Here is a 106911-nt window from a genome sequence, read left to right as displayed (position 1 = left end):
GCCAGCCGCATGACGTCGCTCGGGATGCGGCGGCGGTAGGCCTCCATGTCGTCGACGCCGCGCGCCTCCGCGATCGCGCCGAGGAACAGGATCGCGAGCGTCGTCACCTTGATGCCGCCCGCCGTCGAGGCGGAGCCGCCGCCCACGAACATGAGCATGTCGGCGACGAACAGGCTCGCGCCGTCGAGGTGCGCGTAGTCGACGGTCGAGAACCCGCCCGAGCGGGCCATCGACGACTGGAAGAAGCTCTGCAGGATGCGCTGCCCGGGGTCGAGGCCCGCCTGCTCCCCGTTCCACTGCAGCGCGAGGAAGGCGACGGCGCCGCCGACGAGCAGCAGGAGGAACGTCGCGATCGTGAGCTTGACGTGGAGGCTCCAGGTGCGCGGCCGCCGCAGACGGCGCGCGAGCGTGTGGATGACGGGGAACCCGATGGCCCCGAACCCGACGGCGAGCATGAGCACGACGAGGAACCACGCGTCGTGCGCGTACGGCGCGAGCCCCTCGCTCGACGGGAGGAATCCGGTGTTGGTGAACGCCATCGCGGCCGTGTAGACGGACTGCCAGCCCGCGGTCCACGGGTCGGCGCCGGCGAGCAACATGCGCGGGAAGAGGAGCACGGCGGCGGCGAGCTCGATGACGAGCACGCTGATCGCGACCGTGATGACCAGCCCGCCCGTCTCCCCGAGCTTCAGCGCCTGGCCGTCGGCGCGGACGCCCCTGCGCAGGCTCAACGGATTCGCGTCGCCCGCGGCGAGGAGCTTCTGCCGCAGCCCCAGCTTGCGGCTGATGATGAGGCCGAGGATCGAGGCGAGCGTGAGCACCCCGATGCCGCCGATCTCCACCCCGACGAAGACGAACACGTGCCCGAGCGGTGACCAGAAGGTCGCCATGTCGACGGTCGAGAGCCCCGTCACGCAGACCACGGAGATCGCGGTGAAGAGCGCGTCGACGAGGGGTGCGCGGTCGCCCGACGCGGTCGCGATCGGGAGGGAGAACAGGATCGTGAAGACGGCGGTCAGGCCGGCGAAGACGAGGATCGCGAAGCGCGCGGGTGTGGCGATCGAGAAGTCGCCGATGGCGTCGGCCAGCCGCGCGGTCCACGGGCCGCTGCGCGCCGGCATCCCGCCCATCCCTGGATGCTACCGGCGCGGTATGGGACCCTGGTCGGATGAGCGACATCTTCGACGTCCTCGCCGACGGCACCCGTCGCGAGCTGCTGCGCACCCTCCGTGAGCGCGCGGGCGAGGTGAGCGTCGGGGAGCTCGTCGAGCAGCTGGGCATCAGCCAGCCGACCGTCTCCAAGCACCTCAAGGTGCTGCGCGACCACTCCCTCGTGGCCGTGCGCGAGGAGGGGCAGCACCGCTACTACCGCCTGGACGCGGAGCCGCTCGTCGAGGTCGAGGACTGGCTCGCGCCGTTCGCGGCGGCGGCCACGCGGCCGGGCTCCGACGGCGCCGGGACGATCGTCGAGGGCGGTGCGTTCACCGCGTGGGCCGGCGCCGAGGTCGGCGACCGTGTCGGTCGCGCGGCGGCCGACACCGCGCACCAGGCGCGAGCCGCTCTGGAGGCCGCTCAGGAGAAGCTGCAGGGGGCGCAGCGGGCGCTGGCTGGGCGCCTTCCGGGTCGCCGCCGATCCCTGTAGACACGGGGGCTCGGCGTCCCCTACATTGACGCAGGGCCACTTGCGTCACAGGAGTCACACAGACCACAGCAAGGGGCGAGACAAGGGGGAGGCGATGGCCGACCTGTCGGATGTCCGCTTCCTCACCGTCGCCGAGGTCGCCGAGATGATGCGGGTCTCGTCCATGACGGTGTACCGGATGGTGCACGCGGGCGAACTTCCGGCCGTGCGCTTCGGGCGCTCGTACCGCATCCCCGAGTCGGCCGTCGCGCAGCTCGTCGCGAATCCGTCCTCGGACGCACAGGCGGGCTGAGCTAGACTTCTGCGGTTGACTTCCCACGCGGTTCGATCGGACGCCGCTGGTGGTCCGTTTCGAATCGAATGAGGTGAACTATGGGCTCCGTCATCAAGAAGCGCCGCAAGCGCATGGCGAAGAAGAAGCACCGCAAGCTGCTGCGCAAGACGCGGCACCAGCGTCGCAACAAGAAGTAGGCGAGAACGCCCGGCTCCGGCCGGGCGTTCTGCGTCTTCGGGGTAGCGCTCCCGCGCCCACCCTCTTCCCGACCCGAGATGCCGCTTCGGGCCGTCCTCACGCGACGGCAGCAGCCCGACGTGGCGACTCGCCTCTCCGCGGGGTCAGCGGCGGGAGGGCTTCTTCGCGTCCTTCGCCTCGCGGCGGAGGCGTCGACGCGCCTCGCGGATGCTCGACGGCTTCATCCGCATGATCGGCCAGTGGTGGTCGTGGGCGTGCTTCAGCAGCGCGACGTCCGGATTCACGACCGTGGGGTGCCCGACCAGCTCGAGGAGCGGGATGTCGTTGCGGCTGTCGGAGTAGGCCCAGCTCTCCGCGAGGTCCGCGCCCTCGCGCTCGGCGAGCTCGCGCACCGCCTCCGCCTTGCGCTCCTTGTGCATGATGTGGCCCACGATCTTGCCCGTGTAGACGCCGTCGACCGACTCGAAGTGCGAGCCGATCGCACCGGTCAGACCGAGCTGCTGCGCGATCCGGTTGCCGATCTCCCATGGTGTCGCGGAGACGAGCCAGACCTGGTGGCCGCGCGCGATGTGATCCTGGGCGAGCTTCACCGTGTCGGGGTAGAGACGCGGCCTGATCCGGTGCTCCCAGATCTCGTCGGCGATCTCGAGCACCTGGGCCTGGGATGCGCCGGAGGCGAGCCCGAGCGCCCGCTCGCGCGCCGCATCCAGGTGGCGGTTGTTCTCGCCGACCATGATGAAGCGGATCTGCTGCCAGCCGAACACCGCGATGTCGCGCCCGCGGATGAGCTTGCGCTTCCAGGCCTCCCGCCCGAGCTGGAAGAGACTCGTGCCGCGCATGAGGGTGTTGTCGACGTCGAAGAGCGCCAGGATCGGCCGCTCGCTCGGCGTGGTCGACTCCTCGGGCATCGGTCCATCGTATCGGGGTGCCTACCCTGGTCCCATGCCGAGCCTCACCCTCCTGACCCGACCGGGATGCCACCTGTGCGACGATGCGCGCGCGGTCGTGGCGGACGTGCTGCGGGGGTTTCCGGGGGTCGCGTTCGAGGAGCGCTCGATCGTCGGCGACGCGGAGCTCGAACGTGCGTACGCGGAGGAGATCCCGGTGGTGCTCATCGACGACCGGGTGCACACCATCTGGCGCGTCGACCGCGCGCGCCTGGAGAAGGCGTTGGTCGCGGTCGGGGGGTGAGTCGCTCGGGGATCGAGTCCGGCGGGGATCGAGCCTGTCGGAATCCGTCCGACCGCACTACCCTCCGAGCATGGCTCGATTGCCGATCCTCGCCATCTGCGGGAGCCTGCGGGCCGACTCGCTGCACCGCGGGCTGCTCCGCGCGGTCGAACGCCGGGCGCCGGGCCTGCAGCTGCTGGGGGAGGACCTGGTGGGCGAGCTCCCGCTCATGGACCCCGACCTCGACACCCCGAACCGGATGCCGTCGGCGGCGCGCGAGTTCCGACTCCTCGCGGAGGCCTGCGCGGGTGCCGTCATCGCGTCGCCCGAGTACGTGCACTCGGCGTCGGGCGTGACCAAGAACGCGCTGGACTGGCTGGCCGGCTCGACCGGTCTGTACGGCAAGCCGGTGCTCTTGATGTCGGCATCCCCCGGGCAGACCGGCGGCATCCGCGGGCTCGCGGCGCTCGTGCCGACGCTGCTCGCACTCGATGCGACGCTGGTGGACCCGGTGACGGTGTCGCGGGCGCCGTCGCGGATCCGGGCTGACGGCGAGGTGCTGGAGGCGGGGCTCGACCTGCGCCTGGACATCGCGGTCGAGCAGCTCCGCGACGCCCTCGCGGTGTCCGCGGTCGCGGCGCGCTGATGTACGCCCTCTACGGCAGCGACAACGAGGCCGGCGAGCCCTACGTCGTGCCGCCGTGGCTTCGGCAGCCGGAGGACGAGATCCCGGTCGTGCTGCCGATCGGGGCGGTCGCGGCACGCACCGAGGGCACGGTCGTCAGCGTCCCGCGGGTCGAGGTGTACTCGACGGGCACGGTGATCTGCGCCGACGTCGTGATGCGCCGTCGCGAGGAGACGGATCGCGACTGGAGCTGGCTGATGCACGGCCGCTTCGAGCATCGGCCCGGGGAGGGCGACCTCCGCTGGAGGGTCGAGCTCGGCGACGGGTCGACCGCGGAGATCGGCGAGCTGTATCGCGGCCACCCGACAGTCGACCGGCCTCCCGAGGGGTGGACCCTCACGCCGGCGAACGGCACGGGCGGCGGGGGCGGCGGCGGAGAGCTGTGGGAGCAGCACCACGGATTCTGGCTCTGGCCTCTCCCGCCGGCAGGTCGGCTCGATCTCGTGGTCGAGTGGCGTGAGCGCGGGATCCCGGAGTCGCGCGCGGCGCTCGACGGCGACGCGATCCTCGACGCCGTGGCGCGCGTGCAGCCGCTCTGGGCGTGAGGGTCTCGAGACGCCGGCGGGGCCGGCTGCTCGACCCGCGCAAGGCGGTTTACGGCTCCAGGCGGTTCGGGCCGCGGAAGAGGTAGATGACCTCGCGGATCGACGGCAGGTGCAGCAGGAGCATCAGGACGCGCGCGAGGCCCATGCCGAAGCCGCCGTGCGGCGGGACGCCGTACTTGAAGAACTCCAAGTACTCGCCGATCTCGTCCGGGTTCGCGCCCTTGTCGCGCGCCTGCTCCACGAGCACGTCGATCCGGTGCTCGCGCTGGGCGCCGGTGGAGATCTCCGCGCCGTTGAAGATGAGGTCGTAGCTGTAGGTGAGCGACGGGTCGTCCTCGTGGCGGCGGTGGTAGTAGGGCCGGATGCTCGACGCGTAGTCGGTCAGGAACACGAACTCGTGCCCGTACTGCTCCGCGACGTACTCCGAGATCCGCCGCTCGCCCTCGGGGTCCATGTCGGCATCGTGCCGCGGCACCACGTAGCCCCGACCGGCGACGATCTCCTTCGCCTCGGCGAGCGGGATCCGCGGGAACGGCAGCGCCGGAACCGTCACCTCGACGCCGAACAGCGCCTCGATCTCGGCGCCGTGCTTCTCCTTGACCGCGGTCAGCGCCGCGACGAGCAGCTGCTCGTGCATCTGCATGACGTCCTCGTGGGAGTCGACCCAGCTGATCTCGGCATCCACCGACACGAACTCGGTCGCGTGGCGCGAGGTGAACGACGGGTCGGCCCGGAACGCCGGCCCGACCTCGAACACCTTGCCGAAGCCGGCGGCCTGCGCCATCTGCTTGAAGTGCTGCGGGCTCTGCGCGAGGTAGGCGGTCGTCTCGAAGTACGGCACCTGGAACAGCTCGGCGCGCGACTCCGACGGCGACGCCATGAGCTTCGGGGTGTGGATCTCGATGTAGCCGTTGTCGACCCACCAGGTGCGCATCGCGTGGAGCATCGTCGTCTGCACCCGGAAGACGAGGTTCATCTCCGGTCGGCGCAGGTCGAGCCAGCGGAAGTCGAGGCGCTTGTCGATCGACGAGTCCTCCGCGATGGGGGAGTCGAGGGCCGGAGCCGCGACCTCCAGCTCGCCGACCCTCACCTCGAGTCCGCCGAGCTTCACGCGCTCGTCGTGCTTCAGCTCGCCGCCGACCCGGACGAAGGCGCCGGTCGTGAGCGCCGAGATCGCCGCGGCGACGGGGTCGGGCTGCGGGTCGTCGCCCGTGTCGGTGCGCGGGTGCACGAGCTGCACGGCGCCGGTCTCGTCGCGGAGCACGACGAACTGCACCTTCTTCTGATCGCGGACCGTCTCGACCCATCCCGCGACGGAGACGGGCCCGTCGGTCGAGGCGGCCAGATCGGCGACGAGGGTGCGGGAGGTCACGGGGGCCGAGTCTACCGAGCGCACCCGCGCCGGAATCCCTCAGCAACCCGACCGTAGAATTCAGCGCGTGTCCGCCGATCTCGTCCGTCTGGTGCGCCACGGCGAGGTCCACAACCCCGCCGGGGTGCTCTACGGGCGCCTGCCGGAGTTCCATCTGAGCGACCGCGGCCGCGAGATGGCGGCGCGCGCGGCGGAGTCGCTGGCCGGCCACGACATCCGTCGCGTGATCGCCAGCCCGCTCACCCGCACCCGGGAGAGCGCCCAGCCGTGGCTCGAGCTGTTCCGCGGCACGCTGGTCGATCCGGGCCTCGCGATCGACGAGCGCCTCATCGAGCCGACCAACGTCTTCGAGGGCGTCAACATCAAGCGTGCGGTGCGCGCGAACCCTCTCCTCGCGCGGCACTTCCGCAATCCGTGGAAGCCGTCGTGGGGCGAGCCGTTCGCCGACATCGCCGCCCGGATGATGGCCGCGATCCGCGACGCGCACGCGTCGGTCGACGGCGGCGAGGTCGTGCTCGTCAGCCACCAGGCGCCGATCTGGACCGTCGCCCGCGCCGTGCAGGGCAAGCCGCTCGCGAGCGACCCGCGGAGCCGCCGATGCGCGCTCTCGAGCATCACGACCGTGGCCTTCCGCGACGGCGCGTTCGTCGAGGTCGACTACCAGGAGCCCGCCGCCGAGCTGCTCGCGCAGGCGATCGACCTGGGGGCGGTGTGATGCGCCGCCGCGCCCTGGCCGCGCTGGCCGTCGGACTGGTCGCCGCCTCCCTCGCCCTCGCCGGCTGCAGCTCGAGCGACGGCATCGCCGGCACCGACAAGGGCGGCGTCTACACCTCGGGCGACGGCGCCACGACGACCTTCTCGGAGAAGGACCGCGCCGCTCCGGTGAGCTGGAAGGCCACCGAGGCCGACGGCTCCGCGATCTCGAGCAGCGAGCTGCTCGGCAAGGTCGTCGTCCTCAACTTCTGGTACGCGCAGTGCGGCCCCTGCATCGCGGAGGCCCCGCGGCTGCAGTCGCTCTCGCAGAAGTACGCGGGCGACGGCGTCCAGTTCGTCGGTGTCAACGTGCGCGACAACGCGGGGCAGGCGCAGGCGTTCGAGAAGACCCACGGCGTCACCTACCCGACGACCCTCGAGGCGCCGCACAACGCCCCCATCACGGTGGCGTTCACCGGCAAGGTCTCGACCAACACGACCCCCACCACCCTCGTGATCGATCGGAAGGGCCGGGTCGCCGCGCGCTTCAGCGGCGAGATCACCAAGGAGCAGGAGCCCGTGCTGAGCGAGGTCATCCAGACGACGCTCGACGAGAAGAACTGATGGGCATCGGCACCATCGTCACGAGCGGCGGCCTCTGGCTGGCGGTGCCCATCGCGCTCGCCGCGGGTCTGGTGTCGTTCCTGTCCCCGTGCGTGCTGCCGCTCGTGCCGGGGTACCTCGGGTACGTGAGCGGCGTCGCGAGCGGGGCGGTCCAGACGCGCCGCCGGGTGCTGCTCGGGGCCGCCCTCTTCGTCCTGGGCTTCTCCCTCGTCTTCCTGCTCGCGACGATCCTCGTGGGCACCGTCGGGGTCTTCGTCGCGCAGTGGACGGACCTCATCCTCCGGATCGCGGGCGTCGTCGTGATCGTCATGGGCGTCGTCTTCATCGGCCAGGTGAGCTTCCTGCAGCGGACGGTCAAGCCCGCGTGGCAGCCCCGCACCGGCCTCATCGGCGCACCGCTGCTGGGCGTCATCTTCGCGGTCGGCTGGACCCCGTGCGTCGGCCCGACCCTCGTCGCGGTCACCTCGCTCGTGCTCGACCAGGGCGACCTCGGGCGGGCGGTGCTCCTGGGCGTCGCCTACTGCCTCGGCCTCGGGATCCCGTTCCTCCTCGTCGCCATCGGCTTCGGCTGGGTCGGCGCCTCGGTCCGCTGGGTGAAGCGCCACATCCGGGCGGTCAACATCGCGGGCGGCGTGCTGCTCATCGCGATCGGTGTGCTCATGGTGTCCGGCGTCTGGGGCTTCGTCATCCACTCGATCGGGGCGGGGACCGATGTCCCGCTCTGATCAGCTCGACCTGCGTCCGGACGACCATGCCGACTCCCCCGAGCCGGAGCGCGGCGACCGGATCACCCAGCCGCGGCTCGGGCCGGTCGGCTGGCTGCGCTTCCTCTGGCGGCAGCTGACCAGCATGCGGACGGCGCTGCTGCTCCTGCTGCTGCTCGCGGTCGCCGCGATCCCCGGGTCGCTCGTGCCGCAGCGCACCTCCGACCCGAACGGCGTCATCCAGTACCAGCAGAACCACCCCGAGGCCTACAAGATCCTCGACTCGCTCGGGGTGTTCTCGACCTTCGCGTCGCCGTGGTTCTCGGCGATCTACCTGCTGCTGTTCGTCTCGCTCGTGGGCTGCATCATCCCGCGCACGCGCCACCACCTCCAGGCGCTCGTCTCGCGGCCGCCGCGCACACCCATGCGGCTGCAGCGGCTGGTCGGCTACCGGGAGGCGTCGTCCGCGGCCGACGTCGAGACCGCGGTCACGGCCGGCCGCACGGTGCTCCGGCGGCTCGGCTACCGCGTGGAGCGCTACGGCGACTCGGTGTCGGCCGAGCGCGGCTATCTGCGGGAGACCGGCAATCTCATCTTCCACGTCGCGCTGGTCGGCATCCTCCTCACGGTCGGTGTCCTCGGGAGCTTCGGCTACACCGGGCAGAAGATCCTGGTGCAGGACGGCGGCGTCTTCACCAACGTCGGAGCCGACTACGACTCCTTCAACCCCGGCCGGTTCGCCTCCGTCGACGACCTGACGCCCTTCCAGATGAAGCTCGACTCGTTCACCGCGAGCTACTCGTTCAACCAGACGACGGGCAACTGGGATCCGCACGACTACGTCACGAAGCTCCGGACCCGCGAGCCCGGGCAGAGCTGGACGCAGCAGACGCTCAAGATCAACAGCCCGATCTCGATCGGCGGCACCGAGGTCTACCTGCTCGGCAACGGCTACGCCCCGGTGCTCACGATCCGCGCGCCCGACGGCACCGTCGTGAAGGACGAGCCGACGCCGTTCCTCGCGCAGGACGCGAACCTCACGAGCACGGGCGTCATCAAGGTCGTCGACGGGCTGAAGCAGCAGGTCGGGATCCAGGGCTTCTTCCGCCCGACACCCAACCCCGACGCGACCAAGATCCTCTCCTTCGCGCCGCAGCTCTCGAAGAAGGCCGACGTCTTCCTGTCGGTCTACGTCGGCGACCTCGGCCTCGACGGCGGGACCCCGCAGAACGTCTACACGCTCAACGTCGACAAGCTGAAGCTCGCGGCAGGCCGCGACGCGGCGACCGGCGACAAGGTCGGCGGCGGCCCCATCGACCTGACGCTCGGGCAGAAGGCGCAGCTGCCCGACGGTCTCGGCACCATCGAGTTCAGCGGCATCAAGCGCTACGTGAGCCTCGACATCCACCACGACCCGACGCCGACGCTCGCGCTCGTCTTCGCGCTGCTGGTGCTCGGCGGGCTGCTGCTCAGCCTCTTCATCCCGCGCCGCCGGGTGTGGATCACGGCCGAGTCCGGCCCGGACGGCACTGTCCTGCGCTACGCGGGCCTCGCCCGCGGCGAGGACGCGAACCTGGCCGGCGCCGTCGCCGAGGTGGCCGAGCGCCACCGGACCGCCCTCGGCGACGAACCCCCTCCGGGCGGCGCCGCGGACGACCTCGCGCCGCCTGAGAACCCGAAACCTAGGATGTGACCGTGACCGACACCCTCGCCGCGTACTCGCTGCTGCTGGCGTACTCCGCCATGGCGGTCTACGCGATCGCGTTCGTCATGTACGTGCTCGACCTGAGCCGCCGTACGGGCACCGCCGAGGCCGCGGCGGTCGCCCGCACGCCGGCCTCGACGACCGCAGCGGCGGGCGCCCGCGGCGGGACCGCGCTCCTCGAGCGAGTGGGCACCATCACCTCGCGCGTCGCCGAGTCGCAGTCGCGCAGCGTCAACAAGGCCACCCGCTTCCAGCGGACCGCGTTCGCGCTCACCATCGTCGCGGCCGTGGTCCACCTCGGCGCGATCGTGCTCCGCGGGCTCGCCGCCGACCGCGGCCCGTGGGCCAACATGTACGAGTTCTCGCTCACCGGCACCGGGATCATCGTCGTCGTCTTCGTGGTGATCAACCTGTGGCGCGACGTCAAGTTCCTCGGCGCCTACATCACCGGCTTCGTCGTGCTGCTGCTCGGGCTCGCGGTCACCAACTTCTACGTCGCGGTGACGCCGACCCCGCCGCCGCTGCAGTCGTACTGGCTCTACATCCACATCTCGGTGGCCATGCTCGCGACCGGGTTCTACGCCGTCGGGGGCGGGCTCTCGATCGTGCAGCTGCTGCAGTCGGCGCGCGAGAAGGGGCGCCTGGCCAAGTGGCGCTTCCTGCAGACCTTCCCGTCCTCCGCGTCGCTCGAGGTCATGGCGTCGCGGCTCATCATCGTCGGCTTCGCTTTCTGGACCTTCACCCTCATGGCCGGCGCGATCTGGGCGTACCACGCCTGGGGCCGGTACTGGGGATGGGACACCAAGGAGGTCTGGACCTTCATCATCTGGGTCGTGTTCGCGGGCTACATCCACGCGCGGGCGACCCGCGGATGGCGCGGTACCCGCTCCGCGTGGCTCGCGATCATCGGCCTCGCCGCGGTGCTGTTCAACTTCACGATCGTGAACCTGTTCTTCCAGGGCCTGCACGCGTACTCGGGGCTCACCACGAGCTGACCGCGGCTACTCGACCCGCGTCAGGTGCGCGTGGGTGCGCGTGAGGCGCTCGCGCCACCACGCGGTGCGCTCGGGGGACGCCGCGAGGGCGTCGAGGGCCACCGTGTCCGGGACGGGACGCGCGACGGGGATCGCCCCGTCGACCGGCACGAGCGGCTCGGCGACGACGTCGCGCTCGAACAGACCGACCGTCGCGAGGCCGCAGTCGTAGGGCAGCTCCGGCAGCGCCGCCGCGAGGTGCGCCCCCATCGCGATCCCGATGCTCGTGTCGAGGGCGCTCGAGACGTTCACCGGGAGGCCGGCCTCGGCCACGACCTCCATCGCACGGTGGATGCCGCCGAGCGGCTGCGCCTTCACCACCAGCAGGTCGGCGGCGCCCGCCCGCGCGACGGCGAGCGGATCGGCGGCCTTGCGCACGCTCTCGTCGGCGGCGATCGGGATGTCCCAATCGTGCAGCCGCGCGCGCAGCTCGGCGAGCTCCTCGACCCGCGCACACGGCTGCTCCGCGTACTCGAGGTCGAACGGCGCGAGGGCGTGAAGGGCGTGCTCGGCCTCGTCGACGTTCCAGCCGCCGTTGGCGTCGATCCGCACCCGGCCCTCCGGGCCGAGCAGCTCGCGCGCCCGCGCCACCCGGGCGATGTCGTCGGCGAGCGTCTGCCCCCGCTCGGCGACCTTCACCTTCACGGTGCGGCACCCGGGGTAGAGGGCGAGCACGCCGGCGACGGCGTCGGGCCCCACCGCGGGCAGCGTCGCGTTCACCGGGATCGCGTCGCGGAGCGGAGCCGGTGCCGGGTTCCAGCCGAAGTCGATCGCGCCCGCGAGCCACGCGGCCGCCTCCGCATCGTCGTACTCGACGAACGGCGAGAACTCGGTCCAGCCCTCGGGCCCCTCGAACAGCATCGCCTCGCGCTCGTCGACCCCGCGGAACCGCGTCCGCAGCGGGATCGCGACGACGCGCGCGGTCGCCAGCAGCTCCTCGAGGGCGGGCGGCGGCACGGGCCGGTCGGACATGCCCTCAGAGTAGGCTGGCGTCCGTCAGGAGGGGCCGATGAGCTACTCGCCGCAGCAGTCGCGCCGGCCGGCGCCGCCGGCTCCCGGGCAGCTGATCGCGCCGCAGTCGCGGGCACCCGTGCCGACGCAGCGGGGCGGATACCGCCCCCAGACGACGGCGACCGCTCCGCAGCGCGGCGGCATCCCGCCGATCTCGTCGACCTACACCCACGCTCCGACGCTCGGCCAGTTCTGGCGCAGCGATGTGCGCCGCACCCGCGCAGGACGCACGCGCTGGCCGGGTCTCCTCGCGTTCCTCGGCGGCCTCGCGGCGCTCATCCTGCTCATCGCCGCCCTCGCGGTGACGTCGGTCGTGATCGCGTCGGTCGCCCTCGCCTTCAGCGTCGTCGCCGGGTTCTTCGCCCTCGTGGCGATCATCGCGGGGCTCGGCCGCGGCCTCGGCGTCCTCGGCCTGCTCCTCGCGCTCGCGGGCAACGTCTACCTCGTCGCGCCGTTCCTCGGCCGTGGCTGATCCGACGCGCGCGGCCGCCGCGAGCGAGCCCGTATCGGCGCCGGAGCCCGTGCGCACCCCCGCGCAGGCCCCGGGCCCCGTGCAAGCGCCTCACGGCGTGCCGACCGCGGATTCCGCGCCGCTCCCGGACTCTGCGGCGGCGCCCCCGCATCGCGGCGAGGCGGAGCATCGCGTCCCGCGCGAGCGCCGCCCGACCCCGTGGGGCCGCACCGCGCTCGTGCTGGCCGTGCTCATGGTCGTCGTGCTGACCTCGGCCCTCGTCGTCAACGCACCCGGCCGCTACCTCGAGTCGACGATCCTCGCCCTCATCGCCGACGGCCTGAGCGTGCTCGCCCTCATCGCGGGCATCGTCGGGATCGTCGCGCGACGCGATCGCGGGGCGGCGATCGCGGCCGTCCTGATCGCGGTGCTCGGGAATCCATTCGTCCTCCTCTACGGATTGGGAGCCCTCACATGACCGCCGGCCAGGTCTCGGAGATCTTCGACCCCGCCCGCTGGCGGGGCGTCGACGGATTCGCCGGTCTCGAGGACGTCACCTACCATCACGACACCACGGGCCGGATCGCCCGCGTCGCGTTCGACCGGCCGGAGGTGCGCAACGCGTTCCGTCCCCAGACGGTGGACGAGTTGGCGCGCGTGCTCGACGACGCCCGGATGAACCCGCGGATCGGCGTCGTGCTGCTGACCGGCAACGGCCCGTCGCCGAAGGACGGCGGATGGGCGTTCTGCTCCGGCGGCGACCAGCGCGTGCGGGGGAGGGCGGGGTACGAGTACCGCGACGGCGAGCCCGCGGGCGCCGGCCGCCTGCACATCCTCGAGGTCCAGCGGCTCATCCGGTTCATGCCGAAGGTCGTGATCGCGGTGGTGCCCGGATGGGCGGCGGGCGGAGGGCACTCCCTCTACGTCGTGTGCGACCTGGCGATCGCGTCGGCGGAGCACGCCCGGTTCAAGCAGACCGACGCCGACGTCGGCAGCTTCGACGCCGGCTACGGGAGCGCCTACTTCGCCCGGCAGGTCGGCCAGAAGGTCGCGCGCGAGGTCTTCTTCCTCGCCGAGGAGTACAGCGCACAGCGCGCCTACGAGATGGGCGCGATCAACCGGGTCGCCCCGCACGCCGAGCTCGAGGCGGAGGCGCTCGCCATGGCCGAGACGATCCTCGGCAAGAGCCCGACCTCGATCCGGATGCTGAAGTACGCGTTCAACGCGGTCGACGACGGGCTGGTCGGGCAGCAGCTCTTCGCGGGCGAGGCGACGCGCCTCGCCTACGGCACCGACGAGGCAGCCGAGGGGCGCGACGCGTTCCTCGAGAAGCGCGCCCCCGACTGGTCGCCCTTCCCGTGGCACTTCTGACCCCGCCGGCATCGCCCAGTCCGCTCGAGTGCGCCGTCGGGAGCGTGCGGTGACGCGGCGGGTCGAGGTCGTGCGCGGCGGCGCGGTGCTGCTGCGCCTCCGCGACGCGCTCGCGGGCGGCCCCGCGATCCTCCCGGCCGCGCCCGGCGCCGAGCCGCTCGATCCCCCCGCCGAGGTGGAGCAGCGCGTCGCCCTGATCGTGGAGACCAGCGGCTCGACCGGGCGCCCGAAGCGGGTCGCGCTGAGCGCCGACGCCCTCCTCGCGAACGCGGCGGCCAGCACGTCGGCGCTCGGCGGCCCGGGGCAGTGGGTGCTCGCGCTGCCGACGCACTACATCGCGGGCCTCAACGTGCTCGCCCGCTCGTTCGCGGCCGGCATCGACCCGGTCGCGGTCGAGGGGGAGCACTTCACGGCGGACGGCTTCACCGCCGCCGCCCGTCGCATCGTCCAGCCCGAGCGCCTTGTTGCGCTCGTGCCGGCGCAGCTCGCGACGCTCCTGGACGACCGGGAGGCGCTGAACGAGCTCCGCCGGTTCCAGGCCGTGCTCGTGGGCGGCCAGTCGACACCGGCGGCGCTCGCCGACCGCGCCCTCGACGCCGGCGTGCGACTCGTCCGCAGCTACGGCTCCAGCGAGACGAGCGGCGGCGTCGTGTACGACGGGCGGCCCGTCGGCGGCACGGCGGTGCGCGTCGAGGACGGCGAGGTCTGGCTCGGCGGACCGAGCCTCGCGGAGGGCTACCTCGACGATCCCGGGCTCACCGCCGAGCGGTTCGTCGAGAGGGACGGGAAGCGGTGGTTCCGCACCGCCGACGGCGGCACGTGGGACGGCGACCGCCTCACCGTCACCGGCCGGCGCGACGACGTGCTCATCTCCGGCGGCGTCAAGGTGGCGCTCGCCGCGGTGGAGCGGGTGCTCCGGGAGCAGCCCGGACTCCACGACGCGGTCGTCGTCGCCGCGCCCGACGAGCGCTGGGGCCAGGTCCCGGTCGCGTACACGGTCGCGCGTCTCGACGACGCCGGGCGCGCGGCGGCGATCGCGGCCGTGGGCGAGGCTCTCGGCGCCCCCGCGCGACCGGCGCGACTCGAGACCCTCGACGCGCTGCCGGCGCTGCCGAGCGGCAAGCCCGACCGCCGGGCGCTGACCGGGCTCGCGAGCCGGGAACCGTAGACTCCGTTCCCGTGGCACGCCCGAAGCAGCAGCGCATCGACCCGCGGACCGTCGAGAAGCGGGTCGCGGCACCCCGCCCCGCCGGCAAGGGCGGCGCACCCGCGAAGCAGCGCACGCGGGGGCGCAGCGGACGACCCGGGGGACGCCCCGCCGCCGAGGCCCGCCCGGCCACGCTCGGCACCTGGATCGCGGGCGCGCGCCCGCAGACGCTCGTCCTCGCGCTCGCCGCGGTCGCGCGCGGGTACGGCGCCGCCTCGCCGACGTTCGGTCCGTCGCTCGCCGACCACTGGCTCCGCGGGCTCGGCTGCCTCGTCGTCGCCGTCGCGCTGCAGATCGGGGTCAACTACGCCAACGACTACTCCGACGGCATCAAGGGCGTCGACGCGAACCGCGTCGGCCCGGTGCGGCTCGTCGGGTCGGGGCGGGCGAAGCCGCGGCACGTGCTGATCGCCGCGCTCGTGTTCTTCGGGATCGCGGCGGTCGCCGGGCTTCTCGTGGTCTGGAAGAGCGGCCAGTGGTGGCTGCTCGCCGTGGGCGTCGTCTGCATCGCGGCCGCCTGGTTCTACACCGGCGGCAAGCGCCCCTACGGGTACCGCGCGCTCGGCGAGCTCGCGGTCTTCATCTTCTTCGGGATCGTGCCGGTCGCGGGCACCGTCTTCGTGCTCTCCAGCAGCCCGGCCCGCCCCGGCACCGTGAACGCGGAGGGATGGGTCGGCGCGGCCGCGTTCGGGGCGCTCGCGACGGCGGTCGTGCTCGTCAACAACATCCGCGACCGGGAGCGCGACAAGGCCACCGGCAAGCGCACGCTGAGCGTGCTGATCGGGCGGATCCCGTCGCTGGTCCTCTACATCGTGCTCATGGTGCTGCCGTTCGGCGCGCTCGTGTTCTTCACGCTCTTCTACTCGAACGCCGGATACGTCTTCTTCACGGCGCTCGTCGCGGTGCCGGCGATCGTGATCGTGATCTTCGCGAAGACGCCGCGGGAGCTCGTGCTCGCGCTGAAGCTCACGCTGCTGACGGGCCTGCTCTACGGAGTCGGGCTCGGCGCCGCGCTGCTGTTCCCGCCGGCGTAACGGTCGGCCCGCTACTCCACGCCGGCGTCGCGGGCGCGGTCCTCGGCGTCCTCGTCGGAGCCGGCCTTCGCCGTGCGCGCGCGGGACCGCTCCGACATCTCGGCCGCGACGCGGGCGCGCAGCTTGCCGAAGAAGATGTACGAGATGCAGAACGCGAGGAGCGCCGCGATGACCGCGGCCCCCGCCCAGGCGAGCGATCCGAGCGGCGCGGTCACCGCGTAGAGGACCGCGAACAGGACCGCGAAGAGCCCGACGCGCACGATGGTGAAGAGGACCCAGGCGCGCACCCCGTCATCCTACGAGCGGGTCGCTGTGCCTAGACTCCGAGGGTGATCCGCTACCTCCCGTTCATCGTCGAGGTGATCCTCGTGGTGGTGGCGCTGGTCGACCTCGTCCTCATCGATGCATCCCGCGTGCGCGGGCTGCCGAAGTGGGGCTGGATCATGCTCGCGATCATCCTGCCGGTCATCGGGCCGATCCTGTGGTTCGTGGTCGGGCGCGAGCGGCTCGAACCGCGCAACCACGGGCGGTACGCGAGCGACGGCTCCGTCGAGCGCGGGCCGCGGAGCGCGCCGCGCGCTCCCGACGACGACCCCGAGTTCCTCCGCCGGTTGAGCCGGGAGCAGCAGCAGGCGCAGCGCATCCGCGACCTGGAGCGCCAGCTCGAAGAGCGCTCAGCCGACGACCAGAAGCCCGACGACACGAAGCAGGCCGAGTGACGGACTCCCCCGCCGGCGAGTACGCGGTCGCGCTGCTCGCCGAGTTCGTGCGCGCCGGCGTCCGCGACGCCGTCGTGTGCCCCGGGTCGCGCTCCCAGGCACTGGCCCTCGCGGCCGCCGCGCTCGAACGGGCCGGACTGCTGCGGCTGCACGTGCGCATCGACGAGCGCTCGGCCGGGTTCCTCGCCCTCGGTCTCGCGGCAGAGTCGCGGACGCCGGTGGCGATCGTCACGACCTCGGGCACGGCGGTCGCCAACCTGCATCCCGCGGTCCTCGAGGCGTCGCACGCCGGGATCCCGCTGCTCCTGCTCACGGGCGACCGGCCCGAGGAGCTGCGCGGCATCGGCGCGAATCAGGCGACGATCCAGGACGGGATCTTCGGCTCCGCGGTGCGACGGGCGTGGGACGTGCCGCCGGCCGGGTCGGCGGAGGGCGCTGCGGCGCTGGCGCGCGAGGCGGTCGCGGCGACGACGCTGCGCGGGGGCGGGCCCGTGCACCTGAACCTCGCCTTCCGCGAGCCGCTCTCAGGCGACATCCGCCTGCCCGAGATCGAGCCCGGGCGGTGGTCGCCCGCTCCGCCGAGCTCCGACGTCGTGACGCTGCGCCCCGGCCCGGGGATCGTGGTGGTGGCGGGCAGCGGAGCCGGCGAGCGCGCCGAGGAGGTCGCCCGCGAGCTCGGCGCCCCGCTCCTCGCCGAGGTCGCGAGCGGCGCGCGCTTCGGCCCGAACCTCGTCGCGGCCTACCGCGAGCTCCTCGACACCGGCAACTTCGGAGACCGCGTCGAGCGCGTGGTGGTGTTCGGGCACCCGACGCTCAGCCGCGAGGTGCCGGCGCTCATCCAGCGACCCGGGGTGGAGACCCTCGTGGTCCGCACGCCGGGGCGCGACGACTACGCGCCGGGCCGGGCGGTGCGGCGGTTCGCGGATGCCGTGGTCGTCGAGCCCGACGGGGCGGGGCTCGAGGCCTCCCGCTCCTGGGTCGGGCGCTGGGTCGCGGCGTCGCGGCGGATCCTCGACGAGGCCGCCGCGGCGGACGAACCGCTCGGCGCGGTCCTCACCGACGACGCCGTCGCGCGCGCCCGGTGGGCCCGCGAGCAGGTCGCGCAGCTGCGGGAGCCGGTGTCCCGTCGCCTCCTCGTCCGCGCCGTGTGGGACGCGACCTGGCCGCACGACCGGCTCGTGCTCGGGGCGTCGCGCCTCATCCGCGAGCTCGACCGCCTCGCGCCGGGCAAGCGAGTCCGGGCTCACGCCAACCGCGGGCTCGGCGGCATCGACGGCACGATCGCCACGGCGTCGGGCATCGCGCTCGCGAGCGCCGACCGCGGGACGACGCGCCTGCTGCTCGGCGACCTCGCGCTCCTGCACGACGCCGGGTCGCTGCTCGGGTCGGGCGGCGCCGAGGGCGAGGGCGGCCGGATCCAGGTGGTCGTCGGCGACGATCACGGCGGCTCCATCTTCGACACCCTCGAGGTCGCGAGCGCCGACCCCGAGCTCTACGGGCGCGTCATGCGCACGCCGCAGGACGTCGACGTGGAGGCGCTCGCCGCCGCGTACGGCTGGGAGTTCCGGCGGGTCGAGCACCGCGGCGACCTCACGCCGGCGCTGACCGACGCGGGAGCGGCGCGCACCCTCGTCCACGTGCCCCTCGCCCGCTGAGCCTGCGGAACGGGTGCACGTCGCGGCGGCGCTACGCGAACGCCTCCACGATCGGTCGGAACTTGAGCCGCGTCTCCGCCAGCTCGCGCTCCGGGTCGGAGTCGGCCACGATCCCCGCGCCGGCGTAGGCGGTCACCGTGCCGTCGGCTCCGATCTCGGCGGAGCGCAGGGCGATCGCCCACTTGCCGTCGCCGTGCGCGTCGACCCAGCCGACCGGGCCGCCGTAGCGACGGCGGTCGAGGTGCTCGAGCTCCGCGATCTGAGCCAGCGCCGCCTCCGTCGGATGCCCGGCGACCGCCGCGGTCGGGTGCAGGGCCGCGACGAGGTCGAGCGACCCCGAGCCGTCGGCGAGCGTCCCCTCCACGTCGGAGGCCAGGTGCCACAGGTTGGGGAGCTTCAGCGCGAACGGCATCTCGCTCGCGACGACGCCGCGAGCGTGCTCGCGGAGCGCGCCCAGCACGCTCTGCACGGCGTAGCGGTGCTCGTCGAGGTCCTTCGTCGACGTCGCGAGGGTGAGCGCCGCCGCGTGGTCGGAGGCCGCATCCATCCCGCGTGCGGCGGACCCGGCGAGCACCCGCGCGGTGACCGTTCCGTGGTTGACGCGCACGAGGGTCTCGGGGCTGGAGCCGATGAGCCCGTCGACCGCGAAGGTCCAGGTGTCGGGGTAGCCGAGCGCGAGGTCGACGAGCACCCGGCGGAGGTCGGCCCCCTCGGGCAGGTGGCCGGCGAGGTCGCGGGCGAGCACCACCTTGTCGAGCCGCCCCGCGAGGATCCGGCGGACCGCCTCGGCGACCGCCTCGCGGTAGCCGTCGGGCGAGAGCTCACCCGGTCGCAGCGGGATGCGGTACTCGGCCCCGAGCGGACGCGCGGCGATGCGGTCGTCGGCGTCGTCGACGCGGGTGACCCACGCGACGCCGTCGCGCAGCCCGACCGTGACCCGCGGGACGACGAGGACGCTCGGCCGATCCGACTCCGGCGCGAAGGTGAACGCGCCGAAGGCGATGAGGCCCGACCCCGAGAGTCGCACCGGATCGTCGATCTCGGCGTCCGCGACGATGCGCCGCCAGGCGTCGGCCGCCTCGCGGATGCGGTCGGGCCCGTGGAACTCGAGCCGCAGCGCCTCGCCGAATCCGGCGACGCCCTCGCCGCGCCGCACGAACAGGAGCGGGCGGGCGGGATCGAGCAGCGGGAGCAGCGACGCCGGCGCGTCGATCGGCCGGGTCGTCACACGCACGGTCCCCAGCTTAGGTTCGCCCCGGATCAGTAGGCTGGCAGCCGTGGCGAGGGCCGAGATGGACAAGCAGCCGGGCGCCGTCTCGGGCATGTTCGACGAGGTGGCGCGCGGCTACGACCGCACGAACGCGATCATGTCGCTCGGCAACGACGCGCTGTGGCGGATCGCGACGGTCCGGGCCATCGGCGCGAAGCCGGGCGAGCGTGTGCTCGACATCGCCGCCGGGACCGGCACGAGCTCCGCGGCCATCGCCCGCGCGGGCGCCGAGGTCGTCGCCCTCGACTTCTCCGCCGGCATGATCGCGGAGGGGCGGCGCAAGCATACCGACCTGGAGTTCGTCGAGGCCGACGCCGAGAAGCTGCCGTTCGACGACGCCAGCTTCGACGCCGTCACCATCAGCTTCGGGCTCCGCAACGTCGCCCACCCGCAGACCGCCCTCGCGGAGATGTACCGCGTGCTGAAGCCGGGCGGCCGCGTCGTGATCTGCGAGTTCAGCCACCCTCCGACGCCGCTCATGCGCACCGGCTACGCCGTCTACACCCGCTTCGTCATGCCCGTCGTCGCCCGGGTCGTGAGCACCGATCCGGCGGCCTACGACTACCTCGCGGAGTCGATCGAGGCCTGGCCGGACCAGCACGTCCTGACCCAGTGGATGCGCGGCGTCGGCTTCTCGCGCGTCGCCTACCGCAACCTGACCGGCGGCGTCGTGGCCCTGCACCGCGGGCACAAACCGGCCGACGCGGCGATCCTCGCGCGCACCGCGAAGCGCATCGCGCCCCGCCGCCGGCCGGCCGCCCCGTCGTCGGCCCCGGCCTCCGCGGGCACACCGACCGCGACCTCCGCGCCGAAGGACCTCACGTGACCCCCGCCGTCCCGCTCGCCCGTCGGCGCAGCACGCTCAGCTCGTCGCTCGGGCTCGGCGAGAAGCTCTTCGCCTCGGGCGAGGAGCGCCAGTTCCTCGACGCGATCGAGCGCGGGCTCGACGAGGTGGAGTCCGGCATCCTCGGCGAGGTCTCCTTCGCCGACGACATGGCCGACGCGACCGGCCGCTACCTGCTCGAGGCGGGCGGCAAGCGCGTGCGCCCGACGCTCGCGCTCCTCACCGCGCAGCTCGGCGACGGCGCGACCACCCAGGTGATCACGGCCGCCCGCGCGGTCGAGATCACCCACCTCGCCTCGCTGTACCACGACGACGTCATGGACGAGGCGCAGCTGCGTCGCGGGGTGCCGAGCGCGCAGAGCAAGTGGGGCAACTCGGTCGCGATCCTCACCGGTGACCTCCTGTTCGCCCGTGCGTCGAAGCTCATCGCGAGCCTCGGCGACAAGGGGCTCGCGCTCCAGGCCGACACGTTCGAGCGGCTGTGCCTCGGCCAGCTGCACGAGACCCTCGGACCGCGCGAGGACGAGGACCCGGTGGCCCACTACATCCAGGTGCTCGCCGACAAGACCGGCTCGCTCATCGCCCTCGCGGGCGTGCTCGGCGTGATCTTCTCGGACGCCGATCCGGCCTACGAAGAGCCGGTGCGCGCGTTCGGCGAGCGGGTCGGCGTCGCGTTCCAGCTCGTCGACGACGTCATCGACCTCTCCCCGCGATCGGGCGACACCGGCAAGATCGCCGGCACCGACCTGCGCGCCGGGGTCGTCACCCTGCCGCTGCTCTACCTGCGCGACGCGGCGACGTCGGATCCGCGGTCCGCCGAACTGCTCGCCCGGATCGAGCGCGCCGGCTCGGCCGACGACGCGGAGCTGGACGCGGTCGTGACCGCCCTCCGCGAGCACCAGGTGACCCGCGCTACCCTGACCGAGGCGCGCCGCTGGTCGGCGCTCGCCGTGGAGGCCCTGACGCCGCTGCCCGACGGGCCGGTGAAGAAGGCCCTGACGAAGTTCGCCGAGGCGATCGTGGAGCGATCCGCGTAATCCGCCCCTCGACCCGTCCGCAGGTCGAGCCCGTCGAGACCATCCCGAGAGGATCCGTGTGACCAAGCTGCGCCTGGCCATCGTGGGAGCCGGCCCCGCCGGCATCTACGCCGCCGACATCCTGCTGAAGCGGGAGCGCCCGTTCGACGTCTCCATCGACCTGTTCGACCACCTGCCCGCGCCCTACGGGCTCGTACGGTACGGCGTCGCACCCGACCATCCGCGCATCAAGGGCATCATCACGGCGCTGCGCGACGTGCTCGACCGCGGCGACATCCGCATCTTCGGCAACGTGCGCTTCGGCACCGACATCACCCTCGACGACCTGCAGCAGCACTACAACGCCGTCATCTTCGCGACCGGAGCGGTGCGCGACGCCTCGCTCGACATCCCGGGCATCGATCTGCCGGGCAGCTACGGCGCCGCCGACTTCGTGAGCTGGTTCGACGGCCACCCCGACTACCCGCGCGAGTGGCCGCTGGAGGCGGAGTCGATCGCCGTGATCGGCAACGGCAACGTCGCGCTCGACGTGGCGCGGATGCTGACCAAGCACCCCGAGGACCTGCTGCCCACCGAGATCCCCGCCAACGTCTACGAGGGGCTGAAGGCCTCCCCGGTGACCGACGTGCACGTCTTCGGGCGCCGCGGCCCGATGCAGGTGAAGTTCACGCCGCTCGAGCACCGCGAGCTCGGCGAGCTGCGCGACGTCGACATGATCGTCGACGAGGAGGACTTCGACTACGACGAGGCGTCGAGGAACGCGATCGCGTCGAACAAGCAGATCTTCGTCATCGACAAGACGTTCACCCAGTGGCGCCAGCGCGAGACCGGCCAGGCGTCGCGCCGGCTCCACCTGCACTTCTACGCGAAGCCGCTGGAGGTCGTGGCCGGCGCCGACGGGCGGGTCGCCGCCTTCCGGTACGAGCGCACCGAGCCCGACGGCGCGGGCGGCGTCCGCGGCACCGGCGAGATCCGCGAGGTGCCGGTGCAGGCCGTGTACCGCGCGGTCGGCTACTTCGGCTCCCCGCTGCCCGGCGTCCCGTTCGACGAGAAGCACGGCGTGATCCCGAACCACGAGGGTCAGGTCCTCGGCGACGACGACCGCATCGTGCCGGGCGTCTACGCGACGGGCTGGATCAAGCGCGGGCCGGTCGGTCTCATCGGCCACACCAAGTCGGACGCGATGGAGACCATCGAGCACCTCGTGCACGACCAGGCATCGTGGTGGACGCCGGCCTCGCCGTCCGAGGAGTCGGTGGTGGCCCTGCTCGAGGAGCGCGGCATCGCCTACACGAACCTCGACGGCTGGCACGCCCTCGACGCCCACGAGATGGCCCTCGGCGAGGCCGAGGGGCGCACCCGCATCAAGGTCGTCGACCGCGACGAGATGGTCGCGATCTCGCGCGGCGAGCGGGTCGAGTAGCCGCGCAACGGCGGATCGAGAGATCCCTCTCCCGGGAACCCTCTGGGCGTCCGACCCGGCATCGGCGACGCGACGTACCGTCGCCCCATGAGCGACACGACCCTCCCCGACGAGCCCTCCCGCGACGACCGCGTGACCCCCGAACCGGAGACGCTCGGCGCCCGGGGCGACGACACCGCCACCTCGGCGAGCAAGGACCCGTCCGAGTGGGTCACCGGCGACGAGCCGATGACGGGCGCCCAACGCAGCTACCTCGACACGCTCGCCCGCGAGGCCGGCGAGGAACTGCCGGCCGACCTCACGAAGGCGCAGGCCTCCGAGCACATCGAGCGCCTGCAGGCGAAGACCGGGCGCGGCTCCGCGAGCTGAGCGCTACTGCAGGACCGCCGTCAGCCGCATGAGGTTGTCGAGGATCGAGGTCCAGCGCCCGCGCCTGCGCCACACCTCGAGGGTGAGCTCCGAGCTGTTCGCGCGGAAGTCGTCCTCGATGGCGCGGAGCCGCCGCAGGAACGAGGCGCCGCGCACCATGACCGAGATCTCGAGGTCGAGCGAGAACGACCGCATGTCGAAGTTGCTCGACCCGATGACCGAGAGCTCGTCGTCGATCGTCATCGACTTCGCGTGCAGGATCGTCGGCGCCTTGTAGAGGAAGATCCGGACGCCGGCCTTGAGCAGCCCGTCGTAGTAGCTGCGCTGCGCGTGGTAGACGCCGAACTGGTCGCTGATCTCCGACACGAACAGCTGCACCTCGATGCCCGACTGTGCGGCAGTGGTCAGTGCGTAGAGCATGGAGCTGTCGGGCACGAAGTACGGGCTCACCAGGTGGATGCGCTCCTGCGCCGCGTAGACCAGCGAGTTGAACATCTTGAGGTTGTTCTCGTCGCTGAACCCGGGTCCCGACGGCACGACCTGGCAGTCGAGATCGCCGTCGCCGACGGTGCGCACCGGAGCCGCTTCGCGGGTGAGCAGCTCGTTGGTCTCCGAGTACCAGTCGGTGACGAAGAGCGCGTCGATGCCGGCCACGACCGGTCCCTCGAAGCGGGCCATGAAGTCCCGCCAACGCAGCCCCTTCTTGCGGTTCTTGCGCTTCTGGTACGGCTCCTCGATGACGTTCTGCGAGCCGGTGAACGCGACCTGTCCGTCGACGACGAGGAGCTTGCGGTGGTTGCGGAGGTCGGGTCGCTGTACGCGGCCGCGCAGCGGCTGGAACGGCAGCATGAGGTGCCACTCGATGCCGGCCCGGGTCATCATCCGCTTGGCCGGTCCGAATCCGGGATAGCCGGCGTTGCCGAGGTGGTCGAGGAGCACCCGCACGACGACCCCTCGAGCCCGGGCGCGGGCGAGCGCCTCGAAGAACGGCCGCGTGGTGTCGTCGAGCGACAGGATGTAGAACTCGGCGTGGACCGTCTTCTCTGCCGCGTCGATGGCCGCCGTCATCGCGTCGAGCGCGTCCTGGTCGTGGTCGTAGAGCTCCGCGACGTTGCCGCCGACCAGCGGCATGGAGCCGAGGTTGCGGTTCAGCTGCACCACCGGCTCCAGCCAGGTCGGCCACGGCGGGTCGATCTGCACCCGGTCGATGCCCTCGGTGGTGTCGAGGATGTACTGGTTGATCTCGCGCTGCTTGTTGCGGCGCGTGCGGGGCAGGCGGGCGCGGCCGAACACCAGGAAGAACAGCAGCCCGAAGTAGGGGATGAAGTAGATCGCCAGCAGCCAGGCGACCGCCGTCTGCGGGCGCCGGTTGCGCGGCACGACGATGAGGGCGCCGATCCGGATGCCCAGGTCGACGACGATCAGCGCGAGCAGGACGAGGAAGGCGAGCAGTCCGCCGTCCAGTTGGATCACGCGCTCAGTATGCCGTGAGCGCGTCGCCTCGCCGCGACGCGGCGCCTCGAGAGCCCTCCCAGGTCAGCGGAAGTTGACGAACTGGAGGGCGACGTCCAGGTCCTTGCCCTTCAGCAGGGCGATCGTCGCCTGCAGGTCGTCGCGGCTCTTCGACTGCACCCGCAGCTCGTCGCCCTGGATCTGGCTCTTGATCGACTTGGGCGCCTCGTCGCGGATGATCTTGGAGATCTTCTTCGCGTCGTCGCTCGAGATGCCCTCCTTGATGGAGGCCTCGATGCGGTACTCCTTGCCGCTCGCGAACGGCTCGCCCGCGTCGAGCGAGCGCAGCGAGATGCCGCGCTTGATGAGCTTCGACTCGAAGACGTCGAGCACCGCCTTCACGCGCTCCTCGCTCGAGGCCTTCAGCACGAACTTCTCGCCCGACGCCTCGATGGAGGCGCCGACGTTCTTGAAGTCGTAGCGCTGCGCGATCTCCTTCTGCGCCTGGTTCAGCGCGTTCTGCGTCTCCATCGGGTCGACCTTGCTCACGATGTCGAAGGAGGAATCTGCCATCAGGCCATGCTAGAACCGACGATCGTGGCGGGCCGCGGACGAGTCGTCGCCGGGGTGCTCGGCGGAGCCGTCGGCGTGGTCGTCGTCGTGCTGCTCGTGCTGGCGCTCGTGCCGCGGGCGGGCGGCGGATCCGCGCTCGCCCCCGCCCCGACCCCCGCGCCGTCGTGGGCGCCGCCGGCCGCGCTGCCGCCGCGGGCCGCGACGCCCGGTCCCCTCGGGATCGGCGGGCTGGCCGACCCGGTGTGGGTCGCCGATACCGCGCGGAAGACGGGCATCCCGGCGCGCGCGCTCGCCGCCTACGCGGGTGCCGCGCTGAACCTCGCCGAGGTGAAACCGCAGTGCGGGATGTCCTGGAACCTGCTCGCCGGCATCGGCCGCGTCGAGAGCGACCACGGACGTCACGGCGGCTCGTCGATCGGCGCCGACGGGACCGTGTCGCCCCCGATCTACGGGCCGGCGCTCGACGGCAACGGGGTCGCGCTCATCAAGGACTCCGACGGGGGCGCGATCGACGGCGACGCCCAGGCCGACCGTGCGGTCGGGCCGATGCAGCTGATCCCCGAGGCGTGGCGCAACTGGCACATCGACGGCAACGCGGACGGCAAGGAGGATCCGCAGAACATCGAGGACTCCGTGCTCGCGGCCGCCCGCTACCTCTGCCGTGCGTCGACGGCGCTCCAGACGGAGCAGGGCTGGCGCGCCGCGGTGTCGGCCTACAACGCGCCCGCCTTCTACCTCGCCGAGGTCGCCCGATACGCCGACCAGTACCGCCGGGAGGCCGGCGACTGACGACCCCCGATGCCTCCGGATCGCGTGGTCGGCGGGGTGCCGCGATCCTTGTATCCTTGTGCGGTGCCTTCGGGCGCGCCCGGCGAGTTACCCAAGCGGCCAAAGGGATCTGACTGTAAATCAGCTGGCTTTGCCTTCGGGGGTTCGAATCCCTCACTCGCCACATCAGAAGGCCCCCGGAATCATCATGATCTCGGGGGCCTTCGCCTCGGGTCGCGCCTCAGCGGGTGTGCGGCACCGGCGTGACGGTGAATCCGTCGAGGCCGTGGACCGTCGCGCGGACGCGGTCGGCGGCGGTTTCGGCGAGGCGGGTGGCCGCGCGCAGATCGCCGTGATCGATCTCGATCGTCGCGCTCCCGGTGAGACGGTGCCCGATCCATCGCAGTCGCAGCTCGGTCACGTGCTCGACCCCCTCGGTCGTCGCGAGAGTGCGTTCGGCGCGGGCCAGGAGCTCCGGCTCCACGCCGTCCATCAGTCGCCGCCCGACCGATCGGATCGTCCCCCAGAGCAGCACGAGGATCGAGGCGGCGATCAGGAGGCCGATGATCGGGTCGGCGAGCGGCCAGCCGAGCAGCACCCCGACCGCACCGAGCACGACGGAGAGCGAGGTGAATCCGTCCAACCGCGCATGGACGCCGTCGGCGACGAGAGCCGCCGATCCGATCCGCCGACCGACGCGGATCCGGTAGAACGCGACGGCCTCGTTGCCGGCGAACCCGACCAGCCCCGCCCCGATCAGCAGCCACGGGTTCGCGACGGGGTGGGGATGGATGACGCGGTCGATCGCCTCCCATCCGGCGACCACCGCGGAGGCGGCGACCACGAGCACGATGAAGAGCCCCGCCAGATCCTCCGCCCGGCCGAATCCGTAGGTGTAGCGACGCGTCGCCGCTCGGCGCCCGAGGGCGAAGGCGATGAGCAGCGGGACCGCGGTCAGCGCGTCCGAGAAATTGTGGATCGTGTCCGCGAAGAGCGCGACCGACGAGGTGAGGGCAGCGATCACCGCCTGGATCGCGGTGGTGGCGAGGAGGATCACCAGACTGATCCACAGGGCCCGTACCCCCGCGCGGCTCGCCTCCATCGCATCGTCGATCGCGTCCGCCGCGTCGTGCGAGTGCGGCACGAACATGTCGTGCAGCAGACCGCGGAGACCCGCCGGGTGGTCGTGGTCGTGGTCGTGGTCGTGGTCGTGGTGGTGCTCGTGCGAGCTCATGCGCGGTCCGTCCCGACGTGGTGGTGGCGCGGCGTCCCGCCGAGCGCGTGCTCGGCCTGGAAGATCGCGTCGGTCACCAACTGCTGGGCGTGCTCATCGGCGAGCGCGTAGAACACGCGGGTCCCGTCCTGCCGGGTCGTGACCATGCGCGCCAGTCGCAGCTTGGCGAGATGCTGCGACACCGCCGCCGGGGACTTGTCGACGATGTCGGCGAGGTGGTTCACCGAGAGCTCCCCCGTCTCCTTGAGCGCCAGGATGATGCGCACCCGGGTCGCGTCGGCGAGCATGGCGAACACCTCGACGGCGAGTTCGACGAACTGGCTGTCGGGCTCTCGCCCGCAGAGCGCTCTATCTGCATCCATACGCAGATACTTTCATAACCAGCGGGGACATGTCCGTTGCGCGGGCTACGAGAGATCCTCTACGGTGTGATCACCCGAAGCCCGAGAGATCATCACGACGGCCCACGGCATTCCATTGGCGGGGGACGAAGAAAGAGATCCATCGGTGTCGAACATTTCGGCGCGCCCGTTTCGCGCGCCTGACCGCCTCACACGGCGCCTGCTATCGGGAGCCGTCGCCGTCCTTCTGGCGTCCGGCTTGGGTCTCGCGAGCGCGGGCGCCGCGCATGCGGACGGCACGACGGCCCTGACCGCTTCGGACGTGCAGGCGACCACCCGCCAGGGCCAGGCCGTCACAATCCAGTTGCAGGGCAGCGGCCCCGCCGGCGACGCGCTCACCTACGGAGTCCTCCCTCCGTCCGGGAGCGCTCACGGGACGGTGACGACCGGCGGGTTCATGTCGCCGACGGTCACCTACACGCCGACGGCGGGCTTCGTGGGGGTGGCCTCCTTCCAGTACAACGTGTCCGACGCGACGTCCTCGTCGGCGTTGGCGACCGTGACCGTGACCGTGACGCCCGCCTCCCCGGACAACCATGCTCCAGTGGCGGCGCCGGGGGCGCTGACCGTGCAGGGCGGCGATCAGGCGTTGCTGCCGTTCGCGGCGACGGACGTCGACGGTGACCACCTCACGTACCGCATCGTCTCGCCTCCGCTGCACGGATCCACGCTGGCCGTATCCGGGGGCGTCCTGTACACCCCGAACGACGACTACGCCGGGCCAGACTCGGTGAGCTTCGTCGCCAACGACGGCGTCCTCGACTCGGCTCCGGCGACGATCTCGATCACCGTGACGCCGGCGCGCCCGAACACTCCGCCGACGTCGACGCCGCCCTCGATCACGACGCCGGAGAACACCGCCGTGCAGTTCACTCTGACGGCGACGGACGCCGACGGTGACCCGGTGTTCTTCTCCGTCGGCGGAGCCGATCACGGAACGGTGACGTCCGGGCAGGACGGTCGGGTCAGCTACACACCGGACCTCGGGTTCACGGGTCAGGATCGGATCTACTACTTCGTCACCGACAACCGGTCCTCGTCGCCCGACTACTGGGCTCAGATCACGGTGACCCCGACGGGTTCGACACCGCATGCGCCGGCCGTCCAGTCGTTCCACGTCCAGGCGCAGTCCGCCGTCGGTCAGCCTCTGACCCTGCAGGGCACGGATCCGGACGGCAACGCACTGACCTACACGGTGGTCACGCCGCCCGCCCACGGTGCTCTGACGGGGACCGGTGCGGACCTGGTCTACACCTCGGCCACCGGTTATTCCGGGCCGGACTCGTTCACCTACACGGCCAGCGACGGCGCCCTCGTCTCCGCGCCCGCCGCCGTGGAGATCGACGTCGTGCCGGTCTTCCCGCCGCCCGTCTGGCCGTTCCCTGACGCTCAGGTGTCGACCGATCAGTCGAAGGCCTCGAGCAGACTCGTCTCACCGGCGATCACGTCGACCGACCCCGGCGAACTCTTCGTCGCGTTCGTCGCCGCTGACGGGCCGGTACCCGGTTCCCAGAAGGTGGCCTCGCTCTCGGGCGGCGGCCTCACCTGGTCGCTCGTGAAGCGGAGCAACGGGGCCGGCGGGACGGCCGAGATCTGGGCGGCGCGCGCTCCATCGCCGGTTCGGGGGGCCGTCGTGACTGCGAAACTGGCGAACCCCGGATACGACGGATCGATCACGGTCGCTGCGTTCGGGCACGGCGCGTCGGTCGGCACCGCGGTCGGCGCCTCCGCCACTCATGGGTCGCCTGCACTGAGCGTCCCGGCGGGTCCCGGCTCCGCCGTCTGGTCTGTCGGTCACGACTGGAGCACGGCCACACTGCCCACACCGGTGGAGGGACAGCGGCTCGAGCACACCTTCCTCGACCGCCGCGTTGGAGACTCCTTCTGGACTCAGAGCTCTCAGGCGACGGCAGCGGGGTCGATGCCGGTGGGTGACTCTCTCCTCTCGGGCGACCGGTGGGAACTCACCGCCGTCGAGATCCATCTGGACTGACCACGAGCGGTGATGGGGAGGAGGAGAGGTGCCCCGCCCCATCACCGGCGCGGCAGACTGGACCCATGGAACTCCTCCGTCTGGGCCCCGTCGGCCACGAGATCCCCGCCGTCCGTCATGACGGCGTCGTCTACGACCTGCGCCCGGTGACCGACGACCTGCAGGGCGAGTTCTGGATCGACGGCGTCGACCGCGTGCGCGCCGCGCTCGAGGAGGACGCGCTCCCGGAGCTGCCCGACGCCGACGCCCTGCGGGTGGGCGCCCCCGTCGCGCGGCCGACCGCGATCCTCTGCATCGGGCAGAACTACGCCGCGCACGCCGCCGAGTCGGGCAGCCCCGCGCCGACCGACCCGATCCTCTTCTTCAAGCACCCGAACACGCTCGTCGGGCCGAACGACCCCGTGCTCCTGCCGCCGGGCGCCACCCAGCTCGACTGGGAGGCGGAGCTCGCCGTCGTGATCGGCCGACGCGCCTCCCGGCTCGCGAGCCCGGAGGAGGCGCTCGCGCACGTCGCCGGATACACCGTCGCCAACGACGTCTCCGAGCGCGTCTGGCAGCGCGAGCGCGGCGGTCCGCAGTGGGGCAAGGGCAAGTCGATGCCGACCTCCAACCCGCTCGGGCCGGCGGTGATCCCCGCCGACGAGATCGACCCGCAGGGTCTGCGCATCTGGTCGCGGATCAACGGCGAACCCCGCCAGGACTCGTCGACCGCCGACATGGTGTTCCCGGTCGCTCAGCTCGTCTGGGACCTCTCGCAGTACCTCACGCTCGAGCCCGGCGACGTCATCGACACCGGCACGCCGGAGGGGGTCGCGATGAGCGGCCGGTTCCCGTTCCTGCAGGTGGGGGACCGCATGGAGGTCGGGATCGACGGGCTCGGCGCCCACGACACGACGATCGCGGCCGGCTGATCGTGGCCGACGAGCTCCTGCGCCTCGCCCGCGGCATCGCGCTGGAGGCGGGGGCGCTCGCCGCTCGCCGGCGCGTCGAGGGCGTCGAGGTGGCGGCGACCAAGTCGAGCATCGTCGACGTCGTGACGGCGGCCGACCGGGAGGTCGAGCAGCTGATCCGCGACCGGATCCTGGCGGCGCGGCCGGACGACGCCATCCTCGGCGAGGAGGGCGGCGGATCTCCGGGCACGAGCGGGCTGACCTGGGTGGTCGACCCCATCGACGGCACCGTCAACTACCTCTACGGCATCCCGCACTACGCGGTGAGCATCGCCGTGGTCGAGGGCGACCCCGATCCGCTCACCTGGCGGGCGCTCGCCGGCGCGGTCGCATCGCCGGCGGCGGGGGAACTGTTCCACGCCGCGGCGGGCGGCGGCGCGTTCCTCGGTGACGCGCCGATCGCCGTCAACCCGGCGCCGCCCCTCGAGCAGGCGCTCGTCGGCACCGGGTTCTCCTACGCCGCCGCGTCGCGCGAACGGCAGGGCGCCGTCGTCGCGGGCCTGCTGCCGCGGGTGCGCGACATCCGCCGCCAGGGCGTCGCCGCGCTCGATCTGTGCGCCGTGGCATGCGGGCGGCTCGACGCGTACTTCGAGCGCAACCTCAACCCGTGGGATCAGGCGGCCGGGGCGCTCATCGCGCGCGAGGCCGGGGCGGTCGTCAAGGGGCGAGGGGACGCCGGCCCGAGCATCGACTTCGTCCTCGCCGCGCCCCCCGGGCTGGCCGCGGAGCTGGAGGAGGTGCTCGGACGCCTGGGGGTGACCGACTGGACCCTCCCGGCCTAGGATGACCCGGTCATGAGCGAGCCGGGATCGGAGCCGTCCACGCGGCGCGAGGCGCTCGCACGTGAGCGCGCGGCGGCGGCGGCCGCGGCGCCGGCTCTGCCGCCGGCTGCACCCCCGGCTCCGAGCCCGGCATCCGCTCCCGTCGTCCGAGCGACCGCGCCGCCGCGCCGGACCCGTTCCCGTGCCCTGCACCAGGTGCTGGCGGGCGGCGCGCTGCTCTTCTGTCTCGCGCTCGTCGTCGGGCTGTCCGTGCCGGCGAACGTCCTCACGACGCCCGATCAGGCGGCCGCCGCATCCGAGCCCGGCACGCGGATGATCACCGGCAAGCAGTCCGAGACGGTCCCGGGCGACATCACGATCCCGACGACGACCGACGACTACACCTCGTCCACCCGTGCGCAGCTGCTCGCCGCGAAGTGGCGCGGCGGCGTGGGCGGCGAGTTCCACGGCCCGGTGCGGTGGCCGTTCCCGTACCGGGTCGCCGTCATGAGCCCGTTCGGGCCCCGCGGCCCGGTGGCCGGGTGCCCGACGTGCGATCCGTTCCACCACGGCGTCGACCTCAACGGCGGCAACGGCAACCCCATCTTCTCGATCATGGACGGCACGGTCGTCCAGCGGACCGGTGGCAGCTGGACCTTCGGCAACTACGCCGTCATCGTCGGCCATTACCAGGGCCACGAGGTGAAGGCGATCTACGAGCACATGCAGGCCGGATCGTCCGAGCTTCAGGTCGGCGACGTGGTCCACGTGGGCGACTTCGTGGGGCTGGTCGGCGCGACGGGGGAGACGACGGCGCCGCACCTGCATCTGGAGCTCGATGTCGACGGCGTGCAGCTGGATCCCATCGGCTGGCTCGACGCCAACGCGAGCTGACCGCGCTCCGGCCGTCATGTGACAGCCGATGTGACATTCCGTTAGCAATCCGTTACATGTGACCGTTTCGCTCGGAACGATTCGGGTCGTAGCGTTCGCGTGCCGACTCACAGTTGAGACCGGCGGGGCGAAACTTTCGCCCCACACCTCACAGCACGAAGGAGTGCCATGAAGAAGACCCTCATCGCGGCGGTCGTCGTCGCGGGAGTCGCCTCGCTGGCCCTGGCCGCCTGCTCCGGCAGCGGTTCCGGCTCGGGCTCCGGCGGCGCCAAGGCGTCGACCCGCGCCTGCGTCATCCTGCCCGACACCGCGTCGTCCCCCCGCTGGGAGAACGGCGACCGCCCGGCGATCACCAAGGCGCTCAAGGACGCCGGCTTCGACGCCGATGTCCAGAACGCCCAGGGCGACACCAACAAGTACGCGACGATCGCCGACCAGCAGCTGACCAAGGGCTGCGGAGTCATGATCCTCACGGACTACAACGGCGCGGCCGTCGCCGTGACCCAGAAGGCGCAGAAGCAGGGCATCCCGGTCATCGCCTACGACCGCCCGATCACCACGGGCAAGGGCGACAGCACGAAGATGCTGGCCGACTACTACGTCTCGTTCGACAACGTGAAGGTCGGAGAGCTCGAGGGGCAGTCGATCGTCGACGGCCTCAAGGCGGCGGGCAAGGACCCGGCCACCGCCGTCGTCGTGTACATGGGCGGCGACCCGACCGACGGCAACGCGGCGCTCTTCCACGAGGGCGCGGTCAAGGCCATGAGCGCGGCGGGCATCAAGCCGGCCGCCGAGCCGACCGGTGTCTGGGACGGCGACAAGTCCGCGACCAACTTCGAGCAGGCGCTGACCTCGCTCGGCGGCAAGGTCGACGCGGTCTGGTCGGCGAACGACACCAACGCCGCGGGCATCATCACGGTGCTCGACAAGAACGGCCTGAAGGTCCCGGTCTCCGGCCAGGACGCCTCGACGGCGGGTCTGCAGAACGTGCTGCTCGGCAAGCAGACCGCGACGGTCTACAAGCCCTACAAGCTCGAGGCCGACGCGGCGTCGCAGCTCGCGATCACGCTGCTGAAGGGCAAGAAGCCGTCGATCTCCGACAGCCTCTACGGCAAGCCGTTCATCGCCCAGACGCCGATCCTCATCACGGCGGACAAGGTCGAGCAGGTCGTCACCGCGGGTGACGCCAAGGCGTCGGACATCTGCACCGCCGACGTCGCCGCCGCCTGCGCGCAGTACGGCGTCAAGTAGTCCCACACCTCGAGGGCCCCGCTCCGGCATCGCGCCGGAGCGGGGCCCATCAGCCTGATCAGAAAGAGAGGACGGCGCCATGGCGGAGCCGACCGCATCCCCGCGCCCGCTCATCGAGCTGGTGGACGTCAAGAAGGGCTTCGGCCCGGTCAGTGTGCTGAAGGGCGTGCACCTGCGCGCCTATCCCGGCAAGGTGACCGCGCTGGTCGGCGACAACGGCGCCGGCAAGTCCACCCTCATCAAGGGCCTCGCCGGCGTGCAGCCCTACGACGAGGGCCAGGTGCTGTTCGACGGCGAGCCCGTCACGCTGCACTCGCCGCGCGACGCCGCGTCGCTCGGCATCGAGGTCGTGTACCAGGACCTCGCGCTCTGCGACAACCTCGACATCGTCCAGAACATGTTCCTCGGCCGCGAGGAGACCGAGTGGGGCACCTTCGACGAGGGCCGCATGGAGCGCGAGGCGTCCGAGACCCTGCGCTCGCTCTCGGTGCGCACGGTCAAGTCCGTGCGGCAGAAGGTGTCGTCGCTCTCCGGCGGACAGCGTCAGACCGTCGCGATCGCGCGCTCGGTGCTCAAGAAGGCCCGCCTCGTGATCCTCGACGAGCCGACCGCCGCCCTCGGCGTCGCGCAGACCGAGCAGGTGCTGAACCTGGTCAAGCGCCTGGCCGAGCAGGGCGTCGCGGTCATCATCATCAGCCACAACCTCGCCGACGTGTTCGAGGTCGCCGACTACATCAGCGTCCTCTACCTCGGGCAGATGGTCGCCGAGGTCGACGCCCGGAGCACCAACCGCGACGACGTCGTCGGCTACATCACCGGATCCAAGACCTACGCAGGAGAGGCAGCATGAGCTCGCCCAACGCTCCCGAAGCGCCCCTCCCGGTGACCGACACCACGAACCTCCCCGTCCCCACCGACGAGGGCTTGATCGGCTCCGGCATGGAAGGCGGTCTCGTCGACCAGACGCGCGCCTACCTGCTGCGCATCCGCAGCGGCGACATGGGCGCGCTGCCGGCCATCGCGGGTCTCGTGGTGCTCGGCGTCCTGTTCACGCTCCTGAGCCCCTTCTTCCTCACCGAGCGCAACTTCGCGAACCTGCTCACCCAGGCGGCGCCGCAGATCATGCTGGCGATGGCGCTCGTGTTCGTCATCCTGCTCGGGGAGATCGACCTGTCGGCCGGCACCACGTCCGGCGTGGCGATGGGCTCGTTCGTCGTGCTGTCCGACCCGGGCGGCATCAACATGAACTGGATCCTGGCGCTCGTCCTGTCGTTGCTGGCGGGCGTCGTGATCGGCGGGTTCATCGGGTTCTTCGTCGCGCGCGTCGGGATCCCGTCGTTCGTCGTGACGCTGGGCCTGTTCCTCGGGTTCCAGGGGCTCGAGCTGCTGATCATCGGGACGGGCGGCCTCTACCGCGTCCAGCAGCCCGAGATCCTCGCCATCCAGAACAACAACCTGCTCCCGTGGCAGGGCTGGGTGATGCTCGCCGTCATGCTGCTGATCTCGTTCGCGACGTCGATGCTCGACCGCCGACGGCGCACGCGAGCCGGGGTGCCCAACCGCACCATCATCCTCATGTGGATCAAGCTGGCGCTGATCCTCGTCATCGGCGGCGTCGTCGTGTTCCTCCTCAACGAGAACCGCGGCCAGGTCAACGTCCTGAACGGCAAGGTCGTGTCGGGCCAGGTGATCGAGGGCGTGCCCATCGTCGTCCCGATCGTGCTGGTGATCCTGTGGGCGGGCACCTTCCTGCTCGATCGCACCCGGTACGGCCGCTACCTCTACGCGATCGGCGGCAACGCCGAGGCGGCACGGCGCGCCGGCATCAAGGTCATCGGCATCAAGTGGATCGCGTTCGGGATCTGCTCCACCCTCGCGGTCGTCTCCGGCCTGTTCAGCGCATCCAAGGTGGGATCCGTCGACGCCTCGTTCGGGCACGACACGGTCCTGTCGGGTGTCGCGGCCGCCGTCGTCGGCGGGGTCTCGCTGTTCGGAGGCCGTGGGCGTCTCGTCCACGCCGCGGTCGGCGCGATGGTCATCGCGATCATCACCAACGGCCTGGGTCTGCTCAACCTCGGCGGCGGCATCAACCTGCTCGTCACCGGCGGCGTGCTGATCCTCGCGGCGACGGTGGACGCGGTGTCGCGGGTGCGCTCCGGCGGTTCGTTGTTCCGACGATGACCCTGCGCTGGGCCGGGCGCGCTTCTGGTGGGCGCCCGGCTCAGCGCAGCCAGACCGTCGTGTCGCCCGGGAGCCGACCCGGCGCGACCGGCCCGCTCGCGACGAGCACCTCGCCGTCGGGCAGCACCGCCTCCTCCGCGCCGACGTTCGCGACGACGGTGACGTCGCCGACCCGGAACGTCAGCACCTCCCCGGAGCTCGGCAGCCACTCCAGCTCCGCCGCACCCAGCCCGTGCTCGCGCCGCGCCGCGAGCGCGGCCCGGTAGAGCTCGAGCGTCGAACCGGGGATCCCGTCCTGACCGTCGCGGGCGTACGACGCCCAGCTCGACGGCTGGGGCAGCCACGAGGAGTCCGTGGGACCGAAGGCCTGAGACGGCGCACCCGCGGTCCACGGGATCGGCACCCGGGCGCCGTCGCGCCCGTAGCTCGCGCCGCCCGTGCGCGCGAACGTCGGATCCTCGCGGGCGGCGTCCGGGATGTCGATGACCTCGGGGAGCCCCAGCTCCTCGCCCTGGTACACGTACGCGGAACCCGGCAGCGCGAGCATGAAGAGCGTCGCCGCCCGCGCCCGCCGGAGGCCCACCGACTCGTCGGGGTGGTACGGGGAGCGCGGGCCGAGGCCCTCGCCCTGCGGCGGCGGCGGGGTGAGCGCGAAGCGCGTGGCATGCCGGATCACGTCGTGGTTCGAGAGCACCCACGTCGACGGGGCGCCGACGCGGGAGAACGCGGCGAGCGATCCGTCGACCACCTCGCGCAGCTGGGCGGCATCCCACGGCGTCTCGAGGTAGACGAAGTTGAACGTCTGGTGCAGCTCGTCGGGGCGCACCCAGTCCGCGAGCTTCGGCAGCGGATGCACCCAGGCCTCGCCGACGAGCGCGCGCGGCGGGTCGTACGCGTCGGTCACGCGCCGCCAGTCGCGGAAGATCTCGTGCACGCCCGGCTGCGCCCACATGGGCGCGTCGACCGTGTCGCCGCCCATGGAGCCCCCGGGAGGCGGGGTGAAGTCCGGCAGGCCGGCCGCCTTCACGAGCCCGTGCGCGACGTCGATGCGGAACCCGTCGACGCCGCGGTCGAGCCAGAACCGCAGCACGTCGAGGAAGAAGGCCTGGACTTCGCCGTTCGTCCAGTCGAAGTCGGGCTGCGACGTGTCGAAGAGGTGCAGGTACCACTGTCCGGGGCGCCCGTCCGCCTCGACGACCCGGGTCCAGGCCGGGCCGCCGAACACCGACTGCCAGTTGTTCGGCGGCACGTCGCCCCCGACGCCGCGCCCGTCGCGGAACAGGTAGCGCGCCCGCTGGGGCGAGCCCGGGCCGGCGGCGAGCGCCGCCTGGAACCAGGGGTGCGCGCTCGAGCTGTGGTTCGGAACGATGTCGACGATCACCTTGAGGCCGAGCCCGTGCGCCGTGGCGAGGAGCCGGTCGAACGCCGCGAGGTCGCCGAACAGCGGGTCGACGTCGGTGTAGTCCGCGACGTCGTAGCCCGCGTCGTGCTGGGGCGAGACGTAGAACGGCGAGAGCCACACCGCGTCGGCGCCGAGGCCCGCGATGGCGTGGAGCCGCGCCGTGATCCCGTCGAGGTCGCCGACGCCGTCGCCGGTCGAGTCGGAGAACGAGCGCGGGTAGACCTGGTAGATGACGGCGGTGCGCCACCAGTCGTTCGCGGGAGTCGGCATCCCTCGAGCCTAGATAGCGTGAGGGGCATGGAGCGCCCCCTCGCCGACCGCCCCCACCACGACGGCTCGCCCCTCTACGTCTCGACGCAGACGCCCTCGCTCGGCGACACCGTGCGCGTGCGCGTGCGGGTGCCGCGGATCTGGGGCGACGCGGTCGTCGTGCGCACCCGATCCAACCCCGACCGCGAGCCGCGCTTCGACGACGCGGTCGTCGTGCACGAGGACGCCGCGGCGGTGTGGTGGGAGGCGGCGCTGCAGGTCGAGAACCCGGTGCACGGCTACCGGTTCCTGCTCGAGCGCGCCGACGGCGCGACGCACTGGCTGACGAGCGCCGGCCTCTCGCACACCGAGACGCGCGACGTCGACGACTTCCGCATCGTGTGCTTCGCGGCGCCGCCGGAGTGGGGGCGCGCGTCGGTCATGTACCAGGTGTTCCCGGACCGCTTCGCGCGCTCGGCGGCGGCGGACGAGCGGACGCCCCCGGAATGGGCGGAGCCCGCCGCGTGGTCCGACCCGGTGCAGCTCGAGGGGGAATCGCGCTGGCGCCAGTTCTACGGCGGCGACCTCGCCGGGGTGCAGGAGCACCTCGACCACCTCGCCGATCTCGGCATCGATCTGCTGTACCTCACGCCCGTCTTCCCCGCCGGATCGAACCACCGCTACGACGCGCACTCGTTCGAGGTCGTCGACCCGCTGCTCGGGGGCGACGGGGCGCTCATCCGGCTGGTCGAGGCGGCGCACGAGCGCGGCATCCGCGTCATCGGCGACCTCACGACCAACCACTCCGGCGACACGCACGAGTGGTTCCGCGCGGCGTACGGCAACCCCGAGGCGCCCGAGAGTGCGTTCTACCTCTGGCTCGACCAGGGCCAGACGAGCTACGTCTCGTGGATGGGGGTGCCGAGCCTGCCGAAGTTCAACTGGCAGGCGGAGGAGCTGCGCCGCCGCTTCATCGAGGGTCTCGACTCGGTCGTCGCGAAGTGGCTGAAACCGCCGTACTCGCTCGACGGCTGGCGCGTCGACGTGGCCAACATGACCGGCCGGTGGCGCGACGAGGACCTCAACGAGGCCGTGCGCCGGGCGGTCCGGCACACGATGGTGCAGGTCTCGCACGACACCCTCCTCATCGGAGAGTCGACCAACGATGCGGCCTCGGACTTCCCGGGCGACGCCTGGCACGGCGCCATGACGTACGCGAACTTCACCCGCCCGCTCTGGAACTGGCTCTCGGTGCCCGGCTCTCCCGCGGGCGGCGGCCTCGGCATGACGCTCGGCCGCACGAGCGACTACACCGGCATCGACTTCTACGACGCCCACCGCGAGTTCGCGGCCGCGTTCCCGTGGCGCACCCGGCTCACGACGATGAACGCGCTCGACACGCACGACACCCCGCGCTTCCTCACCTCGGCGCGGGAGGGCGCCGTGCCGGTCGCGTTCGGGCTCGCCGTGAGCATGCCCGGCATCCCGGTCGTGTGGGCGGGCGACGAGTTCGGGCTGACCGCGCGCGACGGCGAGGAGTCGCGCACGCCGATCCCGTGGGACCGGGCGGGCGATCCGACGGTCGCCGCCACGATCGCGCTGTACCGCCGGCTCATCGCGCTGAAGCGGGCGCACCCGGCGCTGAACGGCGGCGGCATCCGGTGGCTCGCGGTCGCGGACGACGCCGTCGCCTTCGTCCGCGAGACCGCGGAGGAGTGCGTGCTCGTCGTCGCGGCGCGCGCCATCACGGTGCTCGACCTCGGCGACGAGCTGCCGGACGACGCGGAGCTCGTCGCGTCCGAGGCGCCGGGCGACGTGGCGTGGGAGGCGGGCCGCGTGGCCGTCCCGGGGCCGACCTTCGCCGCGTGGAGGTTGCCCGGTGTCGCGCTCCCGGCGTGGGAGGCGGGCGACGTTCCGGCGGCTTAACCGGCCGGAACCGGATGCTAGAGTTTTCCGGTTGCCGCGCGCGTCGCGGAACGCCCCGATAGCTCAGTGGTAGAGCACTTCCATGGTAAGGAAGGGGTCGTCAGTTCAATCCTGACTCGGGGCTCAGAGCCCCTGTCGGTGCACCACGCGGCGGTGGGGGTTCCCCCTTGTGGCTGAGTAGCTCAGTTGGTGAGAGCGCACGACTCATAATCGTGAGGTCGCGGGTTCGAGTCCCGCCTCAGCTACCACGTATCGATCATGTCGGCGACGCACGCCGGTGAGGGCGACGCACGCCGGTGAGACCGACGACTTGCGCCGGCGAGGTCAGCCGAGGTTCTGGGCGATGATCCCGATCGTCACGAGCACCAGGCTGCCGGCGGTGGCGACGAGCCCGACGATCGCCGTGATGCGGGCGAGTGGGGTCCACGAGTCGGTGGGGGGAAGGAACTCGGGGTCGGTCATGAGGGTGCCTCGATTCGCTGAGGTCCTCAGGATATGTCGGCACCCCGCCCCGGCGAACGCCCCGAGATTCAGGGGCACGAGGCGACCCGATCGGAAGCGCTACCGGCCTGACGCCTGGACGCGAGCCGGGAGGCGAGCCGAGCGCCCCCGACCCCGCTAGCGTCGGAGTCATCGACACCGAGCAGCAGGCCGCGCCCCTCGCGGTCATCACGTACAACCTCTGGGAGGGGCGCGCCCAGGGCGAGCTGACCGACCTCGTCGGCCGCCGCGATCCGGACGTCGTCTGCGTGCAGGAGGCGCGTGCCGCCAGCCTGCCCGAGCGCGTCGGGGGGCTGCACCTCGCGGTGGCGACCTCGCGCAACCGGTTGGGCGTCGCGCTGTACGTGAAGGCCGAGCGGCTCGAGATCGAGGAGGCGCTGACCGTGCAGCTCGCGACCTCCCGGCACGACCGCTGGGTCGGCGGCACCGACCACCGGCTCGCCGCGACGCGGGTGCGGGACCTCGCCACCGGCCGAGGGGTCGTGCTCGGCTCGTTCCATGCCACGCCGTTCACCGACTCCAACGCGGCCCGGCGCCGGCAGGTCGACGACGCCCACGACGCCCTGCGGCGGCTCGGCCCCGGCCTGCCGTCGATCATGGCGGGGGACTACAACCACCCGATCCTGCTGTTCATGCTCAACCAGCACTTGCAGCGGCGCGGATTCGCGATGGCCCGGACCGCCTCGAGCACCTACCGTCGAGACGGCAACCTCATGCGGGGCAAGTTCGACGTCGCGACCGTCCACGGGTTCGAGGTGGAGGAAGCGGTGACGCTGCCGCAGGGCGTCTCCGATCACCTCCCCGTGCTGTTCCGGATGTCCTACGCGGCCTGAGCGCGGAATGCCGCCGCGACCGCCCCGAAGGCATCCGCGGTCGGGTCGATGACGTCGAAGTGGTCGGCGTCGAGCAGCTCGAGCCGGATGCGGTCGTCGCGCGCGGCGTACCGCGTCGAGTGATCCGCGGGCACGACGTCGTCGCGGCGCCCGTGCACCAGCACGACCTCGCCGTCGGGGAGCTCGAGCACCATCGGATCGATCGCGGCGATCCGCACGGGATCCGGGTCGCGCTCGCCGAGCAGGGCCGCGACGGCGCCGTCGGACAGCCGCGCGCGATGCGCCGCCGCGACGTCGAGCACGCCGGCAAGCGCGACCACGCGCCGCGGGGGCGTCGCGGCTCCGACGGCCGCGAGGATCGCGAGGTGCCCGCCCGCGGAGTGGCCCCCCACCACGACGTCGCCGGGGTCGACCCCGAGCAGGGGCGGCACGTCGCGGAGGATCCGCCGGGCGTCGTCGAACGTGCCCGGGTCGCCGCCGCCCGCGTCGCCCACGCGCCGGTACTCGGGCAGCGCGACCCGGTGACCGAGGCCGGCCAGAGCGGCCGCGAGGTGGCGCAGATGACGCCGGTCGTAGGCCGCCCGCCAGAACCCGCCGTGAAGGAGGATGACCGCACCCCGCGGCGGACCGGCCGGGTCGAAGAGGTCGACGACGCCCGTCTCCCCGTCCGCGTAGCGCGCCGTGGCATCCGGCTCGGGCGCCGGGCGGTCGAGCACGTTCACCGGGCGGGGGAGCCGACGGCGCGGGCGAGCTCGGTCGCGATCCGACGGACGGCGCCGTCGACCTCCGAGAAGGAGGTGCTGAGCGGCGACATCCCGAGACGGATGCCGTCCGGCCGCCGGAAGTCCGGCACGATCCCGCTCCGCCAGAGCGCCCCGATGAGCTCCGGGAACGCCGGGTGGTCGACCGTGATGTGCCCGCCGCGGAGCGCCGGGTCCCGCGGCGTCGCGAGCCGCGCCCCGAGCGGCGCGAGGAGCTCGTCGTGCAACCGGACGGCGTGCTCGGTGAGGGCGACCGACTTGGCGCGGATGCGGTCGATGCCCGCCTCCTCGATCAGATCGAGCATCGCCGCCATCGGCTGCATCGCGAAGACCGGTGGCGTGCCGCTCACGTACCGTCGGATGCCGTCGGCCGGTGCGTACTCCGGCCCCATCACGAACGGGTCGCGGGCGCCCATCCAGCCCTGGATCGGCTGTGCGGCGTGCTCGACGAGCCCCGCGCGCACGTAGAGGAAGGCGGGCGAGCCCGGGCCGCCGTTCAAGTACTTGTAGGTGCAGCCGGTCGCGAAGTCGACGCCCCAGGCGTCGAGCTCCATCGGCACCGATCCGACCGAGTGGGAGAGGTCCCACACGACGAGGGCGCCGGCCTCGTGCGCCGCCGCGGTGATCCCGGGGACGTCGGCGATGTGACCCGAGCGATAGGCGACGTGGCTCAGCACGACCACCGCGGTGTCGTCGGAGAGGGCGTCGCGCACGTCGTCCACGGTGACCCCCGCCGACGGATCCGGGTCGAGCCAGCCGATCGTCGCCCCGCGCTCGGCCGCGATGCCCTGCACCACGTACCGGTCGGTCGGGAAGTTGCCGCGATCGACGAGGATCGTCCGCCGGTCCGGCCGCGCCGTGAGCGCGGCGCGGATCAGCTTGTACAGGCTCACCGTCGTGGAGTCCCCGACGATCGTCTGGCCCGGCGCCGCGCCGAGGGCGAGGCGGGCCAGCCGGTCGCCGAGCGTGAGCGGGAGGTCGAACCAGCCCTCGTCCCAGCTGCGGATCAGCCGCTCGCCCCAGGCGTGCTCGACGAAGTCGGCCATCCGGGCCGGCAGTTCGCGCAGCGGGCGACCGAGCGAGTTGCCGTCGAGGTAGAGCAGGTCGGGATCGTCCGACCCGACGAAGCGGTCGCGGAAGGCGGCCAGCGGGTCGGCGGCGTCGAGCTCGGCCGCGGCGGGCGCGCTCACGGCGCCTCGATCTCGGTCCGGAGCGCGAACAGCTCGGGGAAGAAGGAGAGGTCGAGGGCGCGGCGGAGGAAGTCCACGCCGCTCGATCCGCCGGTGCCCTGCTTCGATCCGATCGTCCGCATCACCGTCCGCATGTGGCGGAACCGCCAGAGCTGGAAGTTCTCCTCCAGGTCGACCAGTTCCTCGCAGGCCTCGTAGAGGTCCCAGTTGTCGTCGGCCGTCTCGTAGATCCGGGCGAGAACGTCGCGGAGCCCGTCGTCGAGCACGTGCGCGACCGTCACGTCGCGGTCGAGGATGCGCGTCGGGATCGGCAGCCCCCGCCGGGCCAGCAGGCGCAGGAACTCGTCGTACAGGCTCGGGGCCTCGAGCGCCTCGCGGAGCATGGCGGCGTTCTCCGGCTCGCCCGCGAACACCTGCAGCATGCGGGCGTTCTTGTTGCCGAGCACGAACTCGACCGCGCGGTACTGGGCCGACTGGAACCCCGACGACCTCGCGAGCGAGTCGCGGAACTGGACGTACTCCGTGGGCGTCAGGGTGGCGAGCACCGACCACTGCTCGATCATCGAGCGCTGGATGTGCTTGACCCGGGCGATCTTCTTGAGCGCGTCGCGAAGGTTGTCGGCCGCGAGCGACGCGCAGGCCGCGCGCAGCTCGTGCAGCACCAGCTTCAGCCAGAGCTCCGTCGTCTGATGCTGGATGATGAACAGCAGCTCGTCGTGGTGCTCGGGCGTGCTGAGCGGGTGCTGGGCCGCGAGCAGGGTGTCGAGCTCGAGGTAGGACCCGTAGGTGAGCTGGTCGCGCAGATCGGTGACGATCGACGCCTCCAGATCCCGCGTGTTGGACTCCGACGTCATGGGGTCCATCCTCGCGCTCCCTCAGCCGAGGGTGACGCCGCGCTTCGCCATGAACGGGACCGCGTCGACGGCCTTCGTCGAGATCCGGGTCTCGAAGTGCAGATGGCAGCCCGTCGCGGCGCCGGTGCGACCGACGCGGGCGATCTCCTGCCCCGCCTCCACGTTCTGCCCGACCTTCACCTCGGTGCCGCCGTTCACGATGTGGGCGTACCCCGTCTGGATGCCGTCGCCGTGCTCGAGGAGGATCCAGTTGCCGTAGGTGCCGTCCGGCTCCGCCTGCACGACGGTGCCCGCGGTGGCGGCGTGGATCGGTGTGCCGCACGGCGCGGCGATGTCGGTTCCCGCGTGGAAGTCGCGGGTGCCGGCGACCGGGTGGTTCGGGCGCGGGCCGAAGCCGTCGCTGATCATGCCGACGACGGGGAGCGCCCACGGCTGACCCATGAGCTGACCGTTGTCGAGCACCCGCTCGTCGCCGACGGCCGCCGAGTCGACGAGGGCCTGCGGCTCGTCGGCCGAGTAGTCGTCGCGGGTGAGCGCGGTCGTCAGGTCGTCGACGGAGGCCCGCTGGGCGGTGCCGGGTGCCGCGACCGCGCCGCTCGCCTCGGCCGGTGACCCGGTGGTCGCGAGTACCGGCACGGCGGCGACCCCGAGCAGCCCGAGCGCCGAGACGGCGGCCAGGAACACGTGCGCCGGCCGATGCGGATGCGTGGCGCGGCCGCGACGCGGGGTGGCGGCGGACCGACGCCGGCGGGACCGCACCCGCTCGTGGGCGAGGCGCTCCTTCCGGGTCGCGAAGGAGGGAGAGATGTCGATGGGCATGCCCTATCCACGGTAGCCGGGCACCCGCCGGCGATGCTGGCAAGCACCCGGACGCCGATACCCTGGAGGCTCCCGATCCGATCCCGACGAGGCCGACATGTTCTACGCGTTCCTGAAAAACGTCGCGATCGGACCGTGGGTCCGGGCGCTCTGGCAGGTATGGCAGAAGGGGCTCGACAACATCCCGCGGCACGGCGGGGTGATCATCGCGAGCAATCACCTGTCGTTCCTCGACCCGGTGTTCCTCCCGCTCATGCTGCGCCGGCCGATCAGCTTCCTCGCCAAGAGCGAGTACTTCACCGGGCGCGGCCTGAAGGGCTGGCTCGTACGCCGCTTCTTCTTCGCGGTCAAGCAGCTCCCGATGGACCGCTCGGGCGGCCAGGCCTCGTCGAGCTCGCTCGGCGCCGGGCTCGAGCACCTCGCCAAGGGCGGCCAGCTCGGCATCTACCCCGAGGGCACCCGGAGCCTCGACGGCCGCCTGTACAAGGGCCGCACCGGCGTGGCCCGGATGGTGCTCCAGGCCGAGGTGCCGGTCGTGCCGATCGCCATGGTCGGCACGTTCGAGGTCATGCCGTCCGGGGCGAAGCTCCCGCGCCGCCGGAAGGTCGGCATGATCGCGGGGGAGCCGCTCGACTTCAGCCGTTTCTACGGTCGGCAGAACGACGGCGACGTGCTGCGTCAGATCACCGACGAGATCATGCAGGCCATCCAGAAGCTCTCCGGGCAGGAGTACGTCGACGAGTACGCACCCCGGCGCGTGACGTCGGGCGCCGCGCGGGGTCAGAGCCCGCGGCCGCCGCGGCGTGCGTAGTACACGACCACGACGACGACGAGGACCACCAGCACGACCGCCGGGATCGTGAGCCATCCGAGGTCGGGGCCCGTTCCGGTGTCCTGGCAGTCGACCCCGCCAGCGCACGACGTCGGAGGCAGCGCGGTGAGCGCAACGCCGGGCATCTCAAGCACGACTCGAGTGTCCTCCCCCGGGGCGACACTGTCACGATGGACGCGGTCGAGGATCTGCTGCCCTACCCGTGCCTCGTCTGCGGCTCGCGCGTGGGGGTGCGCTACCCGTCCGGCTGGATCTGCGCGGTCTGCGAGTGGCGGCACGGCGAGGTCCCGGACGGCGACCTCGCCCCGCCACGGCTCGACGTCGTCTACTACCTGCGCCAGGACGACCGCATCAAGATCGGCACCACCGCCAATCCCCGTCAGCGCTTCGGGGCGATCCGGCACCAGGAGCTGCTCGCCTTCGAGCGCGGCGACCGCCGGCTGGAGCGGCGGCGGCACGAGCAGTTCGCCGTCGACCGGTTCCCGGGGTCCGAGTGGTTCCGGCTCACGCCCGCGCTCGCGGCGCACATCGACGTGGTCGCGGCCGGCCGCGACCCGTGGGACGTGCACGCCCGCTGGCGCAGCGAGCTGCTCGCGCTCCGCGGCCTCGGAGCGTAGACGAGGTCGCTAGGGGCGCAGCGACGGGATGAGCGACACCTTCACGGAGCGACCCGCCGAGTCGCCCACGAGGTCCAGCGCCTCCTGGAAGCTCTCGAGCGGGAACTGGTGGGTGCAGATCTCGTCCATCGGGAGGGTCTGCGCCTCGAGCAGCTTGATCGCCGCGGGCCACGTGTGCGGGCCGAGGTGGGCGCCGCGCACGTCGAGCTCCTTGTCGTCGGAGATGATCGACCAGTCGACGGTGGCGGCGTCCTTGAACACCGAGTACTCGACGAACCGGCCGAGCTTGCGCAGCAGCGCGAGGCCCTGCGGGATGGCGGAGGGATGCCCGGTCGCCTCGATGTAGACGTCGGCCCCGTAGCCGCCGGTGAGCTCCTTGATGCGCGCGACCGCGTCCTCCGTCGTGATGTTGACGACGATGTCCGCTCCGACCTCCCGCGCCAGCTCGAGCTTCTCGTCGAGCACGTCGAGGGCGATGAGCCGCAGGGGGTTCTTCTGCCGCGCGCCGGCGATGGCCGAGAGCCCGATCGGGCCGGCTCCGGCGACGACCACGGTGTCGTCGAAGCGGATCTCCGCCCGCTCGACGGCGTGGAACGCGCACGACAGCGGCTCGGCGAACGCGGCGACCTGGCCGGGCAGCTCGCGCGACACCGGGTGGGTGAGCGCGCGCGGCGGCACCAGGACGTACTCCGCCATCGCGCCGTCGTAGCCCTTGAAGCCGAACATGTCGTGCACGTCGCACATCCAGTACGAGCCCTCGCGGCAGTACAGGCACTCGCCGCACGGCACGATCTGCTCGGCCGCGACGCGATCACCCAGTGCGACCCCGCGTCGCTCGAGCGCGGCGGGATCGCCGGCGACGATCGTTCCCACGAACTCGTGACCCGGGATCCGTCCGCGCTCGACCCACTCCGGCCGCCGCTCGTCGCCCCAGAACTTCGCGGCGCCGTGGTAGCACTTGAGGTCGCTCGCGCAGATGCCGACGGCGTCGACCCGGAGCAGCAGCTCGCCGTCACCGGGTTCGGGCACCGGGCGCTCCTCCAGGCGGTAGTCCTCGGGGCCGTGCATCACGACGGCGCGCATCGTGGCGGGAAGGGAGTCGGCGACGCTGCTCATGGCAGCACCCTACGGCGGGGCGCTCAGCCCGCGAAGGGCAGCGGCGGAGCGCCCGCGACGTCGGTGCGGATCGCGTAGAGCGAGCCGGCCTGCGGCTCCTCGTCGTCGCCGAGGCCCTCGCGCGACGTCGTGATGTAGAGGGTGCGGAGGTCGGGGTCGCCGAACGCGCACGCCGTCACCTTCGTCGCGCCCGGGACCGCGATCTCCTCGACGAGCGCGCCCGCCGGGTCGTAGTGCCGGACCGCGCCGCCGCCGTAGAGCGCGACCCAGAGACCGCCCTCGACGTCGATCGCGAGGCCGTCGGGGCCGCCCGGGGTGCCCTCGATCTCGACGTGCGAGCGACGGCCGCTCCAGGCTCCCGTCGCCGGGTCGACGTCGACGCGGTCGATGCGGCCGGTGGGGGAGTCGACGTAGAACGCGGTCAGGCCGTCGGTCGAGAACTGCAGCCCGTTGGAGACGGTCACGCCCTCCAGCACCGTCGTGACGGTGCCGTCCGGGGCGACCCGCTGCAGCGATCCACCCGCGGGGGTGGCGCCGTACGCCATCGACCCGATGAGGAACGCGCCGAGCGGATCGCACCCGCCCTCGTTGAGGCGCACGCCGTCGCCGACGAGACCGGTGGCGATCGGCGAGAACGCCGTGAGGCCGGCGTCCGCCGCGAGCACGTCGCGTTCGGTCGCGACGACGAATCCGCCCGACGCGCGCCGTCGGACGACGGCCGCGACCCGCGACGGCACCGCGTGCCGCTCGATCCGACCGCTCTCGTCGCGGCTCACGATCGCGCCGGCGAGCATGTCGACGAGGAGCAGGCGGGAGCGCTCCGCATCCCAGAACGGCCCCTCGCCGTGATAGGCGATCGGGTCGGTCAGGCGTTCGGCGGCGGTCATGCCCCCAGCCTGCCCGATCGTCTCCGGTCGCCGGGCGTCACCCGAGGTCACGCGGCGTCACGTGTTTCCGCCCAGCGGTCGCCGCGGAGCATCATCGGGGCATGGCAGCAGACGGAGCGCGCCCCCTCACCGTCGTCGGCGTGAGCGGGAGCCCCACCCGGCCCTCGCGCACGACGGCCCTCGTCGAGCACGTCACCGACGTGTTCGCGAGCGAGCTGGGCGGCGAGGCCGTCCTCATCGAGCTCGCACCGCTCCTCACCGACCTCGGCGCCGGCCCGTACCGCAGCGACCTCGGGCCGGCCGCGATCGGGGCGCTGGAGACGGTGGAGCGCGCCGACGTGCTCGTCGTCGGCTCGCCCGCGTACCGCGCGACCTACACCGGCCTGTTCAAGCTGTTCTTCGACCACATCGGGCAGTACGCCCTCACCGACACCCCGATCGTGCTGACCGCGACGGGCGGCAGCGACCGGCACGCGCTGCTCGTGGAGCACCAGATGCGGCCGCTGTTCGGCTTCTTCCAGTCGCTCACCCTGCCGCTCGGCATCTTCGCCAACGAGGGCGACTTCACCGACTACCGCGTCGACTCCGCGGAGCTGTCCGGCCGCATCGAGCAGACCGTGACGCGCACCATGCCGCTGCTCGCGTCCCACCTGCGGCTCGATCCCCGGATCGCGGCCGCCGCTCCGGAGTTCGCGCGCCCCGACTGGGCCTGACTCCTCTCGCCGTCTGCGCCATGATGTCCCACATGCCCGCGGTCGGAACCCTTCTGACGTTCTCCCTGGCGTCGCTGATCCTCATCGCGATCCCGGGCCCCGCCGTGCTGTTCGTCGTCGGCCGATCGCTCGCACTCGGACGACGGGGCGGCCTGCTCAGCGTGATCGGCAACGAGCTGGGCGCCGTGCCGCTGCTCGCGATGGTCGCGCTCGGGGTGGGAACGATCGTCGCGGAGTCGGTGCCCGTCTTCACCGCGATCAAGATCGCCGGCGCGGCCTACCTCGTCTGGCTCGGCGTGCAGGCCATCCGGCACCGGAAGCAGGGCATGGACGGCGCGGACGAGGTCGGGCGGCCGCCGGCGCGCTCGTTCACGCTGATCCGTCAGGGGTTCGTCGTCGGGGTCACGAACCCGAAGACGATGGTGTTCTTCGTCGCGGTGCTGCCGCAGTTCGTCGACCTGCGCGCGGGCGCCGTCCCGGTGCAACTCGTCGTGCTCGGTCTCGTGTTCCTCCTCATCGCGTGCCTCTGCGACAGCGTGTGGGCCCTCGCGGCGAGCACGGCGCGCGGGTGGTTCGCGCGCTCGCCGAAGCGCCTCGCCGCGATCCGCGCGACGGGCGGCGGGATGATGATCGGGCTCGCCGGCGTGCTCGTCGCGACCGGATCGAAGAGCTAGTCCGCCGCGCGGGGTGCCCGGTCGCGAGGTAGCGTTTCAGGGACCCTCGACGAAGGAGTGCGGATGGGCAAGCTGGTCGGCGGCGCCGCCGACGCGGTGCGCGCCGTGGCCCGTGACGGGATGACCGTGGCGGTCGGCGGTTTCGGCCTCTCGGGCAACCCGACCACGCTGATCCGGGCGCTCGTCGAGAGCGGCGTGCGGGATCTGACCGTCGTCAGCAACAACATGGGCGTCGACGGCAAGGGCCTCGGTCTGCTGCTCGAGAACCGGCAGGTCGCCAAGGTGCTCTCCTCCTACGTCGGCGAGAACCGTCTCTTCGCCCAGCAGTACCTCGACGGGGAGCTCGACGTGGAGTTCGTGCCGCAGGGGACCCTCGCCGAGCGGCTGCGCGCGGGCGGCGCCGGCATCCCCGCGTTCTTCACGCCCACCGGCGTCGGCACCCCGATCGCGGAGGGCAAGGAGGAGGCGGAGTTCGACGGCGTGCGCGCGATCCTCGAGCGCGGCATCGTCGCCGATCTCGCGCTCGTGCGCGCGTACCGGGCCGACCTCGAGGGCAACCTCCGCTACCGGCTCACCGCGCGCAACTTCAACCCGCTGGTAGCGACCTGCGGCCGGGTGACGATCGCGGAGGCGGACGATGTCCTGCCGGAGGGCTCCTTCCTCGATCCCGACGACATCCACACCCCCGGCATCTACGTGCATCGGCTGGTGCAGGCCGACCCGTCCGACAAGCAGATCGAGCAGAGGACCGTTCGCGAGCGTCCGAGCGGCGCGGTGGTGAACTGATGTGGAGTCGTGACGAGATGGCCGCGCTCGCGGCGGCGGAGCTCAAGGACGGCCAGTACGTGAACCTCGGGATCGGCATCCCGACCCTGGTCGCCAACCACCTCCCGCCGGGCGTGCGGGTCACCCTGCAGAGCGAGAACGGCATCCTCGGAATCGGGCCCTTCCCGTTCGACGACGAGGTGGATGCGGACCTCATCAACGCCGGCAAGCAGACGGTCACCCTGCTGCCGGGGGCGTCGATCTTCGACTCGGCGACGAGCTTCGGCATGATCCGCGGCGGCAAGGTGCAGACCGCGATCCTCGGCGCGCTGCAGGTGGCGGCGAACGGCGACCTCGCCAACTGGACGATCCCGGGCAAGCTCGTGAAGGGCATGGGCGGCGCGATGGACCTCGTGGCGGGCACCCCGCGGGTCGTCGTCATCACCGAGCACGTGGCCAAGGACGGCACCCCGAAGATCGTCGAGCGCTGCACGCTGCCGCTCACCGGCGTCGGCGTCGTGAACCGGATCATCTCGGATCGTGCGGTGTTCGACGTGGTCGACGGAGGATTGGTGCTGCGCCGCCTGGCCGACGACCAGACGGTGGATGAGCTGCGAACGCTGACGGGGGCCCCGTTCCGCGTCGCGATGGAAGGGGATCCCTCATGAGCAAGGCCGTCATCACCGGGTACGCGCGTACGCCGTTCACGCGCTTCACCGGCAAGCTGGCGACGATCCCGGCGGTGGCCCTCGGCGGCCACGCGGCTCGGCACGCGATGGAGCGCTCGGGCGTCGGCCCGGCGGCCGTCGAGCGGGTGTTCGCGGGCCAGGTCCTGCAGGGCCTCGCCGGCCAGAACCCCGCTCGGCAGGCCGGCGTGCAGGGCGGCCTCGGGATGAACGTGCCCGCCATGACGCTCAACGCCGTGTGCCTCTCCGGTCTCGAGGCGGTCGTCGCGGGCGCCGCGCTCATCGAGGCGGGCGGAGCCGACGTCGTGCTCGCGCTCGGGATGGAGTCGATGTCGCTCGCCCCGCACGCGTTCCCGGGGCGCACCGGCACCAGGTACGGTGCGATCGAGCTGGTCGACACCCTCGACCACGACGGCCTGACCGACGCGTTCGAGCACGTCTCCATGGGGTCCTCGACCGAGACCGGCAACGACGCGCTCCACCTCGACCGGGCGTCGCAGGACGCCTGGGCCGCCCGGTCCCACCAGCGCGCCGCCGCCTCCCGCGAGTTCCTCGCCGAGGAGATCGCGCCGGTCGACGCGCCGGCCGGCCGCATCGCGGAGGACGACGGCGTCCGCCCCGACACCACGGCCGAAACGCTCGCTCGGTTGCGGCCCGCCTTCCGCGAGGGTGGCACGATCACCGCGGGCAATGCGTCGCAGATCACCGACGGCGCGGCGGCGCTCGTGCTCATGAGCGAGGCGGCCGCGGCCCGCACCGGCGCGACGCCCATCGCCCGCGTGCTCGCCGCGGCGCTCGTCGCGGGTCCCGACATCCAGCTGCACCACCAGCCGTCGAACGCGATCCTCGCGGCTCTCACGAAGATCGGCCGCGATGCGTCGGCCCTCGCGCGGGTCGAGATCAACGAGGCCTTCGCGTCGGTCGCCCTCGCATCGGTGGACGCGCTCGGCGTCGATCCCGACATCGTCAACGTGCACGGCGGCGCGATCGCGCTCGGGCACCCCATCGGAGCGTCGGGCGCGCGGCTCGCCGGGACTCTCGCGCGGCAGCTCCACGAGCCGGGGGTGTCGGGTTTCGGCGCGGCGGCGCTCTGCGGCGGAGGCGGGCAGGGCTCCGCGGTCATCCTCGAAGCCGTCTGAAAGTCAACCCCTGCACGGCGTTCGTTCAGGCACGTAAAGTTCTGGGAGTCGAGTTCCGTTTGACGTGGACGGCCTCCCCAACACCCCGGCGATCTGCCGGCGTTCGGAGGACGTCCCGGTTTCTCGGCGAAGAGCAGCCCGTGCGAAGACACCGCGCGCGGCAGGAATCGAGGCCGACATGGCCATCATCCCCTTGACCCTCACCTCCTGGGGTCTCGCCGGCTCCGACTTCTGGTCGGGCTCCGCCGGCGGCACCTACCTCGGATGCGTCGAATCGTTCGGCCCCCGCTTCCGCGCCCGCGACTCCAAAGGCTGGTGGCTCGGCGACTACCCGTCGCTCAAGATCGCCAGCTCGATCATCGAGCGAACGGGAGCGCGCCTGGCGGTCTCCTGAAAGACCGAGGATTCCTTGACGCGTGCGTCCGATTCGCCTAGACCTGAGGGAACGGTCAGGATCAGGGCCGATCGGAGCCAGGACACCGAGCGGATGACCGAGGCGGCCTCACCCGTCGCCGTCGGCGGGGGGACGTCTTCCAGGGGATGACGCCCCTCCGTCGATCACCCCCTCGTCTACTTCCGTTCGAGCCAGGGAGCACCTAGGGTCGCTCGAAGGTCCGGCTGGTTACCGGGCCCAGGCGGGGACCCCAGATCCCTGATCCCTGCGGGTCCCCGCCGCTCACCGCCGTCGTCGGTCGACGCAGGCCACGCACCGGGTGCGCTCCGGCTGGAGTTCCAGCTGCGCGTCGGGGATCGGCCTCCCGCAGACGACGCACACCCCGTACCCGCCGTCGTCGATGCGCGCGGCGGCCGCATCGAGCTCTCGGAGCACTCCCTCGAAACGCGCGCGGCTCCCGGCCGCCTGCGACCACTCGTGGGTGAGGGCGAAGCCCTCCGGATCGTGCTCCTCGTCCGTCCAGTCGCCGCGCGCGGCGCGCACTTCCACGAGCCGGCGGTCGACGTCGGCGAGCCGCTCCGCGATCTCGCGGCGGCGGCGATCGACGAGCGCGCGCGCGGCGGCGGCGTCCATCAGGCGACCGAGGCGATCAGATCGGTCGCGCCCGGGGCTCCGGCGTACTCGGTGATGCGGCCGTCGGCGACGCGGAGGATGCCGAACTCGGCGACGTTGACGTGGCGCCCGCTCGCCCGGTGGGTGCCGCCTGCGCGCAGATGCACCGCGATCCGGTCACCCTCGACGAGGAGCGCGACGCGCTTCCAGCGGAAGTCGGGGAACGCCCGGAACAGCTCGTCGAGGTCGGCGACCCACGCGTCGCCCCCTCCCGGCAGGTGCGCGCGCCGCACGGCCGGGGCCACGAACCCGCGGATCGCGACGAGGTCGTGGCGGTTGCACGCGTCGAGGTAGTCGGCGTGCCACGCGCGGAGCTCGTCGGGGGTCACCCCGCCATCCTCGCCCGTCCGACCGGTGCTCGCCGGATGGGTCGGCCTCAGTCGGCGGAGCCGCCCGAGGTGGTGTCCTCGCTGCTCGCGGGGTCGTGGTGCCCCTCTTCGGCGCGCGCCGCGTCCTCCTCGGCGGGCGACGGGGTTCCCGCGTCCTCCAAGGTGTCGTCGGATCGTGCGATGGCGGGGCCCTCGTGGTCGCTCATCCGTTCACGCTCCTCCGGATCGCGGGCGAGGTCCAGGGGTTGCGCGATCGGGCGCGACGCGCGACGCGCGACGCGCGAGGCGGGCCGGCGCGTTGCCTGGACGTCGGAGGGCGATGCGTCGGAGCATCCGTACGGTCGGCGCATGACCGCACCCTCCGATGCCCCCGCCGACGCCGCGCCGCGGTCCGGATCCAAGCTGAAGCAGGGCATCACCGGCCCGATGCTCTTCCTGTTCATCCTGGGCGACGTGCTCGGCGCCGGCATCTACGCGCTCATGGGCACGCTGTCGAAGGAGGTCGGCGGAGCGCTCTGGGCACCGCTCGTGCTCGCTCTCGTGATGGCGCTCTTCACGGCCGGCTCCTACGCCGAGCTGGTGACGAAGTACCCGAAGGCGGGCGGCGCGGCGATCTTCGCCGAGCGGGCGTTCAAGGTGCCGATCGTCTCGTTCCTCGTGGGGTTCTGCATGCTCTCCGCCGGGGTCGTGAGCGCGGCGGGGCTCGCCCTGGCGTTCGCGGGCGACTACCTCCAGACGTTCCTGCACGTGCCGTCGGTCGTCGCGGCGATCGTGTTCCTCGCCGTGGTCGGGGCGCTCGACGCCCGGGGCATCCGGGAGTCGGTGGGCTCGAACGTCGTCATGACGATCATCGAGGTCAGCGGCCTCGTGCTCGTGGTCGTCACCGTCGGGGTGATGATCGGCGGCGGGGGCGGCGACCTCGGGCGGGTCGGCGAGTTCCGTGCCGACGTGAGCCCCGCGATCGGCGTGCTGGGCGCGGCGATCATCGCGTTCTACTCGTTCGTCGGCTTCGAGACCTCGGCCAACGTCGCCGAGGAGGTCAAGCACCCGTCGCGGGTCTACCCGCGCGCGCTGTTCGGGGCGCTCATCACCACCGGCGTCGTGTACGTGCTCGTGGGCCTCGCGTCGTCGATCGCGCTGCCGCCGTCGGCGCTCGGCAGGTCGTCGGGCCCGCTGCTCGCGGTCGTCGGCGCGACGGGGGTGGCGATCCCGACCTGGCTGTTCAGCCTCATCGCGCTGATCGCGGTCGCGAACGGCGCGCTGCTCACGATGATCATGGCGAGCCGGGTGACGTACGGGATGGCGGAGCAGGGGCTGCTCCCGTCGGTGCTGTCGCGCGTGCTCCCCGGGCGGCGGACGCCGTGGGTCGCGATCGTCGCGACGACCGCGATCGCGATGATCCTCGTCCTGGTGGGCGATCTCGCCACCCTGGCATCGACGGTCGTTCTCTTGCTGCTGTTCGTCTTCATCGCCGTGAACGTCGCGGTGCTGGTGCTGCGGCGCGATCGGGTCGAGCACCGGCACTTCCGGGTGTGGCGGGCGATCCCGGTGCTCGGGATCGCGTCGTGCGTCGGGCTGCTCACGCAGCAGAAGCCGCTGGTGTGGCTCTTCGCGGCCATCGTGCTCGTGGTCGGCGTCGCGCTCTTCTTGATCGCGCGTCTGGTCGAGCGCCGCCGCCGCGACTCCTGACGGCATGACGAGGGGGAGGGCGCCACGCACCCTCCCCCTCGTCGCCGACGATCAGTTGCCGGTGGCGTCCGGCGCGCGGTCGACCTCGCCGCGCCAGCCGTCGCCGATACGGCCCTTGCCCTCGACGAGGTCCTTGTAGCGCCCGAGGTCGCGGCCGATCTGGATGTCGTCCACCTGCAGCGCCGCGCCGACCTTCTCGACGAAGCCCTCCGGCTTCCAGTCCATCTGCACGGTCACGCGGGTCTTCGCGTCGTCGAGTCGGTGGAACGTCACGACACCCGCGTGCGCCTCGCCGTCGGTGGACTTCCACGCGACGCGCTCGTCGGGGTGCTGCTCGGTCACCTCGGCATCGAACTCGCGCTCGACCCCGCCGACCTTGACCTTCCAGTGCAGGTGGGTGTCGTCCTGCTGGGTGACCTCCTCGACGCCCCCGAGGAACTCGGGGAACTCCTCGAACCGCGTCCACTGGTTGTACGCGGCGGTGATCGGCACGTCGACGTCGATCGACTTCTCCACGGTGCTCATGTGTCTTCCTCTCGTCGGATGGCTCGACGGTAGGCAGGCCCGTCCGTCGTCGGAGCGGTCTCGGACGCGACGTCCAGCCGCTGCTCCGGCGCTCCGCAGGTGGACGGGCTCGGATAATGGGGATGGTGAGCGTTCGTGATCGGACCCGGCGACGCGACGGCCTGGCGAGCGCGATGGCCGCGGGCGTCCTCGCGACGGTCGTCATGAGCGAATACATGCTCTCCGGCGAGAGCCGGGAGGCGATCGGGGAGGCGCCGCCGGCGCGGATCGTGCGACGCTTCCGCCCCGGCTGGTCGGACGAGCGCATCTCGGCGGCCGCGACCGCTCTGCACCTCGGTATCGGCGCGAGCGGAGGTGCACTCGCGGTCCTGCTTCGCCTCACCGGGCTGCCGACCTCGCTCGCCGCGGGGGTCGGGCTCTGGGCACTCGGATACGAGGTCGTCGCCCCCGCCCTCGGCGTTCTCCCGCCTGCGCATCGTGACACGGAGCGGGCGCGCCACCTCTTCCGGGCGCACCTCGTGTTCGGAGTGACCCTGGCGCTGCTGCGCCGCGTCCGCTGACCCCGCCGCCGTCACCTCAGGGGTTCAGCACGACCTTCACGCAGCCGTCCTGCTTATCGCGGAAGGCGGCGTAGAGGTCCGGCGCCTCGTCGAGCGAGCCGTGGTGCGTGACGAGGTCCTCCGTGCCGAGCGGATCGGACGGGTCCTCCACGAGCGGCAGCAGCTCCGGTGCCCAGCGCTGAACGTTGCACTGCCCCATGCGGATCGTCACCTGCTTGTCGAACAGGTTGAGCATCGGCAGCGGATCGCCGACGCCGCCGTAGACGCCGCTGAGCGACACGGTGCCACCGCGCTGCACGAGGTCGAACGCCATCATCATCGCCGCGAGCCGGTCGGTGCCGGCCGTCTGCATGAGCTTCTGCGCGATCGCATCGGGCAGGAGGCCGGCCGCGTGCTGCGTGAAAGCGGCGACCGGGTTGCCGTGCGCCTCCATCCCCACCGCGTCGACGACGCCGTGCGGGCCGCGCCCGTCGGTGAGGTCGAGCACCGCCTCCGCCACGTGGTCGTCGAGGTCGAGTGTCGCCACGCCGTGGCGTTCGGCCATCGCGCGGCGCTCCGGCACCGGGTCGACCGCGACGACGTCGTAGCCGAGGTGCCTGCCGATCCGCGAGGCGAACTGCCCGACGGGGCCGAGGCCGAGCACGGTGAGCGACCCGCCCTCCGGCACCCCCGCGTACTGCACGCCCTGCCATGCGGTCGGGAGGATGTCGCTGAGGAACAGATAGCGTTCGTCGGGCAGCTCCGCGCCCACCTTGATGGCGTTGCGATCCGCGAGCCGGACGCGCAGGTACTCGGCCTGGCCGCCGGGCACGCTGCCGTAGAGCTGCGTGTAGCCGTAGAGCGACGCACCCGTGTCCTGACCGGGCGTCCGCGTCGTCTCGCACTGGCTCGTCATGCCGCGGCGGCACTGGTAGCACTCGCCGCACGCGATGACGAACGGGATCACGACCCGGTCGCCGACCGCGAGGTCCGCGACGGCGCTCCCGGTCTCGACCACGACGCCCATCGGCTCGTGGCCCAGCACGTCGCCCTTGTCGAGGAACGGTCCGAGCACGCCCAGGAGGTGCAGGTCGGAGCCGCAGATCGCCGTGGAGGTGATCCGCACGATCGCATCGGTCGGCTCCCCGATCCGGGGATCCGGCACCTCGATCGTCTCGACCTTCCGGTTCGCCTGCCAGGTCAGCGCCTTCATCAGTGTGTCCCCTCGTCGCGCGGCATGTTCACTTCGTCGTCCGGCACGTCGACGTCGCCGACGTCGTCCGGGCCGCCGGTGCCGGGGAGGGCCTGCACGCGGTCGCCCGCGTCGCGTGCCGCATTCGACTCCTCGGGGTCGTTCTGCATCGCATCGGTCTCCCGCCCGCTCGACGGCGAGTAGCTGCGGTCCTTCCGCAGCTGGTCGTCGTCGGAGAGGTCGCCGCCCTGGGTGCCGGCCGGGTCGCTCATGCGGCACCCCCGAACGCGGCGACGAGCTCCCGGCCGAACGCGTCGAGGTCGCCGGGGTTGCGGGAGGTGACGAGCGTCCAGCCGTCCTCGCGGTCGACGTGCACCTCCTCGTCGACCCACTGCGCGCCGGCGTTCTCGATGTCGGTCTGCAGCGACGGGAAGCTCGTGAGCGTCTTGCCGACGAGCCGCCCGGACTCGACGAGCGCCCACGGGCCGTGGCATATGGCCGCGACCGGCTTGCCGGCCCGGATGACCGCGTCGACGAACGCGATCGCGTCCTCGTCGAGCCGGAGCTTGTCGGCGTTCAGCGTGCCGCCGGGGAGGATGAGGCCGTCGAACTCCGCCGGATCGGCGCCCGCCACCGGCCGGTCGGCGGTGAAGCTCTCGCCGGGGTCCTCGTCGTGCACCAGGGTGCGGACCTCGCCCGCCTCGGGCGCGAGCAGCACCGCCTCGCCGCCCGCGTCGATCACGGCCTGCCGCGGGCTCGCGAGCTCCGCCTCCTCCACGCCGCTGTTGCTGGTCACGATCGCGATGCGCTTGCCGTCGAGCTGTGCCATGTCGTCCTCCTCGGATCAACGGGATGTCGTCGTCCCAGTCGACGCGCTCGATCCGCGTCGGCGCGCGACGAGCACGTGGCTCCCAGGTCGCCGGCTGCGAGTCGGCCGGAATCCGCCGCCGGCCGGGGCGGATCGAGCCAAGGTGATCCCATGACCCAGGAACCCGTCCGCCCCCGTCCCCCCGGCGTCGACGACGCCACGGTCGAGGCCCTCGGCAAGCTCTCGGAGGCGTTCGAGACCGCCGAGCACGCCCGCGGCCTGCTGTACGGCTTCCACCGTCTGACCGGGGCCGCGGACATCGCGCTCGGCGAGGCGGTGTCGAAGCTGCGCGACGCCGGCCACGCGGAGATCGCCGATCGGATCGACGAGGAGCTGGTCGGCCGCAACGTGATCCAGGGCCGGTGGACCTTCCAGCTCGTCGAGGAGTACGACGACGGCTACTTCGCGCTCTTCCGGGAGCTCGAGCGCGCCGCGCGCGACGAGCTCGCCGACGGAGCGCGTCACCTGCTGGAGGCCGAGATGAAGGACGCGAACCGCAGCGCCGGCCGGCCGGGGCACGAGGCGCATCCCTGATCGCCGGATCCGGCAAGACCGCTGTGCTTGCTGGACGCCGCGTGGTAGCCGCGCCCGCCGAGGGTGAGGTCCGCAACAGTGGGGGGATGAGGCTCGCGTGCTGACCCCGGTCTCGTTCGTCGGGGCCGACCCGGGACCGTTGACCGCCGCCGCGATCGCCGCCGAGCCCCCCGACATCGACGAGGCGCTGCGGTTCGCGACGACCGCACCCGCCGACGCCGTCGTGCCCGGTGGCGGGGCGACGCGCGACCTCTGGGAGGCCCTCGCCTCGCTCGCCGCCGCCGATCTCGGCGTCGCCCGCGCGGTGGAGCCCCACTGGGACGCCGTCGCGATCCTGCGCCAGGCGGGCCGCGACGCTCCCGCCGGCGCGTGGGGGGTCTTCGCCGCCGAGGGCGGCCCGGACCCGCTCCTCGCGACGCCCGGCGCCGACGGCTGGACGCTCACCGGCACGAAGCCCTGGTGCTCCCTCGCCGGCGTCCTCGACGGCGCCCTCGTCACCGCGGCCGACGCCGGCGGCACGCGACGCCTGTTCGCCGCCGACCTGCGCCATCCCGGCGTCGCCGTCCAGTCGGGCGCCTGGGCCGCGCGCGGGCTCGTCGAGGTGCCGAGCGGTCCGGTGCGGTTCGATGCGGTGCCGGCGGATCCGGTCGGCGCCGACGGGTGGTACCTCGCCCGGCCCGGCTTCGAGTACGGCGCGATCGGCGTCGCCGCCTGCTGGTTCGGCGGCGCGATCGGCATCGGCCGGAGCGTCCACGCGGCCGCTGCGACCAAGCCGAACCCCTTCCTGCTCGCCCACCTGGGACGGATCGACCAGCTCCTCGAGGACGGGCGTCGTGCGCTCGCCGAGGCCGCCGAGCGGGTCGACGCCGCGGCGCCGGGCGCCCGGGTCCTGGCCAAGCGCGTCCGCGCGACCGTCGCGGCGGCCTGCGAGGAGATCATCGACCGCGCGGGGCACGCCCTCGGTCCCGCGCCCCTCGCGATGGACCCCGCGCACGCCAAGCGCGTCGCCGACCTCCAGCTCTACGTGCGCCAGCACCACGCCGAGCGCGACCAGGAGTCGCTCGGTCGCGCGCTCGCCGAGGGGGCCGCCCCGTGGTGACCTTCGACGCGCGTCAGGCCGGAACGCCCGCCGCAGCGTGGGACGCGGGCATCGGCGGGCTCCCGGAGTTCGACCTCGGGCGCTTCGCGGGGCTGCTCGTCGTCGCCGCGCACCCGGACGACGAGACCCTCGGCGCGGGCGGCGCGATCCGGGCGATGGCCGCGAGCGGTCGACCCGTCCACGTCGTCGTGGCGACGGGCGGGGCCCCCGACGGCGACCGCGCGACGATCGCGACCCGCCGTACCGAGCTGCACGCCGCGCTCCGGGTGCTCGCACCCGAGGCACGCGTCACGGCCTGGGATCACCCCGACGCCGCCACGGGTGCCCACCGCGACGAACTCCGCGCCGACCTGGAGGCGCTCGTCGCCGGGACCCCGCGCGACTGGCTCGTGCTCGCGCCGTGGGCGGGCGACGGGCACCACGATCACCGCGTGGTCGGCGAGCTCGTCGCGGAGGTCGCCGCCGACCGGGCGACCGCCGCCTATCCGATCTGGATGTGGCACTGGGCGGCGCCGGACGACGAGCGCGTGCCGTGGCCGCGCCTCGTGCGCGTCGCCGGCGACGCGGGCGCGAAGCGGGAGGCGCTCGACCGGTACGTCTCGCAGACCGCGGGGGAGGATCCGCTCCTCCGGCCCGAGCTGCTCGCCCACTTCCTCCGCGACCAGGACGTCCTCGCGGTCGATGCGCTGCCGGGCGCCTACTTCGACGCCCTGTACGCGCGGCGCGACGACCCGTGGGGCTTCGAGACCCGATGGTACGAGCGCCGCAAGCGCGACCTCACCCTGGCCAGCCTGCCGGCCGAGCGCTACGCGACCGGGCTCGAGCTGGGGTGCTCGATCGGTGTCCTCACCGACGGGCTCGCGGACCGGGTCGACGACCTCCTCGCCGTCGACATCTCCGAGGCGGCGCTCGATCGGGCCCGGGCGCGGGTCGGCGACCGCGCCCGCTTCGCCCGGCACGACCTCCGCGACGGGATCCCGGGCGGGTCCTTCGACGTCGTCGTCGTGTCGGAGGTCGGCTACTACCTCACCCGCGATCCGCTCCGGCGCCTGCTGGCCCGCGTGCGCGACGCGCTCACCCGCGACGGCGTCATCGTCGCCTGCCACTGGCGCCACCCGGTGCGCGACTACCCGCTGACCGGCGACGAGGTGCACGCGGAGCTCCGGGCGCTCGACCTCGCGCCGATCGCGTCGCACGTCGAACGCGACCTCCTCATCGACGTCGTCGGCCGCGACCCGCGCTCGGTCGCCGAGCGGGCGGGGCTCGCGTGATCGCCCGGATCGGCGTCGTCGTCCCCGCCCGCGACGAGGAGCAGCTGATCGGCGCCGCGCTCCGGTCGATCGCGGATGCGGCGGCCGGGATCGCGGTCCCGGTGCACGTCGTCGTGGCCGCGGACGGGTGCACGGACGGCACCGTGCGCGTCGCGCGGTCCCTCGGCGTGGAGGTCCTCGACCTGCCAGCCGCGAGCGTCGGCGCGGCCCGCGCCGCCGGTGCCGAGCGCGCGCTGGCGGCCGGCGCCGATTGGCTCGCGCACACCGACGCCGACTCGGAGGTGCCGCCGGACTGGCTGGTCGAGCAGCTGCGGATGGCCGAGCTCGGCGCCGACGTGGTGATCGGCACCGTGCGCCCGCGCTTCGCCGACCTCTCCGGGGCCCAGGTGCGCGCCTGGCTCGCGACCCACGCGCAGGGTCAGGCGATCGGGCACGTGCACGGCGCGAACCTCGGCACCCGGGCGAGCGCCTACCTGCGCGCCGGCGGCTACCGCTCGCTCCGCGAGCACGAGGACGTGGACCTCGTGGAGCGGATGCGCCCCTTCGCCGCGATCCTCGAGACCGACGCGGCGGAGGTCGTCACCTCGGGCCGTCGCATCGGCCGGACCGACGGCGGCTACGCGGGCTACCTGCGGGAGCAGCTGCTGCCGCTCGCGGCCGCCAGCGAGGAGGACGCCGCCGCCGCCGGCTGAGCCTGCATGTTCGCGGAGGGACGCCCCGCGGCGGCCCGCGCGCGCCTAGCGTGGCGGCATGCGCATCGTCGTCACGGGAGCGTCCGGCAATCTCGGCCGCGCGATCCTCGCCCGCCTGGCCGCCGACGGCCACGACCTCGTCGGCGTCTCCCGCCGGGCGCCCGAGCCGACCGGGGTCTACGCCGGCGTCGCGTGGCACGAGGTCGACCTGTCGCGCGACCGCGCCGTCCGGTCGCTGGCACCGGTGCTCCGCGACGCCGACGCCGTCGTCCACCTCGCCTGGATGCTGCAGCCCGGGCACCGCGAGCGCACGATGCGCCGCACCAACGTCGACGGCGCCCGGCGGGTTCTCGAGGCCGTGGCCGCGACCGGCGTGCCGCACGCGATCGTCGTCTCCTCGGTCGGCGCCTACAGCCCCGGTCCGAAGGACGCCGCGGTCGACGAGAGCTGGCCGACGGGCGGGATCCACACCTCGTCGTACGCGCGGCACAAGGCCGCGGTCGAGCGGCTCCTCGACCGCGTGGAGGACGAGCACCCGGAGCTCACCGTCACGCGCGTGCGGCCCGCCCTCGTCTTCCAGAGGGCGGCCGCCTCCGAGGTCGCGCGCCTCTTCCTCGGGCGGATCCCGCCGCGTCTGATCGGCCGCCTCCGGCTCCCGATCGTGCCGCTGCCGCCGCGGCTCTGGCTGCAGGCGATCCACGCCGACGACCTCGCCGACGGGATCGCGCGCATCGTCGACCGGGTGCCGGGCGGCGCGTTCAACCTGGCCGCCGATCCCGTGATCGCGCCCCGCGGCGTCGCGCGCCTGTTCGGCGGACGCTGGCTCCCCGTCCCGGCGTCGTGGCTGCGCGCGCTCGTCGCGCTCAGCTGGCACCTGCGCCTCCAGCCGACCGCACCCGGCTGGCTCGACCTCGCGCTCGAGGTCCCGACGATGTCGACCGCACGCGCCCGCGAGGAGCTCGACTGGGAGCCGACCGTCGATGCTCGCGACGCGATCATCGAGCTGCTCGACGGCATGGCCGACGAGGCCGGCGAGGGCGCCTCGCCCAGCCTGCGGTCCTAGGCGACCGGCTCGGGGTCCGGATCCTGCCGGTCCCAGCCGTAGGCGTAGGCGGCGACGTCGTGCTCGCCGGGACGCCCGAAGTAGATGTAGGCCACGTGCTCGCCGTCGTCGAGCTCGACGTCGATCGTCGCCGGCGGCACGTGCGCCTCGTCCAGCCGGATCGGCCGGGTCGTGCCGGCCGCCGGTCCGTCGATCAACTCGGCGGTGCGGTCGTGCTCACTCGTCATGGCAGCCGACGCTAGAGCCATCGCGGGGAGCGGCGGGCCGGTGTTCAGGCGACGCCCGGTCATCCGGCCTTGACGAGCGCGTCCTCCGCGGCGACCCAGGCGAGCATCGCGCACTTCACCCGCGCCGGATAGCGCGCGACCCCCGCCAGCACCGCGGCGTCGCCGACCAGGGCCTCGTCGGGTGCGATCGCACCGCGCGAGCGCAGGGCGGTGCGGAATCCGTCGATCCGGGAGCGCAGTTCCTCCGCGTCGAGGCCCAGGACGACGACGCTGAGCAGCGACGCCGAGGCCTGCGAGATCGCACAGCCGTGGCCCTCCCACCGCCCGTCGACGATCCGCCCCTCGTCGTCGAGGTGCAGCTCGAACGTCACCTCGTCGCCGCAGGTCGTGTTCACCTGGTGGGAGCTCGCCGGCGTGCCGCCTCGGAGGCCCCGGCCGTGCGGGCGCTTCGCGTGGTCGAGGATGACCTCCTGGTACAGCTGCTCCAGCTCGCTCGACATCAGGCCCTCCCGAAGAACGCGACCGCGTCGGCGACCCCGGCGACGAGCCGGTCGACCTCGTCGCGCGTGGTGTGCAGCGCGACGCTCGCGCGGGTGGTCGCGGTGACCCCGAGCCGGCGATGGAGCGGCTGCGCGCAGTGGTGCCCGACCCGCACGGCGACGCCCCGGTCGTCGAGGAACTGCCCGACGTCGTGGGCGTGGACGCCCTCGACCGTGAAGGCGGCGATGCCGGTCCGCGGCGCGCCCGATCCCGCGGCGACGACCGTCACGCCGTCGATCGCCCCCAGCCGCTCGACCATGTCGGCCCCGAGCTCGTGCTCGTGCGCGGCGATGCGGTCGAGGCCGACGGTCCGCAGGTAGTCGGCGGCGGCGGCCAGCGCGATCGCCTGCGAGACGGGCTGCGTGCCGGCCTCGAAGCGCTGCGGCGGCGGCAGGAACTCGGCGCGCTCCATCGTGACCGTCGTGATCATCGATCCGCCTGTCAGGAAGGGCGGCAGCTCGGCCAGCAGTTCACGGCGCCCCCAGAGCACGCCGACGCCGGTCGGTCCGAGCATCTTGTGGCCGGAGAAGAAGAGGAAGTCGGCGCCGAGCGCCGCCACGTCGATCGGCAGGTGCGGGACCGACTGGCAGGCGTCGAGCACGACGACCGCTCCGACCCGGTGGGCGGCCTCGACCAGCTCCGCCACCGGCGCGATGGTGCCGAGCACGTTCGACACGTGCGCGACGGCGAGCACCCGAGTGCGGGGGGTGATGATCTCGTCGAGGCGGGAGAGATCGAGCGCGCCGCGGTCGTCGACGGGGATGTAGCGGAAGGCGGCCCCGGTCCGGCGGGCGAGCTCCTGCCAGGGGATGAGGTTGGCGTGATGCTCGGCCTCGGTCGCGACGATCTCGTCGCCCGGCCCGAGCGCGAACCGGGTGCCCGGCGAGGCGTCGGCCATGGCGTAGGCGAGGAGGTTGGCCGCCGCGGTCGCCCCCGAGGTCCAGACGATCTCGTCCTCCGCCGCGCCGATGAAGGACGCGAGGGTCGCTCGGGCGTCCTCGAACCGCTCGGTCGCCGTCGCCGCGAGCGCGTGCGCGCCGCGGTGCACGGCGGCGTTGCCGGTCTCGAGGAACTCGACCTCCGCGTCGAGGACGACGCTCGGCCGCTGCGAGGTCGCCGCCGCGTCGAGGTAGGCGAGGGGATGCCCGTTCATCTCGGTCGCGAGGATCGGGAAGTCGCGGCGCAGCGCCGCGATCTCGTCGGCGTCGAGGGCGCGTGCGGACGTGATCGGGGTCACCGCTCGATCGTAGACAGCCGCGTCGGGCGCTCGCCGGGGAGGCCCTCGACGAACCTGCGCGCCAGCCTGGGAGACTCGCCGGATCGTCGGAAGCCGACCAGCGTGGAGTCATGACCCACATGACATTCGAGGTGGCATCCGGGCGCCGTCTGGGCATCAGCGGACTCGGCGAGCCCGCGTCCTCCCGCGTCGTCCTGCTCTGCCACAGCGCGCCCGGATCCGGATCGGTCGACCCCGACCCGATCGCGAGCGCGAACTCCCGACTGCACATCGTCGGCATCGACCGGCCCGGCTACGGCGGGTCCGACGCCTACGAGGGCGAACCCCACCTGGAGCAGTGGGTCGACGACGTGGACGACTACCTCGCGCGCCTCGACCCCACCTCCGAGCATGCGACCGGGGTGGAGACGGACCTCGCCGGCGTCGTCGGGATCGGCTACGGCGCCTTCTACGCGGCGGCGATCGCGGCGGCGAATCCCGCGGTGCCGCGGCTCGTGGTCGTGCAGCCGGCCGCGCCGCTGCGGCGCAGCGAGGAGCTCGACGACCCGTCGTTCCGCGACCTCGACGCGACCGATCCGATGACCGGCGAGGCGTCGCGCCAGGAGGTCGCCCTCGATGAGGCGGGCAGCGCGGGCGAGGCGGCCGACCACCTCCTGCTCGCCGACGCCGGCTGGGGCCGCCAGGTGCAGCAGGCCCACGCGGCGACCGACCTGATCGCGGTGCCGGGCGACCCCGGCACCGCGTGGTGGCGACGGCACCTGCACCGGCCGAACGTGCACCCTCTCACGACGGGCGGGCTCCCGGGTCTCGCCGAGGCATGGCGGATCGCCCTCGACCTCCTCGACCCGCGATCGCGCTAGAGCGCGCGCACCTTCTCGAGGAGCGGTCCTGCGGCCTCGGCGAGGAAGCGGTCCTGTCCCTCGTCGCCCACCTGCACGAAGGCGATGTCGGTGAACCCCGCCTCCAGGAACGGCCGCGCGCTCTCCGCGAGCTCATCGAGGTCCGGTCCGCAGGCGATGGATTCCGCGACGTCCTCGGGCCGCACGAACTGCGACGCCGCCGAGAAGCCGGCGGGCGTCGGCAGGTCGGCGTTCACCGACCATCCGCCCGCGAACCAGCGGAACTGGTCGTGCGCCTGCGCGATCGCGGCGTCCTTGTCCGGTCCCCAGCAGATCGGCAGCTGGCCGATCACACGCGACGGCCCCTCGTGGACCCCGTTCCACTGGTCGACCACGTCCTTGTCCGGCTCCACCTGGATGAGGTGGTCGCCGAGCGGCGCGAACGCCTCGACCGACTTCTCGCCCGACACGGCCACGCCGATCGGCACGCCCTGCTCCGGCAGGTCCCAGACCCGCGCCGAGTCGACCCGGAAGTACTCTCCGTCGAACGTGACGAGGTCTCCGGTGTGAAGCGCACGGATGATCTCGATCGCCTCCTCGAGCATGTCGTGCCGGGCGTCGACCGCCGGCCACCCCTCGCCGACGACGTGTTCGTTGAGGTTCTCGCCCGCGCCGAGGCCGAGGGTGAAGCGGCCGTCGGCCAGGAGCTGCAGGGTCGCCGACTTCTGGGCGACGACGGCCGGGTGGTAGCGGACCGTCGGGCAGGTGACGTAGGTCATGAGCTCGACCCGCTCGGTGGCCTGGGCCACCGCGCCGAGCACGGACCAGGCGTAGGGCGCGTGGCCCTGGCTCGTCAGCCACGGAGAGTAGTGGTCGCTCGAGACCTCGAAGTCGAAGCCCTTCTCCTCGGCGGCGACGGCATAGCGCACGAGCTCCTTCGGTCCGCTCTGCTCCGTCATCAGCGTGTAGCCCCAGTTCGTCATGCCCCCACCCTGCGCGTCGTACGGGCGGCGCGCGCCGCGCGCGCGGCTGGCGCCCAGGCTGAGCGACGCCCAGGCTGAGCGTCGGCCGCGACCCCGCCCGCGCGCGACCCGTGGAGGCGCACGGTGGAGTCATGAGCACCACGGTGAGCGACGTCCTGATCCAGCGCATCCGGGAGCAGGGGGTCAGCCGCGTCTTCGGCTACCCCGGTGACGGCATCGGCGGCTTCGACGGGGCGCTCGGCAAGGCCGACCGCGCTGGGGACGGGATGGAGTACGTCCGGCCGACGCACGAGGAGATCTGCGCGCTGATGGCGACCGCGCACGCCAAGTTCACCGGCGAGGTCGGGGTCTGCATCGCGACCTCGAGCCCCGGCGCCTTCCATCTGCTGAACGGCCTCTACGACGCCCAGATGGACAACCAGCCGGTCGTCGCGATCGTTGGGCAGCAGGGGCTCGACGCCCTCGGCTCCTTCGTGCAGCAGGAGTCGAACCTCGAGCGGGTGTTCCAGGACGTCGCCTGTTACGTGCAGACGATCGTCGCCCCCGCCCAGGCGCAGACCGTCATCGACACCGCGTTCCGCACCGCGCGCCTCCGGCTCCAGCCGGCGGTCGTGATCATCCCGCACGACGTGCAGTCGATGGACGCGGCCGCCCCGGAGATGAAGCTCTGGGACTCGCGCTCGAGCCAGGCGCCCGCCTCCACCCGGGTGCGTCCGCCGGAGGACGAGATCCGCAAGGCCGCCGACATCCTGAACGCAGGGGAGCGCGTCACCTTCCTCGTCGGGGCAGGCGCCCGCGGCGCGACCGCGCAGGTGCTCGAGGCGGCGCGGCTCACGGGCGCCGGCATCGTCACCGCGCTCCGCGGCAAGGACGTGATCCCCGCGGACGTGCCGTTCCACACCCAACAGGTCGGTCTCCTCGGCTCGCTGCCGAGCCTCCACCAGATGCGCCGCTGCGACACCCTGCTCATCCTCGGGAGCAACTACCCCTATCCGCAGTTCCTGCCGGAGGACGGGCAGGCCCGCGGCATCCAGGTCGACCTGAAGCCCGAGCAGCTCGGCACCCGGTTCCCGACCGAGCTGAACCTGTGGGGCGACGTCGGCGCGACGCTCGACGCGCTGCTGCCGATGCTCCGCCAGAAGGAGGACCTCTCCTGGCAGGAGCGGATCGCCGAGGAGTGGCGGGGATGGGAGGAGGAGATGGCCGGCCAGGCTGCCCTCACCTTCGATACCGGCGCGAACCCGCGGCGCATCACGGCGGCGCTCAACGAGCGCCTCCCGCACGATGCGATCGTGACGGCGGATGCGGGCACGACTGCCGACTGGTACGGACACCACGTCCGGCTCCGCGCGGGCATGCGCGGCGACCTCTCCGGCCGGCTCGCGACCATGCTCGCGGCCATGCCGTACGCGGTCGCCGCGAAGTTCGCGTTCCCCGACCGGCCGGTCTTCTGCACCATCGGCGACGGCGCGTTCCAGATGCTCGGCATGAACGAGCTCATCACGGTGAAGAAGTACCAGCACCGCTGGCCCAACAAGCAGCTCGTCGTGCTCGTGCAGCACAACGACGACCTCAGCCAGGTCTCGTGGGAGATGCGCACCGAGGACGGCAACCCGATGTGGCCGGGGTCGCAGGACGTCGAGTCGATCGACTACGCGGGCTACGCCGAGCTGCTCGGGTTCACGGGAATCCGCATCGAGTCGGACGACGAGATCGACGCCGCGCTCGACCGCGCGCTCGCGAACCCCGGCGTCACCGTGCTGGACGCGCACGTGAGCCGCAACGTGCCGCCGCTGCCAGCGCACATCACGAGGGAGTACGCGATCAACACCGCGAAGTCGCTGCTCAAGGTCGACCCGCACGAGCTCGGCGTCGTCGCCGACTCGGCGAAGGCGCTCGTCGCGGAGCAGGTCGACCGCGTGCGCGGGGCCCTGCACCTCGGTCGCGACGGCGACGAGCGCGACGACTGACGCCATGCGCCACGTGCCGGAGTCGCCGGCGCGGGTCGAGTAGCCGCGCAGCGGCGTATCGAGACCGGACGGCGTGCCTACGCGGGGGCGTCCCCGCCCGCCCGCCCGGCCTTGCGCAGCGGGCGCCGCGGGTCCTGCGCGAGCGTGAGGCCCTCGAGAACGAGCCCGCGCGGTCCGTTGGCGGCGTTGGCCATCTCGGCGAAGAGCGCCTGATCGATCGCCGGCGACTTGCCGCCGTCGAACTTGAAGTGGAGGTCCGCCGCGGGGTGCACCCAGACCGAGCTGCGTCCGTTGCCGATGTTCATCGAGTCGCTCCACGACAGCAGGAAGCCCTCGTGTCGGCGGAGCTTCGACGAGACGAGCGCCTGGATGTGCGCGAGGACGACGTCGTCGATCAGCACCGGCAGCCGACCGCTGCCGTAGAAGAGCGTTCCCATGTTCTCTTCGTATGTAGCAGCGGGCATATCCCCGTTCCCAATCCGTCGGAGGGGGTTGACGGCCGGGCGGATCTGCCCTAATCAGCCTTGGGGCGCCCACGCCTGCGCACCGCCTGGGCACCCGGCCCGCCCCGACCCGGGCTACTTACCGTCGAGGCATGGCCACCGATCTCTACGCGCCGACCGACGTCACCACCAAGTACCCGGGGCCGCCCTTCCCGGCCGCGAAGCAGACGGGACCCGGGACGGTCGCGGAGATGGAGCCGCGCCCCGATCACGGCGAGGAGAGCTACCGGGGCTCCGGCCGGCTCGCCGGGCGCCGCGCGCTCATCACGGGAGCGGACTCCGGGATCGGCCGCGCCGTCGCCATCGCGTTCGCGCGGGAGGGTGCGGACGTCGTGCTCAACTACCTGCCGGACGAGGAACAGGACGCGCAGGAGGTCGCCGAACTCGTGCGGGCGGCCGGCCGGACCGCGGAGTGCCGCCCGGGCGACATCGCCGGCGAGGAGACCTGCCGCCGTCTCGTCGCCGACACCGTCGCCGCCCTCGGCGGCCTCGACCTCCTCGTGATGGTGGCCGGCCAGATGCCGACCGTCGACTCCCTCGAGGACTTCGACACCGAGGTCTGGCACCGGCTGGTCGACACGAACCTCAGCTCCCTGTTCTGGCTCTCGAAGGCCGCTCTGCCCCACCTCGAGCCCGGCGCCTCGATCATCGCGACGTCCTCCGAGCAGGGGTTCCAGCCGTCGCCCTCGCTGCTGGAGTACGCGGTCACCAAGGCCGGGATCGCCAACTGGGTGCGCGGCGCCGCCCAGCAGCTCGCCGAGCGCGGGATCCGGGTCAACGGCGTGGCGCCCGGTCCGTTCTGGACGCCGCTGCAGCCGGTCTCCGACCCGCCGGAGAAGCTCGAGCAGTTCGGTGGTCAGACGCCGTACGGCCGCCCGGGGCAGCCGGTCGAGATCGCCTCGACCTACGTCTATCTCGCCTCGCAGGACGCGAGCTTCACGAGCGGCGAGGTCGTCGCGGTCACCGGCGGGGTGCCGGTCCATTGAGCATCCGCGCCGTCCTCTTCGACATCGACGGCACGCTCGTCGACTCCAACTACCTGCACATCGACGCCTGGCACCGGGCGTTCGCCGACCTGGGCGCGCCGGTCGACGCCTGGCGGATCCACCGCGACATCGGGATGGACTCCGGCGGGTTGCTCGACGACCTGCTCGGCGACCGCGCCGAGGAGCTCGGCGACCGGGCGAAAGATGAGCACACCCGTCTCTACCGCGAGCAGGCCCCGCGCCTGCGGCCGCTGCCCGGGGCGCGGGAGTTGATCGGCGCTCTCCGGGAGCGCGGTCTGATCGTCGTGCTCGCGACGTCCGCGCCGGCCGACGAGCTGGAGCTGCTCCTCGGCGTGCTCGGAGTCGGGGAGGGCGAGCTGCCCACGACCGACGCCGACGACGTCGACGAGGCGAAGCCGCACCCGGGCATCGTGCAGATCGCGCTCGACCGCGCCGGCGTCGGCGCAGACGAGGCGGTGTTCGTCGGCGACAGCGTGTGGGACATGGTGGCCGCGGGCCGCGCCGGCGTCGCGGCCGTCGGCGTCCGCAGCGGCGGCGTCGGCGCGGACGAGCTGGCCGACGGCGGAGCCGGCGAGGTCGTCGACGGTGTCTCCGAGCTCCTGGCCCGGGGCGACGCGTGGCCGCCGCGTATGCCCGAGGGCGCATAGCCCCGCGGCGGCGCGACTTCAAGCCCGCGCGCGGGCCGGCGGATTCGGCCTACGGTGGTCGGATGCGCGACATCCCGGCCGACGAGTTGCCCTCGGGCCTCGTCCGTCTCGATTCGGCCGGGCGCATCATCGAGGCGAACGCCGTCTTCCAGGCCTGGACGGGCACGATCTCCGTCGTGGGCCGGCGGCTCGCGGACTTCGTCGACGCGGTCGAACCGGACCGCGCGCTCGACGAGGGCGACATCCTCTTCCTGCGCAACGCCGACGGGCTCCGCCGGCCCGTGCTCATCGAGGGCATCGACCAGCCCGGCCTCGTCGTGGTCTTCGACGCGACGCGGCGCCAGGAGGTCGAGGACGGACTGCTCGAGACGCATGCCCTGGTCCGCCGCACACAGATCCGGCTCCAGCTCGTCATCGACGCGTCGATCGCCTTCGCCGAGGCCACCAGCGAGGACGCGCTGGCCGAGCTCCTCGTCCAGACCGCGTCGCGCGCGTACGCGGCGGAGGAGTCGCTCGTCTTCCTCGCCGGCCCGGACGGCGTCCGTCCTGCGGCGGGCACCTATCCGTTCGGCGACCTCGCCTACGGCGAGCTGCTCGCCTTGTCCGGCCTCTCCCGCGGCGAGGTCGTGAAGATCAGCGGCGTCGATGCGGCCTACGAGATCGCCGCGCCGCTCGGCCGCGCCTTCACCTCGGCCGGTGTCCACGCGGTGATCGTGGCCCCCATCCGCCACGAGGCCGAGACGCTCGGGGCCTTCGCCTGCTTCTTCCTGCATCCCCGCACCTTCGACGAGCAGGCCTCCCCCCTGGCGAGCGCCCTCGCCGGGCAGGCGGGCCAGGCGGTCACGTCGATGCGCCTGCAGGCCGCCCTCGAGCACGCCGCCACCCACGACCAGACGACGGGACTGCCCAATCGGCGGTTCCTCGAGGAGCGGCTGCAGGCTCCCTCGTCCGGCGCCACGACGGCGATCATCTTCATCGACCTCGACGGCTTCAAACGGGTGAACGACGGGTTCGGGCACGCCGTCGGCGACCTGCTGCTCCGCGAGGTGGGCGAGCGGCTCCGGGCGGCGGTCCGCGCCGAGCACGTCGTCGCACGCTACGGCGGCGACGAGTTCGTGGTGGTCGCCGAGGTGGCCGGGCCGCTCGCGGCGAGCGAGATGGCCGAGCGGATCCGCGGGCGTCTCGAGGAACCGTACAAGACCGCCCGCGACGTGGCGATCTCGGCGAGCATCGGCGTCGCCATGGCCGACAGCGCACCGAACGGCACGGACCAGCTCATCCGACTGGCCGATCAGGCGATGTACGCCGCGAAGGGCGCCGGCGGCAACCGCGTCGCGGCGTCCGCGGTCTAGACCGGGGTCTCGGTCTCGGGGTCGCCCTCGGGCAGCAGCCCCGACGGATTCACCTCACCCGTCTCCTCCGTCTCGCGGACGGCGTCCTGCTCCGGGTCATCGGTCTGCTGACCCTCGCGGGCGGGGTCGGGGTCTCCGTAGCTCATGCGACCAGGGTGCGCCGCTCGGCGGCCGGCGATCCCGGCGTCCACCCGATGCTCAGCTGCGCCGCGCGGAGCCGCCGAGACGGTAGAAGACGAACGGCACCGCCGAGAGGAGGCAGCTCACCGCGGGCACGAGGGTGATCGCCGCGTAGACCGTGCTGCGCATCGCGGGCGTGACGTGCACGCCCGACTGGTAGCCGGCGATCACGACGAACAGCCCGAAGACGAGCACCGACAGGGCGTTCATGATCTTGGCCGAGAAGGTCAGGGTCGCGAACGAGATGCCGTCGTTGCGGACCCCGGTGCGGCGCTCGACGTCGTCGACGGCGTCCGCGATCATCGTCGCCTGCACGACGCCGAAGACGCCGAGCGTGAGGCCGGTCAGGAACACGAAGAGCAGCAGCAGGGGGATGCTCTCGAACCCGACGAACCACATGATGACGTACAGCACCGCGCCGACGAGCGAGCTCGCGATCACGAGCGTGCGCGACGACGTCGCGCGCTGCAGGAACGGCGTCGCGAACGACGCGACGACGAGCCCGACGATGATCGCGGCGCCGACGAGCGTGAACAGCCCCTCGTCGCCGTAGGCCAGCACGACGAACACCGCGCCGCCCGCCTGCACGATGTAGCGGCCGAAGCCGAGTACCGATCCGAGCAGCACCATGAGCAGCGGGGTGTTGCGGAAGAGGGCGCGGAACAGCTCCGTGAAGCGGAGCCGCCGCTCGGTGCTCGTCGGACGCTCGCGCCCGACGACCCCGGCGAGCGCGTAGAGGGCCATGCCGACGATCGAGGTGGAGAACACGGCGAGCGACCATCCGGAGGCCGTGGTCCTGGGCCCGAAGGAGAGCGCCTGGGCGAGCCACGGCATCCCGAGCGTGGCCAGGCCGAGCGAGATCGACCCGAACACGCGCACGTTCGAGATGACGCGGTTGCGCACCATCGGCTCCGCGAACGCCGAGCCGATGAGGCCCCAGAGCGGCACGTCGCAGACCGTGTAGGCGACGCCCCAGACGAGGTAGACGACGGCGAAGTAGACGAGCTGCGCGGGCTCGGCGGCGTCGGGCACCGAGAACAGCAGGCCCGACAGGACGGCGACCGGCGCGGCGGCGATGAGGATGTAGGGCCGCAGCTTGCCGATCCGGGTGCGGGTCAGATCGATGAGGCTGCCCATGACCGGGTCGCTGACCGCGTCGAGCACCTTGGCGATCGTGATGACCGTGGTGACGACAGCGATCCCGGCGGTCGAGATCCTCGCGTACTGGATGAGGTAGACGAGGATGAAGGTCGTCACCGTGGTGAGGATGACGTTCTGCCCGAAGCCCGCGATCACGATCGCGACGTGCTGGGCCCGCGGGGAGGGCACGCGGCGCGCGGCCTCGGCGGCGGGGGCGGCGGCGCTCATGCGCGCTCCAGGAGGATCGTGACGATCTCGAACGGCCCCAGCTCGATCCGATCCAGGTCGGCCGGGCCGAGCTCGCGCTCGAGCAGGTCGGTGAGCGCCGCGCGTCCGTGCGGGAGCCCGACGCGGACCGCCGTGGTCGTGGCGCGGCCGAGGCTCTCGTAGAGGCGCAGGACGAGGCCGTCGCCCGACTCCGCGGGCTTCACCGTCTCGATCACGACGCCCGGGTCGTCCACCGCGGCCGCGCTGTCGAAGCCGACCCCGTCGGCCAGTCGGAGCGGGTTGTTGAGGCGGTATCCGTCGGCGACGACACCGGCCAGGCCGGTGTCGGGGGCGAAGGGACGGAAGGCGTACGAGAACACGTGCTCGCCGCGGTCCGCGGTCTTGTCGGGGAAGGTCGGCGCGCGCAGCAGGTTGAGGCTCAGCAGCCCGTTCTTGGCGCGGTGCCCGTATTTCGCGTCGTTGAGCAGCGCGAAGCCGGCCCTCTCGTCCTCGACCGCGACCCACTTGTGCGCGCAGATCTCGAACTGCGCGCGCTCGACCTCGCTCCGCTCCGTGGTGGGGCGGAGGATGTGGCCGAACTGGATCTCGCAGCGCACCTGATCGCCGTAGTGGGTCGGCCGGAACTCGGCGCGCAGCATCCGGTGGCTCTCGCGCCAGTCGACCCGGGTCTCCACGCGCACGAGGTCGTCGCCGGCCTCCAGCACGATCCGCTGCTCCACCGTGCCGCGCCCCCACCGGTAGACGTGGCGGCGCCAGACCGTCGGGCCGTCGACGCCCGACTCGACCTGCTTCGGCACGAGCACGTCAGGGGTTCGTCGCAGGTAGTCCCGCCCGATGTCCCAGGCGTCCCAGGGGAACTGGTACGGGTCGCGGTGGAGCACGAGCCGGTTGAGCCCGTCGCCCGCGTGCTCGGCGCCCTCCGCGTCGACGAGCGACACGATCTCGCCGGCGCGCCCGAACCGCAGCGTCACCCGCCCGTTGCCGAGGGTGTCGGCCGTCGCGACCAGTTCCGGCGATCCGCCGGTGACGCGCACGAGGGGCGCGGCCGCGTACGGCCCGACCTCCGCGCGGAACCACTCCCCGTCGTGCCGCACGTGCTCGCGCCGCGGGAACGACGTCAGGTTCACCGCGGTGGGACCCTCGGCCGCGTGCGGCAGACGCGCGATCAGCCCGGCGGCGTACGCGTCGAGCGCGCCCTCCACGCGCGCGTAGGTCTCCCGCGCCTCGCGGTTGACCCGCTCGATCGCCGACCCCGGGAGGATGTCGTGGAACTGATGCAGGAGCACGTCGCGCCAGTGCGGCTCCAGGTCGTCCCGGCTCGCGACTCCGGCGACCGCCGCGAGCGCCTCGGCCTCGTGCAGCTTCCGCTCCGCGATGCGGTTGTGCCGCTTGGTCTGCGCCTGGGTCGTGTACGTGCCCTGGTGCGCCTCGAGGTAGAGCTCGCCCTGGTGGGACGGCGCGACATCGCGGGTCTCGAGGTCCCGGAAGAAGTCGGCGGCGGGCGAGTAGCGCACGCGCGGGAGCCCGCGCAGCGACGCTTCCCGACGCGTGACCTCCAGGTGGATCTCGCCCGGACCGCCGCCGCCGTCCCCCGAGCCGAACACGAGGAGCGCCGTGTCGAGCGCGCGCTCCGGGTAGCGCGCGAGGCCCTTGAGCAGCCCGTCGGCGGCGCCGCGGGAGTTGTAGTCGCCCTCGGGCGGCATGTGGACGAGCACCCCCGTGCCGTCGATCCCGCGCCAGTGGAAGGTGCGGTGCGGGAAGTCGGTGACGGTGTTCCACGCGAGCTTGATGGTCTGGAACCAGTCCATGCCGCTCTTCTTCAGGATCTGGGGGAGGGCTCCCGAGTACCCGAAGGTGTCGGGCAGCCAGCAGAGGCGCAGCTGCTCGTCGGTGAGGCCGAACTCCTCCTGCAGGAACCGGCGGCCGACGACCGCCTGGCGTACGAGCGCCTCGCCGGTCGGCATGTTGGTGTCGGTCTCGACCCAGAACGAGCCCTGCAGCTCGATGCGCCCGGCGGCGACGGCCTCTCGCAGGCGGGCGAAGATCGCCGGCTGCTCGGCCTTCATCCACGCCATCTGCTGCGGTTGGCTGGTGCCGTAGACGTAGCCGGGGGCGTCGTCGACGTTCTGCAGCTGGCGCGCGTAGGTGCGCGCGGCCTTGCGCTTCGTCTCGCGGATCGGCCAGAGCCACGCCTGGTCGAGGTGCCCGTGGCCGACCGCACGGTACTCGAACGCGGAGTCGGAGGCCGCCGCGAGTGCCGGGGCGAGCGCGGCCCGGGCGCCGGCGAGGTCATCCGCGCGGAAGCGGGCCCACGCCGCGTCGAGCGCCGAGCGGAGCTCCCGCGCGTAGGCGGCGTCGTCGGTCGACTCCGCGAGAACGAGGAGCGTCAGATAGTCGTAGTAGAGGCCGTACGCCTGGTCGTCGCGGACCGCGATCCGCGCCCCGTCGTAGACCCCGCGCCCGTACGGGTAGAGCAGCCAGCCGTTGTAGGCGACGTCGGCGTAGAGCTCGATGCGCCCGCTCGTGGGGGCGTTCCGCACGGGCCGGAACCGGCCGCCGCTGTGCGGCAGGTCGCCCTGCTGCCAGACCGTCGAGACGGCGTCGAGCACCGTGCCGTCCGCGTCGTGGACGAGCCCCTCGCCGCGGACGCCGAGCAGCAGGACCGCGCCCTCCGGCAGGCCCGTGGGCGCGTCGCCGGTGATGCGCAGCCACGCGCACTCGAGCGTGCGACCGAACGTCTGTCCGCGTCGGATGGGTCGGAACGCCCCGCGGTCGAGCTCGGCGAACGGGATCGGCTCGGTCGAGCGGAGCACCTCGGCGCGGAGCTCGGCGACCGGCGGGTAGACGCGGCGCGCGATCCGCTCGAGCCGCGGGATCCGACGGGGCCGCTCGACGACCTGCCCGGCGGCCCAGATCCCGAACTCGCGCATGCCCGCCTCTCCGCCCCCGCGGCGGCGCGGCGCGTTTCCGGGGGCAGCCTAACCGAGCGACCCCGCGCGGCGTCCTCCTCGACTCGACTCGCCCCGCGTCGCCCGCCCGTCACCGACATGCCGGTTGCGGCCGCATCGCGCCGGGGAGAGCGGCCGAGAACGGCATCTCGAGTCCCGCCGGGACGACCCGTCAGTTGAGCGCGGGGGTGTCCTCCGGGATCACGCCGTCGCCGTAGAGGTCGGTCGCGAGTTCGCGGAGCGCCCGCAGCGCGACGCGCTGGGGGAGCGGGCCGTAGGAGATGCGGGCGACGCCGAGCTCCTGGTACTCGGCGGCGGTCAGCACGCCGGGGAGGGGGAGGCCGATGACCGAGAGCTTGCCGTGCCCGAGGCCCGCGACGATCCGCTCGACGTGCTCGCGGTGGATCGCGCCGGGCACGAACACGAGCGCGGCGCCCTCGTCGAGGAACGCCTTGCCGCGCGCGATCGCGTCCTCGATCGACTCGTCGATGCCGCGCTCGCCGCGGCGGGCGATCGCGTCGGTGCGGGCGTTCAGCTGGAACGCGACGCCCTCCTGCTCGGCGGCGGCGGTGATGGCGCGCACGCGGGCGACGGCCTCGTCGAACGGGCGGAGGCGGTCCTCCACGTTCGCGCCGACGACGCCGAGGCCGATGGCGCGGCGCACGGTCTCGCCCGGCTCGGCGTAGCCGTCGTCGAGGTCCGCCGAGACGGGCAGGGCGACCGCGTCGACGACGGTCTTGATGCCGGCCAGCGCGACGTCGAGCGGCATCCCGCCGTCGTCGTAGCCGAAGCTCGCGGCGATCGAGTGTCCGGCGGTGGCGATCGCCTTGGTGTCGGGCAGGTCGGCGACGACGCGGGCGCTCACGGCGTCCCAGACGTTGACGACGCGGAGGATCTCGGGCGCCTCGTGCAGGGACTTCAGGGTGAGGGCGCGGTCGACGGTGGACGGGGTGGTCTCCATTCCTCCGACGCTAACCGGGGTGGGTGGCGCGGCGCTGGGAGCGACCCGAGCGGGTTCAGCCGAGCGGCTCGGGACGCGGCGCGGGCGTCGTGGCCGTGCGGATCCGGTACAGGCTCGTCGAGGCCGTCACGTACAGCTCGTCGTCGTCCGGGCCGCCGAAGCACACGTTCGAGGTGCGCTCGCCCACCTCGACGCGCGCGAGCTCGGTGCCGTCGGGGGCCCACACGGCGGCGCCGCCGGTGTCGCCGCGCGACCACGAGGTCCAGATGCGCCCCTCGATGTCGACCCGGAACCCGTCGGCCGTCCCGGGGTCGCCGAGGTCCCGCGGGTTCGCGACGCCGCCGTCCACGACGTCGAACGCGCGGATGTAGTCGGCGTCTCCCGCGCCCGCGCCGGTGTTCGCCACGTAGAGGACCGACTCGTCGGGCGAGAACGCGAGCCCGTTGGGCCGGGTCATGTCGGTGACGACCGGGGTCAGCTCGCCGGTCGCCTCGACGTAGCGGAAGACGTAGCAGCCGCCGTACTCCTGCTCGCCCGCGTGCCCCTCGACCTCCGACTCCTGGATGCCGTAGGGCGGGTCGGTGAACCAGATCGCGCCGTCCGAGGCGACGATGACGTCGTTCGGCGAGTTGAGCCGGCGGCCCTCGAACGCGTCGACGATCGACGTCACCGTGCCGTCCACGTCGCGCTCCACGCGACGGTGCCCGTGGGAGCACTGGACGACCTGGCCGGCGAGGTCGAGGGTGCGGCCGTTGGTGTACTCGGCGTCCGGGTCGTAGACGACGGTCTCGCCCGTCTCGCGCGACCACTGCAGGATCCGGCTGTTCGGGATGTCGCTCCACCGCACGGCCCGGAGCGCGGGCAGCCACACGGGGCCCTCGCTCCACACCGCACCGGTCCAGAGGCGCTCGGGCTCGCCGACGACGAGGTCGTTCTCGCTCATGCGCCCATCATCGCGTGGCGGCGACCGCCTCGTCGACGACCGCGGCGAGCGCCCGGACGTCGTGCGCGAAGCGGCCGAGGAAGATCCCGTCGACCGCGTCGCCGAGCCGGGTCAGCAGGCCCGGACCCGCGCTCCCGCCGTAGACGACGGTGTCGTGCGGCTCGCGCCGGGCCTCGCGGAGCGCGGCGGCGACCGCCCGGATGTGGTCGTCGGAGGCGGGCTCGGCCGCGCCGATCGCCCACACCGGCTCGTAGGCGACGATGATCCGACCGGCCGGGGCGCCCGTGAGCGCCGACCGCAGCTGGGCGACGGCGACCTCGGCGGCGTCCGGGGCGTCCGGCGTCGGCGCGGTCGTCTCACCGACGCACAGCACCGGCGTGATCCCGTGGCGGAGCGCGGCCGCCGTCTTCGCGGCGACCACCTCCTCGGTGTCGCCGAAGAGCCGTCGCCGCTCGGCGTGCCCGATCTCCGCGTACCGGACGCCGGCCTCGGCCAGCTCGGCGGCCGTCACCTCGCCGGTGAACGGCCCGGGCTCCTCCGCCGACACGTCCTGCGCCGCCACCCCGTCGGGCAACGCCGCGACCGCGTCGGCGATCGCCAGGTAGCTCGGCGCGACGAAGAACTCCACTGCGTCGGGCACGAACTCGGCGGCCTCGAGCAGCCAGCCGCGGGCGCGCGCGAGCGGGAAGTAGGCCTTGAGGCTCACGCCGACCACCGGCCGGGCACGGTCGGGGCGGGTCATGCGGTCAGCAGCTGCCCGTCGTCTCGTACTCGGTGAGCACGGCGACCTTCTCCGCGCTCGCGCTCGACTCGTCGAAGTGCAGCGTCAGCCACTCGCGCACGAGCTTGCGGGCCAGCTCGATGCCGACGACCCGCTGGCCCATGCAGAGCACCTGCGCGTTGTTGCTCAGCACGCTCCGCTCCACCGAGTAGGAGTCGTGGGCCGTGACCGCGCGGACACCGGCCACCTTGTTGGCCGAGATCGCGACCCCGAGACCGGTGCCGCAGACGAGGAGGGCCCGGTCGGCTTCACCGCGGGCGACCATCTCGGCGGCCTGGATCGCGACCTTCGGGTACGGCGTGTGACCGTCGGCGTCGACGCCCACGTCGGTCACCAGCTCCACGAGGTCGCTGCCCTCGAGGTCCTTCTTCAGGATCTCCTTGTAGTCGAACCCCGCGTCGTCGCTGCCGACGACGATCTTCCACTTCGTGTTCTCGGCCATCACTCGCTCTCTTCTATCGTCTGCTGCTCCAGGACCGCGGCCACCGCGGTCACGATGAGGGCGAACGAATGCGCGCCGGGGTCGGGCGTGCCCAGCGACTTCTCGCCGTGCGAGCGCGAGCGCCCGAGCTTCGGCACCAGGTCGGCCGTCGCGGCGGCCGCCTCCGTCGCGGCGGCGGCGGCGGCCGCCCAGGCGACGGCGAGGCCGTCGGACTGCCGCTCGTCGAGGGTGCCGCCGAACGGCACGATCGCATCCACCATCGTCTTGTCGCCGGGGGCGGCGCCGCCGGTGTCGCGCAGCCGCTGGATCGCCTGGGCGACGCCGCTCACGACGGATGTCGTGTCGGGCCGATCCTCGTCGCCGAGGGCCTGCCCCAGCGTGCGGAGCATCACGCCCCACAGCACGCCCGAGGTGCCCCCGGCGCGGTCGGACCACGCGTCCGCGGACAGGGTCAGCGTCGTGCCGGCGCCCGCGCCGCGCGCGAGGGCCTCCTCCGCCGCCGCAACCGCGGCCTGCACGCCGCGCTGCATCCCGATGCCGTGATCGCCGTCGCCGGCGATCGCGTCCATGCGGCCGAGCTCCTCGGCGTTCGCGTCGATCACGGCCCGCGCCGCCTTCAGTGCCACCACGACGGAGGTCGCCGCCCCCCGCGACTCGGCGCTCGCCTCCGGGATCGCGGCGGCCTCCTCCTCGGCGGCGGCGAGGTCGTCGTCGCTCAGCCGCTCCGCCTGGATGCTGCCGGTGCGGTAGGCGGGCGTGACCGCGGGGGCGGTCCAGAGGCGCTCGAGCTCGCCGCCCGGTTCGCTGCCGAGCCAGGTGATCGTGAGCGAGAGGCCCGCCATGTCGAAGCTCGTGCAGAACTCGCCGACCTCGGAGTAGACCACCTCGACCCCCGCCTCGGCGAGCAGCGGCGCGACGCGGCGGTAGACGACGAACATCTCCTCGTACTTGACGGATCCGAGGCCGTTGAGGATCACGAGCGCCCGCTGACCGCGCGCCTCGGGCACGTCGTCCGGCAGCTCCGTCAGCAGCGATTCGACCAGCAGCTCGGCGAGGCCGTCGGCGGTCGGCACGTCCGTCTCGCTGATGCCCGGCTCGCCGTGGATGCCCATCCCGACCGCCATGCGGCCCTCCGGCACCGTGAAGAGCGGCTCGCTCGCCCCGGGCAGGGTGCAGCCCGAGAACGCGACGCCGAGCGTGCGCGTGCGGTCGTCGGCGTGACGGGCCACGCGCACGACCTCGGCGAGCGGCGCGCCCTCCTCGGCCGCGGCTCCCGCGACCTTGTAGACGACGAGCCCGCCCGCGATGCCCCGGCGCTTCGAGCGCTCGGCGGCCGGGGCGCTCGAGATGTCGTCGGTGACCCAGAGCGTCTCGACCTCGATGCCGTCGGCGCGCATCGCCTCCGCGGCCGCAGTGAAGTTGAGCACGTCGCCCGCGTACTGGCCGCAGGTGAGCAGGACGCCGCCCCCGTGGTGCGCGGCCCGCGCCACCGACTCCACCTGGTGGGCGCTCGGGGAGGCGAAGAGGTTGCCCATCGCGGCTCCGCTCGCGAGGCCGGGCCCGACCAGGCCGGCGAACGCCGGGTAGTGGCCGGAGCCGCCGCCGATGACGACGGCGACGCTGCCCTCGGGCGAGACGGTGGAGCGCACCACGCCCCCGGGGACCCCGCGCACGAGGTCCGGGTTGGCGGCGATGAAGCCCTCTCGCAGTTCGTCGGCGAACGCGGGGGGATCGTTGAAGAGGCGGGTCATGTCATCGATCCTCGCGGGGACGGCCGCGTCCCGTCCATCCTGCCGCGGTGCGTCGCACGGTGCCCGGTGGGGATGCTCAGCCGACGGGCCGGGCGAGCAGCGCGACCTCGACTGTGCCGTCCTTCGTGCGCTGCCGGCCGACCTCGACGAAGCCGAGCCCGAGGTGGAAGCGCATCGATCCGGGATTCGGCGGCTCGACGTTGACCTCGCACAGCACCTCGTCGCAGCCCTGCTCCGCGGCCGCGGCGAACACGGCCTCGTAGAGCCGGCGCCCGATCCCGGTGCCGCGCAGGCGCTCGGCGACGACGATCCGGTCGACGTAGAGGAAGCCGGTGCCGGCGGCATCCGCGCGCGACGAGAACCAGGTGTAGTTCTCGCTCGCGTAGCCGAGCCCCGGCGGCAGGGCGATGAGCAGCCCGGCGGGGGCGCCGTCGTCGACGGTCAGCGCGAGGGCGCTGTCGGCGACCAACGCCGCGAGCTCCTCCGCCGGGACGCGATTGACGGCCGGCACCGCCGCGGTGTTGATCTCGAGGAGGGCCGGGAGGTCGGCGTCGACGATCGGGCGGAGGAGCGGGGTGGTCACCCGCCGAGGGTAGCCGGGGCACGACGGGGGCGTGACCGTCGACGAGATCCGCGCGGAGTTCGCGGCCGATCCCGTCGACGCGAGCGGTGGCAGGTGCCGGCCCGTCAGCCGTTCTGGGGGAACCCGAGGTTGATGCCGCCGTGCGAGGGGTCGAGCCAGCGGGAGGTGATGGCCTTCTCCTGCGTGAAGAAGTCGAACCCCGCCGGGCCGTAGGCCTTGTTCGCGCCGAACAGCGACTGCTTCCAGCCGCCGAACGAGAAGTACCCCACCGGCACCGGGATCGGCACGTTGATGCCGATCATGCCGACCTCGACCTCGTTCTGGAACCGGCGGGCGGCGCCGCCGTCGTTCGTGAAGATCGCCGTGCCGTTGCCGAACCGCCCCGAGTTGATGAGGGCGACGCCCTCCTCGTAGGAGGCGACGCGGACGATCGACAGGACCGGTCCGAAGATCTCCTCCTGGTACACGCGGGAGCTCGTGGGCACCTTGTCGATGAGCGTCGGCCCCAGCCAGAACCCGTCCGCCTCCCCGTCGACCTCGACGCCCCGCCCGTCCACCACGACCGAGGCGCCGTCCGCGGCGGCGACGTCGATGTACGACGCGACCTTGTCGCGGTGCTCGCCCGTGACGAGCGGGCCCATGTCGGGATTCCGGGTGCCGTCGCCGACCCGCAGCGTCGCCATCCGCGTCGTCAGCTTCTCGATCAGCGCGTCGGCCACGGGCTCCACCGCCACGACGACCGACACCGCCATGCAGCGCTCCCCGGCCGAGCCGAACCCCGCGTTGACCGCGGAGTCGGCGACCAGGTCGAGGTCGGCGTCCGGCAGCACGAGCATGTGGTTCTTCGCGCCGCCGAGCGCCTGGACGCGCTTGCCGGTGCGCGCGGCGGTCTCGTAGATGTACTGCGCGATCGGGGTGGATCCGACGAACGAGATCGAGCGGACGTCCGGGTGCTCGAGGAGCGCGTCCACCGCCACCTTGTCGCCGTGGACGACGTTGAACACCCCGGCGGGCAGGCCGGCCTCCGCCCACAGCGCCGCCATCCAGTTGGCCGCCGACGGGTCCTTCTCGCTCGGCTTCAGCACGACGGCGTTACCCGCCGCGATCGCGATCGGGAAGAACCACATCGGCACCATCGCCGGGAAGTTGAAGGGCGAGATGATGCCGACGACGCCGAGCGGCTGCTTGATCGAGTACACGTCGACGCCCGTCGACACGTTCTCGGAGTGCTCGCCCTTGATGAGGTGCGGGAACCCGCACGCGAGCTCCACGATCTCGAGGCCGCGCGCGATCTCGCCGAGCGCGTCGGAGAGCACCTTGCCGTGCTCCGAGGTGAGGATCGCGGCCAGCTCCTCCTTGCGCTCGTTCAGCAGCTCGCGGAACCGGAAGATCACCTGCTGGCGCTTCGCGATCGAGGTGTCGCGCCAACCCGGGAACGCGGCCGACGCGGCGGCGACCGCGGCGTCGACCTCCTGGGTCGAGGCGAGCGCGACCCGCTTGGTCACGACGCCGCGCGCGGGGTCGTAGACGGGCGCCGTGCGATCGGAGGAGGAGGGCGTCTCCGCGCCCCCGATCCAGTGCGGGAGCGTCGGGACGGCGGTGAGCGTGTCGGTCATGTGGTTCCTTCGTGCGGGTGGGGCGAGCGGTCAGAGCGCGGCGAGCGCCCGGTCGATGATCTGCACGCCGCGCGCGACCTCGTCGGCGGTGACGACGAGCGGCGGGACGACGTGGAGGCGGTTGTCCTGGATGAACGGCAGCAGCCCGCGGTGCAGCAGGTCCTTCTTCAGCCGCCCCATCTCCCCGGCGCCGAGCGGCTGACGGGTCGCGCGGTCGGCGACGAGCTCGACCGCCCAGAACACCCCGCGGCCGCGGACCTCGCCGACCAGGTCGTGTTTCTCACCGAGCGCCGCGAGCTGCGGGCCCAGGTGGTCGCGGCCGATCTCGGCGGCGTGCTCCACGATCCCCTCCGACTCCATGGCGTCGAGGGTGCCGAGGATGCTCGCCGCCGCGAGCGGGTGGCCGGAGTAGGTGAGGCCGCCGGGGAAGACGCGGTCGTCGAAGTGGTGCGCGATCCGGTCGGAGACCATGACGCCGCCGACCGGCACGTAGCCCGAGTTGACGCCCTTCGCGAAGGTGATGAGGTCGGGGACCACGCCCTCCTGGTCGAGGGCCAGCCAGCTCCCGGTGCGCCCGAAGCCGGCCATCACCTCGTCGAGGATGAGCACGATGCCGTAGCGGTCGGCGAGCTCCCGCACGCCGGCGAGGTAGCCGGGCGGCGGCACGAGGATGCCCGCCGTCCCCGGCACCGTCTCGAGCAGGATCGCGGCGATCGAGTCGGGCCCCTCCGCCTGGATGACGCGCTCGAGGTGGTGCAGCGCGCGGGCGCCCTCCTCCTCGACGCTCGTCGCCCAGAACTCCGAGCGGTAGAGGTAGGGGCCGAAGACGTGCACGTGCCCGCGCGCGAACTCGTTGGGCACGCGGCGCCAGTCGCCGGTGGCGACGATCGCGGCGCCCGTGTTGCCGTGGTAGCTGCGGTAGTGCGAGACGACCTTGTCGCGGCCGGTGGTGAGGCGCGCCATGCGCATCGCGTTCTCGTTCGCGTCGGCGCCGCCGTTGGTGAAGAACACCTTCGAGAAGCCGTGCGGGGCGTGCGCGAGGATCCGTCGAGCGGCCTCCGACCGGGTCGCGTTCGCGGTCGCCGGCCCGATCGTCGCGAGCAGGCCGGCCTGCTCCTGGATGGCCGCGACGACGGTCGGATGCTGGTACCCGACGTTGACGTTGACGAGCTGGCTCGAGAAGTCCAGCCATCGCGTGCCCTCGAAGTCCCACACCTGGCAGCCGAGCCCGCCCGCGATGACGAGCGGATCGAACGACGCCTGGGCGGACCAGGAGTGCAGGACGTGGGCCTTGTCGAGCGCTTTGGTCTCGGCATTGGTGGACGGCACGGTCATGCTGCCCATCGTCCACCCTCCGAGCCTCCGCGTCACCGCCGGAGTGTCGAACGCGCCGCGCGGCGACGGCCAGAACGGCAGACGAACCGCGCACCGCGGGATCCGGCCGGATGAGGCAATGCGCCGGAAACATCCCCGGGACTATCGTCGGCCCATGAGAGCCGCCATCACGCAGACCACCTGGACCGGCGACAAGGCCTCGATGCTCGACAAGCACGAGCAGTTCGCGCGCGATGCGAAGGCGCAGGGCGCGGAGGTCATCTGCTTCCAGGAGCTGTTCTACGGTCCCTACTTCGGGATCACCGAGGACAAGAAGTACTACGACTACGCGGAGCCGGCCGACGGCCCCATCGTGCAGCGCTTCGCCGCGCTCGCGGAGGAGCTCGGCATGGTGACGATCCTCCCCATCTACGAGGAGGACATGACGGGCGTGTACTACAACACGGCCGTGATCGTGGACGCTGACGGGACGGTCCTCGGCAAGTACCGCAAGCACCACATCCCGCACCTCGACCGGTTCTGGGAGAAGTTCTACTTCCGCCCCGGCAACCTCGGCTACCCGGTGTTCGACACCTCGGTCGGCAAGGTCGGGCTCTACATCTGCTACGACCGGCACTTCCCCGAGGGCTGGCGCGAGCTCGGGCTCGGCGGGGCGCACATGGTGTTCAACCCCAACGCCACGAAGCCGGGGCTGTCGAACCGGCTGTGGGAGGTGGAGGGCCCGGCCGCCGCGGTCGCGAACGGCTACTTCGTGCTCCAGCCGAACCGCGTCGGCCGCGAGGACAACGAGTACGGGGAGCTCGCCGTCGACTTCTACGGCACGAGCCAGGTCATCGATCCGCGCGGCAACTTCGTGGGAGAGCGCGGATCGGGCACCCACGAGGAGCTGCTCGTGCGGGACCTCGACCTCGACATGGTCAAGCAGATGCGCGACGACTGGCAGTTCTACCGCGACCGCCGGCCGGAGACCTACACGAGGACGGTGATGCCCTGATGACCACGACCCTCATCCGCGGCGGCACGGTCGTCTCGGCGACGGGCCGCGGCGAGGCCGACGTCCTCGTCGACGGCGAGCAGATCGTCGGCGTGCTCCGGCCCGGCTCGAACCTGCTCGGCTACGAGCTCTCGGGCAGCGTCGACCGCGTCATCGACGCGACCGGCAAGTACGTGATCCCGGGCGGGGTCGACGCGCACACCCACATGGAGATGCCGTTCGGCGGCACCAACGCGTCCGACACCTTCGAGACCGGAACCCGCGCCGCCGCGTGGGGCGGGACGACGACGATCGTCGACTTCGTAGTCCAGTACCCGGACCAGAACATCCTCGACCAGTACGCGCTCTGGCACGAGAAGGCGGCCGGCAACTGCGCGATCGACTACGGGTTCCACCAGATCCTGTCCGACGTGCAGGACTCCTCGCTCACCGCCATGGACGAGCTGATCGCCGAGGGCGTCACGAGCTTCAAGCTCTTCATGGCGTACAAGGGCGTGTTCCTCTCGGACGACGGGCAGATCCTCCGCGCGTTCCAGAAGGGCGCCTCCAACGGCGCGATGATGATGATGCACGCCGAGAACGGTGCGATCATCGACGTCCTCGTGCAGCAGGCGCTCGCCCGCGGCGAGACGACCCCGTTCTTCCACGGCACGACCCGCCCCTGGCAGGCCGAGGAGGAGGCCACTCACCGGGCGATCATGATCGCCCACCTCACCGGCGCCCCGCTCTACGTCGTGCACGTGAGCGCGAAGCAGGCCGTGCAGCAGATCGCCGCCGCCCGCGACCACGGCCTCAACGTGTTCGGCGAGACCTGCCCGCAGTACCTCTACCTCTCCCTCGAGGAGCAGCTCGGCGCCCGCAGCGCGGAGTGGGGCGACTTCGAGGGGGCCAAGTGGGTCTGCTCGACGCCCCTGCGCGCGCGGGAGGAGGGCCACCAGGACCACATGTGGCAGTCGCTGCGCACCAACGACATCCAGATGGTCTCGACCGACCACTGCCCCTTCTGCATGAAGGGGCAGAAGGACATGGGGATCGGCGACTTCTCGAAGATCCCGAACGGCATCGGCTCGGTGGAGCACCGGATGGACCTGCTCTACCAGGGCGTCGTGGAGGGGCGGCTCACGCTCGAGCGCTTCGTCGAGATCACGTCGACGACCCCCGCGCGCATGTTCGGGATGTACGGGCGCAAGGGCGTGATCCAGCCGGGCGCCGACGCCGACATCGTCGTCTACGACCCGAGCGGGCACACCACGATCGGGATGGGCGACGGGCGCTCGCACCACATGAACATGGACTACTCGGCGTGGGAGGGCTTCGAGATCGACGGGCACGTCGACACCGTGCTCTCGCGCGGCAAGGTCATCGTCGACGAGACCGGCTACGTCGGCACGAAGGGCGACGGGCGCTACGTCAAGCGCGGCCTGTCGCAGTACTTGGTCTAGGAGGCGACGTCGTGGAATTCGGGGCCGTCCTGCAGACCGATCCGCCTGCCTCCCGCACGATCGCGCTCGCGAAGCTGGCGGAGCAGCACGGGTTCAGCCACGTCTGGACCTTCGACTCGCATCTGCTCTGGCAGGAGCCGTACGTCATCTACAGCCGGATCCTCGCCGAGACGCAGCGCATCAGGGTCGGCCCGTTCGTCACCAACCCGGCGACGCGTGACTGGACCGTCACGGCCTCCGTCTTCGCGACCCTCAACGAGATGTACGGCAACCGCACCGTCATCGGGATCGGGCGCGGCGACTCCGCCGTGCGGGTCACGAACGGAAAGCCGGTGACGCTGGCCGAGCTGCGGGAGTCGATCCACGTCATCCGCGAGCTCGCCAACAGCCGGCCCGTCGAGTACCAGGGCGCGACGCTGCAGTTCCCGTGGGCGCGCGACTCCGAGGTGGAGGTGTGGGTCGCGGCGTACGGACCGCAGGCGCTCAAGCTCACGGGCGAGGTCGGCGACGGCTACATCCTGCAGCTCGCCGACGTCGACGTGGCGAAGTGGATGATCGGCCGGGTCCGGGAGGCGGCGGAGGCGGCGGGGCGCGATCCCGACGCCATCACGTTCTGCGTCGCCGCGCCGTTCTACATCGGCGACGACCGCGACCACATGCGCGCCCAGACGCGCTGGTTCGGCGGCATGGTCGGCAACCACGTCGCGGACATCGTCAACCGGTACGGCACGGAGGGCGACTTCCCGCAGGTGCTCACCGACTACATCGCGGGCCGCACCGGCTACGACTACAACTCGCACGGCAAGGCCGGCAACGACCACGTCGACTTCGTGCCGGACGAGATCGTCGACCGGTTCTGCGTGCTCGGCACGGCCGAGGAGCACATCGCGAAGCTCGAGGAGCTGCGCGCGATCGGCGTCGACCAGTTCGCCGGCTACCTCCAGCACGACAACAAGGAGGAGACCCTCCGCGTGTACGGCGAGACGGTGATCCCGGCCCTCCGCGCCCCGAAGACCGCGAAGTCCTAGCCGGACGCCGGCCTCGCCCCTCGGCACGCGGCTCTCCGGCACGGCATGGTCCGAATCACGGAGATGCCGCGCGCGGCGGTCCCGGGCGCCCGCGATCCGGGCCCGAGCGACCGGATCTCCGTGATTCGGACAACGTCGCGCGGCTGGTCGGTCGCGGTCGCTGACCGCAACGCGGCGGTGACACCCCCGAAACACGCGATCCGTAGCGTCTGCCCATGGGACGACATCCGGGGATGGGACGACTCCGCGCGGTGCTGCTGGGCCTGGCGGGGGTCGTGCTGCTCGGCGCCGCGTGGGAGGCGTACCTCGCGATCGCCCCGGCGCAGGGGGTGGTGATCGCCGGCGTCACGGTCCTGCCGCGCGCGAGCGCCGTCGCGATGCCGCACCTCGGCACGATGCTGCAGCGGGCGCTGGAGCCGGTCGTCGCGGTGCCGGGGTCGCCGCCGCTCTGGCTCGCGGTGCTGCAGGCCGCCGGGATGACGCTCGGCGTCGCCGGGATCGGCTGGCTGGTCGGGCTCGTGGTCGGATTCGCGATCGCGACGCTCATGCAGCGCTTCCGCACCGCGGAGTCCGCGCTCCTGCCCTGGGTCGTGCTCAGCCAGACGGTGCCGCTCATCGCACTCGCACCGATCGTGCGGCGCTGGGGCGTCTTCGTGCGGATCGGCGAGCTGCACTGGCAGGACTGGATGTCGGTCGCCGTCATCGCCTCCTACCTCGCGTTCTTCCCGATCTCGATCGGCGCCCTGCGCGGCTTCTCCTCCCCGGACGCCGCGCACCTCGACCTCATGCGCTCCTACGGCGCGGGATGGGGGCGCACGTTCGTGCGGCTGCGGGTGCCGGCGAGCGTGCCCTACCTGATCCCCGCCCTCCGGCTCGGCGCGGTGAACGCGGTGGTCGGCACGGTCGTCGCCGAGGTCTCGATCGGGCTGAGCGGGGGGATCGGACGCATGATCGTGGAGTTCGGGGCGAGCGGGTCGAGCGACCCCGCGAAGCAGTGGGCGCCGATCGCCGGCGCGGTGCTGGTCGGGCTGGTCGCGGCGGGGGTCGTGGTGCTCATCGGCGCGGTGCTGCGTCGCTACCGGCCGGCGGAGGTGACCGCATGAGCGCGGGTGCAGCCGTCGCCGCCCCGGCCGTCGCGGTCCGCGGGCTGACCCGCGTCTTCCCCGGACGTCGCGGCGCGTCGGTGACGGCGCTCGCCGAGGTGGACCTCGAGGTCGCCGCGGGCGAGTTCGTCTCGCTCATCGGCCCGTCGGGCTGCGGCAAGTCGACCCTGCTGCGGCTGATCGCCGACCTCGACCAGCCGAGCGCCGGCTCCCTGGAGGTGTTCGGCCGGTCGGCCCGCGCGGCGCGACTCGCGCAGGACTACGGCATCGCCTTCCAGCAGGCGGGCCTGCTGCCCTGGCGCACGGTCCGCGAGAACATCGAGCTGCCGCTCCAGCTGCACGGCGTCGGCCGGTCCGCGCGCCGCGCCCGCAGCGACGAGCTCATCGCCCTCATCGGCCTCGACGAGTTCGCCGACCGGCGACCCGACCAGCTCTCCGGCGGCATGCAGCAGCGGGTCGCGATCGCCCGCGCCCTGGCCGAGAAGCCGCGGCTGCTGCTCATGGACGAGCCCTTCGGGGCGCTGGACGAGATGACCCGCGAGCGGATGCAGACGGAGCTCGCCCGTCTCCGCGCCGAGACCGGCGCCGCCGTCGTCTTCGTCACCCATTCGATCCCCGAGGCGGTGTACCTCTCCGACCGCGTCGTCGTCATGTCGCCGCGGCCGGGTCGCATCGTCGAGGTCGTCGACATCGGACTCGGCGACCGCACGGAGGAGCTCCGCGAGGACGAGCACTTCTTCGAGCGCGTCTCGGCCGTGCGCGAGGCGCTGCACGGCGCGCCCGTCGGGGGCGCCCGGGGCGTGGAGAACCGATGAGGTCCGCGGCACGGGCCCGCACGGCGATCGCGCCGATCGTCTTCGGTCTGCTCGTGCTGGCGCTCTGGCAGCTGCTCGTCCTCGGGTTGCGCATCCAGCCGTTCGTGCTGCCCGGCCCGGTCGCGATCGGCCAGCAGTTCGGGCTGCGGTCGCCGTTCATCCTGCAGGCGGCCGTCATCACCGCCCTCAACGCCCTCGTGGGGCTCGCGATCGGCACGGTGGTCGCCGTCGTGGGCGCGGTGCTCGCCGCGGCGGTGCGCGTGCTCGACGAGCTGAGCACCTGGATCGTCACGGCCCTCTCGGTCGTGCCGATCGTCGCGCTGGCCCCGGTGCTGTACACGATGTTCGGCGCGAGCGTGCAGACCGCGCGCGTGCTGATCGCGGCGATCGCGGTGTTCGTGCCGGTGTACGTGACGACGCTCCGCGGGCTGCGCACGGTGCTCCCGATCCACCGCGACCTCATGCGCGCGTACGCCGCGACCAGCTGGCAGGCGACGCGCGCCGTGACGCTCCCGGGCGCGATCCCGTACTTCTTCACCGGCCTGCGGATCGCCTCGTCGCTGGCGGTGATCTCGGCACTCGTCGCCGAGTACTTCGGCGGCCCGTTCACCGGGCTCGGCAAGTCGATCACCTCCGCGGTGTCGTCGAGCAACTTCCCGCTCGCCTGGGCGTTCGTGCTCGGCGCGATCCTCACCGGGCTCGTCTTCTACCTCGTCACCCTCGCGCTCGAGGTCGTCGCGACCCGGCACCGGTGACCCGCACGTCCCCGCCCGACGGGGATCCGCTCCATCCCGCGCACCACAGTCAGGAGGAAGCACCACATGAAGCACAGGACGCGCATCGCGCTCGGCGTCGCGGCGATCGCCGCCTCGGCCGCGCTCGCGCTCAGCGGCTGCAGCAGCAGCGGCGGCACATCGTATTCCGGCGGCTCGAGCTCCGGCGGCCTCACGAAGGTCACGCTGCAGCTGCAGTGGGTGGCCCAGGCGCAGTTCGCCGGCTACTACGCCGCGGTCGCGCAGGGGTTCTACAAGAAGGAGGGCCTCGACGTCACGATCAAGGAGGCCGGCACCGACACCGTGCCGATCGACGTGCTCGCCTCCGGTGACGCCGACTACGCGATCTCGTGGGTGCCCAAGGTGCTCGGCTCGATCGAGCAGGGCACCAACGTGACCGACGTCGCCCAGATCTTCGAGCGGTCCGGCACCACCCAGATCTCGTTCACGGACGAGGACATCACGAGCCCCGCCGACCTCAAGGGCAAGAAGGTGGGCAGCTGGGGCTACGGCAACCAGTGGGAGCTGTTCGCCGGCATGCAGAAGGCGGGCATCGACACCACGAAGCAGATCTCGCTCGTGCAGCAGGCGTTCGACATGAACGGCTTCCTCTCGGGTGACATCGACGCGGCGCAGGCGATGACCTACAACGAGTACGCGCAGGTGCTCGAGACGGTGAACCCCAAGACCGGGAAGCTGTACCAGCCGAGCGACCTCAACGTCATCGACTGGAACACCGCCGGCACCGCGATGCTCCAGGACGCGATCTGGGCCAACGCCGACAAGCTCTCGAGCGACAAGGCGTACCGGGCGACGACGGTCAAGTTCATCAAGGCCTCCATCGAGGGCTGGATCTACGCGCGCGACCACCCGCAGGACGCGGCGGACCTCGTGGTCAAGGTCGGCTCGAAGCTCGGCGCCAGCCACCAGCTCTGGCAGACGAACGAGGTGAACAAGCTCATCTGGCCGTCGACGAACGGGATCGGCGTGGTCGACAGCTCGGCGTGGAAGCGCACCGTCGACATCGCGCTGCACACGAAGGACGACACCGGCTCGACGATCATCACGAAGGACCCGCCGAAGACCGCCTACTCGAACGAGTACGTCGACCAGGCGCTCGCGGAGCTCAAGAAGGAGAACGTCGACGTGATGGGCAAGAGCTTCACCCCGCTCACCGTGACCCTCAAGGAGGGCGGCAAGTAGGGCGCAAGCGGGTCGAGCAGGGCGCGACGCGCCCTGCTCGACCCGCTTCGGCGTTCAGCACTCTCACAGCGAACCGCGCGTGACGAATGGCCACTGCCGTGCGTCTCCGTATCGAACACATCGTTGCAGCCATCCGAGCTGCTGTGATCGAGAGGAGACCACACCATGGCCCAGCCCACCGTCAGCACCCCCGCCGTCGCCACGAGCGCCGCCGGCAAGACCACCATCGTCGACCCCGTCGTCGCCAAGATCGCCGGCATCGCCGCGCGCGAGGTGTCGGGCGTCCACGCCCTCGGCGGCGGCGCCGCCCGCGTGATCGGCAACATCCGCGAGGCCATCGGCACCCGCGACCTGACGCAGGGCGTCAAGGTCGAGGTCGGGGAGACCGAGGTCGCCGTCGACGTGACCATCGTCGTCGACTACCCGCAGAAGCTGCAGGCCGTGGCCGACGAGGTCCGTGCGTCCGTCGCCCAGGCCGTCACGAGCCTGATCGGCATGAAGGTCGCCGAGATCAACGTCACCGTCGGCGACGTGTACATCCCGGGTGAGGACGACGACGCGGCCGAGGAGCCGCGGGTCCAGTGACCGGGATCGCCCTGGGCGCGGGGGCGGGCGCGGTGCTCGCCTTCGCGGCCCTCGCCTTCGGGTTCTGGGGCTTCCTGCTCATGGCGCTGTTCGTGGCCGTCGGCGGCGTCGTCGGCGCCGCGGTGACGGGCCGGCTCGACATCCGCGCGATGCTCGAGGCGGGACGCGGGAGGCGCGCAGGATGACCCCCGACGCCGGCCCCGTCGGCGCGCCCGGCGTGACCGTCGTCACCCGGACGGCGGCACGCCGCCTGATCGCGGCCCTGGTCGCGGCCGACCTCGGGGTCCCCGCCCGCCGGGTCGACGTCCGGATCACCGACGACCGCGCCCGCTGGCGCGTCGAGGTGACGGCCGCCACCCGGAACGGGACGGCCCGCACCGTCATCGCCGCCGCGGACGCGGTGCGCGATCGGATCACCCGGGAGGTGCCGGAGCTCGCCGGCGCCGCCCTCGGACGCGTGAGCGTCCGCATCACCGACATCGAGGATGAGAGGAGTCGAGCAGCATGAGCGACACCCGCCTGTACCGCCGGCTCGGCCGGCGCCTGACCCACCGGTCGCGCTCCGTGGCCGCCTCGGTCGCCCTGGTGCTGGTCGCCCTGGCCGCGGTCGCGATCGCGATCGAGGCCGCCCTCCGACTGCTCGACCGGCCCGCGCTCGTCGCGCGGCCGGATCGGATCGTCGCCGCGCTCGCCTCCGGCTCCCCCTGGGCCGTCCTCGCGGGTGCGGTGGCGGCAGTGCTCGGGATCGCGGCGATCCTGGTCGCCGTGATCCCGGGCCGCCGGCCCCGTCGCGTCGTCCAGCGCGAAGACCTCCTCGTGGTGATCGACGACGACGTCCTGGCCTCGTCGCTGTCGCGTGCGGCGGCGAGCGGGGCCTCCATCCCGCGCGATCAGGTGCGCACGGTCCTCGGCCGTCGCGTCGCCCGCGTCCGCGTGCAGCCGTCGAGCGGATTCCCGCTCACGGCCGACGAGCCGCTCCGTCGCGTGACGGAGGTCCTCGACACCGCCCAGGCGCGCCCCGCGCTGCGGCCCCGCGTCGAGGTCTCGACCGAAGGGAGACTGCGATGACCCGCACCCACCGCCTGTGGAACCGGCTCGTGCTGGTGCTGATCGGGCTGGCCCTCCTCGCGGTCGCCGGCATCGCGGCGCTGCCCCTGCTGCCCTCCGGGGCACGGCCGGTCACCGCCGCGGCGCTCGGTGCTGTGGTCGGATCGACCGTCGGCCTGGTCGCGATCGTGGCCGCCGCCGTCGTGCTCGTGGTGCTGGCGATCCTCTGGATCGTCACCCGTGGCCGCGGACGCATCCGCGACGTGGTGGGCCAGGGCGACCTGGCCGTGGACGACAGGGTCGTCGCCGGCCTGCTGCGCGACGCGCTCGCCGACCGCCCCGCCGTGCTCGGCGTCCACGCCCAGGCCTACCGCCAGCGCCGGCCCGTCGTGTACGCCCGGATCGCCGTCCGCCGCTCGGCGGATCTGCCGCCGCTCCTCGCCGACGTCGACCGTGCCGCGGCGACGGCGGCCGAGCGGCTCGGCGCGCGCCCCCCGCTCGTCGTCCACCTGACCTCCGGCCTGGTCGCTCGCGCGTCCGGGACCCGGATCGCCCGCTGATCCCGGCGGGACTCTGCAACACCACACCGCAACAACAGAAAGGAAACGCATCATGGCTCTCTCCGACGACATCAAGAACAAGGCCGAGGACCTCGCCGGCAAGGCGAAGGAGGCGGCCGGCAAGGCCACCGGCAACGAGAAGCTCGAGGCCGAGGGCAAGGCCGACCAGGCCAAGGCGTCCGTCAAGGGCGCGGCGTCCGACGTCAAGGACGCGCTGTCCGGCGACAAGTGACCGGCCCGGAGCGGCGGGTCCGGCATCATGCCGGCTCGCCGCTCCTTGCCATCCGGGAACGCCCTTGTCAAGACGCAGATCTTCTTAGAAGGGCGTCATGAACCTGAGCGGAGCACGGTGACCGACCCGACGAGAGGAGGCGGAGATGGCGGACCTGCAGGACGCGGGCGACGCGATCCTCGCCCAGCGCTCGGCGGACGGCGACACCGACGCCTTCGCGGCGCTCGTCCGACGGCACGGCCCCTTCCTCCGGGCGTACGCGATCCGTCTGCTCGGCTCCGCGCGAGCGGACGCCGACGACTGCGTCCAGGAGGCGCTCATCGCGGCCTGGCACGCGCTGCCCGAGCTGAAGGACCCGGCGCGGTTCCGCTCGTGGGTCGTCGCGATCGTCTCCCGGAAGGCCACCGACCGTCTCCGCCGCCGCCGCCCGGACGACGCGGAGCTCGACGAGGCAGTGCCGTCGTCGCGCCCCGATCCCGAGGACTCCGCCGTGACGTCCTCCCAGATCGACGCCGTCCGCGCGGCGCTCGACGCCCTGCCCGAGGATCTGCGCACGGCCTGGGTGCTGCGCGAGATCGGCGGGCGAAGCTATGAGGAGATCGCGGACCAGCTGGATCTGCCCGTCGCCACCGTGCGCGGCCGGATCGCGCGGGCCCGCCGATCCCTGCTCGATGCGATGAAGGAATGGAGGTGAGCCCGACGAACACCCCGAACACCATCGGAGGCTCGGGCTACACGCTCGACGACCTCTCCGCCTATCTCGATCGCGGGCGCACCCCGCGCATCGCCGCCATCGAGGACGACGCCGAATGCCAGGCCGTCCTCGCCGAGATCGAACGACTCGGGGCCCTGTCCCGCCGCATGGTGGAGCAGAGCGCCGAGCCGATCGACGCCGGATGGCTCGACCGTCTGATCGGGGGACTCGGCCGCGAGCTGCGCGCCGGCCGCGACCTCCCGTTCTCCGACTCCACCCCCGAGCGCCGCTTCGTGATGACCGAGGGCGCCGTGCGCGAGGTCGTCCGCCGCGCGGGTGACGAGGTGGACGGCGTCATCGTCGGCCGGTGCCGGATCGGCTGGGACGAGGAGTCACCGCACGTGCGGATCGCGATCAGCGTCACGCCGGATCGCCCGCTCCACGGCATCGCCGAGGAGGTGCGCGCGGCGGTCGTCGCGGCGCTCGACCGCGACACCCCGCTGACCGATGCCGTCGTCGACGTGGAGATCGAGGACGTCCTGGAGAGGAGGTCGTCATGACCGAGGCCCTGACCGAGCTGGCCCGTGCCGTGGACGCGGCGGTCGCCGCGACGCCGGGCGTCGAGCGGCTGTTCGCGGCCGGCGTGCGCGCTGCGGTCGGCGCATCGTTGGCCGAGGCGGCCCCGCTCTCGTCGGTCGCGCGCCGCCTCGACTCGTACGAGGCGACCGTCTCGATCGGCGCCGCCGGCGGCCCGGCCGGGTCCGTGGCCCGCGCCGCCGCGACGGCGGCCGCCGCCGCGCTGCCGCCGGGCGCCCGCGTCACGGTGCGCGTGTCGCGCGTCGTCCCCGAGCCGGTCGAGTAGCCGCGAGCGGGTCGAGTAGCCGCGAAGCGGCGTATCGAGACCCCTCCACCCCCGCGCCCCGGTCTCGATACGCGGCCCGCGGCCGCCACTCGACCCGCACGGGGGGTTCGGGTGAGGATGGGTCCATGCGAGAAGCCGTCATCGTCGACGTCGTCCGCACCCCGATCGGCAAGGGCAAGCCGGGCGGGATGCTGTCCGGCTGGCACCCCGTCGACCTGCTGGCGCACACCCTGAGAGGCCTCATCGCCCGGACCGGCCTCGACCCGGCGACGATCGACGACGTGCTCGTCGGCTGCGTGACGCAGTCGGGAGAGCAGTCGATGAACGTCGCGCGGAACGCGGTGCTCGCCGCCGGTCTCCCCGTCGCCGTGCCGGCGGCGACCGTCGACCGCCAGTGCGGGTCGTCGCAGCAGGCGCTCCACTTCGCGGCGCAGGGGATCATCGCGGGCGCCTACGACGTCGCGATCGCGGCGGGCGTCGAGTCGATGTCGCGGGTGCCCATGTTCTCCGCCGTCCAGGGTGCGGATCCGTACGGCGTCGACCTGACCGCGCGATTCGCGCCCGTCGGCGGCCTCGTGCCGCAGGGCGTCTCGGCCGAGCTCATCGCGGAGCGCTGGGGGCTGACCCGAGAGGACCTCGATGCCTACGCCGCCCGCTCGCACGCGCTCGCCGATGCCGCGACGCCGGGCGGCATCCTGCCGACGCCGGTGGACCGGGGGGCGGGCCGCGAGGACGAGCTCGCCACCCGCGACGAGGGCATCCGCCCCGGCAGCTCGGTCGAGACGCTCGCGGGGCTGAAGCCCGCGTTCCGCGAGGACGGGCTCGTGACCGCGGGCAACGCGTCCCAGATCTCCGACGGCGCGTCCGCGGCGCTCGTCATGGAGCGGAGCCTCGCCGAGCGCCTCGGACTGCGGCCGCGGGCCGTGGTGCGGGCCTTCGCCGTCGTCGGCGACGACCCGATCCTCATGCTGACCGGCGTGATCCCGGCGACCCGCAGGGTGCTCGACCGGGCCGGCCTGACGCTCGACGATCTCGACGCGATCGAGGTCAACGAGGCCTTCGCCTCGGTCGTGCTCGCCTGGCTCCGCGAGACGGGCGCCGATCTCGACCGCGTCAACCGGCACGGCGGCGCGATCGCGAACGGGCACCCGCTCGGTGCCTCGGGCACGAAGCTGCTCGGCTCCCTCATCGACGTGCTCGAGGAGCGCGGGGGCCGCTACGGACTGCAGACCATGTGCGAGGGCGGCGGGATGGCGAACGCCACCATCGTCGAGCGCCTGGCCTGACCGGATCTCCACGAGAGAAGAGAGAGGAATGGCGACCACGCCATGAGGATCGCAGTGCTCATCAAGCAGGTCCCCGACACCTGGGGCGACCGGCGACTGGACCCGGCGACCGGCCGGGTGGACCGCACCGACGGGGAGCAGGTCATCGACGAGATCGACGAGCGCGCCCTCGAGGTGGCGCTCGCCCACCGCGACGGCGACAAGGCGACCGAGGTGGTGGCCGTCGTCATGGGGCCGGCGCAGGCCGCCGACGCCGTCAAGAAGGCGCTGTCGACCGGCGCGGACTCGGCGGTGCACGTCGTCGACGACGGCCTCGCGGGTGCGGATGCGGGGCTCACCGCCGCCGCCCTCGCCGGGGCGCTGCGCGCCGGCTCCTACGACCTCGTGATCGCCGGCAACGTCTCGACCGACGGCCGCGGCGGCGTGGTGCCCGCGATGATCGCCGAGCACCTCGGCATCCCCGCCCTCAGCTCGCTCGACACGGTCGAGATCGGCGCGGACGCGGTGGGCGGCAGCCGCACCACCGACGCGGGCCAGGAGACGCTCCGCGCCCCGCTGCCCGCCCTCGTGAGCGTCACAGAGCGCGTGCCGGAGGCGCGGTTCCCCAACTTCAAGAGCATCATGGCGGCGCGCAAGAAGCCCGTGCAGCGGCTCGCACTCGCCGACCTCGGCGTCGCCTCCGCCGCCCGATCGGTCGTGCTGGAGACGCGCGAGCGCCCGGCACGCGAGGCGGGCACGATCGTCGTCGACGACGGCACCGCGGCGCAGCAGCTGGTCGACTACCTCGTCGCCGAGCGACTGGTCTGAGAGGACGTCCATGAAGATCGCCGTTCTCATCGAGACCCTGCCCGGCGGCGCGCTCGCGCCCTCCGCCCCGGCGCTGCTCGCCACCGCCGCCGGCGTCGGCGACCCGATCGCCGTCGTCGTGACGCCCGAGGGTGCCAACCCCGACACCCTCGCCGCGGAGCTGGGCGCCCTCGGCGCGGCGGAGGCCGTCGTCGCGACGAGCCCGGACGCCGACCGCGTGCCCGTGCTGCCGCAGACCGACGCGCTCGCCCGGGTCGTCGCGAGCCACGCGCCCCACGCGGTCCTGCTCGCGAACTCCCTCGACGGCCGCGACGTCGCCGCCCGCCTGGCCGTCCGCGTCGGCGGTGCCGGCACCTGGGACGCGGTCGAGGTCCGCGCCGAGGGCGACCGTCCCGTCGCCACGGGCTCGGTGTTCGGCGGGGCCTACACCGTCGACTCCGCCGTCGACGGCGGTCTTCCCATCGTGACCCTGCGGGCCGGCGTGACCGAGCCCGCGACGCCGCGCACCGCGACGGTCTCGACCATCGCGCTCGACCCGGCGCCGGTCGGAGCCGCGATCGTCGAGAGCCGCACCGCCGCCCCCGCCGCGGGAGGACGCCCCGAGCTGAAGGGCGCCGCGCGCGTCGTCTCCGGCGGCCGCGGCGTCGGCTCCGAGGCCGACTTCGCGCTCGTCGAGCGGCTCGCGGATGCGCTCGGCGCGGCCGTCGGCGCGTCGCGCGCCGCGGTCGATGCGGGCTACATCCCGCAGACCCACCAGGTCGGGCAGACCGGGGTGACCGTGTCGCCGCAGCTCTACGTCGCCCTCGGCATCTCGGGCGCGATCCAGCACCGCGCCGGCATGCAGACCGCCAAGCGGATCGTCGCGATCAACAAGGACGGGGACGCGCCGATCTTCGACATCGCCGACTTCGGCATCGTCGGCGATCTCTTCACGGTGGTGCCGCAGGTGATCGAGCTGCTCGAGAAGCGCGCGCAGTGAACGTCGGACTGACCGAGGAGCAGCAGGCGCTCGTCGAGACCGTCCACGAGTTCGCCGAGCGGGTGCTCGCGCCGGGCGCGGCGCAGCGCGACGCCGACGAGACCCTCCCGATGGAGCTCCTGGAGCAGGCGGGCGAGCTCGGGCTCGGCGGCATCTACGCCCGTGAGGAGCACGGCGGATCCGGCCTCAGCCGGCACGACGGCGTCCTGATCTTCGAGGAGCTCGCGCGCGGCGACGTGCCGGTCGCGGCGTTCATCACGGTCCACAACATGGTGGTCTGGATGATCGACGCCTATGGCTCCGACGAGCTGCGCCGCGCCTGGGTCGAGCGGCTGGCACCCATGCGCGAGTACGCCGCGTACGCCCTCACCGAACCGGGCGCCGGCAGCGACGCGGCGGCGCTCGCGACGACCGCCGTCCGCGACGGCGACGAGTGGGTGCTGAACGGCACGAAGCAGTTCATCACCGGCGCGGGGATGGCGGCGGTCTACATCGTCATGGCCCGCACCGGGGGCCCGGGCGCCCGCGGCATCAGCGCGTTCGTGGTCCCGGCCGAGACGCCCGGCCTCTCCTTCGGCCCGCGTGAGAAGAAGATGGGCTGGCGCGCCCAGCCGACGCGGCAGGTGATCCTCGACGGCGTCCGCGTGCCCGCGGGCAACCTCCTCGGCGAGGAGGGGACCGGATTCCGCATGGCGATGCGTGCGCTGAACGGCGGCCGCCTCAACATCGCCGCGTGCGCGCTCGGCGGCGCCGAGTGGGCGTTCGACCGCGCGGTGCGCTACGTGCAGGAGCGGGAGGCGTTCGGCGCCCCGCTCGCGGCCATCGACACCGTCGTGTTCCAGATCGCCGACATGCGGGTCAAGCTCGCCGCCTCCCGCGCGCTCCTGCACGACGCGGCGCGCGCGCTCGACGCGGGCGCGAAGGACGCACCCGCGCAGTGCGCCATGGCGAAGCGGTTCACCACCGACTCCGCCTTCGACGTCGCGAACCAGGCCCTGCAGCTGCACGGCGGCTACGGGTACCTCGCCGACTACGGGCTGGAGCGCACCGTGCGCGACCTGCGGGTGCACCAGATCCTCGAGGGCACGAACGAGATCATGGCGATGATCGTCGGCCGCGGGGTGCTGGACGCCGCGCGGTGAGCGCGCCCGCCGAGCCGGGACCCGCCCCCGTGCTCGTCGAGCGCCGCGGCCGCCTCGGGATCCTCACCCTGAACCGGCCGCGCGCCCTTAACGCCCTCGACACCGGGATGGTCGGCATCGTGAGCGACGCCCTCGCGGCGTGGGCCGACGACGACGCGGTGGCGACCGTGCTCGTCCGCGGGGCAGGGGAGCGCGGGCTCTGCGCGGGCGGCGACGTCGTCGGCATCGCACGGGCGGCGCAGGCCGGCGACCGTGAGCTCCCGGCCCGGTTCTGGCGCGACGAGTACCGGATGAACGCCGCGATCGCCCGGTTCCCGAAGCCCTACGTCGCCCTCATGGACGGGATCGTGCTCGGCGGCGGCGTCGGGATCTCGGCGCACGGCTCGCACCGGGTCGTCACCGAGCGCACCCGTCTCGGCATGCCGGAGACGGGGATCGGCTTCGTGCCGGACGTCGGCGGCACCCGGCTCCTCGCGCATGCCCCGGGCGAACTCGGCACGCACCTCGGCCTGACCGGCGACCACGTCACCGGCGTCGACGCGATCGCCCTCGGGTTCGCCGACGCCTTCGTGCCGTCCGACCGGTTCGAGGCCCTCGCCGTCGCGCTCGAGACCGAGGACGCGGATGTCGCGATCGCGTCGGTCGCGGAGTCCGCGCCGCCGGCTCCCCTTCTCGCCGAGCGCGCCTGGATCGACGCGGCCTACGCGGGCGACGACCTGTCCGCGATCCTCGACCGGCTCACCGCGGGGGAGGAGCCGGCCCGCGCCGCGGCCGCGACCCTCGCGACGCGCTCCCCGACCGCCCTCGCGATCACGCTGCGCTCCCTGCGCGCGGCGGCCGCCGAATCGACGCTCGAGGAGGCGCTGCGGCGCGAGTACCGCGTCTCCACGCGCGTCGTCGCGCTCCCGGACTTCGTCGAGGGCATCCGCGCCCAGCTGGTGGACAAGGACAGTGCCCCGCGCTGGCGCCCGGCCGCCCTGGCCGACGTCGACCCGGCCGTCGTCGACGCGGCGTTCGCGCCAGTCGACCCCGAGCTCCCGCTCCCTCCCGCCCCGCTACGCTGACCAACGCAGGAGGCCCCCGATGACCTACGAGACCCTCAGGGTCGAGCGCGACGGCCGCGTCGCCACCGTCACCCTGAACCGCCCCGACGCCCTCAACGCGCTCAACACGATGCTCGTGACCGAGCTGCTCGACGCGCTCGAGGAGCTGGATGCCGACACGGGCGTCGGAGCGATCGTCCTCACGGGCTCCGACCGCGCGTTCGCCGCCGGCGCCGACATCAAGGAGATGGCGCAGCTCGGGTACGCCGACCTCGCCGTCCGCGAGCCGTTCGCGGCCCTCAGCCGCATCCCCGCGATCCGGACCCCGCTCATCGCCGCGGTCGCCGGCTTCGCGCTCGGCGGCGGCTGCGAGCTCGCGATGGCCTGCGACCTCATCGTCGCGGCCGAGAACGCGCAGTTCGGCCAGCCGGAGATCACCCTCGGCGTCATCCCCGGCCTCGGCGGCACCCAGCGCCTCACCCGCGCCGTCGGCAAGGCGAAGGCGATGGACCTCATCCTCACCGGCCGCCGCATGGACGCCGCGGAGGCCGAGCGCTCCGGTCTCGTCGCCCGCGTCGTCCCCGCCGACGAGCTGCTGCCCACCGCGCAGGCGATGGCCGCCACGATCGCCGGGATGTCGCTCCCCGTGGTCTACGCCGCGAAGGAGGCCGTCAACGTCGCGCTCGAGACGCCGCTCGCCGAGGGCCTCCGCTTCGAGCGCCGCAGCTTCGCCTCGATGTTCGCCCTCGACGACCAGACGGAGGGCATGACCGCCTTCGTCGAGAAGCGCCGCCCCGAGTTCGGCCACCGGTGAGCGCGACGCAGAACGCCGCCCCGCGCCGGCGCTGGATCCGCCTCGCCTGGATCATCCCGGTGGTGGTCGTCGTCGCCGCGATCGTGGTCTTCGGGGCGCAGTGGCTGCGCTCCCTCGACGGCGTGCGCGCGTTCCTCACGACGTATCCCGGCCACTCCGCGCTGCCGTCCTGGGCACCCATCGGCCTCCCCGCCTGGCTGCAGTGGCAGCACGGGCTGAGCGCCTTCCTGATGCTGTTCATCCTGCGCACCGGGTGGCTCGTGCGCACCACGCGCCGCCCCGACGCGTTCTTCACGCGCCGGAACACCGGGCCTCTCCGCACGAAGGGGCAGCCGATCCGGATCGGGCTGCAGCTCTGGTTCCACCTCACCCTCGACGCGCTGTGGGTGCTCAACGGGCTGGTGTTCTACGTGCTGATCTTCTCGACGGGCCAGTGGGTGCGGATCGTGCCCACGAGCTGGGACGTCGTGCCCAACGCACTGTCCGCCGCCCTGCAGTACGCGTCGCTGAACTGGCCGACGGAGGACGGCTGGGTCGGCTACAACGCGCTCCAGCTCCTGTCGTACTTCGCGGTCGTGTTCCTCATGGCGCCGCTCGCGGTGCTGACGGGTCTGCGGATGACGCCCGGGCTCGCCGCATGGTGGCGGCGCTTCGACAGGGTCTATCCGCTCCCGGTCGCGCGGCGCGTGCACTTCCCGCTCGCGGTGCTGTTCGCGGCGTTCATCGTGGTGCACGTCTTCCTCGTGCTGGCCACCGGGGCGCTGCGGAATCTCAACCACATGTACGCGGGCCGCGACGACGAGTCGTGGATCGGATTCATCGTCTTCGCCGCCTTCATCGCGCTGTGCGTCGCGGCCTGGTTCGCGCTCCGTCCGGTGGTGCTCCGGATGCTCGCCGGGACGATGGGCACGGTCGGCCGTCGGTAGGTCAGATTCTGAGGAATGTCACAGCTTCTGTCCCCCGCTCTTGCCCCCCGCGGCCTTCCGGAGTATTCCGGTATGAGAGCCGGTATCAGGGGGTGCCCGAAAGGGCCCCGGCTCCGCGGGGCGCGACCGGGGGGTCGCCGACCGCGGGAGGGACGTCCGGTCTCTCTCGCGACGTCCCTCCGCCCGCCCCTGGCCTAGCCCCAGAGGGTGAGCTTCTCCGGATTCCGCATCATGCGGAGCTCGACGATGCGCCCCTCGACCACTTCGACCGTGAGCACGCTGTCGACGCGTCCGCCGTCCCAGACGACGAATCCCAGGCCGTCCGGGGTCTCGGCGACGGTCGTCTCGAAGCCCTCGTTCTTGGCCGCGACGCCGAGCAGGAAGCGCGCCACGCGGTCCGCGCCCACCACCGGCCGCCGCGCCGCGCTCCGGATGCCGCCGCCGTCCGAGCGCAGCACCGCATCCGGGTCCAGCACCGCGACGAGCCCCGCGAGGTCGCCGCGCTGCGCGGCCGCGGCGAAGGCGGCGACGGTGCGGTCGTGCTCCTCGCGCGTCGCGCGTCGCGTCCGGCTCGCCGCGATGCGCCGGCGGGCGGATGCGGCGAGCTGCCGGCAGGCGGCGGGGGTGCGCCCCACCGTCTCCGCGATCTCGTCGAACGGCACGGCGAACACGTCGTGCAGCACGAAGGCGACGCGCTCGGCGGGCGTCATCGTCTCGAGCACGAGGAGGAGCGCCGTGCTCACCGAGTCGTCGAGGGTGACGCGGTCGAGGGGGTCCGCGCCGCCGTGCCCGGCGAGCGGACCGGGGAGCGCTCCGTTCGGCACCGGCTCCGGCAGCCAGGGGCCGACGTAGCGCTCGCGCCGCGCCCGCGCGGAGCCGAGCGCGTCGAGGCAGACCCGGCTCGCGACCCGCGTGAGCCACGCCGCGGGGTTCGCGATCGCCGCGCGCTCCGCGGGGTCGAGCCGGTACCAGCGCGCGTAGGTCTCCTGCACGGCGTCCTCGGCCTCGGCGACCGTGCCGAGCATCCGGAAGCACAGCGACACGAGCTGCCGGCGCTCGCCGATGACCGCCGCATCGATCGTCTCGTCGACCATGACCTCACATCCCGGGGAGCTGCGTCGTCGGAAGGCTATGAGCACATCCTTCCGCCGGGCCGAGCCCGGTGTCACCCTGACGGCCGCGTCGACGGGAGCGATCCGATGAGGATCGCGGTGGCCGGCGGGACGGGAGCCGTCGGCGCGCCGACGGTCGCGGCGCTCCGGGCGGCCGGGCACGAGGCGGTCATGCTCGCCCGGTCGGCGGGGGTGGACCTCGTGGCCGGTTCGGGCCTGCGCGAGGCGCTCGCCGGGACGGACGCGGTCGTCGACGTGTCGTCGACCACCACCACCTCGGCGTCGGCCTCCGTCGCCTTCTTCGAGGCCGCGACGACGAATCTGCTGCGCGCCGAGCGGGAGCTCGGCGTCGGCCACCACGTGGCCCTGTCGATCATCGGCGTGCCGGCCGCGCCCTTCGGCTACTACGCCGGCAAGGCGCGGCAGGAGGAGCTGGTGCAGGCCGGCGACGTGCCCTGGACGATCCTCCGCGCGGCGCAGTTCCACGAGTTCGCGGAGCAGATGGCCACCCGGGCGAAGATCGGGCCCATCGTCGCCTGCCCCGCCATGCGATCGCAGCCCGTCGCCGCGGCGGAGGTCGGCGCGGTCCTGGCTGACATCGCCGCCGGCGCGCCACGCGGGATCGATCGCGAGCTCGCGGGCCCGGAGGAGCGGGCGATGCCCGAGCTCGTGCGAATGTTCGTCCGCGCGACGGGGCGGCGCACGCCCGTCCTCGGCGTCCCCTTCCCGGGCGCGTGGGGTCGCTCGATGCGCGACGGATCCCTGCTGCCGGGCCCCGGCGCCCGTCACGGCGCGCAGACCTTCGAGACCTGGCTCGCCGAGCGCACCCGATGACCCGCATCCTGCTCGCCGGCGGGGCGGGCGTCATCGGCCGTCCCCTCGTGCCCGCGCTGGTGGCGAGCGGGCACGAGGTCGTCGCGACCACGCGACGCCCGGATCGGCGCGACCTGTTGCGAGAGCTCGGTGCGACACCCGTGACGATGGACGCGCTCGACGCGGACTCCGTCGCGACCGCCGTCGTCGCCGCGGCGCCCGAGCTCATCCTCCACGAGCTGACCGACCTCGCCGGCGGCGATCGCGATGCGAATGCCCGGCTCCGGCGGGAGGGCACCGCGCACGTGGTGGCCGCGGCGCAGGCGGCGGGCGTCGAGCGCATGCTCGTCCAGAGCATCGCCTGGGCCGTCCCGCCGGGCGAGGGTCCGGCGTCGGAGGATGAGCCGCTCGAGCCCGGCTCCGCCGTGGACGACATGGAGCGCGTCGTCCGCCGGCTGCCGCACGCGACGATCCTCCGCTACGGGATGCTGTGGGGCCCGACCACCTGGTACCCCGACGCCCGGGCGGCCGCCGACATCCCCGGGATCGGCTGCTGGGTGCACCTCGACGACGTCGTGAGCGCGACCGTGGCCGCGCTCGACTGGCCCGACGGCATCTACCAGATCGTCGACGACGAGCCGTCGCCCGCAGGCCGGGCGGTGTCGAACGCCAAGGCCCGCCGCCAGGGGTGGAGCCCGCGGCATCCGGGGCGGCACGGCAGAATGGGCGGGTGACCGAGCGCGAACTCCCCGCATCGACCCCCGTGCGGTCGACGGGCTCGCGCGCCGCCGGATCCCAGGTGCGCCCGGCGACCGAGGGCTGGACGCAGGCGCGCGACGCGGACGGCCGCCCGCTCCTGCAGTTCGCCTCGCCCCGCCGGAAGCGGCCGGAGATCCACCTCGCGGATCTCGACCTCGCCGCCCGCAAGGCGCGCGCGCAGGAGCTCGGGGTGCCGGCGTTCCGCGCGACGCAGATCTCGAACCACTACTTCGCCCGCTCCACCGTGGATCCGGCGCAGATGACCGACCTGCCCGCGGAGGGCCGCGAGGAGCTCGTGGCCGCGATGCTCCCGCCGCTCCTCACCGAGGTCCGCCGCCTCCGGACGGACGGCGGCGAGACGATCAAGTTCCTCTGGAAGCTGTTCGACGGCGCCCTCGTCGAGTCGGTGCTCATGCGTTACCCGGGTCGGGTGACGCTGTGCGTGAGCAGCCAGGCCGGCTGCGGCATGAACTGCCCGTTCTGCGCGACCGGGCAGGCGGGCCTCACCCGCAACCTGTCCGCGGCCGAGATCGTCGATCAGGTCGTCGCCGCGAACCGCGCCATCGCCGAGGGCGAGCTCGGCGGCCTCCGCACCGACGGCGGCCACGACGCCCCGCGGGTCACGAACATCGTCTTCATGGGCATGGGGGAGCCGCTGGCCAACTACGCGCGGCTCATGACCGCCGTGCGCCGCATGGTCGCGCCGGCGCCGGAGGGGCTCGGGATGTCGGCCCGCCACATCACCGTCAGCACCGTCGGGCTCGTCCCGGCCATCCGGAAGCTGGCCGCCGAGGATCTCCCGCTCACCTTCGCGCTCTCGCTGCACGCGCCCGATGACGAGCTGCGCGACGAGCTGATCCCGGTCAACTCGCGCTGGAAGGTCGACGAGGCGCTCGACGCCGCCCGTGCCTACTTCGAGACGACGGGCCGCCGCGTCTCGATCGAATACGCGCTCATCAAGGACATGAACGACCACGCCTGGCGCGCCGACCTGCTCGCGGAGAAGCTCAACGCGCGCGGGCGGGGCTGGGTGCACGTCAACCCGATCCCGCTCAACCCGACGCCCGGATCCATCTGGACCGCCTCGGACCGGCGCACGACCGTCGAGTTCATCGAGCGGCTCGAGGCGGCCGGGATCCCGACCACGCTGCGCGACACCCGCGGCAAGGAGATCGACGGGGCCTGCGGCCAGCTCGCCGCCGTCGAGGAGCGGGTCGAGTAGCCGGCGCAGCCCGCGTATAGAGACCCCGCCGCGTGCCACCAGGTCGCGAAAACCCCCCGCGCCGCGAACCCACCCCCGACCGGGTCACATCGCCAACCTGCCCACCAGCACCCCCCGCCCGAGCACCTGCC

The 106911-nt window shown here is 72.8% G+C and carries 121 protein-coding genes and 3 tRNA genes (1 of these 124 only partly in view); 81 read left to right on the top strand and 43 right to left on the bottom strand.

The window, feature by feature from the left end; translation table 11 throughout:
- On the bottom strand, nucleotides 1-1130 hold the 5' portion of the coding sequence (locus ACTHM3_RS06865; protein WP_440405361.1) for a TrkH family potassium uptake protein. The gene continues 289 nt to the left of window position 1, outside the view; the window shows 1130 of its 1419 coding nt (coding positions 1-1130); its start codon is at nucleotides 1128-1130; the stop codon falls past the left edge of the window.
- A 38-nt stretch (nucleotides 1131-1168) separates the two neighbouring features.
- On the opposite strand from ACTHM3_RS06865, the gene ACTHM3_RS06860 reads away from it, so the two are divergent.
- The 3 genes from ACTHM3_RS06860 to ACTHM3_RS06850 all read left to right on the top strand — a co-directional run bounded on the left by ACTHM3_RS06860 (nucleotide 1169) and on the right by ACTHM3_RS06850 (nucleotide 2113).
- The gene (locus ACTHM3_RS06860) at nucleotides 1169-1642 is read left to right on the top strand and encodes an ArsR/SmtB family transcription factor (protein WP_440405360.1); all 474 of its coding nucleotides are present in this window, start codon (nucleotides 1169-1171) and stop codon (nucleotides 1640-1642) included.
- Between the two features lie 94 nt (nucleotides 1643-1736).
- Entirely contained in the window at nucleotides 1737-1934 is a 198-nt protein-coding gene (locus ACTHM3_RS06855) for a helix-turn-helix domain-containing protein (RefSeq protein ID WP_440405359.1), read from the top strand.
- A gap of 80 nt (nucleotides 1935-2014) precedes the next feature.
- On the top strand, nucleotides 2015-2113 hold the full coding sequence (locus ACTHM3_RS06850; RefSeq protein ID WP_003792170.1) for a 30S ribosomal protein bS22: 99 nt from the start codon (nucleotides 2015-2017) through the stop codon (nucleotides 2111-2113).
- Between the two features lie 144 nt (nucleotides 2114-2257).
- On the opposite strand, the gene ACTHM3_RS06845 is transcribed toward ACTHM3_RS06850, so the two are convergent.
- Nucleotides 2258-3022 (bottom strand): HAD family hydrolase, encoded by a 765-nt coding sequence (locus ACTHM3_RS06845; protein ID WP_440405358.1) that lies wholly within the window; start codon nucleotides 3020-3022, stop codon nucleotides 2258-2260.
- 34 nt (nucleotides 3023-3056) lie between these two features.
- Here ACTHM3_RS06845 and ACTHM3_RS06840 point away from each other — a divergent pair, with 34 nt between their 5' ends.
- From ACTHM3_RS06840 to ACTHM3_RS06830, 3 genes are all read left to right on the top strand, one after another.
- Nucleotides 3057-3305: a glutaredoxin family protein gene (locus ACTHM3_RS06840; RefSeq protein WP_440405357.1), complete on the top strand. Its 249-nt coding sequence runs from the start codon at nucleotides 3057-3059 to the stop codon at nucleotides 3303-3305.
- Between the two features lie 70 nt (nucleotides 3306-3375).
- Complete coding sequence (locus ACTHM3_RS06835; RefSeq protein ID WP_440405356.1) at nucleotides 3376-3930, top strand: NADPH-dependent FMN reductase; 555 nt, start codon at nucleotides 3376-3378, stop codon at nucleotides 3928-3930.
- On the top strand, nucleotides 3930-4514 hold the full coding sequence (locus tag ACTHM3_RS06830; RefSeq protein WP_440405355.1) for a hypothetical protein: 585 nt from the start codon (nucleotides 3930-3932) through the stop codon (nucleotides 4512-4514). Before ACTHM3_RS06835 ends, ACTHM3_RS06830 begins: the two co-directional genes overlap by 1 nt.
- Nucleotides 4515-4563: 49 nt before the next feature.
- Here ACTHM3_RS06830 and aspS read toward each other — a convergent pair whose 3' ends face one another.
- Nucleotides 4564-5886: an aspartate--tRNA(Asn) ligase gene (gene aspS / locus ACTHM3_RS06825; protein ID WP_440405354.1), complete on the bottom strand. Its 1323-nt coding sequence runs from the start codon at nucleotides 5884-5886 to the stop codon at nucleotides 4564-4566.
- Between the two features lie 67 nt (nucleotides 5887-5953).
- Here aspS and ACTHM3_RS06820 point away from each other — a divergent pair, with 67 nt between their 5' ends.
- Genes ACTHM3_RS06820 through ccsB form a run of 5 tightly spaced genes read left to right on the top strand, consistent with a single transcriptional unit; the run spans nucleotide 5954 to nucleotide 10607 of the window.
- Complete coding sequence (locus tag ACTHM3_RS06820) at nucleotides 5954-6601, top strand: histidine phosphatase family protein (protein WP_440405353.1); 648 nt, start codon at nucleotides 5954-5956, stop codon at nucleotides 6599-6601.
- Nucleotides 6601-7203, top strand: a complete 603-nt coding sequence (locus ACTHM3_RS06815; protein WP_440405352.1) for a TlpA family protein disulfide reductase — start codon at nucleotides 6601-6603, stop codon at nucleotides 7201-7203. Before ACTHM3_RS06820 ends, ACTHM3_RS06815 begins: the two co-directional genes overlap by 1 nt.
- A complete protein-coding gene (locus tag ACTHM3_RS06810) occupies nucleotides 7203-7928 on the top strand; it encodes a cytochrome c biogenesis CcdA family protein (protein WP_440405351.1) in 726 nt (241 codons plus the stop codon). The genes ACTHM3_RS06815 and ACTHM3_RS06810 overlap by 1 nt, the downstream gene beginning before the upstream one ends.
- Nucleotides 7915-9600: a cytochrome c biogenesis protein ResB gene (gene resB, locus ACTHM3_RS06805; RefSeq protein WP_440405350.1), complete on the top strand. Its 1686-nt coding sequence runs from the start codon at nucleotides 7915-7917 to the stop codon at nucleotides 9598-9600. The genes ACTHM3_RS06810 and resB overlap by 14 nt, the downstream gene beginning before the upstream one ends.
- A gap of 2 nt (nucleotides 9601-9602) precedes the next feature.
- Nucleotides 9603-10607 carry a c-type cytochrome biogenesis protein CcsB gene (gene ccsB / locus ACTHM3_RS06800; RefSeq protein ID WP_440405349.1) on the top strand — a complete coding sequence of 335 codons (1005 nt, stop codon included), beginning with the start codon at nucleotides 9603-9605 and terminating at the stop codon, nucleotides 10605-10607.
- 6 nt (nucleotides 10608-10613) lie between these two features.
- On the opposite strand, the gene ACTHM3_RS06795 is transcribed toward ccsB, so the two are convergent.
- Nucleotides 10614-11618 carry an o-succinylbenzoate synthase gene (locus ACTHM3_RS06795; RefSeq protein ID WP_440405348.1) on the bottom strand — a complete coding sequence of 335 codons (1005 nt, stop codon included), beginning with the start codon at nucleotides 11616-11618 and terminating at the stop codon, nucleotides 10614-10616.
- 37 nt (nucleotides 11619-11655) lie between these two features.
- On the opposite strand from ACTHM3_RS06795, the gene ACTHM3_RS06790 reads away from it, so the two are divergent.
- The 5 genes from ACTHM3_RS06790 (at nucleotide 11656) to ACTHM3_RS06770 (ending at nucleotide 15720) form a co-directional block, all read left to right on the top strand.
- Nucleotides 11656-12129, top strand: a complete 474-nt coding sequence (locus ACTHM3_RS06790; RefSeq protein WP_440405347.1) for a hypothetical protein — start codon at nucleotides 11656-11658, stop codon at nucleotides 12127-12129.
- 97 nt (nucleotides 12130-12226) lie between these two features.
- Entirely contained in the window at nucleotides 12227-12586 is a 360-nt protein-coding gene (locus tag ACTHM3_RS06785; protein WP_440405346.1) for a hypothetical protein, read from the top strand.
- Nucleotides 12583-13479: a 1,4-dihydroxy-2-naphthoyl-CoA synthase gene (locus ACTHM3_RS06780; protein ID WP_440405345.1), complete on the top strand. Its 897-nt coding sequence runs from the start codon at nucleotides 12583-12585 to the stop codon at nucleotides 13477-13479. The genes ACTHM3_RS06785 and ACTHM3_RS06780 overlap by 4 nt, the downstream gene beginning before the upstream one ends.
- Nucleotides 13480-13528: 49 nt before the next feature.
- Complete coding sequence (locus ACTHM3_RS06775; protein ID WP_440405344.1) at nucleotides 13529-14647, top strand: AMP-binding protein; 1119 nt, start codon at nucleotides 13529-13531, stop codon at nucleotides 14645-14647.
- An 11-nt stretch (nucleotides 14648-14658) separates the two neighbouring features.
- Complete coding sequence (locus ACTHM3_RS06770) at nucleotides 14659-15720, top strand: 1,4-dihydroxy-2-naphthoate polyprenyltransferase (RefSeq protein WP_440405343.1); 1062 nt, start codon at nucleotides 14659-14661, stop codon at nucleotides 15718-15720.
- Nucleotides 15721-15731: 11 nt separating this feature from the next.
- On the opposite strand, the gene ACTHM3_RS06765 is transcribed toward ACTHM3_RS06770, so the two are convergent.
- Nucleotides 15732-16007 carry a DUF4229 domain-containing protein gene (locus tag ACTHM3_RS06765; RefSeq protein WP_440405342.1) on the bottom strand — a complete coding sequence of 92 codons (276 nt, stop codon included), beginning with the start codon at nucleotides 16005-16007 and terminating at the stop codon, nucleotides 15732-15734.
- 42 nt (nucleotides 16008-16049) lie between these two features.
- On the opposite strand from ACTHM3_RS06765, the gene ACTHM3_RS06760 reads away from it, so the two are divergent.
- Both ACTHM3_RS06760 and menD read left to right on the top strand, forming a co-directional pair.
- Nucleotides 16050-16439, top strand: coding sequence for a PLD nuclease N-terminal domain-containing protein (locus ACTHM3_RS06760; RefSeq protein WP_440405341.1), 390 nt, complete (start codon nucleotides 16050-16052; stop codon nucleotides 16437-16439).
- Nucleotides 16436-18094, top strand: a complete 1659-nt coding sequence (menD, locus tag ACTHM3_RS06755) for a 2-succinyl-5-enolpyruvyl-6-hydroxy-3-cyclohexene-1-carboxylic-acid synthase (protein WP_440405340.1) — start codon at nucleotides 16436-16438, stop codon at nucleotides 18092-18094. Before ACTHM3_RS06760 ends, menD begins: the two co-directional genes overlap by 4 nt.
- A 31-nt stretch (nucleotides 18095-18125) precedes the next feature.
- On the opposite strand, the gene ACTHM3_RS06750 is transcribed toward menD, so the two are convergent.
- Nucleotides 18126-19337, bottom strand: a complete 1212-nt coding sequence (locus tag ACTHM3_RS06750; RefSeq protein ID WP_440405471.1) for an isochorismate synthase — start codon at nucleotides 19335-19337, stop codon at nucleotides 18126-18128.
- A gap of 34 nt (nucleotides 19338-19371) precedes the next feature.
- On the opposite strand from ACTHM3_RS06750, the gene ubiE reads away from it, so the two are divergent.
- From ubiE to ACTHM3_RS06730, 4 genes are all read left to right on the top strand, one after another.
- Complete coding sequence (gene ubiE, locus ACTHM3_RS06745; RefSeq protein WP_440405339.1) at nucleotides 19372-20190, top strand: bifunctional demethylmenaquinone methyltransferase/2-methoxy-6-polyprenyl-1,4-benzoquinol methylase UbiE; 819 nt, start codon at nucleotides 19372-19374, stop codon at nucleotides 20188-20190.
- On the top strand, nucleotides 20187-21245 hold the full coding sequence (locus tag ACTHM3_RS06740; RefSeq protein WP_440405338.1) for a polyprenyl synthetase family protein: 1059 nt from the start codon (nucleotides 20187-20189) through the stop codon (nucleotides 21243-21245). Before ubiE ends, ACTHM3_RS06740 begins: the two co-directional genes overlap by 4 nt.
- Before the next feature lie 58 nt (nucleotides 21246-21303).
- Nucleotides 21304-22668 carry an FAD-dependent oxidoreductase gene (locus ACTHM3_RS06735; RefSeq protein ID WP_440405337.1) on the top strand — a complete coding sequence of 455 codons (1365 nt, stop codon included), beginning with the start codon at nucleotides 21304-21306 and terminating at the stop codon, nucleotides 22666-22668.
- Between the two features lie 87 nt (nucleotides 22669-22755).
- Nucleotides 22756-23037, top strand: coding sequence for a DUF3072 domain-containing protein (locus tag ACTHM3_RS06730; protein WP_440405336.1), 282 nt, complete (start codon nucleotides 22756-22758; stop codon nucleotides 23035-23037).
- A gap of 3 nt (nucleotides 23038-23040) precedes the next feature.
- On the opposite strand, the gene cls is transcribed toward ACTHM3_RS06730, so the two are convergent.
- Together cls and ACTHM3_RS06720 are read right to left on the bottom strand one after the other, a co-directional pair.
- Complete coding sequence (cls, locus tag ACTHM3_RS06725) at nucleotides 23041-24507, bottom strand: cardiolipin synthase (protein WP_440405470.1); 1467 nt, start codon at nucleotides 24505-24507, stop codon at nucleotides 23041-23043.
- Between the two features lie 66 nt (nucleotides 24508-24573).
- Entirely contained in the window at nucleotides 24574-25062 is a 489-nt protein-coding gene (locus tag ACTHM3_RS06720) for a YajQ family cyclic di-GMP-binding protein (RefSeq protein ID WP_440405335.1), read from the bottom strand.
- A gap of 6 nt (nucleotides 25063-25068) precedes the next feature.
- Here ACTHM3_RS06720 and ACTHM3_RS06715 point away from each other — a divergent pair, with 6 nt between their 5' ends.
- Both ACTHM3_RS06715 and ACTHM3_RS06710 read left to right on the top strand, forming a co-directional pair.
- Nucleotides 25069-25851 carry a lytic transglycosylase domain-containing protein gene (locus ACTHM3_RS06715; RefSeq protein ID WP_440405334.1) on the top strand — a complete coding sequence of 261 codons (783 nt, stop codon included), beginning with the start codon at nucleotides 25069-25071 and terminating at the stop codon, nucleotides 25849-25851.
- Between the two features lie 81 nt (nucleotides 25852-25932).
- A tRNA-Tyr gene (locus ACTHM3_RS06710) sits at nucleotides 25933-26014 on the top strand.
- Between the two features lie 57 nt (nucleotides 26015-26071).
- On the opposite strand, the gene ACTHM3_RS06705 is transcribed toward ACTHM3_RS06710, so the two are convergent.
- Together ACTHM3_RS06705 and ACTHM3_RS06700 are read right to left on the bottom strand one after the other, a co-directional pair.
- The gene (locus ACTHM3_RS06705; RefSeq protein WP_440405333.1) at nucleotides 26072-27064 is read right to left on the bottom strand and encodes a cation diffusion facilitator family transporter; all 993 of its coding nucleotides are present in this window, start codon (nucleotides 27062-27064) and stop codon (nucleotides 26072-26074) included.
- The gene (locus tag ACTHM3_RS06700; RefSeq protein WP_440405332.1) at nucleotides 27061-27426 is read right to left on the bottom strand and encodes an ArsR/SmtB family transcription factor; all 366 of its coding nucleotides are present in this window, start codon (nucleotides 27424-27426) and stop codon (nucleotides 27061-27063) included. The genes ACTHM3_RS06705 and ACTHM3_RS06700 overlap by 4 nt, the downstream gene beginning before the upstream one ends.
- Nucleotides 27427-27664: 238 nt before the next feature.
- Here ACTHM3_RS06700 and ACTHM3_RS06695 point away from each other — a divergent pair, with 238 nt between their 5' ends.
- The 7 genes from ACTHM3_RS06695 to ACTHM3_RS06665 all read left to right on the top strand — a co-directional run bounded on the left by ACTHM3_RS06695 (nucleotide 27665) and on the right by ACTHM3_RS06665 (nucleotide 35495).
- Nucleotides 27665-29458 (top strand): Ig-like domain-containing protein, encoded by a 1794-nt coding sequence (locus ACTHM3_RS06695; RefSeq protein ID WP_440405331.1) that lies wholly within the window; start codon nucleotides 27665-27667, stop codon nucleotides 29456-29458.
- 65 nt (nucleotides 29459-29523) lie between these two features.
- Nucleotides 29524-30369 carry a fumarylacetoacetate hydrolase family protein gene (locus ACTHM3_RS06690; RefSeq protein ID WP_440405330.1) on the top strand — a complete coding sequence of 282 codons (846 nt, stop codon included), beginning with the start codon at nucleotides 29524-29526 and terminating at the stop codon, nucleotides 30367-30369.
- Nucleotides 30369-31190 carry an inositol monophosphatase family protein gene (locus tag ACTHM3_RS06685; protein WP_440405469.1) on the top strand — a complete coding sequence of 274 codons (822 nt, stop codon included), beginning with the start codon at nucleotides 30369-30371 and terminating at the stop codon, nucleotides 31188-31190. Before ACTHM3_RS06690 ends, ACTHM3_RS06685 begins: the two co-directional genes overlap by 1 nt.
- A gap of 12 nt (nucleotides 31191-31202) precedes the next feature.
- Nucleotides 31203-32063, top strand: a complete 861-nt coding sequence (locus tag ACTHM3_RS06680) for a M23 family metallopeptidase (protein ID WP_440405329.1) — start codon at nucleotides 31203-31205, stop codon at nucleotides 32061-32063.
- A 168-nt stretch (nucleotides 32064-32231) separates the two neighbouring features.
- Nucleotides 32232-33314 (top strand): sugar ABC transporter substrate-binding protein, encoded by a 1083-nt coding sequence (locus ACTHM3_RS06675; protein ID WP_440405328.1) that lies wholly within the window; start codon nucleotides 32232-32234, stop codon nucleotides 33312-33314.
- A 79-nt stretch (nucleotides 33315-33393) separates the two neighbouring features.
- Nucleotides 33394-34164, top strand: coding sequence for an ATP-binding cassette domain-containing protein (locus ACTHM3_RS06670; protein WP_440405327.1), 771 nt, complete (start codon nucleotides 33394-33396; stop codon nucleotides 34162-34164).
- Nucleotides 34161-35495, top strand: coding sequence for a sugar ABC transporter permease (locus ACTHM3_RS06665; RefSeq protein WP_440405326.1), 1335 nt, complete (start codon nucleotides 34161-34163; stop codon nucleotides 35493-35495). The genes ACTHM3_RS06670 and ACTHM3_RS06665 overlap by 4 nt, the downstream gene beginning before the upstream one ends.
- A 40-nt stretch (nucleotides 35496-35535) precedes the next feature.
- On the opposite strand, the gene ACTHM3_RS06660 is transcribed toward ACTHM3_RS06665, so the two are convergent.
- The gene (locus tag ACTHM3_RS06660) at nucleotides 35536-37167 is read right to left on the bottom strand and encodes a glycoside hydrolase family 13 protein (RefSeq protein ID WP_440405325.1); all 1632 of its coding nucleotides are present in this window, start codon (nucleotides 37165-37167) and stop codon (nucleotides 35536-35538) included.
- Between the two features lie 27 nt (nucleotides 37168-37194).
- Between ACTHM3_RS06660 and ACTHM3_RS06655 the strand changes: the two genes are divergently transcribed.
- From ACTHM3_RS06655 to ACTHM3_RS06645, 3 genes are all read left to right on the top strand, one after another.
- A complete protein-coding gene (locus tag ACTHM3_RS06655) occupies nucleotides 37195-39072 on the top strand; it encodes a glycoside hydrolase family 13 protein (RefSeq protein ID WP_440405324.1) in 1878 nt (625 codons plus the stop codon).
- A 52-nt stretch (nucleotides 39073-39124) separates the two neighbouring features.
- Nucleotides 39125-39196, top strand: a tRNA-Thr gene (locus ACTHM3_RS06650).
- A gap of 47 nt (nucleotides 39197-39243) precedes the next feature.
- A tRNA-Met gene (locus ACTHM3_RS06645) sits at nucleotides 39244-39320 on the top strand.
- A gap of 76 nt (nucleotides 39321-39396) precedes the next feature.
- On the opposite strand, the gene ACTHM3_RS06640 is transcribed toward ACTHM3_RS06645, so the two are convergent.
- Nucleotides 39397-39534, bottom strand: coding sequence for a hypothetical protein (locus ACTHM3_RS06640; RefSeq protein WP_440405323.1), 138 nt, complete (start codon nucleotides 39532-39534; stop codon nucleotides 39397-39399).
- A gap of 17 nt (nucleotides 39535-39551) precedes the next feature.
- On the opposite strand from ACTHM3_RS06640, the gene ACTHM3_RS06635 reads away from it, so the two are divergent.
- Nucleotides 39552-40406, top strand: coding sequence for an endonuclease/exonuclease/phosphatase family protein (locus ACTHM3_RS06635; RefSeq protein ID WP_440405468.1), 855 nt, complete (start codon nucleotides 39552-39554; stop codon nucleotides 40404-40406).
- On the opposite strand, the gene ACTHM3_RS06630 is transcribed toward ACTHM3_RS06635, so the two are convergent.
- The 4 genes from ACTHM3_RS06630 to ACTHM3_RS06615 are packed head-to-tail and all read right to left on the bottom strand — an operon-like array spanning nucleotide 40394 to nucleotide 44030.
- Entirely contained in the window at nucleotides 40394-41128 is a 735-nt protein-coding gene (locus ACTHM3_RS06630; protein WP_440405322.1) for an alpha/beta hydrolase family protein, read from the bottom strand. The genes ACTHM3_RS06635 and ACTHM3_RS06630 overlap by 13 nt on opposite strands.
- The gene (gene kynU, locus ACTHM3_RS06625) at nucleotides 41125-42357 is read right to left on the bottom strand and encodes a kynureninase (RefSeq protein WP_440405321.1); all 1233 of its coding nucleotides are present in this window, start codon (nucleotides 42355-42357) and stop codon (nucleotides 41125-41127) included. Before kynU ends, ACTHM3_RS06630 begins: the two co-directional genes overlap by 4 nt.
- The gene (locus ACTHM3_RS06620) at nucleotides 42354-43211 is read right to left on the bottom strand and encodes a tryptophan 2,3-dioxygenase (protein ID WP_440405320.1); all 858 of its coding nucleotides are present in this window, start codon (nucleotides 43209-43211) and stop codon (nucleotides 42354-42356) included. The genes kynU and ACTHM3_RS06620 overlap by 4 nt, the downstream gene beginning before the upstream one ends.
- A 21-nt stretch (nucleotides 43212-43232) precedes the next feature.
- Nucleotides 43233-44030 carry a M23 family metallopeptidase gene (locus ACTHM3_RS06615; protein ID WP_440405319.1) on the bottom strand — a complete coding sequence of 266 codons (798 nt, stop codon included), beginning with the start codon at nucleotides 44028-44030 and terminating at the stop codon, nucleotides 43233-43235.
- A 97-nt stretch (nucleotides 44031-44127) separates the two neighbouring features.
- On the opposite strand from ACTHM3_RS06615, the gene ACTHM3_RS06610 reads away from it, so the two are divergent.
- Entirely contained in the window at nucleotides 44128-44841 is a 714-nt protein-coding gene (locus ACTHM3_RS06610) for a lysophospholipid acyltransferase family protein (RefSeq protein WP_440405318.1), read from the top strand.
- Here ACTHM3_RS06610 and ACTHM3_RS06605 read toward each other — a convergent pair.
- Entirely contained in the window at nucleotides 44811-44996 is a 186-nt protein-coding gene (locus tag ACTHM3_RS06605; RefSeq protein WP_440405317.1) for a hypothetical protein, read from the bottom strand. The two genes, ACTHM3_RS06610 and ACTHM3_RS06605, sit on opposite strands and share 31 nt — an antisense overlap.
- A 36-nt stretch (nucleotides 44997-45032) precedes the next feature.
- On the opposite strand from ACTHM3_RS06605, the gene ACTHM3_RS06600 reads away from it, so the two are divergent.
- A complete protein-coding gene (locus ACTHM3_RS06600; protein ID WP_440405316.1) occupies nucleotides 45033-45479 on the top strand; it encodes a GIY-YIG nuclease family protein in 447 nt (148 codons plus the stop codon).
- A gap of 9 nt (nucleotides 45480-45488) precedes the next feature.
- Here ACTHM3_RS06600 and ACTHM3_RS06595 read toward each other — a convergent pair whose 3' ends face one another.
- Nucleotides 45489-46595 (bottom strand): zinc-binding dehydrogenase, encoded by a 1107-nt coding sequence (locus tag ACTHM3_RS06595; RefSeq protein WP_440405315.1) that lies wholly within the window; start codon nucleotides 46593-46595, stop codon nucleotides 45489-45491.
- A 23-nt stretch (nucleotides 46596-46618) separates the two neighbouring features.
- The gene (locus tag ACTHM3_RS06590; RefSeq protein ID WP_440405314.1) at nucleotides 46619-47482 is read right to left on the bottom strand and encodes an SMP-30/gluconolactonase/LRE family protein; all 864 of its coding nucleotides are present in this window, start codon (nucleotides 47480-47482) and stop codon (nucleotides 46619-46621) included.
- A 101-nt stretch (nucleotides 47483-47583) separates the two neighbouring features.
- Here ACTHM3_RS06590 and msuE point away from each other — a divergent pair, with 101 nt between their 5' ends.
- The 6 genes from msuE to ACTHM3_RS06560 all read left to right on the top strand — a co-directional run bounded on the left by msuE (nucleotide 47584) and on the right by ACTHM3_RS06560 (nucleotide 51853).
- Complete coding sequence (gene msuE / locus ACTHM3_RS06585) at nucleotides 47584-48195, top strand: FMN reductase (protein ID WP_440405313.1); 612 nt, start codon at nucleotides 47584-47586, stop codon at nucleotides 48193-48195.
- Between the two features lie 32 nt (nucleotides 48196-48227).
- Nucleotides 48228-48869, top strand: a complete 642-nt coding sequence (locus ACTHM3_RS06580; protein WP_440405312.1) for a LysE family translocator — start codon at nucleotides 48228-48230, stop codon at nucleotides 48867-48869.
- 63 nt (nucleotides 48870-48932) lie between these two features.
- Nucleotides 48933-49655: a CoA transferase subunit A gene (locus tag ACTHM3_RS06575; protein WP_440405311.1), complete on the top strand. Its 723-nt coding sequence runs from the start codon at nucleotides 48933-48935 to the stop codon at nucleotides 49653-49655.
- Nucleotides 49652-50302 carry a 3-oxoacid CoA-transferase subunit B gene (locus ACTHM3_RS06570; RefSeq protein ID WP_440405467.1) on the top strand — a complete coding sequence of 217 codons (651 nt, stop codon included), beginning with the start codon at nucleotides 49652-49654 and terminating at the stop codon, nucleotides 50300-50302. The genes ACTHM3_RS06575 and ACTHM3_RS06570 overlap by 4 nt, the downstream gene beginning before the upstream one ends.
- Complete coding sequence (locus tag ACTHM3_RS06565) at nucleotides 50299-51459, top strand: acetyl-CoA C-acyltransferase (protein ID WP_440405310.1); 1161 nt, start codon at nucleotides 50299-50301, stop codon at nucleotides 51457-51459. Before ACTHM3_RS06570 ends, ACTHM3_RS06565 begins: the two co-directional genes overlap by 4 nt.
- Nucleotides 51460-51637: 178 nt before the next feature.
- Nucleotides 51638-51853, top strand: coding sequence for a hypothetical protein (locus ACTHM3_RS06560; RefSeq protein WP_440405309.1), 216 nt, complete (start codon nucleotides 51638-51640; stop codon nucleotides 51851-51853).
- A 282-nt stretch (nucleotides 51854-52135) separates the two neighbouring features.
- Here the strand turns inward: ACTHM3_RS06560 and ACTHM3_RS06555 are convergent, their stop codons facing one another.
- From ACTHM3_RS06555 to ACTHM3_RS06545, 3 genes are read right to left on the bottom strand one after another with little or no spacing between them, the layout of a single operon-like run.
- The gene (locus ACTHM3_RS06555; protein ID WP_440405308.1) at nucleotides 52136-52486 is read right to left on the bottom strand and encodes a TraR/DksA family transcriptional regulator; all 351 of its coding nucleotides are present in this window, start codon (nucleotides 52484-52486) and stop codon (nucleotides 52136-52138) included.
- Nucleotides 52486-52854, bottom strand: a complete 369-nt coding sequence (locus ACTHM3_RS06550; protein ID WP_440405307.1) for an ester cyclase — start codon at nucleotides 52852-52854, stop codon at nucleotides 52486-52488. Before ACTHM3_RS06550 ends, ACTHM3_RS06555 begins: the two co-directional genes overlap by 1 nt.
- Before the next feature lie 47 nt (nucleotides 52855-52901).
- Entirely contained in the window at nucleotides 52902-53060 is a 159-nt protein-coding gene (locus tag ACTHM3_RS06545) for a hypothetical protein (protein ID WP_440405306.1), read from the bottom strand.
- 142 nt (nucleotides 53061-53202) lie between these two features.
- Between ACTHM3_RS06545 and ACTHM3_RS06540 the strand changes: the two genes are divergently transcribed.
- A complete protein-coding gene (locus tag ACTHM3_RS06540; protein ID WP_440405305.1) occupies nucleotides 53203-54543 on the top strand; it encodes an APC family permease in 1341 nt (446 codons plus the stop codon).
- A 51-nt stretch (nucleotides 54544-54594) separates the two neighbouring features.
- On the opposite strand, the gene ACTHM3_RS06535 is transcribed toward ACTHM3_RS06540, so the two are convergent.
- Nucleotides 54595-55068 carry an SRPBCC family protein gene (locus ACTHM3_RS06535; RefSeq protein ID WP_440405304.1) on the bottom strand — a complete coding sequence of 158 codons (474 nt, stop codon included), beginning with the start codon at nucleotides 55066-55068 and terminating at the stop codon, nucleotides 54595-54597.
- A gap of 125 nt (nucleotides 55069-55193) precedes the next feature.
- Between ACTHM3_RS06535 and ACTHM3_RS06530 the strand changes: the two genes are divergently transcribed.
- Nucleotides 55194-55628 carry a hypothetical protein gene (locus ACTHM3_RS06530; RefSeq protein ID WP_440405303.1) on the top strand — a complete coding sequence of 145 codons (435 nt, stop codon included), beginning with the start codon at nucleotides 55194-55196 and terminating at the stop codon, nucleotides 55626-55628.
- A gap of 16 nt (nucleotides 55629-55644) precedes the next feature.
- Here ACTHM3_RS06530 and ACTHM3_RS06525 read toward each other — a convergent pair whose 3' ends face one another.
- From ACTHM3_RS06525 to ACTHM3_RS06515, 3 genes are read right to left on the bottom strand one after another with little or no spacing between them, the layout of a single operon-like run.
- Nucleotides 55645-56820 carry an alcohol dehydrogenase catalytic domain-containing protein gene (locus ACTHM3_RS06525; RefSeq protein WP_440405302.1) on the bottom strand — a complete coding sequence of 392 codons (1176 nt, stop codon included), beginning with the start codon at nucleotides 56818-56820 and terminating at the stop codon, nucleotides 55645-55647.
- Entirely contained in the window at nucleotides 56820-57071 is a 252-nt protein-coding gene (locus tag ACTHM3_RS06520) for a hypothetical protein (protein WP_440405301.1), read from the bottom strand. Before ACTHM3_RS06520 ends, ACTHM3_RS06525 begins: the two co-directional genes overlap by 1 nt.
- Nucleotides 57068-57628 carry a type 1 glutamine amidotransferase domain-containing protein gene (locus tag ACTHM3_RS06515; protein WP_440405300.1) on the bottom strand — a complete coding sequence of 187 codons (561 nt, stop codon included), beginning with the start codon at nucleotides 57626-57628 and terminating at the stop codon, nucleotides 57068-57070. The genes ACTHM3_RS06520 and ACTHM3_RS06515 overlap by 4 nt, the downstream gene beginning before the upstream one ends.
- 150 nt (nucleotides 57629-57778) lie before the next feature.
- On the opposite strand from ACTHM3_RS06515, the gene ACTHM3_RS06510 reads away from it, so the two are divergent.
- From ACTHM3_RS06510 to ACTHM3_RS06490, 5 genes are all read left to right on the top strand, one after another.
- Complete coding sequence (locus tag ACTHM3_RS06510; RefSeq protein ID WP_440405299.1) at nucleotides 57779-58201, top strand: hypothetical protein; 423 nt, start codon at nucleotides 57779-57781, stop codon at nucleotides 58199-58201.
- A 97-nt stretch (nucleotides 58202-58298) separates the two neighbouring features.
- Complete coding sequence (locus ACTHM3_RS06505; protein WP_440405298.1) at nucleotides 58299-59300, top strand: acyl-CoA dehydrogenase; 1002 nt, start codon at nucleotides 58299-58301, stop codon at nucleotides 59298-59300.
- The gene (locus ACTHM3_RS06500; protein ID WP_440405297.1) at nucleotides 59294-60571 is read left to right on the top strand and encodes a PIG-L family deacetylase; all 1278 of its coding nucleotides are present in this window, start codon (nucleotides 59294-59296) and stop codon (nucleotides 60569-60571) included. Before ACTHM3_RS06505 ends, ACTHM3_RS06500 begins: the two co-directional genes overlap by 7 nt.
- Nucleotides 60568-61263 carry a glycosyltransferase gene (locus tag ACTHM3_RS06495; RefSeq protein ID WP_440405296.1) on the top strand — a complete coding sequence of 232 codons (696 nt, stop codon included), beginning with the start codon at nucleotides 60568-60570 and terminating at the stop codon, nucleotides 61261-61263. The genes ACTHM3_RS06500 and ACTHM3_RS06495 overlap by 4 nt, the downstream gene beginning before the upstream one ends.
- Nucleotides 61264-61321: 58 nt before the next feature.
- The gene (locus ACTHM3_RS06490; RefSeq protein WP_440405295.1) at nucleotides 61322-62326 is read left to right on the top strand and encodes an NAD-dependent epimerase/dehydratase family protein; all 1005 of its coding nucleotides are present in this window, start codon (nucleotides 61322-61324) and stop codon (nucleotides 62324-62326) included.
- Here ACTHM3_RS06490 and ACTHM3_RS06485 read toward each other — a convergent pair.
- From ACTHM3_RS06485 to ACTHM3_RS06475, 3 genes are read right to left on the bottom strand one after another with little or no spacing between them, the layout of a single operon-like run.
- A complete protein-coding gene (locus ACTHM3_RS06485) occupies nucleotides 62323-62553 on the bottom strand; it encodes a hypothetical protein (protein ID WP_440405294.1) in 231 nt (76 codons plus the stop codon). The genes ACTHM3_RS06490 and ACTHM3_RS06485 overlap by 4 nt on opposite strands.
- Nucleotides 62554-62612: 59 nt before the next feature.
- Nucleotides 62613-63053 (bottom strand): Fe-S cluster assembly sulfur transfer protein SufU, encoded by a 441-nt coding sequence (gene sufU / locus ACTHM3_RS06480; RefSeq protein WP_440405293.1) that lies wholly within the window; start codon nucleotides 63051-63053, stop codon nucleotides 62613-62615.
- Nucleotides 63053-64330, bottom strand: a complete 1278-nt coding sequence (locus tag ACTHM3_RS06475; protein WP_440405292.1) for a SufS family cysteine desulfurase — start codon at nucleotides 64328-64330, stop codon at nucleotides 63053-63055. The genes sufU and ACTHM3_RS06475 overlap by 1 nt, the downstream gene beginning before the upstream one ends.
- A gap of 110 nt (nucleotides 64331-64440) precedes the next feature.
- Here ACTHM3_RS06475 and ACTHM3_RS06470 point away from each other — a divergent pair, with 110 nt between their 5' ends.
- Nucleotides 64441-65190: an alpha/beta fold hydrolase gene (locus ACTHM3_RS06470; protein ID WP_440405291.1), complete on the top strand. Its 750-nt coding sequence runs from the start codon at nucleotides 64441-64443 to the stop codon at nucleotides 65188-65190.
- Here ACTHM3_RS06470 and ACTHM3_RS06465 read toward each other — a convergent pair.
- Nucleotides 65187-66152: an LLM class F420-dependent oxidoreductase gene (locus tag ACTHM3_RS06465; RefSeq protein ID WP_440405290.1), complete on the bottom strand. Its 966-nt coding sequence runs from the start codon at nucleotides 66150-66152 to the stop codon at nucleotides 65187-65189. The genes ACTHM3_RS06470 and ACTHM3_RS06465 overlap by 4 nt on opposite strands.
- A gap of 131 nt (nucleotides 66153-66283) precedes the next feature.
- On the opposite strand from ACTHM3_RS06465, the gene ACTHM3_RS06460 reads away from it, so the two are divergent.
- Nucleotides 66284-68122 (top strand): thiamine pyrophosphate-requiring protein, encoded by a 1839-nt coding sequence (locus ACTHM3_RS06460; RefSeq protein WP_440405289.1) that lies wholly within the window; start codon nucleotides 66284-66286, stop codon nucleotides 68120-68122.
- 77 nt (nucleotides 68123-68199) lie between these two features.
- Here the strand turns inward: ACTHM3_RS06460 and ACTHM3_RS06455 are convergent, their stop codons facing one another.
- Nucleotides 68200-68559, bottom strand: coding sequence for a DUF7882 family protein (locus ACTHM3_RS06455; protein WP_440405288.1), 360 nt, complete (start codon nucleotides 68557-68559; stop codon nucleotides 68200-68202).
- A 158-nt stretch (nucleotides 68560-68717) separates the two neighbouring features.
- Here ACTHM3_RS06455 and ACTHM3_RS06450 point away from each other — a divergent pair, with 158 nt between their 5' ends.
- The 3 genes from ACTHM3_RS06450 to ACTHM3_RS06440 all read left to right on the top strand — a co-directional run bounded on the left by ACTHM3_RS06450 (nucleotide 68718) and on the right by ACTHM3_RS06440 (nucleotide 71631).
- Entirely contained in the window at nucleotides 68718-69611 is an 894-nt protein-coding gene (locus tag ACTHM3_RS06450) for an SDR family oxidoreductase (protein WP_440405287.1), read from the top strand.
- Nucleotides 69608-70279, top strand: coding sequence for an HAD family hydrolase (locus tag ACTHM3_RS06445; RefSeq protein ID WP_440405286.1), 672 nt, complete (start codon nucleotides 69608-69610; stop codon nucleotides 70277-70279). Before ACTHM3_RS06450 ends, ACTHM3_RS06445 begins: the two co-directional genes overlap by 4 nt.
- Nucleotides 70280-70341: 62 nt before the next feature.
- Complete coding sequence (locus ACTHM3_RS06440) at nucleotides 70342-71631, top strand: diguanylate cyclase (RefSeq protein ID WP_440405285.1); 1290 nt, start codon at nucleotides 70342-70344, stop codon at nucleotides 71629-71631.
- Here ACTHM3_RS06440 and ACTHM3_RS06435 read toward each other — a convergent pair.
- From ACTHM3_RS06435 to ACTHM3_RS06385, 11 genes are all read right to left on the bottom strand, one after another.
- On the bottom strand, nucleotides 71628-71777 hold the full coding sequence (locus ACTHM3_RS06435) for a hypothetical protein (protein ID WP_440405284.1): 150 nt from the start codon (nucleotides 71775-71777) through the stop codon (nucleotides 71628-71630). The genes ACTHM3_RS06440 and ACTHM3_RS06435 overlap by 4 nt on opposite strands.
- Before the next feature lie 52 nt (nucleotides 71778-71829).
- A complete protein-coding gene (locus tag ACTHM3_RS06430; RefSeq protein ID WP_440405283.1) occupies nucleotides 71830-73179 on the bottom strand; it encodes an MFS transporter in 1350 nt (449 codons plus the stop codon).
- Entirely contained in the window at nucleotides 73176-76109 is a 2934-nt protein-coding gene (locus ACTHM3_RS06425) for an alpha-mannosidase (RefSeq protein ID WP_440405282.1), read from the bottom strand. The genes ACTHM3_RS06430 and ACTHM3_RS06425 overlap by 4 nt, the downstream gene beginning before the upstream one ends.
- A 190-nt stretch (nucleotides 76110-76299) precedes the next feature.
- Nucleotides 76300-77088 carry an isocitrate lyase/PEP mutase family protein gene (locus ACTHM3_RS06420; protein WP_440405281.1) on the bottom strand — a complete coding sequence of 263 codons (789 nt, stop codon included), beginning with the start codon at nucleotides 77086-77088 and terminating at the stop codon, nucleotides 76300-76302.
- A 55-nt stretch (nucleotides 77089-77143) separates the two neighbouring features.
- Nucleotides 77144-78031 carry an SMP-30/gluconolactonase/LRE family protein gene (locus ACTHM3_RS06415; RefSeq protein ID WP_440405280.1) on the bottom strand — a complete coding sequence of 296 codons (888 nt, stop codon included), beginning with the start codon at nucleotides 78029-78031 and terminating at the stop codon, nucleotides 77144-77146.
- A 7-nt stretch (nucleotides 78032-78038) separates the two neighbouring features.
- Nucleotides 78039-78773, bottom strand: a complete 735-nt coding sequence (locus ACTHM3_RS06410) for a triose-phosphate isomerase (protein ID WP_440405279.1) — start codon at nucleotides 78771-78773, stop codon at nucleotides 78039-78041.
- Nucleotides 78774-78777: 4 nt separating this feature from the next.
- Nucleotides 78778-79254 carry a ribose-5-phosphate isomerase gene (locus ACTHM3_RS06405; RefSeq protein ID WP_440405278.1) on the bottom strand — a complete coding sequence of 159 codons (477 nt, stop codon included), beginning with the start codon at nucleotides 79252-79254 and terminating at the stop codon, nucleotides 78778-78780.
- Nucleotides 79254-81005 carry a dihydroxyacetone kinase family protein gene (locus ACTHM3_RS06400; RefSeq protein WP_440405277.1) on the bottom strand — a complete coding sequence of 584 codons (1752 nt, stop codon included), beginning with the start codon at nucleotides 81003-81005 and terminating at the stop codon, nucleotides 79254-79256. The genes ACTHM3_RS06405 and ACTHM3_RS06400 overlap by 1 nt, the downstream gene beginning before the upstream one ends.
- Nucleotides 81006-81081: 76 nt before the next feature.
- Nucleotides 81082-81588: a GNAT family N-acetyltransferase gene (locus tag ACTHM3_RS06395; RefSeq protein WP_440405276.1), complete on the bottom strand. Its 507-nt coding sequence runs from the start codon at nucleotides 81586-81588 to the stop codon at nucleotides 81082-81084.
- A gap of 104 nt (nucleotides 81589-81692) precedes the next feature.
- A complete protein-coding gene (locus ACTHM3_RS06390; protein WP_440405275.1) occupies nucleotides 81693-83204 on the bottom strand; it encodes a CoA-acylating methylmalonate-semialdehyde dehydrogenase in 1512 nt (503 codons plus the stop codon).
- Nucleotides 83205-83234: 30 nt separating this feature from the next.
- The gene (locus tag ACTHM3_RS06385; RefSeq protein WP_440405274.1) at nucleotides 83235-84548 is read right to left on the bottom strand and encodes an aspartate aminotransferase family protein; all 1314 of its coding nucleotides are present in this window, start codon (nucleotides 84546-84548) and stop codon (nucleotides 83235-83237) included.
- A 145-nt stretch (nucleotides 84549-84693) separates the two neighbouring features.
- Between ACTHM3_RS06385 and ACTHM3_RS06380 the strand changes: the two genes are divergently transcribed.
- The 23 genes from ACTHM3_RS06380 (at nucleotide 84694) to ACTHM3_RS06270 (ending at nucleotide 102874) form a co-directional block, all read left to right on the top strand.
- Nucleotides 84694-85533 (top strand): nitrilase-related carbon-nitrogen hydrolase, encoded by an 840-nt coding sequence (locus tag ACTHM3_RS06380; RefSeq protein ID WP_440405273.1) that lies wholly within the window; start codon nucleotides 84694-84696, stop codon nucleotides 85531-85533.
- The gene (hydA, locus tag ACTHM3_RS06375) at nucleotides 85533-86975 is read left to right on the top strand and encodes a dihydropyrimidinase (RefSeq protein WP_440405272.1); all 1443 of its coding nucleotides are present in this window, start codon (nucleotides 85533-85535) and stop codon (nucleotides 86973-86975) included. Before ACTHM3_RS06380 ends, hydA begins: the two co-directional genes overlap by 1 nt.
- Before the next feature lie 11 nt (nucleotides 86976-86986).
- Nucleotides 86987-88003, top strand: a complete 1017-nt coding sequence (locus tag ACTHM3_RS06370) for a TIGR03842 family LLM class F420-dependent oxidoreductase (RefSeq protein WP_440405271.1) — start codon at nucleotides 86987-86989, stop codon at nucleotides 88001-88003.
- A 215-nt stretch (nucleotides 88004-88218) separates the two neighbouring features.
- Complete coding sequence (locus tag ACTHM3_RS06365) at nucleotides 88219-89106, top strand: ABC transporter permease (RefSeq protein ID WP_440405270.1); 888 nt, start codon at nucleotides 88219-88221, stop codon at nucleotides 89104-89106.
- Nucleotides 89103-89921, top strand: coding sequence for an ABC transporter ATP-binding protein (locus ACTHM3_RS06360; protein ID WP_440405269.1), 819 nt, complete (start codon nucleotides 89103-89105; stop codon nucleotides 89919-89921). Before ACTHM3_RS06365 ends, ACTHM3_RS06360 begins: the two co-directional genes overlap by 4 nt.
- On the top strand, nucleotides 89918-90676 hold the full coding sequence (locus tag ACTHM3_RS06355; protein ID WP_440405268.1) for an ABC transporter permease: 759 nt from the start codon (nucleotides 89918-89920) through the stop codon (nucleotides 90674-90676). The genes ACTHM3_RS06360 and ACTHM3_RS06355 overlap by 4 nt, the downstream gene beginning before the upstream one ends.
- 66 nt (nucleotides 90677-90742) lie before the next feature.
- Nucleotides 90743-91897: an ABC transporter substrate-binding protein gene (locus tag ACTHM3_RS06350; RefSeq protein ID WP_440405267.1), complete on the top strand. Its 1155-nt coding sequence runs from the start codon at nucleotides 90743-90745 to the stop codon at nucleotides 91895-91897.
- A 165-nt stretch (nucleotides 91898-92062) separates the two neighbouring features.
- Nucleotides 92063-92482: an Asp23/Gls24 family envelope stress response protein gene (locus ACTHM3_RS06345; protein WP_440405266.1), complete on the top strand. Its 420-nt coding sequence runs from the start codon at nucleotides 92063-92065 to the stop codon at nucleotides 92480-92482.
- Nucleotides 92479-92667 carry a hypothetical protein gene (locus ACTHM3_RS06340; RefSeq protein ID WP_440405265.1) on the top strand — a complete coding sequence of 63 codons (189 nt, stop codon included), beginning with the start codon at nucleotides 92479-92481 and terminating at the stop codon, nucleotides 92665-92667. Before ACTHM3_RS06345 ends, ACTHM3_RS06340 begins: the two co-directional genes overlap by 4 nt.
- Nucleotides 92664-92990: a hypothetical protein gene (locus ACTHM3_RS06335; protein ID WP_440405264.1), complete on the top strand. Its 327-nt coding sequence runs from the start codon at nucleotides 92664-92666 to the stop codon at nucleotides 92988-92990. The genes ACTHM3_RS06340 and ACTHM3_RS06335 overlap by 4 nt, the downstream gene beginning before the upstream one ends.
- Nucleotides 92987-93550, top strand: a complete 564-nt coding sequence (locus ACTHM3_RS06330; RefSeq protein WP_440405263.1) for a hypothetical protein — start codon at nucleotides 92987-92989, stop codon at nucleotides 93548-93550. The genes ACTHM3_RS06335 and ACTHM3_RS06330 overlap by 4 nt, the downstream gene beginning before the upstream one ends.
- A complete protein-coding gene (locus tag ACTHM3_RS06325; RefSeq protein WP_440405262.1) occupies nucleotides 93547-94089 on the top strand; it encodes a hypothetical protein in 543 nt (180 codons plus the stop codon). Before ACTHM3_RS06330 ends, ACTHM3_RS06325 begins: the two co-directional genes overlap by 4 nt.
- A gap of 52 nt (nucleotides 94090-94141) precedes the next feature.
- Nucleotides 94142-94321 carry a CsbD family protein gene (locus tag ACTHM3_RS06320; protein ID WP_440405261.1) on the top strand — a complete coding sequence of 60 codons (180 nt, stop codon included), beginning with the start codon at nucleotides 94142-94144 and terminating at the stop codon, nucleotides 94319-94321.
- A 145-nt stretch (nucleotides 94322-94466) separates the two neighbouring features.
- Nucleotides 94467-95015, top strand: a complete 549-nt coding sequence (locus tag ACTHM3_RS06315) for an RNA polymerase sigma factor (RefSeq protein WP_440405260.1) — start codon at nucleotides 94467-94469, stop codon at nucleotides 95013-95015.
- Nucleotides 95012-95575: a hypothetical protein gene (locus ACTHM3_RS06310; protein WP_440405259.1), complete on the top strand. Its 564-nt coding sequence runs from the start codon at nucleotides 95012-95014 to the stop codon at nucleotides 95573-95575. The genes ACTHM3_RS06315 and ACTHM3_RS06310 overlap by 4 nt, the downstream gene beginning before the upstream one ends.
- Nucleotides 95572-95877, top strand: a complete 306-nt coding sequence (locus tag ACTHM3_RS06305) for a hypothetical protein (protein WP_440405258.1) — start codon at nucleotides 95572-95574, stop codon at nucleotides 95875-95877. Before ACTHM3_RS06310 ends, ACTHM3_RS06305 begins: the two co-directional genes overlap by 4 nt.
- Before the next feature lie 125 nt (nucleotides 95878-96002).
- A complete protein-coding gene (locus tag ACTHM3_RS06300; protein WP_440405257.1) occupies nucleotides 96003-97163 on the top strand; it encodes a thiolase family protein in 1161 nt (386 codons plus the stop codon).
- Nucleotides 97164-97205: 42 nt separating this feature from the next.
- Entirely contained in the window at nucleotides 97206-97970 is a 765-nt protein-coding gene (locus ACTHM3_RS06295) for an electron transfer flavoprotein subunit beta/FixA family protein (RefSeq protein WP_440405256.1), read from the top strand.
- A 10-nt stretch (nucleotides 97971-97980) separates the two neighbouring features.
- Complete coding sequence (locus tag ACTHM3_RS06290) at nucleotides 97981-98949, top strand: electron transfer flavoprotein subunit alpha/FixB family protein (protein WP_440405255.1); 969 nt, start codon at nucleotides 97981-97983, stop codon at nucleotides 98947-98949.
- Entirely contained in the window at nucleotides 98946-100091 is a 1146-nt protein-coding gene (locus ACTHM3_RS06285; RefSeq protein WP_440405254.1) for an acyl-CoA dehydrogenase family protein, read from the top strand. The genes ACTHM3_RS06290 and ACTHM3_RS06285 overlap by 4 nt, the downstream gene beginning before the upstream one ends.
- A complete protein-coding gene (locus ACTHM3_RS06280; protein WP_440405253.1) occupies nucleotides 100088-101155 on the top strand; it encodes an enoyl-CoA hydratase/isomerase family protein in 1068 nt (355 codons plus the stop codon). Before ACTHM3_RS06285 ends, ACTHM3_RS06280 begins: the two co-directional genes overlap by 4 nt.
- Before the next feature lie 19 nt (nucleotides 101156-101174).
- Nucleotides 101175-101948, top strand: coding sequence for an enoyl-CoA hydratase (locus ACTHM3_RS06275; protein ID WP_440405252.1), 774 nt, complete (start codon nucleotides 101175-101177; stop codon nucleotides 101946-101948).
- Nucleotides 101945-102874, top strand: a complete 930-nt coding sequence (locus ACTHM3_RS06270) for a cytochrome b/b6 domain-containing protein (protein ID WP_440405251.1) — start codon at nucleotides 101945-101947, stop codon at nucleotides 102872-102874. Before ACTHM3_RS06275 ends, ACTHM3_RS06270 begins: the two co-directional genes overlap by 4 nt.
- Nucleotides 102875-103068: 194 nt before the next feature.
- Here ACTHM3_RS06270 and sigJ read toward each other — a convergent pair whose 3' ends face one another.
- A complete protein-coding gene (gene sigJ, locus ACTHM3_RS06265) occupies nucleotides 103069-103968 on the bottom strand; it encodes an RNA polymerase sigma factor SigJ (RefSeq protein ID WP_440405250.1) in 900 nt (299 codons plus the stop codon).
- A 105-nt stretch (nucleotides 103969-104073) separates the two neighbouring features.
- On the opposite strand from sigJ, the gene ACTHM3_RS06260 reads away from it, so the two are divergent.
- Genes ACTHM3_RS06260 through rlmN form a run of 3 tightly spaced genes read left to right on the top strand, consistent with a single transcriptional unit; the run spans nucleotide 104074 to nucleotide 106780 of the window.
- The gene (locus tag ACTHM3_RS06260) at nucleotides 104074-104820 is read left to right on the top strand and encodes an SDR family oxidoreductase (protein WP_440405249.1); all 747 of its coding nucleotides are present in this window, start codon (nucleotides 104074-104076) and stop codon (nucleotides 104818-104820) included.
- A complete protein-coding gene (locus tag ACTHM3_RS06255; protein WP_440405248.1) occupies nucleotides 104817-105533 on the top strand; it encodes an NAD-dependent epimerase/dehydratase family protein in 717 nt (238 codons plus the stop codon). Before ACTHM3_RS06260 ends, ACTHM3_RS06255 begins: the two co-directional genes overlap by 4 nt.
- On the top strand, nucleotides 105530-106780 hold the full coding sequence (gene rlmN / locus ACTHM3_RS06250) for a 23S rRNA (adenine(2503)-C(2))-methyltransferase RlmN (RefSeq protein WP_440405247.1): 1251 nt from the start codon (nucleotides 105530-105532) through the stop codon (nucleotides 106778-106780). Before ACTHM3_RS06255 ends, rlmN begins: the two co-directional genes overlap by 4 nt.
- Nucleotides 106781-106911: the final 131 nt, after the last annotated feature.

This window comes from Pseudolysinimonas sp. (genome assembly GCF_051954455.1).
Taxonomy (GTDB): Bacteria; Actinomycetota; Actinomycetes; order Actinomycetales; family Microbacteriaceae; genus Pseudolysinimonas.
This window is presented reverse-complemented; position numbering and strand designations above follow the sequence as displayed.

What these genes read in the sequence shown, in the direction of transcription:
- ACTHM3_RS06850 (WP_003792170.1), top strand. Translation starts at nt 2,015, where the DNA reads ATGGGCTCCGTCATCAAGAAGCGCCGCAAGCGCATGGCGAAGAAGAAG.
- ACTHM3_RS06460 (WP_440405289.1), top strand. Translation starts at nt 66,284, where the DNA reads ATGAGCACCACGGTGAGCGACGTCCTGATCCAGCGCATCCGGGAGCAG.
- ACTHM3_RS06415 (WP_440405280.1), bottom strand. Translation starts at nt 78,031, where the DNA reads ATGAGCGAGAACGACCTCGTCGTCGGCGAGCCCGAGCGCCTCTGGACC.
- ACTHM3_RS06855 (WP_440405359.1), top strand. Translation starts at nt 1,737, where the DNA reads ATGGCCGACCTGTCGGATGTCCGCTTCCTCACCGTCGCCGAGGTCGCC.
- ACTHM3_RS06385 (WP_440405274.1), bottom strand. Translation starts at nt 84,548, where the DNA reads ATGGGCAGCATGACCGTGCCGTCCACCAATGCCGAGACCAAAGCGCTC.
- ACTHM3_RS06680 (WP_440405329.1), top strand. Translation starts at nt 31,203, where the DNA reads ATGAGCGAGCCGGGATCGGAGCCGTCCACGCGGCGCGAGGCGCTCGCA.
- ACTHM3_RS06335 (WP_440405264.1), top strand. Translation starts at nt 92,664, where the DNA reads ATGACCCCCGACGCCGGCCCCGTCGGCGCGCCCGGCGTGACCGTCGTC.
- ACTHM3_RS06830 (WP_440405355.1), top strand. Translation starts at nt 3,930, where the DNA reads ATGTACGCCCTCTACGGCAGCGACAACGAGGCCGGCGAGCCCTACGTC.
- ACTHM3_RS06465 (WP_440405290.1), bottom strand. Translation starts at nt 66,152, where the DNA reads ATGACGAACTGGGGCTACACGCTGATGACGGAGCAGAGCGGACCGAAG.
- ACTHM3_RS06565 (WP_440405310.1), top strand. Translation starts at nt 50,299, where the DNA reads ATGAGCAAGGCCGTCATCACCGGGTACGCGCGTACGCCGTTCACGCGC.
- ACTHM3_RS06540 (WP_440405305.1), top strand. Translation starts at nt 53,203, where the DNA reads ATGACCGCACCCTCCGATGCCCCCGCCGACGCCGCGCCGCGGTCCGGA.
- ACTHM3_RS06720 (WP_440405335.1), bottom strand. Translation starts at nt 25,062, where the DNA reads ATGGCAGATTCCTCCTTCGACATCGTGAGCAAGGTCGACCCGATGGAG.
- ACTHM3_RS06835 (WP_440405356.1), top strand. Translation starts at nt 3,376, where the DNA reads ATGGCTCGATTGCCGATCCTCGCCATCTGCGGGAGCCTGCGGGCCGAC.
- ACTHM3_RS06455 (WP_440405288.1), bottom strand. Translation starts at nt 68,559, where the DNA reads ATGGGAACGCTCTTCTACGGCAGCGGTCGGCTGCCGGTGCTGATCGAC.
- ACTHM3_RS06325 (WP_440405262.1), top strand. Translation starts at nt 93,547, where the DNA reads ATGACCCGCACCCACCGCCTGTGGAACCGGCTCGTGCTGGTGCTGATC.
- ACTHM3_RS06715 (WP_440405334.1), top strand. Translation starts at nt 25,069, where the DNA reads ATGCTAGAACCGACGATCGTGGCGGGCCGCGGACGAGTCGTCGCCGGG.
- ACTHM3_RS06795 (WP_440405348.1), bottom strand. Translation starts at nt 11,618, where the DNA reads ATGTCCGACCGGCCCGTGCCGCCGCCCGCCCTCGAGGAGCTGCTGGCG.
- ACTHM3_RS06640 (WP_440405323.1), bottom strand. Translation starts at nt 39,534, where the DNA reads ATGACCGACCCCGAGTTCCTTCCCCCCACCGACTCGTGGACCCCACTC.
- ACTHM3_RS06380 (WP_440405273.1), top strand. Translation starts at nt 84,694, where the DNA reads ATGAGAGCCGCCATCACGCAGACCACCTGGACCGGCGACAAGGCCTCG.
- ACTHM3_RS06290 (WP_440405255.1), top strand. Translation starts at nt 97,981, where the DNA reads ATGAAGATCGCCGTTCTCATCGAGACCCTGCCCGGCGGCGCGCTCGCG.
- ACTHM3_RS06510 (WP_440405299.1), top strand. Translation starts at nt 57,779, where the DNA reads ATGACCCAGGAACCCGTCCGCCCCCGTCCCCCCGGCGTCGACGACGCC.
- ACTHM3_RS06410 (WP_440405279.1), bottom strand. Translation starts at nt 78,773, where the DNA reads ATGACCCGCCCCGACCGTGCCCGGCCGGTGGTCGGCGTGAGCCTCAAG.
- ACTHM3_RS06690 (WP_440405330.1), top strand. Translation starts at nt 29,524, where the DNA reads ATGGAACTCCTCCGTCTGGGCCCCGTCGGCCACGAGATCCCCGCCGTC.
- ACTHM3_RS06485 (WP_440405294.1), bottom strand. Translation starts at nt 62,553, where the DNA reads ATGACGAGTGAGCACGACCGCACCGCCGAGTTGATCGACGGACCGGCG.
- ACTHM3_RS06515 (WP_440405300.1), bottom strand. Translation starts at nt 57,628, where the DNA reads ATGGCACAGCTCGACGGCAAGCGCATCGCGATCGTGACCAGCAACAGC.
- ACTHM3_RS06665 (WP_440405326.1), top strand. Translation starts at nt 34,161, where the DNA reads ATGAGCTCGCCCAACGCTCCCGAAGCGCCCCTCCCGGTGACCGACACC.
- ACTHM3_RS06360 (WP_440405269.1), top strand. Translation starts at nt 89,103, where the DNA reads ATGAGCGCGGGTGCAGCCGTCGCCGCCCCGGCCGTCGCGGTCCGCGGG.
- ACTHM3_RS06345 (WP_440405266.1), top strand. Translation starts at nt 92,063, where the DNA reads ATGGCCCAGCCCACCGTCAGCACCCCCGCCGTCGCCACGAGCGCCGCC.
- ACTHM3_RS06535 (WP_440405304.1), bottom strand. Translation starts at nt 55,068, where the DNA reads ATGAGCACCGTGGAGAAGTCGATCGACGTCGACGTGCCGATCACCGCC.
- ACTHM3_RS06730 (WP_440405336.1), top strand. Translation starts at nt 22,756, where the DNA reads ATGAGCGACACGACCCTCCCCGACGAGCCCTCCCGCGACGACCGCGTG.
- sufU (WP_440405293.1), bottom strand. Translation starts at nt 63,053, where the DNA reads ATGTCGAGCGAGCTGGAGCAGCTGTACCAGGAGGTCATCCTCGACCAC.
- hydA (WP_440405272.1), top strand. Translation starts at nt 85,533, where the DNA reads ATGACCACGACCCTCATCCGCGGCGGCACGGTCGTCTCGGCGACGGGC.
- ACTHM3_RS06620 (WP_440405320.1), bottom strand. Translation starts at nt 43,211, where the DNA reads ATGACGTCGGAGTCCAACACGCGGGATCTGGAGGCGTCGATCGTCACC.
- ACTHM3_RS06670 (WP_440405327.1), top strand. Translation starts at nt 33,394, where the DNA reads ATGGCGGAGCCGACCGCATCCCCGCGCCCGCTCATCGAGCTGGTGGAC.
- ACTHM3_RS06660 (WP_440405325.1), bottom strand. Translation starts at nt 37,167, where the DNA reads ATGCCGACTCCCGCGAACGACTGGTGGCGCACCGCCGTCATCTACCAG.
- ACTHM3_RS06860 (WP_440405360.1), top strand. Translation starts at nt 1,169, where the DNA reads ATGAGCGACATCTTCGACGTCCTCGCCGACGGCACCCGTCGCGAGCTG.
- ACTHM3_RS06840 (WP_440405357.1), top strand. Translation starts at nt 3,057, where the DNA reads ATGCCGAGCCTCACCCTCCTGACCCGACCGGGATGCCACCTGTGCGAC.
- ACTHM3_RS06560 (WP_440405309.1), top strand. Translation starts at nt 51,638, where the DNA reads ATGGCCATCATCCCCTTGACCCTCACCTCCTGGGGTCTCGCCGGCTCC.
- ACTHM3_RS06450 (WP_440405287.1), top strand. Translation starts at nt 68,718, where the DNA reads ATGGCCACCGATCTCTACGCGCCGACCGACGTCACCACCAAGTACCCG.
- ACTHM3_RS06580 (WP_440405312.1), top strand. Translation starts at nt 48,228, where the DNA reads ATGCCCGCGGTCGGAACCCTTCTGACGTTCTCCCTGGCGTCGCTGATC.
- ACTHM3_RS06845 (WP_440405358.1), bottom strand. Translation starts at nt 3,022, where the DNA reads ATGCCCGAGGAGTCGACCACGCCGAGCGAGCGGCCGATCCTGGCGCTC.
- ACTHM3_RS06365 (WP_440405270.1), top strand. Translation starts at nt 88,219, where the DNA reads ATGGGACGACATCCGGGGATGGGACGACTCCGCGCGGTGCTGCTGGGC.
- ACTHM3_RS06355 (WP_440405268.1), top strand. Translation starts at nt 89,918, where the DNA reads ATGAGGTCCGCGGCACGGGCCCGCACGGCGATCGCGCCGATCGTCTTC.
- ACTHM3_RS06655 (WP_440405324.1), top strand. Translation starts at nt 37,195, where the DNA reads ATGGAGCGCCCCCTCGCCGACCGCCCCCACCACGACGGCTCGCCCCTC.
- ACTHM3_RS06440 (WP_440405285.1), top strand. Translation starts at nt 70,342, where the DNA reads ATGCGCGACATCCCGGCCGACGAGTTGCCCTCGGGCCTCGTCCGTCTC.
- ACTHM3_RS06575 (WP_440405311.1), top strand. Translation starts at nt 48,933, where the DNA reads ATGGGCAAGCTGGTCGGCGGCGCCGCCGACGCGGTGCGCGCCGTGGCC.
- ACTHM3_RS06350 (WP_440405267.1), top strand. Translation starts at nt 90,743, where the DNA reads ATGAAGCACAGGACGCGCATCGCGCTCGGCGTCGCGGCGATCGCCGCC.
- ACTHM3_RS06595 (WP_440405315.1), bottom strand. Translation starts at nt 46,595, where the DNA reads ATGAGCAGCGTCGCCGACTCCCTTCCCGCCACGATGCGCGCCGTCGTG.
- ACTHM3_RS06420 (WP_440405281.1), bottom strand. Translation starts at nt 77,088, where the DNA reads ATGGAGACCACCCCGTCCACCGTCGACCGCGCCCTCACCCTGAAGTCC.
- sigJ (WP_440405250.1), bottom strand. Translation starts at nt 103,968, where the DNA reads ATGGTCGACGAGACGATCGATGCGGCGGTCATCGGCGAGCGCCGGCAG.
- ACTHM3_RS06705 (WP_440405333.1), bottom strand. Translation starts at nt 27,064, where the DNA reads ATGAGCTCGCACGAGCACCACCACGACCACGACCACGACCACGACCAC.
- ACTHM3_RS06430 (WP_440405283.1), bottom strand. Translation starts at nt 73,179, where the DNA reads ATGAGCGCCGCCGCCCCCGCCGCCGAGGCCGCGCGCCGCGTGCCCTCC.
- ACTHM3_RS06405 (WP_440405278.1), bottom strand. Translation starts at nt 79,254, where the DNA reads ATGGCCGAGAACACGAAGTGGAAGATCGTCGTCGGCAGCGACGACGCG.
- ACTHM3_RS06320 (WP_440405261.1), top strand. Translation starts at nt 94,142, where the DNA reads ATGGCTCTCTCCGACGACATCAAGAACAAGGCCGAGGACCTCGCCGGC.
- ACTHM3_RS06275 (WP_440405252.1), top strand. Translation starts at nt 101,175, where the DNA reads ATGACCTACGAGACCCTCAGGGTCGAGCGCGACGGCCGCGTCGCCACC.
- ACTHM3_RS06520 (WP_440405301.1), bottom strand. Translation starts at nt 57,071, where the DNA reads ATGAGCGACCCGGCCGGCACCCAGGGCGGCGACCTCTCCGACGACGAC.
- ACTHM3_RS06295 (WP_440405256.1), top strand. Translation starts at nt 97,206, where the DNA reads ATGAGGATCGCAGTGCTCATCAAGCAGGTCCCCGACACCTGGGGCGAC.
- ACTHM3_RS06615 (WP_440405319.1), bottom strand. Translation starts at nt 44,030, where the DNA reads ATGCCCATCGACATCTCTCCCTCCTTCGCGACCCGGAAGGAGCGCCTC.
- ACTHM3_RS06675 (WP_440405328.1), top strand. Translation starts at nt 32,232, where the DNA reads ATGAAGAAGACCCTCATCGCGGCGGTCGTCGTCGCGGGAGTCGCCTCG.
- ACTHM3_RS06790 (WP_440405347.1), top strand. Translation starts at nt 11,656, where the DNA reads ATGAGCTACTCGCCGCAGCAGTCGCGCCGGCCGGCGCCGCCGGCTCCC.
- ACTHM3_RS06780 (WP_440405345.1), top strand. Translation starts at nt 12,583, where the DNA reads ATGACCGCCGGCCAGGTCTCGGAGATCTTCGACCCCGCCCGCTGGCGG.
- resB (WP_440405350.1), top strand. Translation starts at nt 7,915, where the DNA reads ATGTCCCGCTCTGATCAGCTCGACCTGCGTCCGGACGACCATGCCGAC.
- ACTHM3_RS06590 (WP_440405314.1), bottom strand. Translation starts at nt 47,482, where the DNA reads ATGACCGCCGCCGAACGCCTGACCGACCCGATCGCCTATCACGGCGAG.
- msuE (WP_440405313.1), top strand. Translation starts at nt 47,584, where the DNA reads ATGGCAGCAGACGGAGCGCGCCCCCTCACCGTCGTCGGCGTGAGCGGG.
- ACTHM3_RS06610 (WP_440405318.1), top strand. Translation starts at nt 44,128, where the DNA reads ATGTTCTACGCGTTCCTGAAAAACGTCGCGATCGGACCGTGGGTCCGG.
- ACTHM3_RS06305 (WP_440405258.1), top strand. Translation starts at nt 95,572, where the DNA reads ATGACCGAGGCCCTGACCGAGCTGGCCCGTGCCGTGGACGCGGCGGTC.
- ACTHM3_RS06470 (WP_440405291.1), top strand. Translation starts at nt 64,441, where the DNA reads ATGACCCACATGACATTCGAGGTGGCATCCGGGCGCCGTCTGGGCATC.
- ACTHM3_RS06315 (WP_440405260.1), top strand. Translation starts at nt 94,467, where the DNA reads ATGGCGGACCTGCAGGACGCGGGCGACGCGATCCTCGCCCAGCGCTCG.
- ACTHM3_RS06815 (WP_440405352.1), top strand. Translation starts at nt 6,601, where the DNA reads ATGCGCCGCCGCGCCCTGGCCGCGCTGGCCGTCGGACTGGTCGCCGCC.
- ACTHM3_RS06260 (WP_440405249.1), top strand. Translation starts at nt 104,074, where the DNA reads ATGAGGATCGCGGTGGCCGGCGGGACGGGAGCCGTCGGCGCGCCGACG.
- ACTHM3_RS06255 (WP_440405248.1), top strand. Translation starts at nt 104,817, where the DNA reads ATGACCCGCATCCTGCTCGCCGGCGGGGCGGGCGTCATCGGCCGTCCC.
- ACTHM3_RS06700 (WP_440405332.1), bottom strand. Translation starts at nt 27,426, where the DNA reads ATGGATGCAGATAGAGCGCTCTGCGGGCGAGAGCCCGACAGCCAGTTC.
- ACTHM3_RS06555 (WP_440405308.1), bottom strand. Translation starts at nt 52,486, where the DNA reads ATGGACGCCGCCGCCGCGCGCGCGCTCGTCGATCGCCGCCGCCGCGAG.
- ACTHM3_RS06600 (WP_440405316.1), top strand. Translation starts at nt 45,033, where the DNA reads ATGGACGCGGTCGAGGATCTGCTGCCCTACCCGTGCCTCGTCTGCGGC.
- ACTHM3_RS06435 (WP_440405284.1), bottom strand. Translation starts at nt 71,777, where the DNA reads ATGAGCTACGGAGACCCCGACCCCGCCCGCGAGGGTCAGCAGACCGAT.
- ACTHM3_RS06330 (WP_440405263.1), top strand. Translation starts at nt 92,987, where the DNA reads ATGAGCGACACCCGCCTGTACCGCCGGCTCGGCCGGCGCCTGACCCAC.
- ACTHM3_RS06425 (WP_440405282.1), bottom strand. Translation starts at nt 76,109, where the DNA reads ATGCGCGAGTTCGGGATCTGGGCCGCCGGGCAGGTCGTCGAGCGGCCC.
- ACTHM3_RS06810 (WP_440405351.1), top strand. Translation starts at nt 7,203, where the DNA reads ATGGGCATCGGCACCATCGTCACGAGCGGCGGCCTCTGGCTGGCGGTG.
- ACTHM3_RS06545 (WP_440405306.1), bottom strand. Translation starts at nt 53,060, where the DNA reads ATGAGCGACCACGAGGGCCCCGCCATCGCACGATCCGACGACACCTTG.
- ACTHM3_RS06525 (WP_440405302.1), bottom strand. Translation starts at nt 56,820, where the DNA reads ATGAAGGCGCTGACCTGGCAGGCGAACCGGAAGGTCGAGACGATCGAG.
- ACTHM3_RS06300 (WP_440405257.1), top strand. Translation starts at nt 96,003, where the DNA reads ATGCGAGAAGCCGTCATCGTCGACGTCGTCCGCACCCCGATCGGCAAG.
- ACTHM3_RS06490 (WP_440405295.1), top strand. Translation starts at nt 61,322, where the DNA reads ATGCGCATCGTCGTCACGGGAGCGTCCGGCAATCTCGGCCGCGCGATC.
- ACTHM3_RS06400 (WP_440405277.1), bottom strand. Translation starts at nt 81,005, where the DNA reads ATGACCCGCCTCTTCAACGATCCCCCCGCGTTCGCCGACGAACTGCGA.
- ACTHM3_RS06390 (WP_440405275.1), bottom strand. Translation starts at nt 83,204, where the DNA reads ATGACCGACACGCTCACCGCCGTCCCGACGCTCCCGCACTGGATCGGG.